The organism is Brachybacterium sp. GCM10030252 (assembly GCF_042666535.1).
Classification (GTDB): domain Bacteria; phylum Actinomycetota; class Actinomycetes; order Actinomycetales; family Dermabacteraceae; genus Brachybacterium.
In genome coordinates this window covers 1-114,445 of record NZ_JBHTDM010000009.1, presented here as the reverse complement: position 1 = coordinate 114,445, position 114,445 = coordinate 1, and the positions used below count along the sequence as shown (strand labels likewise).

The following is a 114,445-nucleotide window of genomic DNA, read 5'->3' as shown; positions in this document are numbered from 1 at the left end:
GACCCCGATGCCGACATCGGCACCGACATCGCTTCCGGTTCCGATCCCGACGCGCCCTCCCGGACGGGCACGTCCTTCTCGCGGCGCACGGTGCTCGCAGCCGGCATCCCGGCTGTGGCCGGCGTCCTCGCCATCACCGCGCTGTCCGGTCCGCGCCCTGCCCGCCTCGGGGATCCGACCGGTGACGAGCAGGTGACCGCCGCCCTGCAGCCCCACCTGAGTGGCCATCGCCGCGTCGCGATCGCCTATCTCGACGGCAGCGGCACCACCCGCTTCGGGGGCTTCGGGGCCGAAGCGACCGACGAGTTCGAGGTCGGCTCGGTGACCAAGACGTTCACCGGTGCGCTGCTGGCCTCAGCCGTCGAACGTGGGGAGGTCACGGTGCAGAGCACGGTCGCCGACGTGCTCGGGGACGAGGCCGAGGGCAGCGCGATCGCCGATGTCACGCTCGCCGAGCTCGCCACCCACACCTCCGGCATCCCGTCGCTCGCCCCGAGCTGGTGGACCGGCAGGTTCACCGGCACGCTCCTGCGCCAGGATCCCTACCCCGCGCGAGACGGCGATGAGGTGATCGCCGACGCGCTGGGCATCACGCCGAACGGCCGCGGCTCCTATGCGTACTCCAACCTCGGCGTCGCCCTGCAGGGCCAGCTGCTCGCACGCGCCGCAGGCACCGACTACGCCACGCTGCTCGGAGACAGGATCCTCCAACCGCTCTCGCTGGCCTCGACCTACGCTCCGATCACCCCGGAAGGCCTGCGGGATACGGCCACGCGCGGCCACACCAGTGCCGGGCTTCCCAACGCGGCATGGACCATGCACGGTGTCGCCCCGGCAGGCGGCATCCGCTCGACCGCCGAGGATCTCGCGCTCTACCTGACCGGCATGATCGAGGGGACCGCGCCGGGCGCGTCGGCCGCCACCGAGGTCCTGTTCACCGAGAGTCAGTCCAGTGAGACCTCGATGAACTGGTTCCACGAGGACGTGGGCACAGGGCAGCTGATGACCTGGCACAACGGCATGACCGGGGGTTTCGCGGCGTTCACCGGGTGGGACCCGTCCACGGGCCGCGGCATCGTGCTCCTAACCGACACCGCGCGGTCGCTCGATGACGTCGCCGTGGCCGTCCTGACCGGGGAGGTCGAACTGTGAACACCGTGCTGGCCTCCCTTCCCCTCATCGCCGGCGTCGCGGTCCTCGCGCTGCTGGTCATCTCCATCGTCCAGCTGTGGATCCGATACGAGCATCCGGTTCGCATCTTCCTGCGGACGCTCAGTGCCGCCAGCATCATCGGCATCCTCGGGCTCGCAGGCATCCCGCCGGCGTCGATGTGGTGGGGTCCGTGGCTGCTCTCGCTGGTCACGATCGCCGGCGTGATCGTCGCCTGCCGGCGCGCGCTCGTCAGCTCGCCTCCCGCAGAGCCGACTGCGCGGCAGGCCAAGAATCTGCGGCCCCCGAGCCGGCTCAACCTCGCCGGTGAGGTGATCGTCTATCTCGCCGTGGTCGCGGTCGCGCTCTACGCGGGGTGAGGCTCAGCCCCGGATCGGCAACCAGTCCAGCACGTCCTGGATCCCCTGGTCCCAGAACTCCCAGGCGTGCGCACCGGGGCGAAGACGCGAGGTCAGGCCGACGCCGTGCCGCTCCGCCGTGGCGATGAAACGCCGGTTCTGCCCGACCAGCTCGTCCTCGGTGCCGCAGTCCAGGAACAGCGCCGGCAGCTGCTGCGCGTCCGCGGCCGCGAGCAGCCCGAGCAGATCGTCATCGGTGCCGGCGAGATCGCGGCCGGCCCAGACCCGCTCGGCGAGGTTCCCACGATTCCCGTGGAGTGACAGCGACGCCGGATCCAGCGCCCCGGAGAGGCTCGCGGCCGCCGCGAAATGGTCCGGATGGTTCAGCGCCAGCTTGAACGCACCGAATCCGCCCATCGACAGCCCCGCCACGAAGGTGTCCTCGCGGGCGGTGGAGACGCGGAATGTCCGCGCGACCAGCTCCGGCAGCTCCTCGGAGACGAAGGTCCAGTACTGCTCCCCCACCGCTTCGTCGACGTAGAACGAGCGGCGCACCTCGGGCATCACCACGGCGATGCCCTTGTCCGCGGCGTAGCGCTCGATCGCGGTGCGGCGCTCCCACACGGTGCAGTCGTCGCTGAGACCGTGCAGCAGGTACAGCACCGGCGCCGCTGCGCCGCCTGCAGGTCGGCGGTCCGCCACTTCCATGCCGATTCCTGCGGCGGACTGCGGCATCAGCACCACCATCGAGGTGCCCATACCGAGGGACTCGGCGAAGAAGTCGGTGCGCAGCCGGATCATCGGTGCTCCCTCCCGGGGATGTTGACGGTGGGGGCGCGTCGGCCCGCCTCGAGACCCCATTGAACACCGGGCCGGGCTGGGTGCGCCGGGAAGGCCCCGCCTACGATGGCGGCATGAACACGCCCGCCCCGTCCGAGCCCGCCTGGATCCGCGACGCGATCTGCTGGCAGGTCTATCCGCTGGGGTTCTGCGGAGCGCCCCTGCACCGCGAGGACCTGGTCGGCGAGTCCTACGCCGGGGCCGAGGGAGAGAACGTCGTCCACCGCCTGCGCCGGCTGCAGGGATGGCTCGACCATCTCGTCGGCCTCGGCGCGAACGTGCTGCTGCTGAACCCGATCTTCGACTCCGTCTCCCACGGGTACGACACCCTCGATCATCGACGGCTCGACCCGCGCCTGGGTGATGAGATGGATTTCGACGCCCTGGTCGCCGCCTGCCGCGAACGCGGGATCCGCGTGGTGCTGGACGGGGTGTTCAACCACGTCTCCCACCTGCACCCCGAGGCGCGGCGCGCGATCGCCGCCGGCCCCGGCACGCCGGAGGGCGACCGCATCCGCTGGGCCGGGGACCAGCCCTACGGCTTCGAGGGCAACGCCGACCTGGTCGAGCTGAACCTCACCGATCCCGCGGTCCAGGACGCGATCGTCCGGGTGATGGGGCTGTGGCTCGAGCGCGGGGCCGACGGGTGGCGACTGGACGCCATGTACGCCGCGGGCGCCGAGGCCTGGGCTCCGATCCTCGAGCGGGTCCGCGCGGCCCATCCCGACGCCTGGATCCTCGGCGAGGTCATCCACGGTGACTACCCGGCGATCGCCGCCGCCTCCGGGGCGCACTCGATCACCCAGTACGAGCTGTGGAAGGCGATCTGGTCGAGTCTGCGCGAGCACAACCTCTTCGAGCTCGAGCATGCCCTCGGTCGCCACCGGGACTTCCTGGCGGCCGACGGGGACGAGCATCCGCTGATCTTCGTCGGCAATCACGACACCACCCGCATCGCCTCCCAGGTCGCCGACGGCCGGGATCTCGCCGTGGCCTACGCGCTGCTGGCGCTGCTGCCGGGGATCCCCGCCGTGTACGCGGGCGATGAGTTCGGCGCCACCGGCATCAAGGAGGACCGCGCCGGCGGGGACGACGCAGTGCGCCCCGCGTTCCCCGACGATCCGGCCGAGATCGCGGGCGCTGCCGGCAGCGTCGGCGCCTCCGCGCCCACGGAGTCCGCGGCGACCTCACCTCACCTCAGCGTGCTCAGCCGCGAGGCCGTCCCGCGGATCCTCGAGGTCCATCAGCGGCTGTTCTCGCTGCGCCGTCGCGAGCCGTGGCTGGCCGACGCGGAGGTCACCGTGCGCCGCGAGAGCCTCGAGGACACCTTCGCCGAGATCACGCTGTCCCCGCGCCCAGGCGGTGGGGGCGCGCAGGACTCGGCCGCCGGTGGTGGCGCCGCGGCTCAGCAGCTCACCCTCGTCGTGAATCTGGGCGACGCGGACCGACCCGTCCAGGGCGAGGTGCTGGAGGTCGTCAGCGGTGCCGACATGCTCGACGCCGTCGGCCCGCCCGCGCCCGGGGTCGTGCCCGCGCACGGCATCGCCGTGGTCCGCTGAGAGGCGAGATACCGCGATCGACGGTCCGTCGACCCGGACGTAGACTCATGCCATGAGCACCGGGAAGCGCACAGGCATGACCCTCAAGCCCGCCGGCGAGGTCTCGACGGCCCCGGTCGTCGCCACCGGACTGATCGGCGGCTGGCTCACCGCCCGGGAGACGGGGATCCGCCCCCTCGGCGGCGTCGTCCTCGCCGCGGCCGGGCTCTATGCGGGCCGGACGTGGCTGGCCCGTCGCGGCCCCGCGACCACTGCCGTGCTCGGGGCGACCTACGTGCTCGGCTTCGGACTCTCCCACCCGCTCGCGAAGAAGGTCGGAGCCTGGCCCGCCGTCCTCACCGTGACCGGCGTCGCCGCCGGCGCCGCCGCCCTGCTGTCCGACGCGGCCTACGGGGAGTGGACCCCGGCGGACCCGGACGCCTGAGCAGTTCGACCCGGCGCACGAGCGCCGCACGAATCGCAGACCCTCCATAGCGGCACGTCCACCGAGCAGCGCGCCGAACTGAGCAACGCGTCCGGCGAGCGACGCCTCGGGCGACGCGGCACGTCCAGCGAAGCGGCGCGCCCGCACGGCACCGGACGGCCGCGAATCAGCACGCCCTCACCAGTGGCGACGCGGGGCCCGCCAGAACGGAATGCGCTTAACGACTATCTAATGCGGCGATAGTTGACTAGGCTAATACTCCGGTCCCGACCGCCGGGACCCCCGCTCCCCCTCTGAGGACTCCTTTCCCCATGTTCGGCACCATGAGCCGCCTCTGGCAGACGGTCCGTCCGATTCGCTTCCGCCTCTATCTCGGCCTGCTCAGCGCCCTCGCCGCCTCGATCGTCGCGCTGATGATCCCCCAGGTCCTCGAGCACATCGTCAACCGCCTCGAGAACGACGCCGTCGCCGCCACCATCCTGACCGGCGGTGCCATCGTGCTCGGTCTCGGTGTGCTCGAAGCCGGCCTCCTCTGGCTGCGTCGCACCTTCGCCGTCGCCCCCTCGACCACTGTCGAGAAGCAGATCCGCGTGGACTTCTACCGCAAGGTCCAGAACCTGCCGGTCTCCTTCCACGACGGGTGGGGCTCCGGTCAGCTGCTCTCGCGCATGCTCACCGACATCAACATCATCCGCCGGTGGATCGCCTTCGGCATGATCATGGCCGTGGCCAGCTCCGTCACGGTGATCGTGGGGATGGCGCTGCTGTGGCGCTCCTCGGCGATCCTCGCGCTGATCTTCTTCCTCGCCGCCGTGCCGGTCTCGATCATCGCCTATCGCTTCCACCGGAACTTCTCGATCCTCTCGCGGCTGTCCCAGGATCAGAACGGCGACCTGGCCACCACCATCGAGCAGTCCGTCCAGGGCATCCGTGTGCTCAAGGCGTTCGGGCGCGGGCCGTCGGCCCTCGAAGGCTTCACCGAGCAGGCGGAGGAACTGCGCCAGACCGAGGTGCGCAAGGCGACGGCCATCGCGCGCTTCGACATGTTCATGTTCATGCTCCCCGAGCTCGCGCTCGGTGTCTCTCTCCTGGTGGGGCTGTACCTGACCGCGAACGGCTCGATCTCCACCGGTCAGCTGGCCTCCTACTTCGCGACCGCGACCCTGGTGGTGGGCCCGGTGCGCATGCTCGGCATGCTCTTCGGGCAGGCCGTCAGCGCCACCACCGCCCTGGATCGCCACTACGAGGTGATGGATCAGTTCAACAGCATCACCTCACCGGAGAACCCCACGCCCATCGACCACGCGGCGGCCCGCGGCGCCGTGGAGCTGCGCGGTGTCCACTTCCGCTACGAGGACGCCCCCGGCCATGTCCCCGACGTGCTGGACGGCGTGGACCTGCAGATCGACCCGGGCGAGACCATGGCGCTGGTCGGGGTGACCGGCAGCGGCAAGTCCACGCTGCTGCAGCTCGTCCCGCGGCTGTACGACGTCACCGCCGGCACCATCTCGATCGACGGGGTCGAGACCCGGGACATGGATCTCGTGGACCTGCGCACCCTGACCGCCTTCGCCTTCGAGGACGCCACCCTGTTCTCCGGGTCGGTGCGGGAGAACGTCCTGCTGGGTGCGGATCGGTCGCTGAGCGAAGAGGAGTCCGAGAAGCTGCTCGAGCTCGCCCTGTCCACGGCCGACGCCGACTTCGCCTTCGAGCTGCCCGACGGGGTCGACACCCGTATCGGGGAGGAGGGCATGAGCCTCTCCGGCGGCCAGCGCCAGCGTCTGGCTCTCGCCCGTGCGATCGCAGCCCGCCCGGCCGTGCTGCTGCTGGACGATCCGCTCTCGGCACTGGATACCAAGACCGAGGAGAACGTCACCGGCCGCCTGCGCGAGGTGCTCGAGGGCACGACCACGCTGATCGTCGCCCATCGCACCTCCACCGTGGCCCTCGCCGACCGCGTCTCCCTGCTCGATCGTGGCCGGGTGGTCGCCGTGGGCACGCACACCGAACTGATGGCGAGCTCTCCCCGCTACCGCTGGGTGATCGCCAACCAGGAGGAGGAGGTGCGCCGCGACCAGGACATCGAGACCCTCACCGGGGAGCTCGACCTGCGAGGCCTCCAGGGCTCCGCCGACGTGGAGCACGGGTCCGACGGTGACGGCGAGGCGCCACCTGACCTCCGCGCGGGGCAGGACGAGGGCCAGGTCCGCACCGGCGCCGATGCCGACGCCGACGCCGATGCCGATGCCGATGCCGATGCCGTGACCGTCACGGCGGGGATCCCCGCCGCCGGCCGTTCCGACCAGGACCAGAGCGACCGGGAGGAGGAGCGATGAGCACCGCGACCCTGCAGGACCAGAACGACGACGAACAGCGAGTCCTCTCCCCCGAGGAGAACAAGCTCTCGAGGCAGAGGTCCTTCAAGCTGCTGGGCGAGCTGATCGCCCCCGTGAAGGGCCAGTTCGCCCTGATGGCTCTGATGGTCATCATCGCCCAGCTCGCCGTGGTGGCCGGGCCCGCGATCATCGCCTGGGGCATCGACAACGCGCTGCCGGCGCTGATGGAGGGCAACAGCATCCCGGCGTTCCAGGCCGCGGCGATGCACCTCGGCGCCGCGATCGTCGGCGGCGTGCTCACCTACGGGTACGTGCGCCAGTCCGTCGTGGTCGGCCAGAAGATGCTGCTCTCGCTGCGCCGCCGCGTCTTCCGCTTCACCCAGCGCCAGGACCTCGAGTTCCACGAGTCCTACACCTCGGGCCGGATCGTCTCCCGGCAGACCTCCGACATGGAGGCGCTGCGCGAGCTGCTGGACTCGGGCGTGAACGTGATGGTGGGCGCTTCGCTGTCCATGGTGTTCACGATCGTGCTGATCGTGGTCATGGACTGGCAGACGGGCATCGTCATGCTGCTCATGCTGGTCCCCTGCGTGATGCTCACGAAGTGGTTCCAGCGGCGCTCGCGGATCGAGTACCGGGCGATCCGTTCGCACTCCGCCCGTCTGATCGTCCACTTCGTGGAGGCCATGGCCGGCATCCGCGCGGTCAAGGCCTTCCGGAAGGAGGAGCGCAATCAGCAGGAGTTCGACGACCTCGCCCAGGACTACCGCGACGCCTCGCTGCGCTCGGTCAACGTCTTCGGCATCTACCAGCCGACGCTGCGCTTCCTGGCCAACGTGACCATCGCGGCCGTGCTGGTCGTGGGCGGGTTCCGCGTCATGAACGGCGATCTGCAGGTGGGCGTGCTGGTGGCGCTCGTGCTCTACTCGCGCCGCTTCTTCCAGCCGGTCGACGAGATCGCGAACTTCTACAACGCCTTCCAGTCCGCGGTGGCCGCGCTCGAGAAGATCGCGAACCTGCTGGCCGTCCAGCCCACCGTCAAGGAGCCCCAGGACCCCACCCCGATGCCGAGCTCGAGCGGCCAGATCGACTTCGAGGACGTCTCCTTCCGCTACACCGCGGACGGCCCGACTGTGCTGAAGCCGATGGACCTGCACATCCCCGCCGGGCAGACGGTCGCGCTGGTGGGCCAGACCGGTGCCGGCAAGTCCACCGTCGCCAAGCTCATCTCGCGCTTCTACGACGCGACCGAGGGCAGCGTGAAGCTCGACGGCGTGGACCTGCGGAACATCTCGATGAAGGACCTCACGCGCAACATCGTCATGGTCACCCAGGAGGCCTACCTGTTCTCCGGTACCGTCGCGGACAACATCGCGCTCGGCAAGCCGGGCGCGAGCCGCGAGGAGATCGAGAGGGCCGCGAAGGCGATCGGCGCCGACTCCTTCATCGAGTCCCTGCCCTACGGGTACGACACCGACGTGAACAAGCGCGGCGGGCGCGTCTCGGCCGGTCAGCGGCAGCTGATCTCCTTCGCCCGCGCCTTCCTCGCCGACCCGCGGGTGCTGATCCTCGACGAGGCCACCAGCTCGCTGGACATCCCCTCCGAGCGCATGGTCCAGGAAGGCCTGACGCGCCTGCTGGGCCAGCGCACCTCGCTGATCATCGCCCACCGCCTGACCACGGTGATGATCGCGGATCGGGTGCTCGTGGTCCACGGCGGCGAGGTGGTCGAGGACGGCTCCCCGCAGGATCTGGTGCGTGCCGGCGGCCGGTTCGCGGCGCTGTACCAGGCGTGGCAGGAGTCGATGTAGCGGGGATCAGCGGCGTCCGTGGATCGCGACCCGGGAGCCGGTGGACCGCGACCCGGGAGCCACTGGCGCGGCAGCGCGAGCCCGGGAGCAGGGGGCCGGACGAGTATCCGGCTCAGGCTCCCAGCATCGCTCGCAGCTCGCCGGTGAACCCCTCCACCTCGACCGGCACCTCCGGGCGCCGGAACGTCTCCGGCGTGACCAGGAAGCGCTGCTCGAGAACGATCGGATCCCCGTCGGTGGACACGTGCGTCCCGTTGTCGACGTACCCGCAGGCCCGGGAGACGCCGAAGGACGCGTCGTTGCCCATGCCCGCCGAGGACTCGGCCCGCTGCGCTCCGAGGTGATCGAAGGCGAGGACGAGCATCGCCTGGCGCATGAGCTTCCCGTAGCCGTTGCCGTGGACGTCCAGGGTCAGCCAGGAGCCCGTCCCGACCGTGCGTCGGTCGGCGAAGCGCTGGGCGGAGACGTCCTGGCATCCGATCAGGCGCCCGGCGGCCCAGATCCCGAAGTTCAGGGCCCACGACTCGGGCGAGACGTTCGAGCGCATCCGCCACTGGAACTTCACCGCCTCGCGCACGCGCACATCCGGTTCGGCGCGGTACCAGGGGAACGCGTAGGGCACCTCGGGATCCTCGAAGATCGGCCGACGGATCAGCTCCGCGTACTCCGGCAGATCGGCATCGGCGAGCGGGCACAGGGTGAGGTCACCCGCACGGATGCTCAGGCCGAGGGGCGGGTACAGCACGTCGAGGCCGGGGCGCGTCTCCATCGCCCCACCTTAGGCACACCGGCCGCATCCCGCAGCCCGTCCGGATGCCCGTTCCACGACCACGCTCGCGAGGCCGCCGTGGCAGACGCGCGAGCCGTGCTGAGAGGGCGTCGGGACCGGCGGAGAGGGGTCGGGCCCGGCGGGGAGGGCGTCGGGGTCAGCGGGGACCGCGCCGGGATCAGGCATGAGGAGGCCGGGGCCGGTCGTCGCGCCAGCTGACTGGCTGCGGCGACCGACCCCGGCCTGGGCTGCTGCTGGTCGGGTCCTCGGGCGGGGCGTTGCGGTGACCCTGCCGGCGACCCGGCAGGGTCAGCCTGCTGAACGCACCCGGGTCCCGGCCGGTCCGGTCACACGCCGACGGGCTCCGCCTTCTGGTCCGACGTCGACCCCTCGAGGGTCTGGGCCTGGTTCGAGTCCTGGCCCGAGCCGCTCTCGCTCGAGGTGATCTCCTGCGAACGGTCGCTGTGGCCCACCGCAATCTTGCGCGGCTTGGCCTCCTCGGCCATCGGGATCGTCAGGCGCAGCACGCCGTCGGCGTAGTCGGCCTGGATGCGATCCAGAGCGACCCGGCTGCCCAGCGTCATCTGTCGGGCGAAGGTGCCGCTGGGACGCTCACGGGTCAGCCACGTGCGCTCGCTCTGCGGGGTCGAGCCCGAGCGCTCGGCGCGGACGGTCAGGGTGCGGTCGTCGACGTCCACGTCGATGCTGGAGGGGTCCACGCCCGGCAGGTCGATCTCCGCCGTGAAGCTGTCACCGTCACGGTAGAGATCCATCGGCATGCCGACGGAGGCGGGGGTACGGGTGAGATCGGTGAAGAGTCGATCGACTTCCTGGAACGGAGAGAACGTGCGAGCCATGATGAACCTCCTGGAGTGTCTCGGTCGTACATCGAAGAACCTGCGGAGCGCGCCGTCCCTGGCGCTCTCACCCCGCACAACACCTGGGCCCCGCGCCGTATTCCAAAGTTGAGCCCCTAAGGCTCATGTGATCTGCATCACGTCTCGCGGGTGTCCGTGTGACCGCTCGCGCAGCGGGCCGTCCCGGTGCCGGCGATAGGCTCCGACGATGACCATCGACGTGCTCCTGACCGGCTTCGCGCCCTTCGGCGGCGAGCTCGAGAACCCCTCGTGGGAGGCGGTGCGGCGGGCGGCGCCCATGCTGCGTGACCGCGGGGTCGCGGTCCAGGACGTCGAGCTGCCCGTCGAGTTCGGTCGCGCCGGGGACCTGCTCGAGACGGCTGTGCGCGAACACCGTCCAGGGCTCGTGATCGCGACAGGCGTGGCCGCCGGGCGCACCGCGATCACGCCGGAGCGGGTGGCGATCAACATCCGCGACGCCCGCATCCCCGACAACGCCGGAGCCGCACCGATCGACGAGCCGGTGATCACTGGCGGCCCGGTCGCATACTTCACCGATCTTCCGATCAAGGCGATGGTCGCAGCACTGTCCGCCGAAGCCATCCCGGCCTCGGTGTCGCAGACGGCGGGCACCTACGTGTGCAACGACGTCTTCTATCGGTTGCAGCACCTGGTGGCCACCGGGACCGGGGCCGCCGGCGCGATCCGCGGCGGGTTCGTCCACGTGCCGTCGACCGACGCGGTCGACGTCGGAATGGCCGCTGCCGGCCTGGCGCGTCTCACGGAGGTCGCACTGGGCTCCCCGTCGGATGTACGAGTCAGCGGCGGCGCACTGCACTGACCGTCCGCGACCGGCGTGGCCCGGTGGCGCCGGCCGGTCGCTGCGAACGCCTCTCTGCCTGAGCCCGCACATCGGCTCTTCCTGACGGGCCGAGCACGTGGAAAACTCCCGATCGCGCTCCGTGCTGCCGCGGCCGACGGCTCGTGCACGGACCGCTGAGCCCGGCTGTCCACATCACTGTCCACAACGGTGGATGAATGACAGACGTGTAGTTCACCAGGTACGAGCCACATCGAGCCCATGTACAGCGTGTCCCCAGGCGAATGGCGGACGAGCGTTGTCCACACCAGCCGCCGGCTCGTGGCCGTCTGCAAGACCGAGGACCGAACGCGCAGGTCATGCGCATCATCAGTCGAGCAGGGGCCCGACGGCCGGATGCGGTTGCACCGGACCCGTGCGCGACGAAGACGCTGGCCAGAGCAGTTCAGGCACAGCGCGCTGCGGGAGGCACGGAGGATCGTCGCTCCGGCCGTCCACACCGCGCGTCCACCACGGACGGCGAGTTTTCCACAGTGATGCTGGCTCGGTCCCCCGCCGTTGGCCATTTCTCCACATCCCCGTCCACAGCTGGGGATAGTCACAGCCATGTGATTCGCCCGCGGGGTCTCTGTGCCGGCCGATCACGGGGGGCCGGCGCCGAGCCCGAGTGCGCCGGCGTCAGGCGTCAGGCGTCAGGCGTCAGGCGTCAGGCGTCAGGCGTCAGGCGTCAGGCGTCAGGCGTCAGGCGTCAGGCGTCAGGCGTCAGGCGTCAGGCGTCAGGCGTCAGGCGTCAGGCGTCAGGCGTCAGGCGTCAGGCGTCAGGCGTCAGGCGTCAGGCGTCAGGCGTCAGGCGTCAGGCGTCAGGCGTCAGGCGTCAGGCGTCAGGCGTCAGGCGTCAGGCGTCAGGCGTCAGGCGTCAGGCGTCAGGCGTCAGGCGTCAGGCGTCAGGCGTCAGGCGTCAGGCGTCAGGCGTCAGGCGTCAGGCGTCAGGCGTCAGGCGTCAGGCGTCAGGCGTCAGGCGTCAGGCGTCAGGCGTCAGGCGTCAGGCGTCAGGCGTCAGGCGTCAGGCGTCAGGCGTCAGGCGTCAGGCGTCAGGCGTCAGGCGTCAGGCGTCAGGCGTCAGGCGTCAGGCGTCAGGCGTCAGGCGTCAGGCGTCAGGCGTCAGGCGTCAGGCGTCAGGCGGGGAGCATGACAGTCTTGGCGGCGACCAGCGCCACGCACAGCAGCACCCCGCACGCCACGATCCCCACGTGGACCATCGCCGAGCGCCGGGCGAGCGCCTGCCGGTCCACCCCCGGTGTCGCCTTGGGACGCAGGGCGAACATCCCGGCGGTGACCAGGCCGCCCATGATGAGCCCGCCCAGGTGACCCTGCCAGGAGATGTTGGGAACGGTGAAGGTGATGACGAGGTTCAGCACGATCAGCACCGCGATCTGGGCGGTCTGCCCGCCCATCCGCCGGTTGACGACGAACATCGCGGCGAACAGCCCGAACACGCCGCCGCTGGCCCCGAGCGTGCCGCCGTACCAGGCCTGGCTGAGCGGGTCGGTGAGCAGGTAGACGGCCGTGTGGCCGGCGAGGACCGAGACGAAGTAGACCGCCGCGAACCGCACGTGGCCCATGGTCTGCTCGAGGTACTGGCCCACCACCCACAGGGCCCACATGTTCAGCACCAGGTGCATGATGCCGCCGTGCAGGAAGCCGCCGGTGAGGAAGGTCCACGGCATGACCAGGGCACGGAACGGGGCGAAGACGCCCAGCTGGTAGACGAGATCGCCCGCGACCGTCTGGCCGACGTAGGCCAGGATGCACAGGGCCATGACGGTGTAGGTGACGTAGGGCCGACGAGCCCCGATGGTCCCGCCCATCGCGTTGCGCGGCCGGGCCGATGCCTGCTGCCGGGAGATCTCCCGTTCGCAGTCGACGCAGAGCACCCCCACTGATGTCGGTCGCTGGCAGTCCGGGCAGGCCGGACGGTCGCAGCGCTTGCAGCGCACGTAGCTCACCCGGTCGGGGTGGCGGGGGCAGACCGGCTGGCCCTGCGGGTCAGGGTTGTCCTCGGCGCTGTAGCCGTAGCTGGGGCGTTCCATGGCGTCCATTCCACCACGGGGACCTGGGCCGGAGCCGCGCGCTGCCAAGAGGTTCGGCTCAGGGCGAGGTGTAGGGGAAGGCGGCGAAGAGTTTCTCGTACCGGGCTCGCTGGGAGGCGCTGATCGGGTGCAGCTCGGTGAGGTCGAGCTTCCGTCGGCCGGCAGGGCCCTTCCGGGTCCAGGTCCCGCGCATCTCTCCACGGCGGATCGCGGCACGCTTGAAGACGCCGTTGTTGCCGGGCACGAGCGCTTGGTGGCGCTTCTCGTCCATCAGGTACAGGCGGTCCCGGTAGCCCAGGACGAGTTCGTCGAACCCCGGCAGCAGCATCTCCCGCATGGTCTCCTTCTCCCGCACCGCATAGTCCTCGGCCAGTCCCGGTCGCCACCACAGCTGTTCGCCGCCGCCGGAGCGGGCGTCGGCCGCAGTGGTGTGCAGCCGCCCGTCCCCGTCGGCCCAGCCCGTCTCCAGCCGGTCCGTGATCTGGGGCAGCGCTGACCGGATCCTTCCCAGCGGGAGCTTCGACCACCAGGCCAGGTCCCGCTCCCCTGCCGGGCCGTGACTGGTGAAGTACCGCCGGGCGAGCTCGGCGATCGCCGCGGTCTCATCGCCCCCGAAAGCCGCCTCGAGGTCCGAGCGCGGTGGCAGCCACGCGGAGGCCAGCACCACGGCGGTCTCCTGCTCGCGCCACGGGCCGAGAGCGACCAGCCCGGAGGCCAGGAAGTAGGTGAGCAGGTGATAGCCGCGGCCACCGTCGGTCGCCACGCCGGCCGCCTCCCAGGCGGCCATGACGTCCGTGCGCAGCACGCCCTGTCCCACGCCGCGCTGCGAGGCCGGGGCGACGAGTTCGACGAGCGCGTCCGCGGCCCGCCGGAAATGCTCCTCGTCCAGGCCCAGCTGGGCTCGGCGACCGATCGAGGCGCGCAGCGGGCCGGCCGCACACAGCTGGGTGAGCCAGGCGAGGGTGTCCGCGGCGACGGCGAAGACGGTTCCGCGCATCGGGTAGCCGCGCACGATCTCTGCGCGGTCGAAGGCGGCGAGCACCGGCTCGAGCTCGCCGCCGGTGCGCAGCGCCAGCGACGCCATCACGCCGGGCAGGTCCTGTCCCTGATGGGCGCCGAAGGCATGGGCCGCCTCCGTCGGGCTGTCGAAGCGGCGCGGGCCGGCGAGGCCCTGCGCGAGGATCCGGGCACCGGCGAGGTGTCGCTGCGTCATGACGCGAGACTAGTGGCGGGGTCCGACGGACCCGGCTGCATACGACAGCGGCACCTCACGGAGCGTCTCGTGCGAGATCTGCTCCGGGAGGTGCCGCTGCATCGGGCGACGATCCGGCCCGCGGTTACCGGGCCGGGATCGGGCCGAGGTGGCCTCGGGGCTGCGCCCAGGTCAAGTTCGAGGCCGTGGGGCTCACTTCTCGATGGTCACCGAGTTGATGACGATGTCCTCGAGGGGACGGTCGCGCATATCGGTCTTGGCGGCACCGATCTCGTCGACGACCTTCTTGGAGTCCTCGTCGGCCACCTGGCCGAAGACGGTGTGCTTGCCCTGCAGGTGCGGGGTGGGGCCGAGGGTGATGAAGAACTGCGAGCCGTTGGTGCCGGCGGGCTGGCCGGTGATGGCGTTCATGCGCTTGCCGGCGTTGGCCATGGCCAGCACGTAGGGCTCGTTGAAGTTCTTCTCGGAGATCTCGTCGTCGAAGGTGTAGCCGGGACCGCCGGTGCCGGTGCCGATCGGGTCCCCGCCCTGGATCATGAAGCCGGAGATGATGCGGTGGAAGACGACGCCGTCGTAGAACGGACGGGTGACCTTCTCGCCGCTCTCGGGGTCGGTGAACTCGCGGGTGCCCTCGGCGAGGCCGACGAAGTTGTCGACGGTCTTGGGTGCGTGGTCCGGGAACAGCTCGAGACGGATGTCCCCGTGGTTGGTGTGCAGAGTTGCGAACATGGCGTCATCCTCGCACAGACGCTGCTGCAGGAATCCTGCGTCCCCATCGCACAGCAGAGGGACGGCAGAGCGTCGGACGGGGCCAGCGCCGACCGGTCGGCCGGTTCGATCCTGACCGGTCGTCTGGGTGCGTTCATACTCGCTCGCGTTAGAGTTGTGCCACACGGGTCGAGTCATCCCCTCAGGGGTGCCGCGGCCCAGGGACCACCGTCGGCCCGACCCGGCGGATTCGACCGAAAGGGGAAGCTCATGGCGCTGACCACCAAGCGGGAAACCAAGAAGGCCAAGAAGCAGGCCGCGAAGACGGCGGCTGCCGCCGGGGCGACGGCCGGGAGCGCTGACAAGGCCGTCCAGGAGCTGCAGAAGCTCGCGGCCAACGTCGGTCCGGTGGTGTCCGAGGGCGCGCGCGAGGCTCGCCTCCGGGCGAGCGGGCTGGTGGACCAGTACGGTCCCGGCGTCGAAGAGCGCTTCCGTCAGCAGAGCGAGAAGTTCTCGGAGCTCTCGCAGAACCTCGGCCCCCGTGCCGACAAGTTCAAGCGTGACGTGCAGGAGGACTACCTCCCCCGCGCCCGCAAGACCGCCGAGACGACCAACTCCGTCCTGCGCGCCGCGGTCGAGGCCGCTCGCAAGGAGATCGACAAGGGGCAGGGCGACATCAAGGCCGCCGCTCTGGCGCCCACCCCGGCGGCGAAGAAGAAGGGCCGCGCCGGCAAGGTGCTGCTCGTCCTCGGCCTGGCTGCCGCCGGTGCCGCCGCGGGCTACGTGGTGTGGCAGAAGACCCGTCCGGTCGAGGACCCCTGGGCCCCGCCGGCGGACTTCGCTCGCGCCCACTACCCGGCCTCCGCCTCCAGCGAGTCCGATTCCTCCACCGTCTCCGACACCGTCGGCTCGGCCGACGCCGGTGACGTGGCCCAGGCCCTGAAGGGCGAGGATCGTCCCTCCGACGTGGAGCCCAAGGAGGTCAAGGTCGACTCGGACCCGGCCGAGAGCGATGCGGCGCAGGACGACGAGAAGCGCGGCACCCACCGCGGCGACTCCTGAGTCCTCACCCCTGACGCGTCGCTCCCCGACGCGGGCAGCGGAACGTTCAGTGCACGGCGCGGCGATCCCGTCCTCCGACGGTGATCGTCGCGCCGTCGCTGCGTCTGCCCCCGCTGGGCCTGGTCCCGCTGCGTCTGTCCCCGATGCGTCTGTCCCCGCTGGGTCTGCGCCTGCTCCGCGTACGTCCGATGGGCGTGAGTCCGCTGGATCTGCTGCGCACGGAGCCGAGATCTCCACGCCTCGATTGCGGCTGTCACCGGTCAGCGAGGGCGATCTCGAGGAACTGTTCTCCCTCCACGCCGATGCCCGCGCGTTCGTCGACGACCTCACCGAGCCGCTGACCGCGCGCGCCCAGATGCGCTGGGTGCTCTCCCGCTGGATCGAGCACTGGCAACGGCACGGATCCGGGTACTTCGCGGTGCGCACGCGTGGGAGGACCGGTTTGCCTGCCGGCCTGCTCGGCGTGGTCGGGCTCGCCACGCTCGAGGCCGACGGCGAGCGCGACCGCGCAACCGAAGCAGCTTCCGCCTCCGGTGACTCCGCACTGCTCAGCGCCTACTGGCGGCTGGATCCCGAGGCGGTCGGTCGCGGTGTGGCCACCGAGGCGATGGCCGCCGTGCTCGATGACCCCGTGGTCGGGGCTCGTGAATGCGAGGTGGTGGCCGTGACGGCGGCAGGCAACGCCGCCTCCCGTGCCCTGGCCGCGCGCCTGGGCTTCCGCGCCGCTGCGCCGGACCGCCCCGTCCCCGGCGATCGCCCGGGCGACGTACTCCTCGTCCGGCCGGGTGCCTGACGAGCCGGTGCGCGAACACCTCTCCTGACGCCTGCGCTTGACCATGTACCGAGGACATGGTGTGCCCTCGTGGTGACCGGCGATCCCGTCGGTCCCCCACCGGTCACCGAGGAGCACCCGCCGTGCGTCTGATACATGAACCGCTCTCGCTCATGCGAGAGCATCGCCGTGCCTATCGTCTGCTCAACGTCATGGCGTACGGCCTGCTGGTGCTCGGGATGGCCATCGGGATGCTGTTTCCTGAGGTCACCGCGTCGCAGCGCACCGGGTTGCAGGCGAGTGGGGACGCGGACCTCGTGACCTCGCTGCTGTCCTCGCCGTGGCTGTTCGCCCTGACCATCCTCGCCGTCAACATCGGCCGCATCATCGTGGCGACCATCGTGGTCCCGTCGCTGGTGATCCCCTTCTCCGGGATCGCCGTCTTCGCCTACTTCGCCGTGACCACGGGGATGACCCTCGCTCCGGTGGACACGGCCACGCGGATCTCCCTGATCCCGCATGTGCCGACCATGGTCATCGAGTTCCAGGCGTACGTGCTGATGATGCTCGGTGCCTATGTCCTGGGCCGGGCATGGCTGCGCCCCGCGACGGTCGGCCAGCAGAGCCACCGGCGGGGCTACCTCGGCGGGCTGCGGCGCATGGCCTGGCTGGCCCTCGCCGCCCTGGCACTGCTCGTGGCCGGAGCCGTCTACGAGGCGTTGTCGCTCGTATACCTGCTGCCCGTGGTCTTCGGTCTGCTTGCGCCATGATGGGTGCACCGGAAAGGAGTGTCCGCATGGTCTGGAGCACCAGTCAGTTGGCGCGGATCGCAGGCACCACGCTGAACACCGTGAGGCACTATCACCGGATCGGCGTGCTGCCGGAGCCCGAGCGGGCCTCGAACGGCTACAAGCAGTACGGCATCCCGCATCTGGTGCAGCTGGTGCGGATCCGTCGGCTCAGTGCACTGGGGATCCCGCTGACGAGGATCGCCGCCTCGGCTCCGGGCGCCGCCGCATCATTCGAGGAGATCCGCAGCCTGGACGCCGAGCTCGAGGCGAGGATCCGTCGTCTGCAGGGGGCACGCAAGGACCTTGCAGAGCTGATGTCCCATCAGGCTCCCGCCGAGACCCCGGCCGGGTTCGCCGCGGTGGCATCGAGTCTCTCGGAGTCACAGCGTGGGTTGCTCGCCGTGTACACCACCGTGTTCGACGGTCCGACGCTGGAGTCCTTCCGCCAGGCCGTCCTCGAACCCGAGCCGACCGATCTCGAGTTCGATCGTCTTCCCGCCGAGGCCACGGACGCGGAGATCGAGGATCTCGCCCGCCGCATGGTTCCCGCGGCTCGGCGGACGCGCACGAAGCACCCGGAGCTGACCGACGCCCTGGAGCGCTCTCCCCATGGGGCCGAGGCGGCCGGGCTGATCCTCGCGCACGCCCTGGTGGAGCTCTACCACGGCGCCCAGCTCCGAACCCTGCAGCGGCTCGAGGCACTGGTCGCCGCCGAGGCACCCGTCAGCGAGCCCCCGAGCGAGACGTGAGATGGATCGGAGCCGACGCCACAAGCGGTCCGCACGGCGCATCACACCCGGTACCGGTCGACGCCTCCGGCCGTTCCGCTGGTGGCACCAGCTCTCCCGCGCACTGTTCTACCTCCCTCTGGAGACTCAGCAGGTCTACGCCGTGGACGTCCCCTACTGGCAGCGGATCGCGACCGAGGACGGCAAGGGAAAAGCACACCTCTTCCTCGACGACCGACACATCGCCACCTCCACCTTTCCCGCCGCCTTCCCTGTCGAGGGAGGGGTCATCGAGGTGACCCCCTCGGCCTTCGGGCTGCGCCGCTGCCACTACGTTCCCGAGCACGGACCCCAGCGCCAGCTGCTGCCGGACACGCGCTCGGCCGAAGGACGACGGGCGCGGCTGGAGAAGGAGCACCCCCTTCGCAGTCGGGCGATCGGAGTCCTCTCGCTGCTCGTCCTTCTCACGTGCACGGCTCTCGCCGTTCCCCAGCTCCTCGAAGTGCTCACCGGCATTCCACCGGTGACCGAGAAGTTCGGACAGTTCACCTCGCCTGTCGCCGTGCCCACGTGGGGCAATGTCGCGCTCGGTCTCGCCGCTGCGACGGCCAGCGTCGAACGAGCGACCCGCCTGCGCTACAGCTGGCTCGATGCGATCGCCCAGGAGTGAGAATCCGCGCCTCCCACCCGGCAGCCGAGCCCGACGGTTCCTAGACTGACGCCCATGCCCGCTCCCCCGAGCCCGCGCGCTGCCGGCCGCTACGCCCCCTCCCCCAGCGGCGACCTGCACCTGGGCAATCTGCGCACCGCGATCCTCGCCTGGGTACTGGCCCGCCGCAGCGGCCGCGCCTTCCACCTGCGCGTCGAGGACCTCGACCGGGTGCGAGAGGGCTCCGAACAGCGTCAGCTGGAGGACCTCGAGGCCCTCGGCCTGGACTGGGACGGCGAAGTGGTCCGCCAGTCCGAGCGCGGTGCGGCCTACGACGAGGCGCTCTCACAGCTCCTCGCTCGTGACCTGGTGTTCGAGTGTTACTGCACCCGGCGAGAGATCCTCGAGGCACCGAGCGCCCCGCATGCCCCGCCCGGCGCCTACCCCGGCACCTGCCGCGACCTCACCCCTGCCCAGTGCGAGGCGGGCCGGGCCCGGATGCGGGAGCTGCGGCGCGAGCCTGCTCTGCGCCTGCGTGCCGGTGTTGCCGAGTGGACGGTGCGCGACCTGTGGGCGGGTGAGGTCACCGCGGCCGTGGATGACCTGGTGCTGCGCCGCGGCGACGGGGTGGTGGCCTACAACCTCGCCGTCGTCGTCGATGATGCGGCCGCAGGGGTGGATCAGGTGGCGAGGGCGGACGACCTGCTCAGCTCGGCGCCTCGCCAGGCGTATCTCGCTCATCTGCTGGGGCGTGCGGAGCCGGAGTACGCGCACGTCCCGCTGGCGGTCAACGCCGACCGGGCGCGGCTGGCCAAGCGCGACGGTGCGGTCACGCTGCGCGACCGGCTGGAACGCGGTGAGAGCGCCGCGGACGTCGTCGGCCGGATCGGCGAGTCCCTCGGCCTGAGCGGGTGCCGCACTGCCGCCGATGTGCTCGAGCGGTGGGATCCCGCCTCCCTCCCCCGCGAGCCCTGGGTCGTGCGGCTGCCGGCCTGATGCCGTTCCTCTCACCACACTTTACTACTGATCGGTAACACGCTCGATACACGAATGTATCGTGCTGTTCGTGATGGGAATCCTCCGCGCTCTCCTGGCCGCCCTCTCCTCGGTGGCCCATGCCCTCCTCGCCGCCGCCCGCTCTGTCGCCGGCTCCGTCGGTCGCAGCCTCTCCGCCGCGGGCAGTGGCGCGGCCGCGCTGCTGCCGGCTGAGTGGAAGAAGCCGATCGCGGCGCTGTTCGTCGTCGGCCTCGCCCTGGTCCCGGTGATCTACTCCGGGAACATGACGTGGTCCTTCCACGACCCCAGCAACAACCTCGACCAGATCACCGCCGCCGTGGTCGACGAGGACGAAGGCGCCACCGCGACCACTCCCAGCGGCGAGGAGACGCAGGTCGACGTCGGCCGCGAGTTCACCGACACCCTGGTGGACATGGACGAGGAGAACGTCTTCGATTTCGTGGAGGTCTCCGCCGCCGAGGCGCAGCGCGGCCTGGAGGACGGTACCTACGGTGCCACCGTCGAGATCCCGAAGGACTTCTCCGCGAACGTCGCCTCGCTCGGCGGGGACGCGGAGCAGGCGGCGCCGGCACTGCTGACGGTGACCACCAACGACACGATCAACTACGTCGGCGGGAACTTCTCGAAGTCCGTCGGCACGGCCCTGACCGACTCGCTGCGCGCCAGCGTGCTGGAGGACTACCTCGACAACATCTACGTCGGCTTCACCACCATCCACGGCGGGATCGTCGATGCGGCCGACGGGGCCGGCGAACTCGCCGACGGCTCCTCCGAGCTCCATGACGGTACCGGCGACCTGGTCTCCGGCAGCGCAGAGCTCACCGACGGCACCGGCGAGCTGGTCGGCGGGACCGACGAACTCGCCACCGGCGCCTCCAACCTGCACGAGGGCAGCCTCGACCTGGTGGTGGGGCTGGATCAGCTCTCGGCCGGCGCGGTTCAGCTGCGCGACGGAACCGCCACGCTGCATGAGGGCGCCGAGGACCTCAGCAGCGGCCTGACCACGCTCGATCAGCAGGGCGCTCCCCTGCGCACCGGGGCCGAGGACCTCGCCGAGGGCACCGACCAGCTCGCCAGCGGCGCCTCGGACCTCTCCGATGGGGCCGGGCAGGTCGCCGGCGGCACGCAGGAGCTCAGCGACACGATCACCGCCGCCCAGCAGCGCGCCGAGGAGCTCGGCGTGACGCCCGAGAGCGTGCAGCGCACCAGCGATGACCTGGTCACGGCCGTCGATGACCTGGAGACCGCCGCCGGCACCGTCAGCGGCATCGCCGAGGATCTCGACCGGCCCGCCACCGACGCCGGCACGATCTCCGAGAGCGCGAGCAACGTAGATGACGCCGCGGGAAGCCTCGATGAGACCGCGCAGGGGCTCGCCACGGACACGGAGGACCGCGCTGACGACGCCCGCACGCTGCAGGACGGCGCCTCGAGCATCGCCGGCGACGTCTCCGAGCTCGACACTGCGGTCACCGACACCCAGACGGCCACATCTGCCGCGGCCGACAGCGCCGCCGCCTCCTCGGACAGCGTCCAGGAGTACACGCAGTCCGTGGACGACCTCGCCCAGCGCTGCGAGGAATCCGGCGCCGACGCCTCGTTCTGCGAGGAGCTCTCGGCCGTCTCCGACACCTCCAAGCAGACCCGTCAGGACGCCGGCCGGGCCAGCGAGGACGCGACCGCCGCGGACGACGCCACCGGCACGGCCGCTGAGCAGTCCACCGGCGTGGCCGAGACGGCCGAGGGCATGACCGGCGCCTCCGACCGGATCACCACCTACCTCGACGAGCTCTCAGCCACCACCACGACCCTCGCCGAGGACACTTCGGCCCTCACCGAGGACACCGGCCCCCTGGCCGACAGCACCAGCACCCTCAGCACCGACCTCTCGACCCTGCGCACCGACGCCACCGAGGCCGCCGACGCCGTGAGCGATCCGGAGCAGGGACAGGATGCCGGTGACCTCGCCGATGACCTCTCCGAGCAGGCGCGCACCGCAGCCGAAGCGCTCCCCGCGGCCTACGACACCCTCCAGCAGGGCGCCGATGATGTGCAGCGGCTGAACAACGGCGCCCAGGACGTCTCCTCGGGGGCCGAGCAGCTGGCCGAGGCCACCGGGACGGCCTCCAGCGGCGCCGATGAGCTGGCCGACGGCGTGGGGCAGTACACCGACGGCGTCGGCACCGCCCGCACCGGCGCCGAACAGCTCGCCGACGGCTCCGGGGAACTCGTCACCGGCGCGGATCAGCTGGCCGACGGAGCCACGGACGCGCGCAACGGTGCCGAACAGCTCGCCGACGGGGCGGGCGACCTCGAGGACGGCGCCGGTCAGCTCGCAGACGGTGCCCGCCAGGTCGACGACGGCGCCGACGAACTGGCCGACGGCGCCACCCAGCTCGACGACGGGGCCGGGCAGCTCGCCGACGGATCCGCCGAGCTGCGAGACGGACTCGAGGATTCCGAGGACGAGGTGCCCTCCTACAGCGAGGACGAGTCCGAGGACCTCGCCCGAACCGCCTCGGACCCGGTCCAGATGCGCTTCGATCGCGCCCATGAGCTCTCCCGTTTCGGCGAGGGCCTGGCTCCGCTGTTCCTGGCGATCAGCCTGTGGGTCGGCGGGATGGCGATCTTCCTCATGATGCCGCCGTTCTCCGCTGCCGCCGCCTCACGCGGGGTGGGGCCGCTGCGGCTGCTGGCCGGTGGTCTGGTCCCGGCGTTCCTGCTGGGGCTGATCCAGTCCGCGATCGCCGTCGGGGCGCTGCGCTGGGGCGTGGGCATCCAGATGCACGATCTGCCGCTGATGTTCGGCCTCTCGGCGCTGACCAGCCTGGTGTTCGTGGCGTTGAACCACGGCTTCGGGGCGATGTTCGGGCCGGTCGGGAAGTTCGTGGCCCTGGTGCTGGTGGCGCTGCAGATCTCCGGGGCGGGCGGCACCTATCCCACCGGCACCCTGCCGGAGTTCTTCCAGGTCATCCACCCCTACCTGCCGATGACCCACGCCGTGGACGCGTTCCGCGGCGCCATCGGCGGCGGCTGGGTCGATCCCACCGGGGACCTCACGTGGCTGGGCGGCTGGCTGCTGTTCGGCGTGGCCATGGGTCTGGCCGGCGCGGTCCTCGCCCGGCGCCGGGCCCTGCGGCTCCAGCACGAGCAGCCGGGCGCCCTCCCCGAGGGGTGAGCACCACGGCCCCGCGCCCGGCAGCACCCGTGCCCGCGGTCGGGCGCCGAACTTTGGCCAGTGACGCCGCATTTTCGGGTGATTGTGCGACGGCACTGGCCAATCTTGGACGCGGGAGGGAGCGGGCGGCGCGGTGGCGGGGCCCGCGCGTCAGGACAGGGCGAGCTCCGGCGCGGAGGCCGTGTCCGCGGCCGGGGCGTCGGGGCGGCCCAGGGCGCGGAACTCCCAGCCCGCCTCACGCCAGTCACGCGGGCTCAGCACGCCCCGGCCATCGACGATCCGCGGGGCCGCGACCAGCTGCGCGGTGGCGACGGGGTCGAGCTCCCGGTACTCGCGCCACTCGGTCAGCAGCAGCACCAGTTCCGCACCTCGCAGCGCCTCGGTGGTGTCGGCCACGGTGGTCATGCCCTCGAAGCGGCGCGCGGCGTTGGCCAGCGCCTCGGGGTCGGTGACGGTGACGTGAGCACCAGCGGACATGAGGCGGGAAGCCACCTCGAGCGCCGGGGAGTCGCGCACGTCGTCGCTGTCGGGCTTGAAGGCGGCGCCGAGAACGGTGATGCGGCGGCCGCGCAACGGGCCGAGCATCTCGCGGGCCAGCTCGACCACGCGCACCCGCCGGCGCTGGTTGACGGCGTCGACCTCGCGCAGGAAGCCGAGCGCCTGGCCGGCTCCGAGGTCCTCGGCGCTGGCGATGAAGGCGCGGATGTCCTTGGGCAGGCAGCCGCCGCCGAAGCCGACGCCGGCGCGCAGGAACTTGCTGCCGATGCGGTCGTCCATGCCCAGGGCGCGGGAGATGTCGGTGACGTCGGCGCCGGTGGCCTCGCACAATTCGGCGATCGCGTTGATGAAGGAGATCTTCGTGGCCAGGAACGCGTTGGCGGAGACCTTGACCAGCTCGGCGGTCTCGAAGCCCATGACCAGGCGCTCCACGTCGCGCTCGAGGATGCCGGCGTAGACCTCGTCGAGCATGGCGATCTCGGTGTCAGCACCGTCCGGATCACGCACACCGTAGACGAGGCGGTCGGGATCCAGGGTGTCCTTGACGGCGAAGCCCTCGCGGAGGAACTCCGGGTTCCACATCACCCGCACGCCCTCGAGCCGTTCGAGACGGTCGGCGAGACCGCGGGCGGTGCCGGCCGGCACGGTGGATTTGCCGACCACCAGCGTCGGCCGGCCGGCCCGGGCCGGGAGCACCTCGGCGAGGGAGCCGGCGGCGGCCTGCAGCGCAGTGAGGTCCGCGCCGAATCCGTCGGCCCGCTGCGGTGTGCCCAGGCTCAGGAAGTGGACCTCCGCATCGGCCAGTTCGGCGTAGTCGGTGGTGAAGCGCAGCCGCCCGGCATCGAGGCCGCGGCGGAGGATCTCGGTGAAACCCGGTTCGTGGAACGGGGCCTCGCCGGCCGAGAGCAGGTCGATGCGGCGGGCGTCGACGTCCAGGCCGATCACGTCGTGGCCGAGCTCGGCCATGCTGGCGGCGTGGACGGCCCCGAGGTACCCCACACCGATGACGGAGATCTTCATCGTGGACCAGCTTTCTCGCGCTGCCCCGGAGCTCACCGGTTCGGCCGACGAACCCGCCAGGGCTCGGACAGTCCGCTCAGTGTGGCGCGCCGAGATGGCCGGGAGGTTGCCGCCCGGTTGAGCGCAGTCGAGAGCCCTGCGACGGTTCGTCGCCGCTCACCGCGCTGCGGTCACCGCACGGAGTCGTCCTGACGGCTGAGCCAGGTCGCCAGGCGGGTGCCGGGATCGGTGGCCAGGGTCGACGGCGCCCCGTCCTCGCGGATGTCTCCGGCGTCCAGCCACAGCACGCGGTCCATCTCCGCGATGGTCTCGGGGTCGCGGCTGCGGACGAGCGCGGTGCGGCCTTCGATGAGCGTGGCCAGGGCCCGCAGCACGGGTCTGCGCTCCGGGCCGGAGAGGTCCGCGTCGGCGGCATCGAGCACGACGACCGGGGCGTCGCGCACCAGCGCCCGGGCGATCGCGACCCGTCGGCGCTGACCGTCGGCGAGGACGTCCCCGCGCCGGTACAGCACGGTGTCCAGCCCGTCGGGCAGCTGCGCGACGAACTCGTCGACGCCGGCCTTCCGCGCGGCCTCGAGCACGTCGGCGTCGGTGGCGTCGGGCCGGCCGATGCGGATGTTCTCGCGCACGGTGTCGGTGAACAGCACCGGTTCGCGCTGGACGACGGCGATCTGCCGGCGCAGGTCGGCGAGCGCGACGGTGCGGGTGTCGAAGCGGTCCAGCAGGACTCGTCCGGTGTCGGGCTGGTCGAAGCGCTGGAGGTAGGCGATCAGGGCCGAGGACTCGTGGCCGGTCTCGTCGAGCAGGGCTATGTGCTGGCCGGCGGGCACCACCAGCGAGACCGTATCGAACAGGTGGCCGCCCTCTGCGTCCTTCGCATCGAGCGCGGAGAACACGATCTCGCCCCGGACACGGCCGACGGGCTGGGTGCGCTGGGGTTCGGCGATGCCGGCGCGGCGCTCCAGGAGTGCGGAGAGGTTCTCGCCCGCGCTGGTCGCGTCGCGGAGAACACCGGTGTGCGGGAGCAGCTCGCGCAGCACCAGGATCGTGATCGCCACGTAGGCGAGGACGAGGACGAGATCTCCGGGAGACATGGAGCCTGCGGCGACCCTGGCGCCTGCCAGGAGCAGCGTGCCCAGCACGCCGATCCCGGCGACGATCTGGGCGAGCAGCTGCAGCAGCGACTGGGAGCGACGGGCCGCGGTCACGGCGCGACCGGCGCGGTTGCCGGCTTCGGTCAGGCCGCGCTCGGAGCGGGTCTCCAGCCCGTAGGACTGGATGGTGCCGGTGGCCGAGACCAGTTCCTCGGCGGTGTCGGCGAGCATGCGCTCCTCGGTGGCGGCCCGGCGATCGGCGGCGCCGGCCCGGCGCAGCACGAACACGGCGGGTACCGCGTAGAGCACCCCGGTGACCAGGAGCACGAGGGCGGCGAGCGGCTCGATGATCACCGTGACGATGAGGAGGGAGGCGAGGGTCAGCACGCCGGCGGCGACACGCGGCCCGGAGTGGGAGAACAGGTCGCGCAGACGGGCGACGTCCTCGATGAGCGCGACGGCTGATTCTCCGTCGGCCTCCGAGCCGCTGGATGAGGCGGTTGCGGCCGGTGCGGCGCCGGCCTTCCTCTCCCCGGAGGTGCCGGGCTCGGGCGTGAGCCGGTGGAGGTGACTGAGCAGACGGCTGCGCAGGTCGGTGGCCATCCGTGTGCCGACGCGGCCCAGAGCCGCGATGCCGATGAAGCGGGTGAGGACCTGCAGGGTCAGGAGCACGGCGAGGACGATGACACTGGTCGTCAGGGCGCCGGCGGGATCGCCCCCGACGCCGCGGATGGCGGGGATCTCCGCGCCGGTCGTGGCGATCGCGGCATCGACCGCGTACTTCAGCGGGAACGGCAGCGCGACCAGCAGCCACACGCTGAGCAGGAGGGCGATCGAGCCGGTGATGTAGCCGGGGCGATGCGCCCGCAGATGGGGGCTGAGCAGGTCGAGCGTGCGCTGCAGCGGGGTCGGACCCTTCTCCTCGCTCGCCTGCGCAACCGGCTCCGCAGTCGGTGTCGTGACCGGCTCACCGCCGGGCGACCCCAGCGTGCCGGGCACGGGATACGCCTTGCCGCGGGCGTCGGCGTCCGCGGGGCGTGTGCGGGGCGGGACGGTTGTCGGCGTGCTCCCCGGGTCTGCGGCGTCCGCGGACTGTTCCGATCCGGCGCTCTCGTCGACGACGGTCCACTGCCTGCCGGTGCCGGGATCTATGTCGAAGGCCTCGGCCGGGTCGTGCTCGATCGGCTCGGGCTCGGCCGGGTCGCGCTCGATCGGCTCGGACTCGGCCGGGTCGTGCTCGATCGGCGCATCCTCGGCCAGCTCATCCTCGATCGGCTCGGCCGGGTCGTGCTCGGTCGGGCCGTCGACGTCCTCCGCGGCTCCGAGGACTTCTGACTGCGGTTCATCGATGCCCTCGACCGGACCCTGGACCCAGGCGTCCTCCCCCGGCGAGGCCGAGGCGAAGCCCGTCTCGTCGGCTCCGGCAGGGACCTCCTCGGCGCGCTCGCCGACCCCGTGGGTCAGGTCTCCGCCCGTCACAGGTCCGTCGTCCGCGGGCGCCGAGACGCCCGCGCCCGGCACGAGGTGGCGGAAGGGCTGCGGGTTGTGGCTCGCCCGCGGGGGCCGACGCACGCGCACGCCGCGACGGGCGATGGGCGCCGCGACCGGATGAACGCCGGGTGAAGCCACGCGCTCGCGGGCCGCCTGCGCGCCATCCTGCGCGTCGCCGACCTGCGAGTCGCCATCCTGTGCGTCGCCGACCTGCACGTCGCCGTCCTCCGCATCGCCGTGTTCCACGGCGTCGTCCTGGCCGACCCCGTCCGAGGCGCTCCCGGACCAGACGTCGGCCTGTTCCTCCTCCGACCACGGCAACGACGGCGTGCGCCGCGCCGGCTCACCGGAGTTGTTCTCCGCTGTTTCCGCGTTCGCCGCCGGTTCCACGTTCTCCGCGGGGCCGGCGTTCTCCGCGGGGCCGCGGTCACCGGTCGCATCGTCGGCCGCGAATCCCTGCATCTGATCCTCGGCGGAATGGTCGGGAGTCGGGACGGTCCTCATGCGAAGGTCACCTCCGAGCGGTGTGCGGGCGCGCCGGGCGCGAGGAAAGGAGACTGCGAAGGCATGGTGGTGGTCCTGGGAGACGTCGGGTCGCGGTCCGCCGGGGATGGCGGGATGACGGTGCTCAGTGTGTCACCGTCGGAGGCAGGACACCGAGATCGTCAGAGATACGGCCCCTTCGTCGTCAGTGCCCTCGATCTGCGCCCAGCCGACGCCGGTCGGCCGCGCCGCGACGTCGCAGAGGACTCGGGACCATTGCTGTATGACGCCGGCCGCCGATCTTGTACGCTCCTGTCACCACACACCAGGAGCGTGAGAATCACCGCCATGGGCCGACCTTCGAGCCGCCCCGGGTCTCCTGATGACCCGGGCGACTGTTGCACCTCGACCGCATCCGATGACCGCCTGAGGGCCGGCGACCCCGCCGGCCTCGGCCCCTGGGGGCCGAGGCGATGATCGAGGCCCTCGTCCTGCTCCTGCTGGGGATCCTCGCGATGGCGGCGATCATCGCGGCCAATGGCTACTTCGTCGCCCAGGAATTCGCCTACATGTCTGTGGATCGGGCGCGGTTGCGAGCGCGCGCGGAGGAAGGCGACAAGGCGGCCGCAGCAGCTCTCGCGGTGACGCGCCGTACCTCGTTCATGCTCTCGGGAGCCCAGCTCGGGATCACCGTGACCGGCCTGATGGTCGGGTACGTCGCCGAACCGCTGGTAGGCCGCTCGCTCGGCATGATGCTGGGCGGCGTCGGCGTCCCCTCGGTGGTGAGCATCTCGGTGGGCACGGTCAGCGCCCTGGCCGTGGCCACCGTCGTGCAGATGGTCTTCGGTGAGCTCTATCCGAAGAACTTGGCCATCGCCGCGCCGGAGCCCCTGGCCCGCGCCCTGGCGCGCTCGACCCGGATCTATCTCGCCGCCTTCGGATGGTTGATCACGGTCTTCGACCACGCGGCGAACGCCTTGCTGCGCCTGCTGCGCATAGAGCCGGTCCACGACGTGGACACGACCGCCACCGCGGCCGACCTCGACCGGATCGTCGCCGACTCCCGCGAGAGCGGAGATCTCCCCGAAGAGCTGTCGATGCTCATCGACCGGGTCCTCGAGTTCCCCGATCGCACGGTCGAGCACGCCATGATCCCCCGCTCCCGCGCCGGCACCGTGACTCCGGAGACCACGATCGCCGAGCTGTACGGGCGCATGGCCGGCGGTCACACCCGGTACCCGGTGCTCTCCGAGGACGAGGAACCCGTCGGAGTCGCCCAGCTCGGGGACCTGCTCGAGCGCGATGACCTCGGGGATGCCCCGGTCTCGGGCGTGATGCGTGATCCCCTCGTGCTGCCCACTCTGGCCCCTCTGCCCGAAGCCCTCGACGCGATGACGGAGTCGGGTCGTCAGCTGGCATGCATCATCGACGAGTACGGCGGATTCTCCGGCATCCTCACCCTGGAGGATCTCGCCGAGGAACTCATCGGGGAGATCGGCGACGAGCACGACGATGAGCCTCCTCCGTCCATCGAGTCGGAGTCGGAGACGGCGTGGACGATGGACGGTGACGTCCACGTGGACGAGGTCGCACGCGCCATCGGCGCGCAGCTGCCCGAAGGTGACTACGAGACACTCGCGGGCCTGGTGATCGCGACGCACGAACAGCTTCCCGAACCGGGGCAGGTCGTGCGTGTCGAGCTCCCGCCCGATCCCCGCGAACTCATCCTCGACGAACCTCCGCGACGGGCCCTGGAGATCGTGGTGCGGGAGGTGGCCCGACATGTCCCCAGCGAGCTGCACCTGCGGCTGACCGAGGCGGACGACGCGGCAGAGCGAGCCGCCGAGACATCCGAGGGAGTCGTCGAAGCATCCGAGAGCGCTGATGGAGGCTCCGAGGGCGGGGAACCGGACAGCCGCGGTGACCGGTCATCGGCCACGACGGACGAGGAGGAGCAGCGATGACGAATCCCCTCGTGGTCACGGCGGTCACCGTGGCCCTGATCGTGCTCAGTGCGTTCTTCGTGATCATCGAGTTCTCGCTCCTGGGGGCACGCAGGCACCGCCTCGAGACGGAGGCGCCGACGAGTCGCTCGGCGCGGGCCGCCCTCCGCGGCATCAACGAGCTGACCATGATGCTCGCCGGTGCACAGCTCGGCATCACAGCCTGCACCTTCGCCCTCGGCGCCGTGACCAAGCCGGCGGTCGACGCGTGGGTCGGGCCGGTGCTCACCGGGTGGGGCGTGCCCGCTTCCCTCGCCGACGTCTCCGCCTTCGCCTTCTCGCTCCTGCTGGTGACCTTCCTGCACCTGGTCGTCGGCGAGATGGCACCGAAGTCCTGGGCGATCGCCCATCCGGAGCTCTCGGCGAAGCTGATCGGCGTGCCCTCGCGCCTGTTCGTGGCGGTGGTCCGGCCGCTGCTGGTCTTCGTCAACGCCGTGGCCAACAGGCTGGTCGCCGCGAGCGGGGTCACGCCGGCGGAGCGGGCCGCCGTCGGCGGCCAGGACGCGGCCACCATCCGCCAGCTCGTCGAGCACTCCTCCTCAAGCGGCACTCTCGACCCCGTGTTCCATCCCCAGCTGTCCGGCGCTCTGGAACTGGCCGAACTCCGGCTCGCCGACCTCGTCGAGGGACGCGAACGGCCGACGACCGTTCCCGCGGACGCCACGGTCGCCGACGTGCGCTCCGCCGCGGCCCGCTCGCATCACATGCGCATCCTGGTGGAGGACCCGCGCGGCGCCCCGCACGTCGTCCACGTGCGCGACGTGCTCCTGGAATCCGCCGACCGTCCCGCCCGGGATCTGGCCCGCCCGGCCTTCACCCTGGCCGCGTCCACGCCGGTCTACGACGCGCTCGCACGGGCGCGCGATGGCCGTGAGCAGCTGATCGCGGTCATGGACGACGGCGAGCGGTTCGTCGGAGTGGTCACCCTCTCCGACATCTTGCGCCGCGTCCTGCCCGTCGATCTCGCGACCTGATCCCGCTGCTCATCGATCGGGGACGGACCGGACCCGGCCCGGACCGCCTCAGCCGTCGTCGTGGACGCCGGCGAGCTCGGCCGCACGGGCGAGGATGGCGGCGCGGCGCTCGGGGTCGGCGGCGACGTCGTGGATCACCCAGGCCATCGCCACGGCCGCATCGTCCATCAGCCGGTATCCCTGCTCGCTGGCGGCATGGGTGGCGAATTCGCGCGTGTGCAGGGCACCGCCGGCTCCGGTGATCCCGACGAACGGGTGCAGGCCCGGCACGCGCTGGGACACGTTGCCCATGTCGGTGGAGGCCGCCATGACGCCGAGCGAGCCCTCCAGCGGGCGCCCCAGTACCTCCATGGCCTCGTTCCACGCGGTGCCCAGCACCTCGTCCTGCAGCAGCGGCTCGTAGACGGGCTCGGAGGCCGCGATCTCCAGGGAACAGCCGGTGCCCACGGCTCCGGCCTCGAGGCAGGCGAACAGACTCTCGCGCAGCTGCTCGAACTCCGGCATAGTCAGCGCCCGGCACTCGAGGTCGATCACCGCGGTCTCGGGAATGATGTTGGTGACCCCGGACTGCTGCGGCACCAGGGCCAGGCGCTGGCCGTCCTTGACCCGCTGGCGCAGCAGGCCGGCCCCGACCTGCGCGATCACCGCGGCATCGTTCGCGTTCACGCCGTCGGTGGGGTTGGCGGCGGCGTGGGCGCCGCGACCGGTGTAGGTCGCGCGCCAGCGGCCGACGGCCTGGCTGGTCGAGCCCAGCACGTCATAGGTCCCGGTGTGCGCGGTGGGGTGGGACATCAACGACAGATGCACTCCCTCGAACACGCCGCGCTCGATCAGCAGCTGCTTGCCGCCGCCGTGCTCTTCCGCCGGCGTACCGATGACCTGCAGCGTCACGTCCAGGCGGTCGACCATGCCGGCGAGGGCGAGGGCGGCGCCGAGCGAGGAGCCGGCGATGAGGTTGTGCCCGCAGCCGTGGCCGATCTCGGGCAGGGCGTCGTACTCGACGCAGAGGGAGGCGACCAGGGATCCGCTGCCGTAGGTGGCGCGGAACGCGGTGGGCAGCTCCGCGATCCCGCGCTCGACGGCGAAGCCCGCGTCCTCGAGGAGGTCCGCACAGCGGTCGTGTGCTCGCTGCTCCTCGAACGCGATCTCGGGGTCGGCGTGGATTGCGCGGGCGAGGGCGTGGACGTCGTCCCGTCGGTCGCGGTAGGACGCGGCGATCGCGGCCTTGGCGGGATCAGGGTGAGCGGGGGCGGCGTCGGTGGTGGTCACACAGCGATCCTGCCACGATGCGTGGCCAGCTGCCGGGAGCCGCCTACTGCCCCGAGCGCAGCAGCGGCGGGATCAGTGCGGTGCCGGGACCGGCGGAGTACAGCCGCGCTGGGCGCCCGCCCGTCGGCGCGGCATGGCGGTCCAGCTCGACCAGGAAGCCTTCGGTGCGAGTGGCTTTGCGATGGAAGTTGCCGGCGTCCAGCGTCGTGCCCCAGACGCTCTCGTAGACCCCGCGCAGCTGGGAGATCGTGAACTCCGGCGGCAGGAAGGTGACCGCGAGCGTCGTGTACTCCAGCTTCGCGCGCGCCCGCTCGACGGCACTGTCCAGGACGACGTCATGATCGAAGGCCAGGTCGATCGCCGCGAGATCATCGACGGGCCACCAGCGGGCGTCGGCGACGTCCTCGCCGCGCTGGGGATCGGGAAGGTCCGCGCCGAGGGCCATGAAGGCCACCGAGACCACGCGGCCGCGGGGGTCGCGGTCCGGGGCACCGAAAGTGCGCACCTGTTCGAGGTGGACGGTGAAGTCCCCGAGCGAGGCCTCGTCGGCCAGCACCCGGTAGGCGGCGTCCTCGAGGTCCTCGTCCAGCTGTACGAAGCCACCGGGCAGCGCCCACGCGTCGCGGAAGGGTTCGTCCTCGCGCCGCACCAGCAGCACGTTGAGCCGACCCCCGCGCAGGGTCAGCACGATCAGGTCGACGGCGACATGGACCTGCTGGTCAGTGGCCTGTTCCGTGACCGGGGCGCGGCCCGTGACTGGGGCGCGGCCCATCGCCGGGGCGCCGTCCGTCGCCGGGGCCCGGTCCGGAGCCGGGGCGAGGGCTTCGTCTGAGGAGGGCATGGGTTCAGGTTAGAGCCGCCTGAGCTCGCCCCGGCCCCCACTGCAGTGCGACTCACAGCCCCGGACCGGCGCGCACTCCCTCACACGGCGATCCAGCGGGCCCACTTCTCGGCACGGTGCTCGGCCTCGACGATCCGCACGGTGCCCGAGGTGGACCGCATGACGATGGACTCGGTGGTGATCCGGTCGGCCTGGTACTTCACGCCGCTGAGCAGGTCGCCGTCGGTGATGCCGGTGGCGGCGAAGTAGCAGTTGTCGGAGGTGACCAGATCGTCCGTGGTCAGCACGCGCTCGAGGTCGTGGCCCGCGTCGAGCGCCTGCTGGCGTTCAGCGTCGTCCTTCGGGGCGAGGCGGGCCTGCAGGATGCCGCCGGTGGCCTTGACCGCGCAGGCGGCGATGATGCCCTCGGGGGTGCCTCCGGTGCCCAGCAGCATGTCCACGCCGGCGCCGCGGGCGGCGGCGATGGCCCCGGCGACATCGCCGTCCATGATGAATTTGACGCGCGCCCCGGCCTCGCGGATCTCGCGGACGAGCGCCTCGTGGCGGGGCCGCTCCAGGACGCAGACGTTGACCTGGCTGACGGGCTTGCCGAGCGCCTTGGCCACGAGGTTGATGTTCTGCCGGATGGGCAGGCGCAGATCGACGAACTCGGCCGCTGCGGGGCCGACGACCATCTTCTCCATGTAGAACACCGCCGAGGGGTCGTACATGCTCCCCTTCTCGGCGACGGCGAACACCGACAGGGCGTTGTTGTACGCCATCGCCGTCAGGCGGGTGCCGTCGATGGGGTCGACCGCGACGTCGACGTCCGGCCCGTTCCCGTCGCCGACCTTCTCGCCGTTGAACAGCATCGGGGCCTCGTCCTTCTCCCCTTCGCCGATGACGACGGTGCCGTTCATGCGGACGGTGTCCATGAAGGAGCGCATGGCGTCGACGGCGGCGCCGTCGGCCCGGTTCTTGTCGCCGGCGCCGACCCAGCGGCCCCCGGCGATGGCGGCGGCCTCGGTCACGCGGACCAGTTCGAGGGCGAGGTTCCGGTCGGGGCCGTTGACGGTGTGATCGTCCGAGGGGGCATCGCTGGGCATGGTGTTCACGGGGTCCTCCGTCGTCGTCGAGCTCAGGGAGCGGCGCCTGACCGACGGCCTGCCGGAGCGACAGGCCGATCGGTGCCTGACGTGCGCTGGTGACTCTACCCGGGTGCGCGGCCGCTCACACGGCCGACGGGGTGCGCACCGCCCGCAGATGCCACGCCCAGAACGCCCCGCCGAGCACCGAGAACCCGAGCGAGGCCAGAGCCAGGGAGACGAGACTGGTGGCGACGAGCGGCGCGATCAGCCCGGCCAGCACGGCATTGAGGACGAGAGCGAAGAAGGTGCCCAGGGAGGCCGCGGATCCGCGCTGGTGCGGGAACAGGTCGAGCACCTCGAGCTGGATGGGGGCGAAGATCAGGGCGACGGTGAAGGCGATCAGCATCGGCCCGACCACTGCCAGCAGCAGCGACCAGGTCAGCCCGCCGGTGTACTCCGGGGCCAGGGAGACCAGCAGCAGGTTCACGCCCGCGGTGAGGAACGTGCCGAGGTAGCCGAACGTGATCAGCCGGCTGCGTTCCATGAGGTCGGCGACCCGGCCCACCACCCAGGCGCCGGAGACCATACCGATGATGAGCGGGACGAACAGCACCCAGAAGTCCTGCTCGCCCAGACCCAGCAGGTCCACCATGAAGATCGAGGCGGCGGCGATGAACACGAACTGGGAGGCGAAGCCGAACGCGGAGGCCGCGGCGACCCGCAGCATCACCGGCGAGCGGCCGACGTGGGCCAGGGACCCCAGCAGGGCGCCGACCCGCAGGCGGGTGCGCGCCTCCGGCGGCAGGGTCTCGGGCAGCTGCAGCGCCAGGACCAGCACGACCAGGGCGTAGATGCCGACGCCGGCGAACACCCAGCGCCAGTCGCCCAGCAGCAGCAGCCAGCCGGCGAAGATGGGCGCCAGGGCGGGGGCGACCGAGAAGATCATCATCACCCGCGACATCAGCCGCTGCGCCTCGGAGCCGGAGAACATGTCGCGGATGATCACGCGGGAGACGACGGTGGCCGCGCCGGCGCTCATCCCCTGCAGCACGCGCAGCAGCACCAGGCTGCCGATGTTGGGCGCGAGGATGCACCCGAACATGCCGAGGATGTAGATCACCAGGCCGCCGAGGATGACCTTCTTGCGGCCCAGGGCGTCCGAGAGCGGCCCGTGGAAGACGGACATCACGGCGAAGGCCGCCAGGTAGGCGGAGACCAGCTGCTGGAGGGCGACGTCGTCGCTGCCGAACTCCTGGCCGATGCGGGTGAAGGCCGGGAAGACGGTGTCGATCGAGAAGGGGCCGATCATCACCAGCGAGGCGAGGGTCAGGGTGAGGCGGGCACCTGCCTTCTCCCGTCGTGTCGTGGTCGGTGGGACGTGGGAGGAGGGGAAGGGGGTGCTCACTGAGCACAGCCTATGCCGGGGCCCGTTCCGGTCGCATCGCCGTCCCGCCCCTCGGAAAACGCTCCCTGAGACGGAGGTCCAGCGCACGGGGCCGACGACGGACTGCCATGCGCCCCGAGGGTCGAGGAGCATAGGCTCGACCTCGGCGGCGCCGCCGAGCGGTGCGGCCCATCCGTTCCCCTGCGCCCGGAGGCTCATCCATGAAGCAGTTCACCATGCCGCACACCGACATCACCGCACCCAACGTGGTGCTGGGACTGATGCGGATCGCGGAGAAGTCCGACGACGAGATCAGGACCCTGGTCCGCACCGCGCGCGATGCCGGGATCGATTTCCTCGATCACGCCGACGTCTACGGCGGGGCGAAGCACACGTGCGAGGCGCGCTTCGCCGAGGCGATGGCGCTGAGCGCCTCCGAGCGCGAGCAGGTCACCATCCAGACCAAGGCCGGGATCGTGCCCGACGGCCCGTACTTCGACTACTCCTACGACCACCTGATCGAATCGGTCGAGGGATCGCTGAAGGCACTGAAGACCGACTACATCGACATCCTGCTGCTGCACCGTCCCGACGCGCTGGTCGAGCCCGAGGAGGTCGCCCGCGCGTTCGACGAGCTGCACCGGTCCGGCAAGGTGCGCAGCTTCGGGGTCTCGAACCACACCCCGCGGCAGATCGACCTGCTGGCGAAGCACCTGAACCAGCCGATCGTGGCGAACCAGCTGCAGCTGTCGATCACCCACTCCACGTTCGTCGCCCAGGGCGTGGGGGCGAACATGCAGGGCACCGACCAGGCGCTGGTGCGCGACGGCGGCGGAATCCTGGACTACTGCCGCCTGCACGACATCACCATCCAGGCCTGGTCGCCGTTCCAGGCCGGCTTCTTCGACGGCGTGTTCCTGGGCAGCGACAAGCACCCCGAGCTCAACGCCGTCATCGACCGCCTGGCCGCGAAGTACGACGTCGCCCCCGAGGCCATCGCGACCGCGTGGATCACCCGGCACCCGGCGCAGATGCAGGTGGTGCTGGGTACGACGACCCCGCAGCGCGTGCAGGATTCCGCGGCCGGTTCGGAGATCCCGCTGACCCGCGCCGAGTGGTACGAGCTGTTCCGGGCCGCCGGCTGGATCGTGCCCTGATCCGCTCGACCCCCGACACAGAACAGCGCCCGTCGGCCCCTCTGCTCGAAGCCGGCGGGCGCTGCGGCGTGGGGACGGCTCGGATCGCCGCCGGACGGATCAGATGACCGTCTTGCCCTCCTTGCGGGCGGCACGGATGTCCTTGAGGAAGCCGCGGACGACGGCGAACAGGACGCCGGCGACGATCACGGGCCACATGAGCACGTAGAGGGTCAGGGCTGCAGCCATGGCTGTGTCTCCTTCCAGGGGTGGAGGTCGGGCGCGGCGGGGCGCGCAGCCCCGCCGCGGGGATGGTCGGTCAGTCGCGCGAGGGGACGGCGTCGAGGGACGGCCCCTCCCCGTCGTCGGCCGGCGCACTGGCGTCGGCTGCCTCGTCCTCGTGGTCGAAGTCGCCGGTGACGTCCCGGATCACCGAGAAGTCGAAATCCCGGCCGGAGCGGAAGCTCATCAGGTAGCAGACCAGGAACGAGACCGAGTAGGCCACGAGCGAGCCGCTGAGAGTCTCGTAGTCGCGGAAGAAGCCGAACCCGAGCGGCAGCAGGGCGATCGTGGCGACGACGCCGGTGACCAGCGCAGGGCGCAGCCCGAAGAAGCCGAAGGCCATGATGCCGAGCACCACGCCGACGCCGAGGATGGCGAGCAGCTCCACCACCAGCGCCCAGGCGCCGGTCAGCGGGATCCACTGGAAGCGCACGGGCAGGAACACCACGAGCGCGGCGATCACCGAGACGGTGAAGGCGGAGTTGGTGACCTTCTGCCAGTAGAAGGAGGCGATCACCGGGAACACCAGGCAGCCCCACAGGGCGCCGACGAACACCAGCAGGTCCAGGATGTTGAACTTCGCGGTGGCGAAGTACAGCGCGGCGCCGGTGGCCACGATCATGGTCGCGCGACCGATGAACACCATGGTCCGCGGATTGGCTTTGTCGCGGCCGACGGACTGGCCGTACATGTCGGCCATGACGATGGAGCTCAGCGCCGAGAGGTCCGAGTCCGCCGTCGAGGACAGCGAGCCGATGATCATCACGAAGGCGATCGCGACCAGGATCAGGGGCAGGTAGCTGCCGACCATCTGCGGCATGAGGTTGTTGACGTCGCCGTCCATGGGCGAGATGCCCAGGTACAGGGCCATCACGCCGAGCATGCCCACGCCGATCACGGTGCCGCCGTACCCGATGGTGGCAGTGATGAAGGTGGGCTTGATGAGGTCCTCGCGCACGGCGAAGAGCCGCTGCGCGATCGTCTGGTTGCCGATCGCGTAGGCGAGCACGGCGGCGATGTACGGGGCGCCCTGGTTCATGAACGCGTCCGAGGAGAAGAAGTTGCCCTGCTCCGGGGTGACGTGACCGGCCTCGACGCCCTCGGTGAACATCGAGGGCCCGCCGGCGACGAAGAACACCGCCGGGATGATCACGACGGCGGCGCCGAGCATCGCCACCACCTGCGCGAAGTCCGTCAGCACCGAGGCGCGGAAGCCGGACCACAGCGTGTACAGCAGCACACCGGCGGCGACGATGAGGATGCCGACGCCGAAGCTGAGCGGCGAGAGCATCGCGATCAGCGCGCCACCGGCGATGAAGTTGGAGGTCAGGGAGATGACCGAGCCGAGCACGTTGGAGCCGGCGAGCATCAGCTGCGAGGAGCGCCCGTGGCGGGCGTACATGACCTCGGCGAGCGTGTGCGCCTTGGGCGCGACCTTTCGGATCCGTTTGCCGAAGGGGTAGATGAACAGGATCATCAGGGCGCCCCACAGCCCGTAGTGGATGGGCCCGGAGACGCCGTAGGTGTAGCCGGCGGTGACCGAGGCGTACATCGAGGACGCCCAGATCCAGGTGGCGGTCATCGAGGCGGCCGAGACGCCGAAGCCGATGCGGTTGCCGGCGGTCATGTAGCCGTCGGCGTTCTCCTTCTTGCGGGAGATCGTCACGGACATCCACATCGTGCCGCCGTAGAACAGCAGCAGCAGGACGAGGATTCCGACGGTTCCGAGCTGGGAGATGTCGCCTGGGGCGGGCGGCATGCAGGGTCCTTTCGTCGCAGCAGTACGGGCACTTCGCGCCGGTCCGCCCGCCACGCTCAGGGCATGGGCGGGCGCGCTCGGCCGCAGTGACTCCCCACGGCGGCCGACCGGCAATCGGCCCCCGTGCGTGCGCCGTCCGCCGTCGACCCGGGCGATGCCGCGCATCTGCTCCGGGGACGTGCACACGGAGGCCGGAACCGGATCTGCACCCCTCACAGGGCACACTCCAGCACGTCGCTCTCACGCTGGGGACCGCATAGATCCTCGCACAGCGGCTCCCCCATAGCCACCTGTATGATCACTGGATGATCACGAGCAGCAGGTCATGGCGCTGAAATCAGTTGTCCGACAAACGGACACCCGACGATCCGGGCGTCCATGGTGCAACTGTATCCATCCGATGCATATTCAGAGAGGGCGCGGCGGCGCCCTGCCCGCGTCCCCGCATACCTGCCACAGCCCCCGCTTACCTGCCACAGCCCCCGCTTCGTCGTATGCGCCCGCACTGCACCCTCAGCTGCGCCCGCCTGCACCTGGTGCTCCCCATCTGAGCACCCCCAGCTGCGCCCGCCTGCACCTGGTGCTCCCCATCTGAGCACCCCCTCGATTAGGCCGGTATGGGCCGCGCTGAACGGCCTCAACGAGGGGGTGCTCGAGGAGCCGAACGGCATGTTCGCCGTCACGACCCTCGATGCGCCGCCCTCATCCCGCGGCCGCGATGCCCGGCGAGGCCACGTGGCCCGCGGCCGCGGTGCCCCGCCGGTAATCTCGAGCCATGCCCCGCATCGCCATCGTCGTCACCGACGCCGGATTCCGCGTCGACACCGATCCCGAACGGGATGTCACGCCGCTGCTGGAGGCGCTGCTGCGGCGCGGCGCCGAGGCGGAGCGCGCCATCTGGCACGATCCCGCGGTGGACTGGTCCTCCTACGACCTCGCCGTGATCCGTACGCCGTGGGACTACGTGCTGCGGGCCGAGGAGTTCGAGGCCTGGCTCGACCGGGCGGGCCGTCTGACGCGGGTGCTCAACGAACCGCAGCTGGTGCGCTGGAACATGGACAAGCGCTACCTCGCACAGCTCGACGCCGCAGGCGTACCGGTCGTGCCCACCACGTATCACCAGGATCTCCAGTCGTTCTCGTCGGCACTGACGGAGCTCGGGGCAACCGGGAGCACCGGAGCGCCGGGCCACGTGGTCGTGAAACCGGCGGTCGGCGCCGGCTCCCTCCATACCGGACTCTTCGCGCATGACGACCCGGCCGCTGCGGAGCTGGCCCGCGTGATCCTGGCCGAGGACGGCGTGGTGATGCTGCAGCCCGAGGTGCCCGAGCTGTCCGAGGGCCGGGAGAAGGCGCTCTACGTGGTCGACGGCCACGTCACGCACGCGATCGCGAAGGGCGCGCTGCTCGCCCGCGGGGGCGGCCTGCGCGGCGGGACCTACCAGGAGCGCCCCGTCGTGGTCGAGACCTCCACGCTCGAGCGGTCATTCGCCGAGCGGGTGCTGGCGGCCGTCTCGGAGGTCACCGGACTGGCCGCGCCGCTGTACGGGCGGATCGACACCGTCAATTCCGCGGAGCACGGGCTGGTGCTGTTGGAGGCCGAGCTCTTCGAGCCCTTCTTCAACCTCCACCTCGTCCCCGACGTCGCGGAGACCTTCGCCGAGGCGATCCTCGCGCGGGCGTGAGCCGCGGGCAACCAGGGGCAGGCCGAACCGCGCGGCAGCGCGTCGCGCGGGCGTGAACCGCGCCGTCATCCCACAGCGAACTCCCTACCGGCTGCGAGCCACCGGATCTATTCTCGATACACAAGCGCATCGAGGGAGGGAGATCGTGGGACGCAGCGTCGGGAACCTGGTCAAGACGGCGGCTCTGATCGGGCTGCTGTGGGGCGTGCTGCTGGCCGTGGGCTGGCTCATCGGTGGCAGCGCGCTGTGGATCTTCGCGTTGATCGGCCTGGTCGGGACCGCCATCAGCTTCTGGAACAGCGACAAGATCGCGATCCGCTCGATGCGGGCCGTCGAGGTCTCCGAGCACGAGGCTCCTGGCCTGCACCGGATCGTGCGCGAGCTGGCCGACCGGGCCGGCAAGCCCATGCCGCGCCTCTACATCTCGCCGGCCGCGCAGCCCAACGCGTTCGCCACCGGCCGGAGCCCGAGCCATGCCGCCGTGTGCTGCACGCAGGGCATCCTCCAGCTGCTGAGCGAACGGGAGCTGCGCGGAGTGCTGGGCCACGAGCTGATGCACGTCTACAACCGCGACATCCTCACCAGCTCGGTCTCCGCCGGCATCGCCGGGGTCATCACCTCCCTCGCCCAGATGGCGCTGTGGTTCGGCGGTCGCGGGCGTGAGGGCGGCGGCGGGATCATCGGCGCGCTGCTGGCGATGATCCTGGCGCCGATCGCGGCGACGCTGATCCAGCTGGCCGTCTCCCGCACCCGCGAGTACGACGCGGACCACGACGGTGCCCGGCTGACAGGTGATCCGCAGGCGCTCGCCTCGGCGCTGGAGAAGATCTCCCGCGGTGTGCAGGCCCGGCCGCTGCCGCCGGAGCAGGAGCTCCAGGACAGCGCGCACATGATGATCGAGAACCCGTTCCGGGCCGGCGGCGGCCTCGGCCAGCTGTTCTCCACCCACCCGCCGACGGAGGAGCGGGTTGCCCGCCTCCGCCGGATGAGCGAGCGGGAGATACTCGGCGGCTGACAGCGTCGATCGGTCCGCTGGTCTCGGCGCTGCGACGGTCGATCGGTCCGCTGGTCTCGGCGCTGCGACGGTCGATCCACCCGCCGGCCTCAGCAGCGCGACACCCTCTCGTCACGGCCCCTCGAACGTCTCCGGGTCGATCGGCCGCCGCGACCTCGGCAGGGAGGCGATCACGAGGCGGTAGGAGTCGGTCACCAGATCCTCGAGCAGGGCGCGGTCCACGCTGGGATGCGCGCGCACGGTGATCCAGTGCCGTTTGTTCATGTGATAGCCGCGATCGATACCGGCGATGTTCTCGCGCAGCATCCGCGCATCGTCCGGGTCCGCCTTGAGCACCACGATGGGCTCGCGCTGCAGGAACGCGGCGAACAGGACCATCTTCCCGAGCGCCTTGATGACGTCGTACTCGGGCCCGAAGGGGTGCTCGAGCGCGGTCGCCGGCAGCGAGAGGGCACGCTGGATCGCGGCCTCGTGCAGGTAGACAAGTCCCATGAGCCAAACTCTCTCCCTTGAGCGGCATAGTTCGCATCGTGCCGGATCGTATGGTCAAGGCGAAAAATTACATTAGCCCATCACACGCGCTAATATCGAGATCGAACAGTTTGCACGTCGGCAGGCATAGCCGCGTCGAAGGGGCGCATGGGCCTCTCACGGCCAGAGGTTTCGTAACGGCACTTCAAACAGAAGAGGGGCGTACCCACGCCCCCTACACCGATGCTTCTCAAACATCCGAGCACAGGAGCTCGCACAGAGCCTCGGAGACAAAATGACGAGTACGCAATGCGCTCAAAGCGCCGCGCCCAGCTCCGCCGCCTCGACACCTTCTAACCAATACCTGCGAGTCTGGCAAATGCGGGCGACCTTGACCCCGTGACCAGTTCGACACAATTTGACGAAAGTTCCGATCGAGAAGAATGGTGATTTCAATGAAGAACGGGACGCCGAGGCGCGACACCGAAGTTCGAGTAGGGCACGTCTTTGATGGGGTCGACGATGGGCTATCCGCACAGGAAGGAACCCTTATATTCGACCCTAGCTTCGGGACCGAACTCGTCCTCCCGTACCTGCGTGATTATGAGAGCGCTTCATCGCCGCATCACGCGAAGACCGCCCGACGGCTGGAGGGTGACGGCGACGGCCTTCCCAAGACGTTGGTTTTCTGTGACCCAAAGGGCAGCTTGACACTCAATGGACTGCAAGTCTCCAAGCGAGAATGCGGCCCAGTGCCATCCGGCCGAGCGCGCCCTCAACTTGTGTTTTTCGGGCGCGCCGCCGAAGTGCGCGACGAGTACGCAGTGAGGGAAGTGGCGTCAACGCTCGACGGCATCGAGGAGTTCGCAGGGTTCTCACCAATGACACTAACGGAGACGTTTCGACCCGAGGCCGGAGTCGCGGTGAGAGTCGATGTGGATGCCTCAGAAGTAGTTCACTGGGCGCACGGCGAATTCGAGTTCGAGATCCGCGCGAACCTCGCATGGCGTGCCACGGAAGGGCGCTCTTTCACTACTGAGAGCAGTGCCCCACTACTCGTCACGAAGCACCCCGAAGGCGCGACTGTCCAGGAGCACATAGGGCAACAACGTGCGATCCGGGCGCTCCTCACACTGGCATTTGGGCGCCCCCTCCGTTGGCGAAGCCACCGCGCCAAGGACTCCGCGTTCCCCATATTTACTTTAGACGGACAATCACACCCCGGACAATCGATTGAAGTCCAGTACCGTCAGACGGTGCGGAAGCTGAACCGGGAGGCCGTTCCGCACAGCCAACTCTTTGCGCCTGCTTTATCGCTACGTACGCTCGGAAGCGAAGGACTCAAGCGATGGATGCGACTCTATGACGACGAAGGAGTCCGTAGAGCAGTCGATGCAGCCGTCGCCGTCTTCGACGACGTTGAAGGGTACCTCGAACCGCAGATGATGATGCTGGCGACCGCCCTGGAAAGGTTCGCACACTACTGGAAAGGTGGTGGGAAAGCTGATCGCCTCGCGCGCAGCATCGAGCGCTGCCTTGAGAATACCGACGTCCAGTGGGAGGAGAGGCTCGGCACGACAAAGGATATCGCGAAATTCCTGGCCTGCATCAACAACGACCTAAAGCATGCGGACCGACCGAGCTTCCCCGATGGAGCCGAGCTCTACTGCGCTGTCGACCTAGCCGAAATAGTCGTTCGTATGCAACTTGTAAAGATGCTCGATCTCGGAGAGGTGGGGCGCGAAGGCTTCGAGAAGACTAACGACTTCCGTAATGCTATTGACGGGTTCGAGAGGAACAGTGTCAGCATCCAGTGATCAAGTCGCGATACGAGTCCAAGGCTGCGCCCCGAATCGGCTTCGGATTCCTGGACAGGGCTCACGCGATGCCGTGGTGAAGGTACTGGGTGCGGTATAGCCCCACCAGGGCCAGACCGGCGCTTCCCTGCCCATTCAGATCCAGTCGGCGGTGCGGTCCTTCAGCTCCCGGTAGGCGGCGAGCACCTCGGGGGTGGGCTCGGCCTCGAGGGTGCGGCTGCCGGTGACCTCCCACGCCGGGGGCCCCTCGGTGCCGGCGAGCGCCCAGGCGGCCTGGCGGGCGGCGCCGAGGGCCACGTACTCCGCTGCCGGGGCGACGGTGACGCCGCGGCCGAAGATGGCCGGGGCCAGCTGCTGGACGGCCTCGCTGCGGGCACCGCCGCCGATCAGCGTGATGCCCGCGGCGGTGGTGCCGGTGACCTCCTCCAGCGCCGTGACGCCGTCGGCCAGGGAGCACAGCAGGCCCTCGATGTAGGCGCGGGCGATGTCCTCGCGACTGGTCGAGGTGGACATCCCGGTCAGGGTTGCCCGGGCGTCGGGCCGATTCGGGGTGCGCTCGCCGTCGAAGTAGGGCAGCAGCGTCACGCCGTGGGCCCCGGGAACGCTGGCCAGGGCCAGCTGCGCCATCTCCTCGTGGGAGACGCCCAGCAGCGAACGGCCGGCCTCGAGGATCCGGGCGGCGTTGATGGTGGTGGCCATGGGCAGGAAGCGCCCGGTGGCGTCGGCGAATCCCGTGATCGAGCCGGTGGCGTCGTTGGGGCGGGCAGAGCTGACCATGGCGCACACGCCGGAGGTGCCGATGGAGACGGAGACATCGCCCTCGCCCTGGGAGAGGCCGAGGGCGGCGCCCATGTTGTCCCCGGTGCCGGCGGCGATCGCGGCGCCGGACGGGGTGCGGGCCATGACCTCCTGCGGGGTGCCGGGCAGCCGCGGCAGCTCGAGGGTGCGGCCGAGGGCGAGCTCGACGAGGTCGGGCTTCCATTCCTCGGTGCGGGTCGAGTAGTAGGCGGTGCCGGAGGCGTCGCCGCGGTCGGTGAACGCCTCTCCCCCGCCGGCGAGGTGACGGGAGACATAGTCGTGGGGCAGCAGCACGCTGGCAGCCCGGCGGGCGCTGTCGGGTTCGTTGTCACGCACCCAGCGCAGCTTGGAGGCGGTGAAGGAGGCGACCATGAGGCTGCCGATCTCCTCGACGGAGGCCTCCGGCCCGCCCATCTCCTCGATCAGGGCCTCGGCCTGCGGGGCGGAGCGGGTGTCGTTCCACAGCAGCGCATCACGCACCACCTCGCCGCGCTCGTCCAGCAGCACCATGCCGTGCTGCTGGCCGCCGACGGCGACGGCCTCGGCGCGCTCCAGCAAGGGGCCCGCGGCCTCGTCGACCGCGTCGAGCCAGGCTCGCGGATCGACCTCGGTGCCGTCAGGGTGGGCGGCGCGGCGCTCCTCGAGGACGGCTCCGGTCTCGGCGTCGACGAGCACTGCTTTGGTCGCCTGGGTGGAGGAGTCGATTCCGAGAACGGAGGGGGCCATGAGGGGTCCTTTCCTGCGGCGGTGGAGGCTGCGGCGGTGGAGGGTGCGACGGCGTGGAGCGAGGGCAGGGCACGGCGAGGGCGGCGCACGCAGCGATCCTACGTGCGCCGCCCTCGGCCAGTCAGACGGGTCGGCCGATCAGGCGCGGAAGCCCAGCAGGTGCTGCATGGCCAGCTGCTGGAGCCGCACGAAGCCGTAGTTGCGCTCACCGGCGGCATCGGCGTCGAAGTCCTCGTAGGTGGAACGGTCCGCGAGGACGTCCTGGAGGGACTCGCCCTCGCCGATGGTGGGCTCGGCCAGCTCGCCGATGCCGGAGTAGGCCAGCGCCTCCTGGACCTCGGAGTCCTGACGGAACGCGAGCGCGCGCTCCTTTAGCATCAGGTACATCTCCATGTTGGCCGCGGCGGAGTCGTACTGGCCCTGCTCGTGCTCGGTGCGCGAGGGCTTGAAGTCGAAGTGGCGGGCGCCCTCGTAGGCGCCGGGCTTGGACGGGAAGCCGTTCTCGAGCAGGTCGACGGTGAAGAAGGCGCTGATCAGGTCGCCGTGGCCGAACACGAGGTCCTGGTCGTACATCGGGCCGTGCTGGCCGTTGAGGTCGATGTGGAACAGCTTGCCGGCCCACAGCGCCTGGGCGAGGCCGTGGGTGTAGTTCAGCGTGGCCATCTGCTCGTGGCCGGTCTCGGGGTTGATGCCCACGATGTCGCCGTGCTCAAGCTGCTCGATGAAGGCCAGCGCGTGGCCGACGGTGGGCAGGAAGATGTTGCCGCGGGGCTCGTTGGGCTTGGGCTCGAGGCCGATGCGGAGGTCGTAGCCCTTGTCCTTGATGTAGCCGGCGACGGTGTCGATGCCCTCGGCGTAGCGCTGCATCGCGGCCAGGAGGTCCTTGGACCCGTCGTACTCGGAGCCCTCGCGGCCGCCCCACATCACGAACGTCTTCGCGCCGAGCTCAGCGGCGAGGTCGACATTGGCCAGCACCTTGCGCAGGCCGAAGCGGCGCACGGAGCGGTCGTTGGAGGTGAAGGCGCCGTCCTTGAAGACGGGGTGGGCGAAGGTGTCGGTGGTGACCATCTCGATCACCAGGCCGGTCTCGTCGGTGACCTTCTTCAGCTGATCCAGGACGCGCTGGCGCTCCTCGGGTGTGGCGTCGAAGGGGATCACGTCGTTGTCGTGGAACGTGAAGCCCCAGGCGCCCATGTCGGCGAGCTTGCGGACGTGCGCGGTCAGGTCCAGCGGCGGGCGGGTGGCGGCGCCGAACTGGTCCTGGGCCTGCCAGCCGGTGGTCCACAGACCGAATGAGAACTTGTCGTCACGGGTGGGGGTGGGTGCGGTCATCGTGAGCGCTCCTTCATCGGATCATCGGGCGGACGGCAGGCCCGCCAGGGGTCGTCCCTACGGGATCGCGGCAGGCGTCTCGACCTGGTCGCCAATCCTTAGTAAGTTTCCGTTACTAATCTAGACGTGCGACGCTGTCCGGCACAAGTCGGAGCCCGGGCGGCCAGGAGGAGGAACCGCATGCAGTCGATGCACCTGCGCGAACACAACCTCTCGGAGATCCTGCGGGCGCTCGCCGAGGCCTCCTCCCCCACCTCGCGCGCCGGCCTGTCGAAGCTCACGCGGCTGACCAAGCCGACCGTCTCCAAGCTCGTCGAGGAGCTGGTCGAGGCGCGTCTGGTCCAGGAGGACACTCCCCTCTCCTCCGGGTCCGGGCGCCCGATGGTTCCGCTGCAGCCGGCCGCCGGCACCCTGCTCGCCGTGGGGCTGGAGATCGCCGCCGACCGCATCTCCTGCCTCGGCATCGATCTGGCCGGCGGGACCGTCAGCACGTACACCGAGTACCTCCAGGTCACCGCCACGTCGGTGGATCAGGCGATCGAGGTCGCCGCGCAGCTCGTCGGCCGGGTCCGGGCCGACGCCGGTGCGCTGCCCGTGGTCGGGGTCGTGGTCGCCGTGCCCGGCCGCATCGCCCCGGACGACGGCCGCGTGCTCTCGGCCCCGAACCTCGACTGGACCGAGGTGCCCCTGGTCGGGCGCCTCCAGCAGCATCCCGAGCTGGCCGACCTGCCCGTGCGCGCGCAGAACGACAACCGGCTCTCGGTGCTCACCGAGATCGGCCACCGGCCCGGGGAGTCGTTCATCTACGTGCGCGGCTCCACGGGCGTCGGTGGGGCCGTGGTGCTCGGCGGATCCCTCCTGGACGGCGTGCACGGATGGGCCGGCGAGTTCGGGCACACCGTCGTCGCTCCCGGCGGGGCGCAGTGCCGCTGCGGCCGACGGGGATGCCTGGAGGCCTACGTCTCCTACCACTCGCTGCTGGAGCGCGCCGGGCTGGGGCAGGAGGTGCGCATCGAGGATCTCGTGGACGAGCTCTCGGCCCGCACCGACCGCGCCGAGGTGATCGGCATGATCGGCCGCTCCCTCGGGCTGGCGGTGGCCAATGCGCTGAACGTCCTGGACCTCTCGACGGTAGTGCTCTCGGGCTATCTCGCCCCGATCGCCGATGAGCTCGCCCCCGTGATCCGCGAGACCGTCGAGGCCCACGCACTCGCCGCCGAGGCCGGGCCCATCTCCATCGAACGCTCCGACGGGGTCACCGACCCCGCCCTGCGCGGCGCGGCACGGGCGGCGCTGCAGCCGGTGTTCGAGGCCCCCGGGCAGTGGATCGAGCGGATGGGCTGAGGGCGGGGAACGGTGGGCGGACGCTCGGTAACGGCGTCAGCTCTCGCCGACCGGTGCGGTGGATTCCCGCTCGATCAGCTGCGTCTCCAGCTTGAACGGGTGAGCGAACAGCCCCGGGTCCGAGGACAGCGCCAGCAGCCGCTCGACCGCCACCTGCCCCATCGAGAAGAGCGGCTGTCGCACCGCGGTCAGCTGCGGATGCGTCCAGCTCGCGATCATCGTGTCATCGAAGCTGACCACACTGAGGTCCTCCGGAACCCCGATGCCCAACTGCCGCGCCGCCCGCAGCGCCCCCACGCCCAGCGTGTCCGCGACCGCGAAGATCGCCGTCGGCGGCTCCGGCAATCGCAGCAGACGATCCGCACCGCGCTGACCGTCCTCGTAGTCGAAGCTGCCGTGCTCGATCAGGTCCTCGTCGACCGCGATACCGGCCTGCCCCAAAGCCGTGTGATACCCCTGCACCCGCTGCCGCGCCGGCACCGAATCCTCCGGTCCACCGATCAGCCCGATCCGACGATGCCCCAGATCCAGCAGATGCTGCACAGCCGCCGCACCGCCCTCCCAGTTGGTGGCGGAGATGGCGACGACGCCCTTGGTGCCAGGGCCGATGGTCACGGGGTCGATCGCGATCAGGGGCAGCTCGAGATCCTTGCTCCAGCGGGCGTGCTGCGGGCCGATCGGGGAGGTCACCGCGATGAGCCCCTCGATCCCGCGTGCGGAGAGGTCGGCCATCTGCGCGCGAGTGGGGCCTGCGTAGCCGTCGGCCTTGGCGTCGACGCTGATCACGAGCAGGTCCACGCCGGCCCGGCGGGCGGCATGCTCGGCGCCCTCGAGCACCTGCAGGGCGTAGGGGCTGGTCAGGGTGTCGAAGTGGATCATCACCGAACGCCGGCGGTCGCTCTCGCGCCGCTTGGGCTGGTACCCGAGGTCGCGGGCCGCGTCAGCGACCTCCTGGCGGGTCGAATCGCGCACGTCGGCGCGCCCGTTCATCACCTTCGACGCCGTCGCGAGGGACACGCCGGCCTTCTCGGCCACATCCTTCAAGGTGACCCGGCCCAGCCGCGCAACGTCCTCTGACATGTCCTGTCCTCATCCTCGCGTCTCGATACGGCCCCACGTCGCCCCCGGCACCCTGGAGGATATCCCGCGCCGGACTGCCTTGACCGGCCACGTCGGGGACTCTAGCCTAAACCCTGAGAGAAAATTCCGACGAATTTTCGGGCAGTTTCTGTCATTCGGCGGTCGCACCGATGCGACCTTCCTGATGACGACGACAGTACCGGTTCACATCGATGTGGAGGCGCCTCGTGGCCCTGTTCGACATGCCCCTCGAGGCCCTCCGGGAGTATCTGCCGGTGCTCGAGGAGCCCGCCGACCTCGACGACTTCTGGCGCGAAACCCTGGACCGAGCCCGCTCCCAGCCGGTGCTGATCGAGGTGGACGCGACCGAGAACGGGCTCTCGTTGGTGGAGACCTTCGACGTCAGCTTCGCCGGTCACGACGGCGCCCCGATCCGCGCCTGGTACAACCGGCCCGCCGGCGTCAGCCATGACCTCCCGGTCGTGGTCGAGTACATCGGGTACGGGGGCGGCCGGGGAGAGCCGCTCGAGCGCCTGGCCTTGGCATGCGCCGGCTACGCACACCTGTTGATGGATTCGCGTGGCCAAGGCGCGTCCGGCGCCGGTGGCCACACCCCGGATCCGATCGGCTCCGGGCCGGCCGTCCCCGGCGTGATGACGCGAGGGATCGAGTCCCCGCAGACGTCGTACCTCACGCGCCTGCTGACCGACGCGGCCCGTGCCGTCGACGCCGCCCGCGCCCTGCCCGGGACCGACGGGCGCGTGGCCGTGGCGGGGAACAGCCAGGGAGGCGGGCTCGCCCTCGCCGCCGCGGGCCTGGTTCCCGACGTCGACGCCCTGATCAGCAACGTCCCCTTCCTGACCCACATCCGGCGCGCCGTGGACATCACCGACGCGAGCCCGTACCAGGAGATCGTGCAGTACCTCTCCGTCCACCGCTGCGCGGAGGAACAGGTCTTCCGCACGCTGTCCTATATCGACGCTCTGCATCTGGGCCGACGGGCCACCGCGCCGGCTCTGTTCTCGGTGGGGCTGCGGGATGTGACCTGCCCGCCCTCGACCGTGTTCGCCGCCCACAACCACTACGGCAGCGCCACCGGGACGCCTCCGGAGCGGGAGATGGTCGTCTACCGCTTCAACAACCACGAGGGCGGCGGGCCCGTCCAGCAGCGCCGCCAGCTGGACTGGCTGCGCGAGCGTCTCTGAGAGTTCGGCGAGTTCATGAACCACCCCGGCCCTCCCAGCCGCCCCCGAAGGAGAACCTTGCGACGCCGCTCGAGGTCGTCGCCATGGCCGGTCTACGCAGCGGCGCTCAGCGCGCGAGGTCGTCAGCGGCACGGGCCAGCAGCCGCGCCAGCTCTGCCGGAGCGCTCAGCATCGGCCAGTGTCCGGAGTCGATGTCGACGTACCTGAGGTCCGTGGCCTTGGCCAACTCGGGGACGTCTCCGGCGCCGATCCACTGCTCGGCCTGCTCGACGCTGAACTCCGGGCAGAACAGCACCACCGGGACGTCGTAGCGGCGCGGGTCGGCCAGTTCGACCCGCGCCTGGGCGACACCGTCGGGCACCGGGATGGCGGTCATTGCCAGGTGCTCCTTGGTCGCCTCGTCCAGATCGGCCGAGTCCGGGCCGGCGAACGGCTCCCATCCCGGGAACGGCATGGTGCCGTCCTCGATCGGGAAGAAGTCGGCGTAAGCGGATCCGTGCTGACCGGGGATGCCTCCGATCATGCCCACCCCGGCCACCTGGTCCGGCCGGGCATCGGCGACCAGCCAGGCCAGGGCCGACGAGGCGGAATGCCCCACCACGAACGGCGAACCGTCGGCCGCGTCGACGGCTTCCGTGGCCGCGGCGATCTGGTCGACCAGAGTCGCCTCGGCATTGCCGTCCCCCTGCCCGGGAAGTGTCAGTGGGACCGCCCGGTGCCCTCGAGGTGTCGGGCGACCTCGTCCCACACCGTCACGTCCAGCCAGAGCCCGCCCATCAGAATGATGTCCATGGTGAGGACGATAGACGCCTATCAGGACACTCCAGGGCGAGAAGCGGATCCTCGCCCGCCTCACCGTGGCGCCTCTCTGCCTCGCCATGACGACGAACGGGCGGTGCATCAGTCCCGGGCGGGTCAGGATGAAGCGGACGTTCAGCCCTTGACGGAGCCGAGCATGATGCCCGAGACGAAATACCTCTGGACGAAGGGGTATACGCACAGGATCGGGATGAGGATCAGGATCATCGTGACGGACTGGATGTTCGCGTTGATGTCGCTGATGCTGGACCCCGAGGCCGCCGCCCCTTCCGACGCCGCGGTCGAGGCTCCGGCGATCAGATTCCTCAGGAACAAGGTCACCGGGAACAGGTCGGTGCGATCGAGATAGAGGAACGCAGCGAACCAGTCGTTCCAGTATTGCACCGAGTAGAAGAGCACCATCGTGGCGATGACAGCCTTGGACAGCGGCAGCGTGATGCGGAAGAAGATCCCGAACCACGAGAGGCCGTCGATGTGCGCCGCCTCCTCGAGCTCCGTCGGAAGGTTCTCGAAGAACGCCTTCATCACGAGCAGGTTGAACACCGACAGCGCGGGCGGCAGGATCACCGCCCACATCGTGTTCTTCATGCCGAGCGATGAGATCAGCACATAGTTCGGCACGATGCCGCCGTTGAAGAACATCGTGAACACGGCGATGCCGATGAGCAGACTGCGGCCCCGTAGATGCTTCTTCGACAGCACGAAAGCGTACGTCGTGGTCAGCGCCATGGCGATCGTCGTCCCGAGCACGGTGTACAGCACGGTGTTGCCGTAGCTGCGCCAGAAGTCGGCGTTGTTCGCCACGGCCCGGTACGTGTCGATATTGAAATCGACCGGGAAGACGCTGACCTTGCCGGCGTTGATCGCCCCCGCCGAGCTGAACGACTGCGCCACGAGCATGATGAAGGGGTAGAGCATCACGCCGCACAGCAGGATCAGGGCGGTCGTGTTGATGACCGTGAAGATCCGGTAGGACCGGGAGTCCTTGATCCTCGCGGCCCGAGGCACGACCGGCTCCCTGCGCGGGGCATCGGCTTTCATCGCGTCGATCACCACAGGCTCGTCCCCACCAATCGTCGAGAAATGTAGTTCGCGGTCATCACCATGGCGAATCCGATGATCGCCTGGAACAGACCGATGGCCGCGGCGTAGCTGAGGTTGTTGGAGACGAGACCCACCCGGTAGAGGTATGTGGAGATCACGTCACCGGTCGAATAGGTCATGGGGTTGTACAGCAGCAGCACCTTCTCGAAGCCGACGTTGAGGAAATTGCCGATGTTGAGGATCAGCAGCGTGACCATCGTCGGGCGAATTCCGGGCAACGTCACGTGCCACGTCTGCTGCCACCTGTTCGCGCCGTCGATCCTCGCCGCCTCGTAGAGCGCGTCATCGACAGCGGTCAGCGCCGCCAGATAGAGGATGGTTCCCCAGCCGACGGTCTGCCACGCTTCCGAGGCGACGTAGATGAACCGGAACCATTCGGGTCTCTGGAGGAACGCGACGGCGTCTCCACCGAAGAACTCCACGAGCTGGTTCACCGTGCCCTGCAGAGAGAGCAGCTGGTAGACCATGCCGACGACGATCACGACGGAGAGGAAGTGCGGGAGATAACTGATCGACTGCACGATGCGCTTGAAATGACGCCGTCTGACCTCGTTCAACATGAGCGCCAGGATGATCGGGAGCGGGAAGCACACGGCGAGCGTCATCGCGCCGATGATCGCCGTGTTCGCGAAGACGTTCCAGAAGGCGGGGTCCCGGATGAACATCTCCACGTAGAGCGTTCCCACCCACTCATCGCCGAAGATGCTGCCGCCCGGCCGGAACCGGCGGAACGCGATGGCATTGCCGAGCATCGGAAGGTACCGGAAGACGGCGAGGAACAGCAGCGGCAGCACTGCCAGCGCGTACAGCGGCCAGTCGCGACGCAGCGCTCGCCGCCAGGCGCCCGGGCGGCGTTCGGGAGCGGGACGTCGCGACGCGGGATCCTGCGCCGCGACGTCTCGGGATTCCATGATCGTCATAGGTCCACCTTCGTCGTCGACACCTTGCGATACATGAATTCGCTCAGCCGTTGGTCTCGGCGAACCGGGCCCGGGCTCCATTGAGAAGTTCGAGATATCGCGGCAGACCCGCAGCCTCGAGCTCCTCAACGAACGCCTCCCATTCGCTCATATCGCGCTGGCCCATGATGAACTGCAGCGTGGCGGTGTCCACCGCGTCCTTGAGAGGTGTGGACAGCAATGAGGCCTGTTCGAGCTCGGCCTCGTCCAGAGGCGCCGGCGGGATCGGATCCCGCGGCGTGCGCACCGTGAGCACGTCATCGATGTACTGGACGAACTCGGGCGTGCTGTAGGACTCCTTGAGGGCACGGGACTCCGTAGCCTCCGCCGGGAATGTCGAGTAGCCGAGATCGATCTTGATGTCGGTCTCGGCACCGGAATTGATGTTGTAGTCATCGAGCGAGAAGCCGTCCATCAGCTCGATGGTGCCGTCCTCGGACTTCGTGTAGTTGACGTCCTTCTCTCCCCACCGCAGCATCTCGCGGGCGTCCGGGTTGTAGTAGAGCCAGTCCAGGAACTGCAGGGTGGCCAGGAAGTGCTCGGACTCCGTGATGTCGGAGCTGAGCATGAACCCGTGCCAGAAGTTCCTCGGCTCGATCTTGTCGCCCGCGGGACCGGCGGGCGGCGGGATCAGCGTGACCGCGTAGTTCCCCTCGCCGACGGTCTCGTTGAGTGCCTGGGCGAACTCGATCGCGGTGCCCGAGGAGCCGGAGGCGGCGAAGCAGGTCTCCTGCGCGAACTTCTCGTCGACGCCCGCCGCACCGGTGCCGTCGTTGGATGCGGTGAGCGACTCGCCGTCCAGGAGCCCGTCCTCGACCAGGCCGCGGAAGTATTCCACCATCGACTTGTACTCGTCGGTGGTGGCGGCGTACACGAGCTCGCCGTCTTCCCCCTCGAGCGTGCCGTCGCCGAAGCCCCAGCCGGCGACCGTCCCGAAGGCATGGGCGGCGTAGTTGAGCATCGACTGCGCCTCGAAGCCGTCGGCGAGCGGGACGGAGTCGGGGTACTTCTCCTTGATCAGCAGCAGCGCCTCGCGCAGCTCATCCCAGGTGTCCGGCACGCCACCGGCGACCTCCTCGAAGACGTCCTTGCGCACGACCAGGCTGAACATCGGGACGGAGACCTCTTGGAAACCGGGCACCATGTAGTACTTGCCGTCGGACTGCTTGATGTTCTCGATCATCTCGCCCAGATCCCATTCCTCCACGTACTTCTGGAAGTTGGGCATCTTGTCGGCGTAGTCGCTCAGGGGGACCACGGCTCCGGACGAGACGAACGGGGAGTCCTCGCCCGTGTACACGAGAGGAATGAGGGTCGGCGCATCGCCGGCGCTGATCAGCAGACTGCGCTTCTCCTCGTGATCGCTGAAGGGGATGTGCGTCAGCGTGATCTCGACGTTGGTGAGCTCCTTGATGTGCTCGAAGATGCGCCACGTGTCCTTGACACCGACATCCGGCCAATCAGTCCAGAGCATGCTCACCTGTATCGGTTCGGTGGCCTTGAACTGCATGTCGGCGGCGTAATCCTCCATCGCCCCGACGTTCTGGCTCTCGATGTCGACCTCCTCGCCGGTCCCGGACCCGCACGAGGCGAGCGCGAGGGAGCCGAAGGCGGCGGCGGAGAGCCCGACGAAACTGCGCCGGCTGGGGGAAAAGTGGAATGGGTGTGGCGTCGTCATTGCCGTCTCCTCATCGAGATCCTCGCCGCACAGGAAGGTCTGTACGGCCGAACAGGTCGACGTCGACCTGCTGATACTGCGCGGTGCTCGGCCGTCGGGCCGGAACGAATCCACCGGATCCGCCTCATGGCCCAGTGACCGGACGCCGTGCGGGACGCATCCTCACGTCACCTCAAGGCGCCGACCGATTTTCACTGAAGTTTCGGTCCCGCTTGTACATTAGTTGTCGCACTGGTCTCGGTCAAGAGATTCGTCACATAGCCCCGAAGGCCGGGGCCGCTGGCCGCTCATCGGCTGTGACCTCTGCTTTCGTCGGGCTCGTCGGCCCGGAACAGCCATCGCGGGACATAAAGGAGCGGTAACGTTCCCGCAACAACCTCTCGCCTACTGTCGAAAGTTTCGGCCGCTCGGGACATGATGGCCATGGCTCTCAGCATCCGTCCGCGCCGGCCCGAAAGGGGAGCAATGACGCCCTCGCCCGCATCCCGCAGCCTGTTCATCGCTCTGACGGAGGGAACATACTGGTTCCTGGTCATCGGCGTGCTGCTCGCCCTCGGCTCGTCCCCGACACTGCTGGCGTGGATGCTCCTCGGCGATGCTCCGTCCACGGCGTTCGTCCAGACGATCGCTGCGGTGCCGCTCGCTCCCGCGGTGACCGCGGCGCTTCATGCCTGGCGCGCTCGCGCCCAGGATCCCGAACCGGTCCCTGCCGCCCGCTTCCTGCACGGCTATCGCGCCACCGTCGTGGACAGTCTCAAGGTCGCCGTTCCGGCCGCCGTCGTCCTGGGCGTGCTGGCCACGAACCTCAGCCACGGGTACGCCGTCGGGACGCAGGGCCTGAACCTCGCGTTCGTGGTGATCGGGGCCCTGGTGCTGGTGGTGTCGGTGCGCGCGCTGACCATCGCCTCCGGTTTCAGCTTCCGGCTGCCCGACCTCGTGCGGCTGTCGTTCCACACCTCGGTGACCATGCCGCGACCCACCGTGTCGCTGGTCTGCCTCGGGATCGTCACGCTGGGTATCGTCCACGTCGCCGGCGTCCTCACGGTCCTCCTCGCCGCACCGCTGCTGACCTTCGCGCTCTGGTGGTCGCAGCAGCCGGTCGCCCACGTGATCCGGGAGCGATTCGTCAGCCCGGAAGCGGAGTCCGCATCAACTCCCGCTGTGTGACGATGCCGCCTCGCGGCACCGTCACACAGACCGACGCACCGGCGATACTCACCGAGTAGTCACCGGCGAACCCTCGGAAGCGCAGGACGCCGTCGTCGTCCGTCCGCCGTTCCTCGCACTCCAGCCACCAGTCCGTGCCGATCAGCGCACGCAGTGCGTGATACCCCGGTTTGGGGGTGCCGTCGGGCCGGACCAGGCCGGCGGGCGCGCCGAGCCAAGCGGTGGCGTCGTCCAGACCCCAATAGGTCAGCGACTCGACCGTGTCGTGGGAGAGCACCGTGCGGTAGTGCCGCACGAGCTCGTCGGCCTGCCGCTCCTCTCCCTCGGGGGTCGAGGGCCAGGAGTCGACGACGTAGTCGTTGAGATCCCCGATGTGGGACGGCATCAGGTCGCCCGAGACCAGAGTGGTCTCGGTCATCTGGATCGGCAGGCCGAAGCGGGAGAAGCGGTCGATGACCGCGGAGATCTGCTCCTCGCCCCGATACCCCTGGTGCATGTGGGTCTGCAGGCCGATCGCATCGATGCGGATCCCGGCCTCCAGGCATTCCTCGATCACGTCCTCGTAGTCCGTGGAGAGGTCGAAGTCGTTCAGCACGAGACGTACGTCCGGATCGGTGGCTCGGGCTGTCTCGAAGGCCAGCCGGATCACGTGCATTCGTCCACGAGCCCTGGCCAGTCGGGAGATCGCATTGGGTTCGGCCTCGAAGACGGGCAGGATCACCGTCTCGTTGATCGCATCCCACTGGTCGACGAGGCCGGCGAAGTCGTTCACCTCTCGGGTGACACGAGCTCGGATGGCCTGCTCCACGTCCTCATCGCGCCGGTCCAGCAGCCACTGCGGGGCGAGCGTGTGCCACACGAGCGGGTGTCCCTTTATACGGACCCCACGACTCCGCAGCTGCTCGGCGAGGCGCCGCAGGCGAGCAGTGCCGGGGCGCCCCGGGGACGGCTCGAACCAGCGCCAGTAGAAAGGCAGGGTGGCGGAGTTGAAGAGACCGTGCCACAGGGACGCCAGGTCATCCGGGGCGCCGGGCTCGGGCAGGTCGAAGGCCGTGCACCCGAATCCGAAGGCATGCCGGGTCTGCTCGACCGTGGCGGTCACATGCTTCAGCGGAGCGCCGCTGGCATCGACCAGACGCAGTTCCACGGGTTCGAGACGTCCCGTCGGAGCCGACGAGGTCGCCATCACTCGGCCGGCGGGGAAGCCGCCACGCCGGCCAGTGCACTCGGCATCTCGCGGCCGACCGGCACGACCGTCGCCGGCGTGACGAGCACCCGGTCGCCGTCGCCGACCTCACGCACCTCGCCGACGACTCGGAAAGAGGCCTCGTGCGCGGTGTCCTCGCTCGAGGCGCCCACGCGCACCCGAAGCTCGCCGGGCTCGACGATGCGCCGGTAGTCCTCTCCGAGGAAGGCGGCGCGGTCCATGTGCAGATCGAAGGTGACCCGGGCGCTCTCCCCCGGGGCGAGAGCGACCTTGGTGAAGCCGACGAGCCGCTTCAGGGGGCGCACCACCGAGGCGACGGGGTCGCTGAGGTAGAGCTGGACGACCTCCTTGCCCTCGCGCTCGCCCACGTTGGTCACCACTGCCGAGACCTCGACGGCGCCGTCGGGCGCGACCTCGGTGGCCGAGACCTCCAGGTCCGAGTACTCGAAGCGGGAGTAGCCGAGACCGTGGCCGAAGGGGAACAGCGGCTTGGGATCGATGTTGGAGATGCCGTCGCTGACCCACGCCAGCACCGGGGCCAGATAGGTGCCGGGCTGGCCGCCCATGCCGCCGGGGATGCCGATGGGCAGGCGGCCCGAGGGGTTCACGCGACCGGAGAGGACGCCGGCGATCGCGCTGCCGCCCTCCTCGCCGGGCATGAATGCCTGCACGATGGCGGCGCAGCGGTCGACGTAGGCGCCGAGCGCGTAGGGACGACCGGTGACCATCACCAGTACCACCGGGGTGCCGGTGGCCAGGACGGCTTCGACCAGCTCGTGCTGGGCGCCGGGCAGCTGGAGGTCCGCGACGTCGCAGCCCTCGCCCGAGGTGCCGGCTCCGAAGAGTCCGGCGATGTCGCCGACGGCGAGGACCGCGACGTCGGCGGCCTCGGCCGCCGTGACGGCCTCGGCGATCCCGGCGGTGCCGGTACCGGTGAAGTCCGTGCCCGCGACGGTGGTGACCGTGGAGCCGGGGAACTCGGCGGTCATCGCCTCGGCGAGCGACGGAACGGGGACGGCGGTGCCGTTGTCCTCGAGGCGGGAGAGGACGTGGTTGGTGAAGCTGTAGCAGCCCAGGAAGCTGCGCGGCTCGACGGCGCTGGGGCCTATCAGGGCGATCCGGCCCGGGGCCGCCAGCGGCAGGGTCGCGGCGTCGTTGCGCAGCAGGACGATGGACTCCTCGGCCAGCCGGCGCGCGACCTCGCGGTTCTCGGCCGGGTCCAGGTCGATGGCCTCGCCGGTCGTGGCGGGGTCGAAGCCCGGATCCAGCAGGCCCAGCTCCACCTTTTGGCGCAGCACGCGCCGCACCGCGGTGTCCAGCACCTCGACGTCGAGGTCCCCGTCCTCGATGGCCTCCAGCAGCAGCGGGAAGGTGTTGGTCTCGGGCAGCTCGACGTCCATACCGGCGCGGAGCGTGGTCACGGCGGCCTCGCGCGTGGTCTCCACGACCCGGTGCATGGACTGCAGGAAGTTCACGGCCCAGTAGTCGGAGACCACGGTGCCCTCGAAGCCCCACGTCTCGCGCAGCAGCTCGGTCATCAGCCAGTGGCTGGCCGCGGGGGCGATGCCGTCGACGTCGGCGTAGGAGTTCATCACCGCGCCGACCTCTCCCCGGCGCACGGCCATCTCGAAGGGGACCAGGTCGATCTCGTGGAACTCGCGGCGGCCGATGGAGACCGGGGCGTGGTTGCGGCCGGCGCGCGAGGCGGCATGGCCGGCGAAGTGCTTCAGCGTGGCGATCACGCCGGAATCCTGCAGACCCCTCACGTACTCGGTGGCCAGCATGCCGGTGAGGTACGGGTCCTCCCCCATGGTCTCCTCGATGCGGCCCCAGCGGTAGTCGCGCACGATGTCGAGGACGGGCGCGAGGCCGACATGGGTTCCCAGTGCCCGCATGTCCGCGCCGATGCGACGGGACATCTCGCCGATCAGCTCCGGGTCGAAGCTCGCACCCCAGGCGATGGCGGCGGGATAGGTGGTGGCCTCGTGCGCCATCAGCCCGGTCAGGCATTCCTCGTGTGCGATCGCCGGGATCCCGTGCGGGGAGTTCTCGGTGACGGTGGCCTGCATGCGGCGCAGGTTCTCGACACCTTCCTGCGCAGTCATCGGGGCGCTGCCGAAGGGACGGGTGATGTGCCCGAGACCGTTGCGCGCCGCCTCCTCGAAGGGATCGCGGCCCTCGTCGAAGGTGGACTGCATGGGGGCGAAGCCCTCCGCGTCACCGATCTCCGGCCGCTTCCAGTAGCTGCCCAGCTGAGCGACCTTCTCCTCCAGGGTGAGGTCGGCCAGCAGCGCCTCGACGCGCTGCTCGGTGCCCACCGAGGGGTCTGTCCACGCGGGAACGGTCATGGGGTGCTCCTTCGCACTGCCGACGAGGGCACGCATCGGCGTCGGCCACTCGGGGTTCGGTCTCGTTTAGCAAGTTTTCGGCCACTTTCGGTGGTGCCGAGACTAGATGAGCGTCCGCTTGCCGGTCAACACCGGCGGCGCGATAGGGTGCAAGCGGTTCCCGACGGACGCTCCCCGGCCCCGGCGCTCCACGGCCTCCCGCGTCATCACTGGCCAACGGACTTTTTCGGCATGGACGCCGTGCCGGTGGGGATCGACCGCCGCGTCGGGAGCAGCGCCCGCCCGTCGTCCCGAAACTTTTCCCGAGGAGCCGTGAGACAGCCCGTGACATCGCCGCATCAAGATATCCGACCGCTGCACGTCGGCATGGTCGGCTACGGCTTCATGGGGGCCGCCCATTCCCATGCCTGGCGCACCGCGCATCGCTTCTTCGACCTGCCGCTGACGCCGGTTCTGCACTCCATCGCGGGCCGCACGGACAGCTCCGTGCGCGCGGCCGCCGAGCGCTACGGCTTCGCCTCCGCCACCACGCGCTGGCAGGACCTGGTCGAGGATCCCCAGATCGATCTGATCGACATCTGCACGCCGGGCGATACCCACCTCGAGATCGCCACGGCGGCGCTGGCCGCGGGCAAGCACGTGCTGTGCGAGAAGCCGCTGGCCAACTCGGTGGAGGAATCCGAGCAGATGGCCCGGGCCGCGCAGCAGGCGCGCGAGGCCGGATCACTGACGATGTGCGGGTTCAGCTACCGCCGCACCCCCGCGCTCGCCTACGCCCGCCGCCTGGTGGCGGACGGCGCGGTCGGCGAGATCCGCCAGATCCGGGCCAACTACCTCCAGGACTGGCTCTCCGACGCCGACGCCCCCATGACATGGCGTCTGGACAAGGACAAGGCGGGCTCTGGGGCCCTCGGCGACATCGGCGCCCACGTCATCGATCTCGCCCAATGGGTCTCCGGCCAGCACATCGCGGAGGTCTCCGGCACGCTGGAGACGATAGTTCCGACCCGGCCCGCGGCAGGGACCGCGGAGGGACTCGGCGGCCGCGGCGACACCTCCGGCGAGCGCCAGCAGGTCACGGTCGACGACGTCGCACTCTTCACCGCCCGCTTCGCGAACGGCACGCTGGGCTCCTTCGAAGCCACCCGGATGGCGCAGGGCCGCAAGAACGCGATGCGCCTGGAGATCAACGGCTCGAAGGGCTCCCTGTCCTTCGACTTCGAGCGGATGAACGAGCTGCAGTTCTACGACGCCACCGCACCGGAGGGGCGGCAGGGCTTCACCCGCATCCTCACCACCGAGCCCGAGCACCCCTACGCCGAGGCCTGGTGGCCCACCGGGCACGGCCTCGGCTACGAGCACACCTTCACCCACGAGATCGCGGACCTCGTGCGCGCGATCGGCGAGGGCACCGAGCCCTCCCCGTCCTTCGAGGAGGCGCTGCAGGTCCAGCGCGTCCTCGCGGCCGTCGAGTCCAGCTCGGACCACGGCAGCAGCTGGCAGCGGATCGACACTCAGGAGAACACCCGATGACCGACCACCCCACCTCCTCGACCAGCATCTTCGTCGACGAAGGCCAGGATCCCGGCGCCCGCAGGGCGCTCGTCGTCCGCGGCGGCTGGGACGGCCACCAGCCCGTCGAGACCACCGACCTGTTCATCCCTTTCCTGCGGGAGAACGGCTTCGACGTCCGCATCGAGGGCTCCCCGGCCGTCTATGCCGACGCGGAGTACATGGCCACGGTGGATCTGATCCTCCAGTGCAACACGATGTCCACCATCGAGAAGGAGGAGTTCGAGGGCCTGCGCGCGGCCGTCGAGGCCGGCACCGGGCTGGCCGGCTGGCACGGCGGCATCGCCGACAGCTACCGCAGCAACTCCGACTACCTCACGCTGATCGGCGGCCAGTTCGGCTGCCATCCCGGCAAGCATCCCGACGAGCGCACCGGCGAGCAGTCCGACAACTACGTGCCCTACACCGTGAACATGCTGCCCGAGGCCGCCGAGCATCCCATCACCCGGGGCATCGAGGACTTCGACCTGGTCACCGAGCAGTACTGGGTGCTCTCGGACGACTACATCGACGTGCTCGCCACCACCACGCAGAAGGTGCGCGAATGGGATCCGTGGCACCGCCCGGTGACGTCCCCGGCGATCTGGACACGGCAGTGGGGTCAGGGGCGCATCTTCGTCTCCACGCCCGGTCACCGGGTCGAGGTGCTCGAGGATCCGAACGTGCGCACCATCGTCGAGAGGGGCCTGCTGTGGGCAGCACGCTGAACGATCAGGAGACCACCTCGGTTCCGGCCGGGGCGGTCGGCGGCGACCGGGAGCCGATGCGGATCGGCATGATCGGCTGCGGCGTGATCTCTCGGCAGTACCTGGCCACCCTCGACGCCCTGCCGGGGGTCGAACTGGTCGCCGTCGCCGACCTCGACCCCGAGCGCGCGCAGGCCGCAGCGGAGGGCCGGGAGGGAGTGCGGGCGCTGGGAGTCGACGAGCTGATCGCCGATCCCGATGTCGACACGGTCCTGAACCTGACGATCCCCGCCGCCCACGCCGATGTCGATCTGCGCGTCATCGCCGCCGGCAAGAACGTCTACTCCGAGAAGCCGTTCGCGGTCACCACCGAGGAGGGGCGGGCGGTCCTCGAGGCCGCCCGCGGGGCCGGGGTCGTCGTCGGCAGCGCGCCGGACACGGTGCTGGGCACCGGCACCCAGACCGCCCGCGCCGCGATCGACGACGGCCTCATCGGCACCCCGATCGCCGCGACGGCGACCATGCTCACCCCGGGCCATGAGCGCTGGCATCCGCAGCCGGACTTCTACTACGTACCCGGCGGCGGCCCGCTGCTGGACATGGGGCCGTACTACATCCACGCCCTGGTCACGCTGCTGGGACCGATCGACGCGGTGATCGGGGCGAGCAGCCGGCTGCGCCCGGAGCGCACGATCGGCTCCGGTCCCCGCCAGGGCGAGAGCATCCCGGTCACCACCGACACCCATGTCACCGGTGTGCTCGTCCACGCATCCGGCGCGCTGTCGACGCTGGTGATGAGCTTCGACGCGGTTGCGACCGCGTCCCGCCCGATCGAGATCCACGGCACCGGAGGCAGCCTCGCCGTGCCCGATCCCAACCGCTTCGAGGGCGAGGTCTCCGTGCACCCGCTCGGCGGGGACGGCTGGGAGACGCTGCCGGAGTCGGCCGGATACGTCGGCGCCTCCCGCGGCATCGGACTGGCCGACATGGCCGAGCGCGGAGCAGCCCTGCGCGCGAGCGGAGAGCTGGGCCAGCACGTCCTCGAGGTCATGAACGCCGTGCTGGAGTCCTCGACCAGCGGGCGCAGGACCGAGATCACCAGCACGTGCGAGCGTCCCGACGCGGTCGGCCTCCAGGATCTGCAGACGCCCGCCTGACCTGGTGCCGTCCGAGCCGTGCCGTCCGAGCGGTGCCGTCCGAGCGGGGACGCTCGGCGGCCCGTTCGGGCTGAACCGCTCGAGGCTGCACCGCTCGGGCTGGTACGACACACCGCATGCCGTGGCAACATCCTGCACGCGACTGCTACGGCCGTGGTGATGCAGGACACTTCTGGAAACGGCTTACCGGAGCCAGGTGCGGCGCTGCAATGGCGCGACCCGCCCGATGCCGCAGCACGGCGCTGCTGGCAGGGCACGTCGTACAAGCCCGGCCCAGACTCCGAGCCACCTCTCACCCTCACTGACCCCCACCAATCGCCCACTCTCCATCGCTCACCGTTCGCCCGCCCCACCGCCGGAAAGGCTCTCCGCCTCATGCTCAACGTCGCTGTCATCGGTACCGGCAACATCTCCGACGCCCATCTCGGTGCCTACCTGGAGGCGTCCGACGAGGTGCGCATCGTCGCCCTGGCCGACCTGACGCTCGAGCGGGCCGACGCCAAGCGTGAGGCGTTCGGCCTGACGGAGGCCCGCTCGTACGCGGACACCGACGCGATGTTCGAGGCCGAGGATCTCGACCTGGTCAGCGTCACCACGCCCCCGTCGGCCCACCGCCCGGTCGCGGTCAAGGCGCTGGAGGCCGGCATCAACGTGATCGTCGAGAAGCCGATGGCCCCCTCGCTCGAGGACTGCGACGCCATGATCGAGGCGCAGCGCTCCAGCGGGAAGATCCTCTCGGTGATCGCGCAGAACCGATTCCGCGACGAGATGATGGGGCTCAAGGCCGTCCTGGACTCGGGCAAGCTCGGATCGATCTCCCACACCCGCATCGCCTCGGAATGGTGGCGCGGGCTGTCCTACTACGACCTGTGGTGGCGCGGCACCTGGGCCTCCGAGGGCGGCGGCTGCACACTGAACCACGCCATCCACCACATCGACATCGCTCTGTGGCTGCTGGGCCGGCCGCAGGCGGTCGCGGCGATGATGACCAACGCTCAGCACCACAACGCCGAGGTCGAGGATCTCGGGGTGGCGATCCTGCAGTACGAGCGCGGCCTGGCGGAGCTGACCAGCTCCGTCGTCCACCACGGCCAGCAGCAGGAGATCGTGATCCAGGGCGAGCACGCCCGCGTCTCCCAGCCCTGGGCCGTGGTCGCCGAGACCCCTCAGCCCAACGGGTTCCCGACCCCCGAGGGCAACAGCTCGCTGGTCGCCGACCTCGAATCCTTCAACGCGGCACTGCCGAAACTGGAGCACACCGGCCACGCCGGCCAACTGCGCGACGTTATCGCCGCGATCAGGGAGGGCCGGGACCCGCTGATCACCGGCGAGGACGGCCGACGGGCCCTGGAACTGGTCACGGCGATCTACGCGGCGGCCATCGAGCGCCGCACCATCGACCTGCCGATCCCGGCCGATGACCCCTACTACCGCGCCGGCACCCTGGAGGCCAGGGCACCGCACTTCTTCGAGAAGACCGCCTCGGTCGCCTCCCAGGACGGCGGCATCACCGTCGGCGGGACGGACCCGGCCGGTGCCGCGGCGGCGTCCTGAGCCTGCCCGCGCCCCTCCCATCCGACTCCCCGTCCCAGACCACCCAGACCGTTCGTCGAAAGGACCCCTCCCATGGCCGCCTCCGAAGGAGCCGACTACGCCCCCGCCGAGATGCCCAGCCCGGTCGTCGAGCCCGGCGAGTTCGTCTTCGCCGCGATGCACCTCGACCACGGCCACATCGGCGGCATGACCCAGGGCCTGCTCGGGGCCGGGGGCACCCTGAAGTGGGTCTACGATCCCCAGCCCGAGCGCGCCCAGGCGTTCCAGGAGAAGTTCCCGCAGGTGAGAATCGCCGAGAGCGAGGAAGAGGTCCTCGCCGACGAGGAGGTCCACCTGGTCGCGGCCGCCGCGGTCACCTCCGACCGCGCGGCCCTGGGCATCCGCGTGATGGAGGCGGGGAAGGACTACTTCACCGACAAGGCCCCGCTGACCACGCTCGACCAGCTCGCGAAGGCGCGCGAGGCCACCCAGCGCACCGGGAAGAAGTACGCGGTCTACTACTCCGAGCGGATCCACGTCGAGGCCGCCGTGCTCGCCGGCCAGTACATCGAGCGTGGCGCCATCGGCGACGTCATCCAGGTGATGGGCATGGGCCCGCACCGTCTCGGTGACCCCGCCTCCCGGCCCGACTGGTTCTTCGAGCGCGCCCGCTACGGCGGCATCCTCACCGACATCGGCAGCCACAACTTCGAGCAGATGCTCACCTTCACCGGCTCCGACGACGCCGAGATCCTCTCCAGCTCGATCGGCAACTTCGGCCACCCCGACCACCCCGAGCTCGACGACTTCGGCGACGCCCACATCGCCCTGTCCAGCGGCGCCTCCGGGTACGTGCGCGTGGACTGGTTCACGCCCGACGGGCTGCGCACCTGGGGCGACGGCCGGACGTTCATCCTGGGCACCGAGGGCTACATCGAGCTGCGCAAGTACCTCGACGTCACCACCGACAACGGTGGCGGCCAGGTCATCCTCGTCGACGGCAAGGGCGAGCACCGCATCGAGGCCAACGGCCAGGTGGGCTTCCCCTACTTCGGCGAGCTCATCCTCGACGTGCTCAACCGTACGGACAACGCCATGACCCAGGACCACGCCTTCAAGGCGGTCGAACTCGCCGTGAAGGCCCAGAACCAGGCGCGGGTGCTGGCCTCGGCACCCACCGCCTGAGCCTGCCCTGCTCCCCGAGAGCCCGGTGACCTCGTGGTCGCCGGGCTCTCGTCTGTCCCCGGGCGGGGCGCGCGGGGCCTGCGAGCGGAGGGGGCGATGGCACGAACCTGTAGCTGTGTGGCATCTGCCCTGCTCTGAGAGGGGTCTCGGTCCGCTCAGCTACACCTTCGTGCCACACCCCGCTCGACACGCCCTCACGATGGCGGAGACGCTGCACACCGGCCGGGCGCTGTATGCCGCGCGGGGCGCTGCACACCGGCCGGACGCTGCACGCCGGCCGGGCGCTGCATGCCCCGGAAGACGCCCCTCCACACGCTCCCTTCCACGCACTCGCGCCAGGCCACGATGAGGAGCCGACCAGCGCCCTTCCGACTCCGCATGTGCTGGTCCGGGCAGTTCTTGTCGCGGGGAGAGTTTCGAACGGGCATCGGACCATGACCTGGGCTTGACCACTCTGGATCGCGCGGGCTACCTTGACACTGCACTCGCACTTTCCGAAAGCTTTCGGCACTGTTGCCGGACCTGCGAACTGGAGTACAGCAATGAAGCCTGTCACCCGCCGCGCGACTCTCGCCGGCCTCGGGATCTCCGTCCCTGCCCTCGCCACCCTCAGCGCCTGCGGCGGCGGCGCCCAGCCCTCGGGAGGGGCCGGCTCCCCGTCGAGCCTGTCCGTCTGGGCCCTCACAGGCGCCAAGCAGGACACCTACCAGGCCTCCTTCGACGCCTGGAACGAAGCGAACCCCGACAACGAGTTCGCCGTGCAGTTCTTCGCCAACGATGCCTACAAGGAGAAGATCCGCACCGCGATCGGCTCCGGCAACGCCCCCACCCTGGTGTTCAACTGGGCCGGCGGCACCCTGGCCGATTACGTCGACAACGAGTCCGTCGTCGACCTCACCGGCAAGGTGGACGACGTGCTGGGCCGCACCATCCCCTCGATCGCCGATGTCGGCAAGATCGAGGACAAGCAGTACGGAGTGCCCAACAACGACACCCAGCCGGTGATCCTGTACTACAACACCGAACTGTTCGAGCAGCACGGCGTCACCCCGCCCACCACGTGGGACGAGCTGATGTCCGCCATCGACACCTTCTCCGCCGCCGGCGTCACCCCGCTGTCCCTGGCCGGGCAGAGCGTGTGGCCGGAGCTGATGTACATCCAGTACCTCACCGACCGCATCGGCGGCGAGGGCGCCTTCCAGAAGGTGCTGGAAGGCGAACCGGAGGCCTGGTCCGAGCCGGCCATCACCTCCGCCCTGGAGTCCATCGTCGAGCTGGTCGACGCCGGCGCCTTCGGCTCCGGCTTCGGGTCGGTCACGGCCGATGCGGGTGCCGATGCCGCGCTCGTGCACACCGGGCAGGCCGCGATGCTGCTCCAGGGCAGCTGGGTGTACGGCACCTTCAAGCAGGACGCCCCCGAGTTCGTCGCCGACGGCAAGCTGGGCTTCCTCAACTTCCCCGAGGTCGAGGGCGGCGAGGGCGACCCGGCCAACGTGGTCGGCAACCCCGCCAACTACTGGTCCGTCTCGGCCGACGCCGACGAGGAGACCCAGGAGCTCGCGATCCAGTACCTCAACGAGTACAACCTCAACGACGACATGGTCGATGACTTCCTGTCCATCGGCGCCATCCCCGCCGTGGCCGGGCTGGAGGAGAAGCTCAAGGGTCTGGACGACGAGGACTTCCTGACCTTCGCCTACGACATGGTCCTGAACGCTCCCCACTTCCAGCTGTCCTGGGACCAGGCGCTGCCCCCGGCCCCGGCCCAGGAGCTGCTGACCAACCTCTCCCAGATCTTCCTGGGGGAGATCGAGCCCGCGGACTTCGTCGCCAACATGAACGCGACCATCGACTCATGACCTCGGCGCAGTCCCCCACGCATCCGTCCGCCGCCGGCGCGGCCGGTGTGGACCCGTCCCGGGAGGACGCTGCAGGCTCCCGGGACGGATCCCGTGGCGGTATCGACAGCCCCCGCGGAACCGGCGACCGGGCCCGCACGGGCTACCGGACCGGCCCCAGCAACTGGCTGCTGCTGCCGGCGCTGAGCTTCTTCGGCATCTTCGCGCTGCTGCCGCTGGCGGGCGTGGTCGTGCTGTCCTTCTTCGCGTGGGACGGGCTGGGCACGCCGCAGTTCGCCGGCCTCAGCGCCTGGTTCACCGTCTTCCAGGACCCGGTCACGCTGAACGCCATGAAGCTGACGTTCCTGCTGACGGCGCTGAGCTACGTGGTGCAGTTCCCGCTGAGCCTGCTGCTGGGCACGTTCATGGCCGGTCATCAGCGGTACCGCGAGGCCTTCTCCGTGCTGTACTTCCTGCCGCTGCTGTTCTCCGCCGCGGCCATCGGGATCACCTTCGGGGCGCTGCTGGACCCGAACTTCGGGCTCTCCCGCGCCTTCGGTCTCGACTGGCTCGGCCAGGACTGGCTGGGCTCGCCCAACCTGGCGTTCTACACGGTGATCATGGTGATCTCGTGGTCCTTCGTCCCGTTCCACTCCCTGCTCTACCAGGCGGGTGTGCGGCAGATCCCCGCCTCCATGTACGAGGCGGCGACGCTGGACGGGGCCGGCCGGGTGCGACAGTTCTTCAACGTCACCCTGCCGCAGCTGAAGTACACCATCGTCACCAGCTCCACCCTGATGCTGGTGGGGTCGCTGACCTACTTCGATCTGGTGTTCATCCTGACCCAGGGCGGCCCCGGCAATGCCACCCGGATCCTGCCGCTGGATATGTACCTGACCGGTTTCCGGTCCTATCAGATGGGCCCCGCCAGCGTGATCGCCGTGATCCTCGTGGTGGTGGGCCTGCTGCTGTCGCTCACCCTGAACCGGATCTCGGGAGCCGACCGCATGGAAAGCCAGATGGAGGGCGCCTGATGAGCATCTCGACCACGAGCGGTCACCGCTCCCCCAACGTCATCGGCGGCGTCCTCGCCTTCCTGTGGCTGCTGGTCATCCTGGTCCCGATCTACTACATCGTGGTCACCAGCGTGCGGCCGCAGTCGGACTACTACTCGTCCAACCCGCTGTCGCTGCCGCTGAACTTCACGTTCGAGCCGTATCGGTACGTGCTGGAGAACGACTTCCTGCGCTACTTCGCGAACTCGGTGTTCGTCACGGCGCTCACCGTGGTCGCCGTGGTGGTGTCCTCGCTGCTGGCCAGCTACGTGATCGTGCGCAGCCGCACCCGGCTGGCCCGGTTCAGCCAGCGCCTGTTCCTGCTGGGCATCGCCATCCCCCTGCAGGCCACGATCATCCCGATCTACTACCTGATCGTGGAGCTGGGCCTCTACGACACCCTGTGGGCGCTGATCCTGCCCTCGATCGCCTTCGCCATCCCGATCACCGTGCTGATCCTGACGAACTTCCTGCGGGACGTCCCCAAGGAGCTGTACGAGTCCATGACGGTCGACGGGGCGAGCGACTGGCAGATGTTCCGCTCGCTGGTGATCCCGCTGGCGAGGCCCGCGATCGTCACCGTCGGCATCTACGACGCGCTGCAGGTGTGGAACGGGTTCCTCTTCCCCCTGGTGCTCACCCAGAGCTCGGAGCAGCGCGTGCTGCCCCTGTCGCTGTGGGCCTACCAGGGCGAGTTCACCCAGAACATCCCGGCCGTGCTGGCCGCCGTGATCCTCTCCGCGCTGCCGATCCTGGCGCTGTACATCGTCGGCCGCCGACAGCTGATCAGCGGCCTGACCGCGGGCTTCAGCAAGTAGCACCCCTATCCGGCGCCAGCCGTCGGAGACGACGAGCCGGCCGCTGCATCCGATCGTGGATGCGGCGGCCGGCTCGTCATGGCTGCCGCGGAACCCGCGGGCTTCCCCATCGCTGCCCCGGCCCCCGCCACGGCCGACGGTCGTGGCGGGGCCCGGGATGGCCGGCCTGGGCTCGACCGGCCGGGGACTCAGCCGTCGATGGCGGCGATGTCGAGCCCCAGATCTTCTCCGTCGCGGACGTACAGCGGCAGCGTCATGACGCCGTGCCTCTGGCGCAGCCAGCGCCCTCCGGTCTCGACGGTGCCGTCGAACACGGAGGTCCAGCGCCCCTCGGGGAGGTAGAACTCCACCTCGCCCTGCGGGTCGAACACCGGCGCCACCAGCAGGGAATCGCCCAGCATGTACTGGGTGTCGATGGCGTGGCAGGTGCGGTCCTCGGGGAACTCGAGCACCATCGGGCGCAGCAGCGGGGTGCCGTGCTCGTGCGCCTGCCGCGCCATGTCCTGGAGGTACGGCACCAGCTGCTGCTTGAGCACGGTGAAACGGCGCGCCACGGCCACGGCCTCGTCGTCGAACGCCCACGGCACCCGGTACGAGCTGGAGCCGTGCAGGCGCGAGTGGGACGAGAGCAGGCCGAAGGCCAGCCAGCGCTTGAACACCAGCGGGTCCGGGTTGCCCTCGAAGCCTCCGATGTCGTGGCTCCAGTACCCGAAGCCGGAGAGCGCCAGCGACAGCCCGCCGCGCAGGGTCTCGCCCATCGAGGGCAGCGAGGAGTCGTTGTCCCCGCCCCAGTGGACCGGGTACTGCTGGCCGCCGGCCGTCGCGGAGCGGGCGAACAGCACGGCGTCACCCTCCCCGCGCCGCTGAACGAGCAGGTCGAACACGGTGCGGTTGAACAGGTGCGTGTAGTAGTTGTGCATCTTCTCCGGATCGGCCCCGTCGTGCCAGGAGATGTCCCGCACCGGGATGCGTTCACCGAAGTCGGTCTTGAAGCAGTCCACGCCCATGTCCAGCAGGGCCTCGAGCTTGCCGCGGTACCAGCGCACGGCCTCGGGGTTGGTGAAGTCCACCAGCGCCATCCCCGCCTGCCACAGGTCGGTCTGCCACACGTCGCCGGAGGTGGTGCGCACGAGGTAGCCGTGCTCCATGCCCTCGTCGAACAGATAGGACTTCTGGGCGATATAGGGATTGATCCACACGCAGACCTTCAGCCCGCGCTCGTGCAGGCGCCGGATCATGCCCTCGGGATCCGGGAACGTGGCCGGATCCCAGATGAAGTCGCTCCAGGTGAAGCCGCGCATCCAGAAGCAGTCGAAGTGGAAGACGGACAGCGGGATCCCGCGCTGCTCCATGCCGTCGATGAAGGACATGACGGTGGCTTCGTCGTAGTCGGTGGTGAACGACGTCGACAGCCACAGTCCGTACGACCATTCCGGCACCAGCGGCGGCCGGCCCGTCAGGCCGGTGTAGCGGCGCAGCACGTCCTTCGGCGTGGGGCCGTCGATCAGCAGGTAGGTCAGGGACTGACCCTCGACGGAGAACTGCACGCGGGTGGTCATCTCCGAGCCGACCTCGAAGGACACCCCGCCGGTGTCCTCGACGAACACGCCGTACCCCCGCGAGCTGAGGTACAGCGGCACGTTCTTGTACGCCTGCTCCGAGGTGGTCCCGCCGTCCTCGTTCCAGATGTCGACGCTCTGGCCGTTCTTCACGAAGGCGCCGAAGCGTTCACCGAGCCCGTAGATGCTCTCCCCCGGTCGGAGCGTGAGCTGCTCGTGCATGTACCGCTTCCCGTCGGGCGCGATGACGTGCGCGATCGACCGTTCCAGGGAGCTGGTCAGCTCGCGTCCGGCCGAGACGAAGTCCGCCTTCCACTCATCCCCCCGGGCGATCCGCAGCTCGAGGTCGCCGGCGGCGAGCGAGACGGCCCCGTCGGCGCCCTCGGTGATCACGCCGCGGTACTGCGCATCCGCGGCGATCTCGAAGCGCGGCTCGGGAATGCGCACCCCGCGATGATTCTGGACGCGCACCCGGATCACGCCGTCGGCGACGGCCTGGTAGGTGACGGTCAGCTGCGGGTTGTTCAGGGTGTCCCCGCGGGTGTGCACGGGCCGGACCGGGGCGTAGGCGCGCACCTCTGACTGCTCGGCATCGACCTGGAGGTCGTGGACCTGCCGTCCGCGCTGGACGGTGAAGCCTTCGCGGTCGAGCCAGTATCCGTTGGTGAAGCGCATGGTCAGCGTTCCTTTCGCGGGGTCGGGGAAGAGTCCTGCGGCGCCACGTCCTGTGGCGTCACGTCCTGTGGCGTCACGTCCTGTGATGTCACTTCACGGCCCCGGCCGTGACACCACGGGTCAGGGTGCGCTGGAAGATCAGGAAGAAGATGAAGGTGGGCAGCAGCGAGAGCAGGGCTCCCGCGTTCAGCGTCGGCACGTCGAGCATGCGGTCGCCCTGCAGCGACGACAGCGCGATGGGCACCGTCTGGTTGTCGTTGCTGGTGAGCATGACCAGCGGGATGAAGAACTCGTTCCACGTCCAGATGAAGAAGAAGATCATCAGCACGGCCATGGTCGGGCGCACCACCGGGTACACGATCCGCCACAGGATCTGCCAGCGAGTGGCACCGTCCAGCTGCGCCGCCTCCAGCAGCGCGGGCGGGAAGGTGCCGAGCACGGAGGCGAGCAGGTAGGTCCCGAACGCCGACTGGACGACGGTGAAGATGATGACGATCGACCAGGGGTTGTCCGTCAGCCCGACCATGCGTGCCATGTCGAACAGCGGGTAGATCAGCACTTCCTGCGGCAGCATGTTGGCCATCAGGAAGAGGCCGACGAGCCACAGGCGCCCCGTGACCTTCCCGACGCCGAGCGCATAGGCGTTCAGCAGGGACAGCAGCACGGCGAAGACGGAGACCAGGGCGGAGGTCCACAGCGAGTTCCACAGCTTGACCGGGAAGTTCACCCGCTCCCAGAACGCGGTGAGCCCGTCGAGGTAGAGGCCGCGGGGCAGGGACAGGGGCCCGCCGGCGGAGTAGTCCGCCGGGGACTTGAAGGCGTTCAGCAGCATCAGCAGGAACGGGGCCACCATGAACACGGCCATCGCGAGGGCGAGGGCCAGCACCACCCAGCGGGCCCACCCGCGGTGGTGGCGGTCCCGTCGACGACGCGGCGACGGGGTCGCCGGGCCGGTCGGGGCTCCGGCGCCCTCGGGCGCAGCGGCCCCGGGGGCGGGGGCGGAAGCAGTCATGTCTGCGGCCATGTCAGCGGCCCTCCTGGTCTTTGCGGGCACTGCGGTTCTGCAGCACCTGGATGCCACCGGCGATGACGACGATGATCAGGGTCAGCACGGTCGCGACCGCCGCCCCGTATCCGACCCGCGAGGTGTCGAAGAAGTTCAGGTACGAGTAGTACGAGGGCACGAGAGTGGAGCTCTCCGGGCCGCCGCGCGTGAGCACGTAGATCGGCGCGAAGACCTTCAGCGCTGCGATCGTGCAGGTCAGCACGATCACGAAGGTCTCCGGGGAGATCTGTGGGACGGTGATGGCGCGGAACCTGGCGAACCAGCCCGCTCCGTCGAGCTCGGCCGCCTCGTACAGCTCGGGCTCGACGCGCTGCAGGGCGGACATGAAGATCACGGTGGGGTAGCCGATCTGGATCCAGATCAGCACCAGCATCACCGAGGGCAGCGCGAGCGAGGGGTCGCCGAGCCAGTTGGGTGGGTCGGCGATGCCCAGCCCTTCGAGCATCGTGTTCACGGCGCCCGTCTGGCTGTTGAGGATCCAGTTCCACACGATGCCGGCGACCGAGATCGGCAGGATCTGGGGCATGTAGTACGTGGCGCGCAGGAACGCGGCGGTCTGGCTGTTCCAGTGCTTGGCGACGTAGTCGAACAGCATGGCGGCCAGCAGCAGCCCGATGAGGGTCGGCACCACGACCATGGCCGCGATCATCGAGATCGAGTTGCGGAAGGAGAGCCAGAAGGCCTCGTCGGCCAGCAGCGCGGTGTAGTTCTCCAGCCCGTTCCAGCGCTTGGGCGCGAGCCCGCCCTTCCAGCTGTGCAGGCTGTACCAGATGTTCAGCACGAAGGGGACGAGGATGACGACGAGGAAGGAGATCAGGCCGGGCAGCATGTAGGGCCAGTACCCGGCCCGGCTGTTCCTGCTCCGCCTGCGCCGCGGGGCCGGCGTCACCGCGGTCGGCGCGGCATCGGTCGTGGTCATGTGCTCTCCTCAGAGGGGTGGGGCGGACCGCTCGCGGCGGCCCGCCCCGGGGTGGTCCAGCTGGTGCTCTTACTCGCCGGTGAGGTCGGCGCGCCCGGTGGAGTAGCTCTCGCCGAGCTCTGCCATGGCGTCCGCAGGGGACTTCGAGCCGTTGATCAACGACTGCATCGCACTGACGACCTGGTCGTAGAAGCCGGCCACCGGCCAGTCCGGGTAGAAGGCAAGACCGTCGGCGTCGATGACCTCGGTGAAGTTCTCGGTCATCTCCTTGGTCTTCTCGTCCTCGATCGTGGAGGTGTCCCCGGCGACGGGCAGGCCGCCCTTCTGGCCGAGCAGGTCCTGGACCTCCTGGGTCATGGTGATCTCCATGAACTCGTAGGCCAGGTCCTTGTTGGCGGCATTGGTGGGCACGACCCAGAGGTTGCCGGAGGAGCCGATGGTCAGGTCCGTGCCGGGGAAGAGGAACTGCCCCCAGTCGTCGGACATCTCTGCCACCAGGCGCCCGAACCACCAGGAGCCGGAGAACATGATCGGGTAGGTGCCCGAGATGAAGGCGGTGCCCATGTCCTCGGCGGTCAGCCCGGCGGAGTCCGCGGAGATGTAGCCCTTCTCGACCCAGTCGGCGAAACGCTGGGCGCCGGCCATGATCGGATCCCCGGCGAAATCGACCTCGCCGTCGAACAGCTGATAGGCGTCCACGAAGCTGCGGTCACCGTGGGCGAGCACCAGCTGGTACCACAGCTGCCCGGCCGGGTACTCGGCGCCCGCTTCGGCGAGGGGGACGGTGCCCTGGTCGACGAAGGTCTGCAGGACCTCCTCGAACTCCTCGAGCGTGGTGGGGACGGAGACGCCGGCTTCGTCGAACATCCGCTTGTTGTAGAAGACGTAGACGTACTCGCCGTAGTTGGGCAGGCCGAACCAGTCGCCCGAGCCCATCAGCCCGGACTCGTCGTACCGCGAGGTGGCCTGCAGGCTCTCGGAGAGCTTGTCCCCCCAGCCGTTCTCGTCGGCGACCTCGGTCAGCGGCTCGAGCAGCCCCTGCGAGGCGAGCTGGCCGGCGGTGGAGTTGCCCTTGTTGTACTCCATCAGGTCCGGGACGTCGTTGCCGGTCAGCACGATCTTGGCGTTCTTCTGGAGCTGCTCGAAGGTCTGCTTCTCGACGGTGACGGTGACCTCGGGGTGCTTCTCCTCGAAGATCTCCTGCGCCCGGGCCCAGGCCTGGCCCATGGCGGAGTCCTCGTTCTCGTAATGCCAGATGACCAGGGACGTGCCGTCACCGGACCCGCCGCCGGAGCCGCACGCACTGAGCGTGGGGACGGCGGCGGCCCCGAGCGTCGTGGCCGCGGCGAGGGTGGTGAAATCTCTGCGCTTCATGGTTCCTACTTCCTTGTGAGGGACGGGCTGTCAGCTGCTGTCCGACGGACGCCGCGGATCGCGGGACCCGGTGCCGGGGATCGGAATGCTGGTGGGATCGCGGCGATCGCTGACGGAGTCGCCGTGGTATCGGGTGCAGGTCACGAGGACCTGGCTGGGGGCGGATTCCGGGTCGTCCAGCCGCGCGAGCAGACCGTCGACCGCCCGGCGGCCCATCTCCTCGCCGGGACCCTGCCAGCCGGCGAGCGTCGGCGTGGTCATCGATCCGGTGCGGCGGCTGGAGACGACGGTGACCACGGAGAGGTCGCGGGGCAGCTCGACGCCCATGAGCGCGAGCTCGTTGACGAGCCCGACGACGGCGAGGTCGTTCAGGGCGATCACGGCATCGGGGCGGTCCTCCCCGCTGAACAGGTCTCTCGCCAGGGCGCGACCGGCCTGGGGAGAGGCCTCGACCGTGTACTCCCGGTGGCGGATGCCGCGCTCGCCGGCGATCCGGGCGAAGGATTCGTGGGAGCGCACCGCGGGGGCGTAGCCGTCGGCCTCGAGGGCGCTCGAGCGGCCCAGCAGCGCCACGTCGCGGTGGCCGAGCTCGATCAGCTCGTCCAGGGCCTCGCGGACCGTGGCCTCGAAGTCGATGTCGACGTAGGGCAGGCGAGAGGTGTCGCCGGTACGGCCGATGGACAGGAAGGGCACGTCGGCTTCCGACAGGGCATCGATCCTGCGGTCCTCGATACCGACCTCGACCAGCAGGACGCCGTCGGCGTGCCCCTGGCCGACGAGGTCGATGAGCTCCTCGGGAGCGCGGTCGACATCGATCGGCCACACCGAGAGCAGGTATCCCAGTTCGGACGCCCGATCGTAGGCACCGCGGACGATCTCGAAGACGGTCTCGCCGGCGGTGAAGTCGAGCTCGGGCAGGTGCAGGGCGAGGATCCGGGTGCGCCGGCTGGCCAGGCTGCGAGCGATCGCGTTCGGCCGGTAGCCGAGCTCGGTCATGGCCTGCTCGATGCGTTCCTTGGTCGCCGGGGACACGGGCCGGTCCCCCGAGAGCATGTAGGACACGGTGCTCAGGGCGACGCCGGCATGGCGTGCGACCTCGCTCATCGTGGCCATCCCGCGTCCTCCTCGTCGTGGGTCGCGCTGTGCGGCGACTGCTGTGTCAACGCATCGAAGCGCTTCGTCGAAGCGTTTCGTCGAAGCGCTTCGACCGCTTAGTCTGCAACTCTTACTTAAGGACTGTCAAGATCGGCCTCGGCGCCTCCCCGTCGGCACGACCGACGCCTCGACCTCTTGATATGCTGATCGAAACATCCGTTCCGCGTTGTGGAACGCTTTGCGCCGGGCAGTCCCCCGGGTCGTGTTCCGGCGTCACGCAGACAGCGTGACCACGCACCAACCAGGAGGCTCCCGTGTCCACCTCCGGGGACGTCCCTCGTCTCGACAGGGCCCGCTCCGGCGGACTGCCCCGCCTCGGGGCCGCCGCCCCGTCGGACCCCTCCCGCGCCGGCATCATCCACCTGGGCCTCGGCGCCTTCCACCGCGCCCACGCGGCTGTGCACACTGCGCGAGCGCTCGCGGCCGAGGAGGGCGACTGGGGCATCATCGGTTTCGCCAACCGCTCCCGCTCCGTCGTCGACGCGATGAGCAGGCAGGACGGCCTCTACAGCGTCCTCGAGCTCTCCGAGAGCGGCACCCGGGCCGACGTCGTCGACGTCCACCGCGGCGTCGGGGTGATGGCCGAGGATCCGCAGGCCGTGATCCGGGAGGTCGCCGACGCCCATCGCCGGATCCTCACCCTGACCGTCTCCGAGGGCGGCTACTACGTCTCCCCGCGCACCGGTCACCTCGACGTCGACGCCGAGCCGCTGCGGGCGGACCTCGCCGACCCCTCCGCGCCCCGCACCGTGATCGGACTGCTCGCCCGCGGCCTCACCGTTCGCGCCCGCAGCGGCGAACCGTTCACCGTGCTGCCCTGCGACAACGTCTCCGCCGCCGGGCAGACCGCGCGCCGGATGGTCACCGAGTTCCTCGAGCACTCGGGGGCCGAGGACGACGTGCTGACCTACGTGCGCGACCAGGTCGCCTTCCCCGACGCCATGGTGGACCGCATCGTGCCCGCCACCACGCCCGAGACGTCCGACCAGGTCGCCGAGCTGCTGGGCGTCCGGGACGCCGCACCGGTGCGGGCCGAGCAGTTCTCCATGTGGGTGATCGAGGACGACTTCCCCGCCGGCCGGCCCGCCTGGGAGCGCGGCGGCGCCATCATGTCCGACGAGGTCGAGAAGTACGAGCAGGTCAAGCTGCGCATCCTCAACGGGCCGCACTCGCTGATCGCGTACCTCGGCGCTCTGGACGATCGTGGCACGATTCCCGAGGCCTTCGAGCAGGACTGGATCGCCGAGGCCACCCTTGCCCTCATCGAGCGCGAGAACGTGCCCACGATCGACCTCCCCGCAGGTTTCGAGGTCGACGAATACATCGCTGACCTGCAGCACCGCTGGCGCAACCACGACCTGGGCCACCGCACCCGCCAAGTGGGGTCCGACGGGTCGATGCGCCTGCCGCAGCGTGTCCCGGTCCCGGCCCTGTTCCACCTCGAGCGCGGCGACATGCCGGCCCTGCTGGCCCTGACGGTCGCGGCCTGGTTCGCGTGCGTGATCCCGCCGCGCGGCATCGAGCCCGGTGAGCAGGCCCGGGCGATGAGCGATCCTGCCCAGCAGCGACTGCAGGAGGTCGCAGCCTCGGCCGCGACCCCGGCGGAGCACGCCCGGGTGCTGCTGGAGAGCGGATGCCTCTCCGCGCAGCTGGCCGAGCATGAGGAGTTCGTCGAGACCGTCGGCCACCTGCTGACCACCATCGTCCGGTCGGGCCCGCGCGCCGCGGCCGGCGAGGCCCTGTCCGCGTCCCTGACGTCCGCCCCCTCGAAGGAGAACCGCCCGTGAAGGCCCTGACCATCCATGCCGCAGGCGACATCCGCTGGCAGGACGTCCCCGACGTCGAGCCGGGCGAGGGCGAGGTGCGCCTGCGGGTCGCCTACGTCGGCATCTGCGGCTCCGACCTGCACTACTACTTCCACGGCGCCAACGGTGCGTTCGTCATCCGCGAGCCGCTGATCCCGGGCCACGAGCTGTCGGCCGTCGTGGATCTGGACCCCACCGGTGAGTACGCGCCCGGCACTCCGGTGACCGTGCACCCGGCCCGGTACGGCACCAGCCAGCCGGGCCTGGAGGACCGCCCCCATCTGTGGCCGCACGGTGACTACCTCGGCAGCGCCAGCGTGTTCCCTCACCGCCAGGGCGCCGCCGCCGAGTACCTCGTCATCGATCGCGGGAACCTGCGTCCACTGCCGGAGAACCTGCCGCTGCGTCGGGCGACCCTGGCGGAGCCCTTCGCTGTCTCCCTCCACGCCGTCACCATCGCCGGTGACGTCACCGGGAAGAAGTGCCTGGTCCTGGGAGCAGGGCCGATCGGTCTGCTGGCCGTCTCCGCCCTGCTGCACCGCGGGGCCGACTCGGTCGATGTGACCGACGTGCGCCCCGAGCCGCTCGAGCGCGCGGCGGCCCTCGGAGCCTCGAGGACGATTCAGGTGACCGACGAGGCCCCGGCCGACGACACCTACGACGTCGTGCTCGAATGCTCCTCGGCGCCGGCCTCGCTGTCCTCCGGCGTGCGCGCCGTGCGACCGGCCGGGATCATCGTGCAGGTCGCGATCCTGCCGGACACCGAGATCCCGGTGAACCTCGCCCGCCTGGTCGCCAAGGAGGTCCAGCTGCGCGGGACCCAGCGCTTCGACACGGAGATCGACGAGGCCATCGAGCTGCTGGCCGCCGACGAACGGTTCGACGCGGTGATCACCCAGATGCTCCCGGGCTCCGAGGCCACCGAGGCGTTCGCGACCGCGAAGGACGCCTCCCGCTCGGCCAAGGTGCTGCTGGAGCTGTCACCACCGCAGCGATGAGGATCGAGGCCGCCGGGGCTCGAGCCGTGCGCACCGCAGCTGTGAGAATCGGGGTGCAGGTGCATCCCGTCGACCGCCATCCACGACAAGGGGACCTCTCATGACCACCACCGACCGCCCCACCCTTCCCGAGCGCACCGCGGCCGCGCGCCTGATCGTGGTGATCCGCGGCGAGCGTGCCGACCAGTACGCCCCGATCCTGGAGACCCTCGCCGGCGCCGGCATCCGCTCCGTCGAGCTGACCCTCTCCACCCCCGGCACCCTCGAGGAGCTGCCGGGCCTGGTGGAGCGCTTCGGCGACCAGCTGGACATCGCCGTCGGCACCGTCACCGACCCGGGCGACCTGCGCACGGCCGCCAAGCACGGCGCCCGTTACATCGTCACCCCGATCACCCGCCCCGACCTGCTCGAGGCCGCCGCCGAGGCAGGCATCGCGATCATTCCCGGCGGCCTCACCCCGAGCGAGCTGCACCAGGGCTGGGCCGCGGGCGCGGCGGCGGTCAAGGTGTTCCCCGCCAGCGTCGTCGGCCCCGGCTACGTCAAGGACCTGCGCGGCCCGTTCCCCGGCATCCGAGTGATCCCCTCCGGCGGCGTGGACCTGGATGCGGCCCGCCACTGGCTGCAGGCCGGAGCCGACGCCGTCAGCGTCGGCGGCCCGCTGCTAGGCGACGCCCTCAAGGGGGGCAGCCTCGATGCCCTGGCCGACCGCGCCGTGCAGTTCGTCGGCGCGACCACCCGGGAGGCCGGGGCGTGAGCAGTCCCGCCGGCCCGCCCGCGCCCGCCGTCCCCCAGCAGCCGGTGCCCGCGGGCTCCGCACCCTGGGTCGTGACCCTCGGCGAGACCATGGCGCTGATGCGCAGCGCCGCCGTCGGCTCCCTCGCCCACCTGTCCTCGGTGGACATCGCGCTCGGCGGCGCCGAGTCGAACCTCGCGATCGGCCTGCGTCGTCTCGGCGTCCCGTCGGCCTGGGTCAGCCGGGTGGGCGATGATCCGCTGGGCACGCGGGTGATCCGCGAGGTCCGTGGCGAGGGCGTGGAGGTGCACTGCGGGATCGATCCCGAGCGGCCGACGGGGCTGATGGTCAAGTCGCGCCCCAGCGCCACCACCACGCGCGTGGACTACTACCGGGCCGGCTCCGCCGCCTCCGCGATCAGGCCGGACGATCTCCCCGTCGGCCTCATCGAGCACGCCCGTCTGCTGCACCTCAGCGGCATCACGCCGTTGCTCTCGGAGAGCGCGCATGCCACCAATGCGGCCGCCGTCCAGCGGGCCGTCGCCGCCGGCGTGCCCGTCAGCCTCGACGTGAACTACCGCTCCCGCCTGGGCTCCCGCGAGCGCCTCGCGGAGCTGCTCGGGGACATGCTCGAGCACGTCGACATCCTTTTCGGCGGGCCGGAGGAGCTTTCGATCCTGGCGCCGGCTGTCGCCGAGGATGATCACCGCGGGCTGCTGCGGGCGCTGTCCGCCGGGTCCCGCCGCGAGGTCGTCATCAAGCTCGGCGCCGACGGGGCCGCGGCTCTCGCCGGGGGCGACGCCACGGAGATCGCTGAAGCACCTGGGCATGAGGTCGACGTGGTGGACACCGTCGGCGCCGGAGACGCGTTCGTCGCCGGCTACCTCAGCGCGCGCCTCGAGGGGCTCGATGTGCCCGCTCGCCTCACCCGGGCCAACGCCTGCGGAGCCCTCGCCTGCACGACCCCCGGCGACTGGGAAGGCTCCCCGCATCTTCGCGACCTCGACACGCTGCTCGCCGGGACTGGCGCCGACCCGGTCAGCCGCTGATCCGCTGAGCCGGGCCGTGCTGCCTCCTGCGCGTGGCACACCTCCCGCCGCGGGCACGAGCGACGCGGTACACGTACGGCCGACCTCAGCGGCCGACTTCGCGGAACTTCGGGCACTCTTCGACGATCCGTTCTTCCACGGCTGGGGCGGGCCGAGCCCCTTGCCGGATGCGGTGATCCGGGCGAAGTACCTCGGGGCGCGTCTGCCGGAGGTGCAGTGCTTCCTGGTCCTCCGCCACGGTGAAGCCGTCGGGCTCGCCCAGCTCCACGCCGCTGATGACAGGCACAGCGGCGGGATGGACCTGATCCTCCTGGCCCGGGTGCGCGGCGCAGGCATCGGCGCGCGGTCGTCTCGATCCTGGTGGAGCGAGCGCGAAGTGTGCACGGATGGTCGCGTCTGACAGTGGACCCCGAGGGGCCGCCTTGTCTCGTGCGTCTCCCGCCCGGGCCGAGGACGTTGCACTGGTTAGCATTGCTCACTATCGTGAGTGCCTGTGACGACTCCTCCCCCGCCCTCCGCTGAGCTCTCGCAGCATCTTGCGCTGGTCTGCAGCCAGTTCTCGCGGCTCGCCGCCCGACGGTCCGAGGTCGGGGTCGGCACGGTGTCCTGGCGCGTGGTCGCCACGATCGACCGGCACGGACCGCTGCGCCTCAGCGAGATCGCCGACCGTGAGCGGGTCTCCCGTCCCACGGCGACCACGGTCATCAAGCGTCTCGAGGAGGAGGGCCTCGTCCAGCGTGAGCTCGATCCCGACGACTCCCGCTCCTCGCTCGTCTCCATCACCGATCAGGGCTCGGCCCAGCTCGCGCAGTGGAGAACGCAGCTCGCGGACGGGGTCGGGACGCTTCTCGACCCCCTCCCCGCCGAGGACCTCGACGCGCTCGATCGGGCCGCGGAGATCCTCGCCCGCATCGTCGACACGCACGACGGGTAACCCGCACGACGGCATGGCCGTCGGCCCGTCGACCCGAGAGGTCGCACGGCTGCAGGCCGGCGTCCTCGTGCCCGCCCGGTGCCCCCGCCGGCGAACGCGTGCCCTGCGCCGACGACCACATCCCGAACCGCCCGCCCTTTCCCCATCCCATCCCGCTCGAAGGACTCTTCCGCATGGCTTCCCAGGCTCCCGAGTCGGCGTCGCGACACGCCGCCACCTCACCGTCGGCCCCTCAGACCGCTCCCGCTGACCGCCCGCCGTCGGCCTCGCAGACCGCGCCGGCCGGCAGCTCTGCCCCGACCCTGCGCGAGGCTTTCCGCCAGCCCAAGGCCGTGTGGGCGATCGCCTTCGCCGCGACCGTGTCCTTCATGGGCATCGGCCTGGTCGACCCGATCCTGCCTGCCATCAGCACCCAGCTCGAGGCCACGCCCTCGCAGGCGATGCTGCTGTTCACCAGCTACCTCTTCGTCACCGCGATCGCCATGTTCTTCACCAGCTGGTTCGCCTCGCGGGTGGGCGTCAAGCGCACCCTGCTGATCGGCCTGACCCTGGTGGTCATCTTCGCGGCGCTGGCCGCAGGGGCCGGATCCGTCGGCGAGATCATCGGGCTGCGGGCCGGCTGGGGCCTGGGCAATGCCCTGTTCATCTCGACCGCGCTGGCCGCGATCGTGGGTGCGACCGCCGGGCCCAGCGCCGGCGCGATCATCCTCTACGAGACGGCGCTCGGCATCGGCATGGCCGTCGGACCGCTGCTGGGCGGGCTGCTCGGCCATGTCTCCTGGCGCGCCCCCTTCGCGGGCACCGCCGTGCTCATGGCCGTCGGTTTCCTCGCGATCATGGTGCTGCTGCAGAAGGAGGCCAAGCCCGCACACGTCTCCCCGCTGGCCTCGCTGCGGGCGCTGGCCCACCCGGCGCTGCGCACCCTCGCCCTGACCGCGATCTTCTACAACTTCGCCTTCTTCACGCTGCTGGCCTACTCACCCTTCCCCCTGGAGGACGCAGCCGCCGCCCACGGACTCGAGTTCGGCGCCCTCGGCATCGGCGGCGTGTTCTTCGGGTGGGGCGTGGCACTGGCGATCACCTCGGTGTTCGTCGCCCCGATCCTGACTCGCAGGCTCGGGCTGATCCCCACCCTGCTGGGCACGCTCGGGCTGCTCACCGTGCTGATGCTGGTCCTCAGCGTCTTCCATGAGTCGATGGCCGGCCTGGTGGTGCTGATCGTGATCGGCGGCCTGCTGCTGGGCATCATGAACACCGCCCTGACCGAGACCGTCATGGAGGCCACCGACCTTCCGCGTGGAGTGGCCAGCTCCGCCTACTCCGGCGTGCGCTTCCTCGGCGGGGCGATCGCCCCGGCCGTCGCCGGCCCGCTCGCGGCCGCGACCGCAGCGGGTGCTCCGTATCTGCTGGCCGCTGCCAGCGTGGTGGCCAGCATGCTCATGCTGGTCATCGGCCGGCGCCACCTGGACTCGGTCGGCCAGCACCACCTCACCGGTGTCGAGGAGGCCGAGGCGATCACGGCCGGCGACGAGGCCTGAACCCGCCGAAGGGCCGCCGAACGCCAGGGCACCTGGCGAACGCCACGCAGTGCACGATCGGGGCGGCGTGCAGCCGAGAAGGACTCTCGCGTAGTTGAGCGTGTCCACTGCCTGGTCAGCACGTCGAGGGGTTACCTGCTTGTATACAATCCGCAACATGGTGCGCGCTCGTCCACATCTCACCCTCATGCTCGCCCTGACCTTCTCGACGGGGGTGATCGATGCGGTCGGCTACCTCGGTTTCGACCGGGTCTTCAGCGGCAACATGACCGGCAACGTGGTCCTGCTCGGGATGGGACTCGCGGGCGCCAACGGGCTCCCGATCGTCCGGCCGGCACTGGCCCTGCTCGGCTTCCTGGCGGGGGCCGTCCTGGGCGGGCGCGTGCTCGGCCCCACCCCCAAGGGCACGTGGACCACGCGCACCACAGTGCTCCTGGTGCTGGTCACGGCCGGTCTGCTCGGTTCCGCGATCATCGCCGCGCTGCCCGGCACGCCGTCCCATGCGGTCCTCGGAGCCGCCACCACCACTCTGCTCGCGGTGGCGATGGGCATGCAGGCGGCCGCGGCCCGGCGCCTCGCCGTCGCCGACGTCACCACCGTCGTGGTCACCTCCACCATCGTGGGGCTGGCCGCCGATTCCCGTCTCGCCGGCGGCACGGGCGAGGCCTGGGGCCGACGGATCCTGGCCATCGTGCTCATCGTGCTCGGCGCCTTCGTCGGCGCACTGACGCTCTACATCTCGTTGTGGCTGGGTATCGCGGTGACCGTCGCCGTCACCCTCAGCGTCGCGATCCTCGGGCACCGGCTGCGCGAGAGCGAGTGAGAGAGCCCGCACGTCTCAGAAACGTTCCCGCGGGAACGCTTTCGAGCCGTAGACGTTCCCGCGGGAACGTCTACGAGATGCGCGCGTTCCCGCGGGAGCGTTCTCCGGGCGGGTGAATCGCCGCGCCGACCCGGGATCGCCGCGTCGCCCCGGGATCGCCGCGTCGACTCGGGTGGGCGGCGGCAGCTCACGCCCGGCGGACCCGACCGGCCCCTCAGGCCTGCTCGGGCGTACGGGAGGCCAGGAAGGCGTTCCGGGAGCGTTCGAGGTGGCGGGACATGAGGTCGCTGGCCTCGCGGGCGTTGCCGCGGCCGATGTGCTCGAGGATCTCCCGGTGCTCGTTCCATGCGGCGTCTCCGCGGTGGCGCACGTGGGCCGGGGCCAAGGCGTGCATCCACTGCGTGCGCCCGGTGAGCTGGCGCAGCAGCGAGGTGAAGCTGGCCCGCCCCGACAGCGCCCCCAGCGCATTGTGGAAGCGCACGTTCAGAGCGGCCAGCTCCTCCGGACGATCTGCAGAGATGGCGTCGTCACCGGCTCGCAGGATCTCGTGCGCCGCCTCCCATGCCGCTGCCCATTCCGGGTCCCCCTGCGGCGAGGTCAGGCGGGCGGCGCGCTCGGCCGCGGTGCGGGTCGTGGAGGTCTCCAGCACGATCCTCATGTCGAACAGCACGCGCATATCCTCATGCTCGGGCTCGGCCACGCGGGCCCCGGCGTTGGGGCGCAGCTGCACGTAGCCGTCGGTGGCGAGCTCACGCAGCGCCTCCCGGACGGGGACGCGGGAGATTCCGAACTGCTGGGCGAGAGCGACCTCGCGCAACCGTTCGCCGGGGGCGAGGGCGCCGGTGATGATCGCCTCGCGCAGGTCGCCAGCGATTCTCACCGCCGCCGGATCAGACATTCATGAACTCCCGACCCGGCGCTGCCTCGAGCAGGCCACGGGTGTAGTCGTGGGTAGGATCGCTGATCACTGTACCGGTGGCTCCGGTCTCCACGATGCTGCCGCGGTGCATGACCACCACGTCGTCGGCGAGGTTCGCGACCACCGCCAGGTCGTGCGTGATGAACAGGCAGGAGATGCCCAGCTGCGTCTGCAGGTCGCCCAGCAGCTCCAGGATCTGGTCCTGGACGAGGACGTCGAGCGCGGAGACCGCCTCGTCGCACACCAGCAGCTGCGGGGAGCTCGACAGCGCCCGGGCGATCGCGACCCGCTGGCGCTGACCGCCGGAGAGCTCTCCGGGCAGGCGGGAGTCCACCTCGCGTGGCAGCGCCACCTGGTCCAGCAGCTCCGCGACGCGCCGAGCCCGCTCGGCCCGGGTGCCGATGCCGAAGACCGCGAGTGGCTCGGCGATGATGCGCTGCACCGTCCACGTCGGATCCAGCGAGGAGTAGGGGTCCTGGAAGACGGGCTGGGCGAAGCGACGCAGGTCGCGGCGCACCGATGAACGGCGCGTGTCCACCGGGCGGCCGTCCATGAGCACCGTGCCCCCGCTGGCCTTCTCCAGTCCGAGGATGATCTTGGCGAGCGTCGATTTGCCCGAGCCGGATTCGCCGATGACCGCCGTGGTGCGGCCGCGGCGGGCGGTGAAGGAGATGCCGTCCAGGGCGACGACCTCACTGCGGCCGCCGCGCAGCCGGTAGACCTTGCGCAGGTCCTCGATGCGCAGCACCTGCTCACGACGGGCCTGCGCGGACGAGCGCGGGGGCGGCTCCTCCTGCCGCGGCGCGACCTCGAGGGTGGGCGAGGCCTCGACCAGCCGCTTGGTGTACTCCTCCCGGGCCGATCGCAGCACCGCGTTCGGCGATCCGCGCTCGATGACACGGCCCTCGTGCATGACCAGGATGGTGTCGGTGCGGTCGGCGGCCACCCCGAGGTCGTGGGTGACGAACAGCAGGGACATGCCGCGCTGGACGACGAGGCGCTCGAGATGGTCGAGGATCTGCTTCTGCACGCTGACGTCGAGGGCGCTGGTGGGTTCGTCGGCGATGATCACGTCGGGGTCCCCGGCGAGCGCGATCGCGATCAGCACCCGCTGACGCATGCCGCCGGAGAACTCGTGCGGGAACTGCTTGCGGCGCCGTTCGGCCTCGGGGATGCCGGCCTCGGTCATCAGCCGGACGACGTCCTGCGTGATGGCGGCGCGGTCGCGGTGGCCGTAGGCGCGCAGGGCGTCGGCGATGTGGTCGCCGATGCGCATCGTGGGGTTGAGGTTGGTCATCGGGTCCTGCGGGACAAGGGCGATCCCCTGCCCGCGCAGCCGGCGATAGGTGGCCTCGGGGGCGCCGGCGAGCTCCCGGCCGCGGTAGCGGATGGAGCCGGCGGTGATCCGGCCGGCGCCGGGCAGCAGCCCCAGGATCGCCGAGATCGTCGTGGACTTGCCCGATCCCGAGCCGCCCACGATCGCGGCGCGCTCTCCCGGCGCGAGGGTGAGACCGACGTCCTGGAGGACCGCGGTGTCGCCGTAGGCGACCGACAGGTCCCGGATCTCGAGGACGAGCTCGTCCTGCGGGGCCGACGGGGCGGCTCCGGCGGCCGGGCGCTCCGGGGCCGACGGCTGCTGCGGGGCCGAGATGCCGGGGTCGTGCTCTCTCGCATCGTTCATGCCGCTCACCGTCCTGCCGCGTAGCCCTGGGCGCCGCGGGGATTCGCGGCGGATCGGAGGATCCCGGTGGCCGGGTCCCGGCTCACGCAGGACAGCCGCCCCAGGGCCCAGTCGCCGGCCCGGACCACGCGATGACCGCGTGCTTCGAGGCCGGCGATGACGTCGGGTCCCAGCCGGTCCTCGACCACCGCCCCGCCCGGTGTCCACGTGCGCGGCCAGAACGAGCCCGGCATCGACGTGGTGTGCAGCGCGGGCGCGTCGATGGCCTGCTGCGGTTCGAGGCCGCCCACGAGCACCCGCAGCAGGAACAGCAGCTGCCACTGGTCCTGCTGGTCGCCGCCGGGGGAACCGCAGGCGAGCACCGGGATGCCGTCGCGCAGCACGAGGGTCGGGGTCAGGGTGGTGCGCGGTCGCTTCCCCGGCCGCAGGGCGGAGGGCATGTCCTCGTCCAGCCACATCATCTGCAGGCGGGTGCCCAGGCAGAACCCGAGCCCGGGGACGGCCGGTGAGGACTGCAGCCAGCCGCCCGAGGGGGTGGCGCTGATGATGTTGCCCCAGCGGTCGACGACGTCGATGTGGCAGGTGTCCCCGCGTGCCTCGCCGCTGGGCCGGACCGTCGGCTCCCCGGCGCCGTGGTCGACGTCGCCGCCGGTGGCCTGCGCGAATTGTTCCTCGGTGACCAGGGGCGGCAGCGGCAGGGGCCCGTCGCCGACGCGGCCGGGGCGGAACTCGTGGGAGGCCTCCTCGGTGATCAGGGCGCGCCGGGAGGCGATGTACTCCTCGCTCAGGAGGGTCTGCAGCGGCACCTGGCCATCGCCGTAGTGCGCGTCGCGGTCGGCCAGGGCCAGCTTCAGCGCCTCGAGGATGGTGTGGGCGCCGAGCTCGGTGGCCGGGTCGAGGTGGTCGTCGTCGAAGCCGTCGAGGAGGCGCAGGGCCTGCAGCAGCACCGGGCCCTGGCCCCAGGGGCCGGTCTTGGCGATCGTCCATCCGCGGAAGCTGGCGGTCGCGGCGGGCTCGAAGGTGGCCTCGGTGGCGGCGAGGTCGGCGGCCGTGATGACGCCGGCGTGGTCGGCGCCGTCGGAGTGGCGATGCGGGGTGCGCACGAACTCGGCGATCGCCTCGGCGACCGGTCCGGTGCGCCACCGCTCGCGGGCCGCCTGGATCCGGGCCGCGCGCCCATCGTCCTCGGTGCCGGTCTCGACAGCCTCGCCGGCTGCGATGAGGTCGCGCAGCACGGCCGCGTACTCAGTATTGTGCACGAGCTGCCCCGGGGCGGGCGGCGCACCGTCCGGCATCCACAGCGCCGCCGAGCTGGGCCAGTGCTCGGTGAACATCTGCGAGAGCGCCTCGATCTGGGCGCTGACTCGGGCGAGCACGGGGTGGCCGTCCTCGGCGAGCTCGATCGCGTAGGCCAGGACGTCGGCCAGCTCCCACGTGCCGTGCTCGGCCAGGAGCTTCAGCCAGGCGTCGACCGCCGTGGGGATCGCGGCCGCCAGGGCGCCTGTGCCGGGAACCCGTTCGAGCCCTTCGGCGCGGTAGTGCTCGATCGTTGCGCCCGCGGGGGCGGCGCCCTGGCCCATCATCACCACCGGCGTGGGGTCCTCCGCCGTGGCGAAGACCCCGGTCATGTCGCCTCCGGGGCCGTTGAGATGCGGCTCGACCACGTGCAGCGCGAAGGCCGCGGCGGTGGCGGCGTCGAAGGCGTTCCCGCCGCGCTCCAGGACGGCCTGAGAGCACGCGGTCGCGATCCAGTGGGTGGTCGCGCTCATCCCGAAGGTGCCCTCGAGAGTGGGACGGGTGGTCGGACCGGGCGGCACCACGAACCCGGGCTGCGGGCGGCCGGAGCTGGTCGAGGTGGAGGGGCTGGTCGGGCTGGAGGGCGTCATCGGCGGCTTCCCTTGGTCACGGACGGATCGAAGGCATCCCGCAGGGCGTCTCCGAAGATGTTGAAGGCGAGGCAGATCAGGACGATCGCCAGGCCGGGAAAGATCGCCGCGGACGACGACCGGTAGATGTACTGCTGGGCGTCGGAGAGCATGATCCCGAGGCTGGGCGAGGGCGGCTGGATGCCCAGGCCGAGAAACGAGAGGGTCGCCTCCCCGATCACGGCCACCGGCATGATCACCGTGGCCTGGACGATGATGGCGCTGACCGCGCCCGGCAGGATGTGCAGTCCCAGGATGCGGGGCGCCGAGGCATCCGTCGCGATCGCCGCCTTGACGAACTCCGTCTCACGCAGTCGCAGCGTCTCGCCGCGCACCACCCGGACCATGGTGGGGATGTTCGCGATGCCCAGTGCGAGGGCGGCATTGGTCAGGCTCGCCCCGGCGATCGCCGTCAGCCCGACGGCGAGCACGAGGAACGGGAAGGCGAGGGCCACATCGGTCAGGCGGGAGACGACGAGGTCGGCCGGCCGCCAGTAGCCGGCGAGCAGTCCCAGCGGGGTGCCGATGCCCACGGCCAGCACGATCGTCAGGAGGCCGACGATCATCGAGGCCCGCACCCCGTGCAGCAGGCGGGAGAGGATGTCGCGGCCCAGGTCGTCGGTCCCCAGCGGGTAGCCGACGGTGCGGGGCACCTGGAACGGGTGGGCGAAGTTGGTCTCGGCGAAGCCGTGCGGAGCGAGCAGGGGCCCGAGGACGGCCGCGCCCACCACGAGCGCCACCAGTACGGAGCCGATGACGCCCTGGGGCGTGGAGACCAGTGCGCCCAGCACGCTCTGGCGCCGGGGCGTGCCCGCGACCGGCGCGTCCGTCGGGCCCTTCGCACCGGGGCCCGGCGTGGCCGTCCCGGCGGTGGGGCCCGAGCTCGAGCCGGTGCCCCGGGCGGGGGTCGAGGGGGTTCTCAGCGCGTCGGTCACGAGGTGGCACCGCCTGTCCGGATCTGTGGATTGATGACGGAGTAGAGGACGTCGACGAGAATGTTGATCAGGACGTAGCCGGCGGTGATGACCAGCACCACGGCCTGGATCACGGGATAGTCGCGGGCGAAGACGGCATCGAGCGTGAGCCGTCCCAGGCCCGGCAGCGCGAAGATGCGCTCGGTGACCACCGCCCCGGAGATGAGCGCTCCCAGCTGCAGGCCGACGATGGTGACCAGCACGATCAGGGAGTTTCGCAGTCCGTAGCGCAGCAGGATGCGCCCGCGCCCGATGCCGGTGGCGCGGGCGGTGCGCACGTAGTCGGTGCTCATGGTCTCGATCATCGAGGCTCGGGTCTGCCGGGTGATGACCGCGGCGAGGCTGGTCCCCAGGATCACCGAGGGCAGGAACAGGTGGTGGATGCCGCGTATCGGGTCCTCCAGCACATCGACGTATCCCGAGGCGGGGAACCAGCCCAGTCCGACGGCGAGCAGCAGGATCGCCAGCAGCCCCAGCCAGAAGTTGGGCACGGACAGCCCGATGAGGGCGAAGAGATTGGCGCCCACCTCTTCGGGACGCCCACGGCGTCGCTCGGCGAGCATGCCGAGCGTGATCCCGACGATCACGGCCACCAGGATGGCGAACCCGGAGAGCCACATGGTCACCGGCAGCGTGGTCGCGATCATCTGGGTGACGGGCTGGCCGGTGCGGGTGGAGGCGCCCAGGTCGCCGGTGACGATGCTCTGCAGGAACGCCAGGAACTGCACCGGCAGCGGTTCGTCCAGGCCCAGTTCGGTGCGCACCGCGGCGACCTGCTCCGGGGTGGCCTCCTCCCCCGCCATGGCCAGGGCCGGGTCGCCGGGCAGGGCACGCACGCCCAGGAAGATGACGAGGGCGGCGATCAGCAGCGTGGTCAGCGCCTCGGCCATCCGCACGAGCAGAAAACGGATCATGAGCGATCACCATCCAGGAAGGCGGCGTGGGAGAGGTGGACGACCCCGTCTGCGTACACGGCCACGCCGGCGACGTCATCGCGGTGAGCGGTCAGGCTGCGCACGCGATAGAGATAGATGAAGGCATTGACCTCCTGCATGCGGGCGACCGCCTCGCCGTAGACCTCGGCGCGCTCGCCGATGTCTGTGACCTGGGTGGCGTCCTCCAGCAGCCGGTCGACCTCGGGGTCGGAGACTCCCGGGTAGTTGTTGCCGCCGCCGGTGGTCCAGAAGGAGTAGGCGTTGCCGTGGGGGTCGACACGGCCGGACCATCCCAGCAGCACGACCTCGAAATCCCCGCGGCTCTGTGCGTCCAGCACCGCCGTGTACTCCATCGGCGCGACGTGGATGGCGAACCCGGCCTCCTTCGCCTGGGCCTGCAGGGCCTGGGCGTAGCGCAATCCGTCCTGGGTGTTCGAGACCGTCACCCGGACCGGGTACGGGATCTCCACCCCGGCCTCCTCGAGGAGGGCCTTCGCGGCGTCCGGGTCGTAGGCCGGCAGATGGCGGCTCTCGGGCGAGGTATACGGTGAGGAGGGCGAGATCGGGGAGCCCGCCGCCGTGTACCAGCCGTTGAAGACGGTGTTGACCAGGGCGTTCCGGTCCACGGCGTGGGACAGGGCCTGTCGCACGCGCTCGTCGGTGGCCAAAGGGGTGCTCGGGGGCTCCTGCCCCTCGGGGGCGTGGCCGACGTTGACGGTCAGCCCTTGGTAGCCCAGTGACTCCACCTGCAGGGTGCCCACGCCGTCCACGGCCTGGAGCGCTTCGAAGTCCTGCGGGGAGATGCTGTCGGCGACGTGGACATCACCGGACTGGATGTTGGCGGCGCGGATGTTCGCATCGGTCATGATCCGGTAGGTGATGCGGTCGAGATGGACGTTGTCCGCGTCGTAGTACAGAGGATCAGCCTCGACCTCGATGGCAGTCTGCGGCACGCGACGGACGAACTTGAACGCGCCGACGCCGACGGGGTGGTTGCCGAAGTCCTCCCCGAGCTCGTCGAGCGCCTGCGGCGACATGATCATGCCGGCGCGATCGGCCAGGGCCGCGGTGAACGGGGCGAAGGGGCTCTCGAACTTCACGCGCACGCGCAGCGGCTCTATGGCCTCCACGGCGCTGATCGGCCCCAGCTCGGAGGCACGGGTCGAGCCCTCGAGGGTGAGGTGGCGTTCGAGAGTGAGGCGTACGGCCTCCGCGTCGAACTCGGCTCCGTCGGCGAACAGGACGCCGTCCTTGAGGGGGATCTCGACGGTGAGGCCGTCCTCGGAGATCGTGGGCAGCTCGGTGGCGAGCATGGGCACGATCTCGCCGTCGGCCGAGATGTCGTAGAGCTTCTCGCACATCGTCTGCATGACGAAGCGCGTATACAAAGAGCTCGAGGTGGTGGGGTCCAGCCGGTCCGGCTCGGAGGACAGCGCCATGACCAGATGCCCGCCCTCGCGGAGCGGCCTGCCGTCAGCGCTGACCTGCTTGCGCTCGGGGCGTTCGGGCGGGTCTCCCAGTGGCTGGAGCGGCACGCACCCCGCCACCAGCGCAGCAGCGCCTGCTGCTCCGAGACCCAGTGCTGAGCGTCGTCTCACGTGGCCACCTCCGTCCTGCTGCGGGATGACGAAGAGTTCGGGGGGGTCAGGACCTCTCCGACGACACGTCGATCCGAACTGCTCGGATCCGAACTCCTCGCGTCGTCACGCCACTTTTGTATACATTCCGGCGCCAGACGAGAGAGGGGCGCATGGTGGACACAAGATGACGGACCGATAACGGCGACGCCGTGCGATCGGACTCCGGGCAGCGGGAGCCGGCGCGAGTGAGCCCCTCAGAGCCCGAGGACGGCCGTGGCGATCGTGAAGTAGATGATCAGGCCGGTGGCGTCGCAGAACGTGGAGATGAAGGGGTTGGAGAACACGGCGGGATCCGCCCCGACCCGCTTCGCCACCAGCGGCATCAGGCCGCCGACCATCGCCGCCATCATGCACACCGACAGCAGGGTCGCCCCCATCACGAGGCCGATGGGCCAGCCGTAGACCAGCCCCGCGATCACGAGCCCGAGGCTGCCGAGGACGGCGCCGAGGGTGGCCCCGACCCGCAGCTCGCGCCACACCACCCGCGGGAGATCGCGCACTCGCACCTCCCCTGTCGCCAGCGCCCGGGTCACGGTGGTCGCGGCCTGGTTGCCCGTATTGCCGCCGGTGCCGGTCAGCAGCGGGATGAACAGGGCGAGCACGACGACCTGGTGGAGCCGGTCCTCGAAGATCTCGAGAACCTGGACGGTGAGGATCGCCGAGACCGCCAGGATCAGCAGCCACACGATGCGGCTGCGCACGATCCGCAGGATCGGCGTGGAGAGGTAGGCCCGGGGCAGCGGCTCGGACCCCCCGGTGCGCGCGGAGTCCTCGGCGTTCTCCTGCTCGATGATGTCGACGGCATCATCGATGGTCACGATCCCCACCAGCCGGCCCTCGCGGTCGAGGACGGGCATCGCCAGCAGCTTCGCGTCGAGGAATCGCCGCGCCGCCTCCTCGCGGCCGTCGGTGGCCAGGGCGTGGACGGCCTCGTGGGCGAGGTCGCCCACGAGCTCCTCCTCGTCCGAAACCAGCAGCCGGCGCAGGCCCACGACGCCGAGAAGGCGTCGCGTGCCGTCCACGACCGGCAGCATGTAGATCGTCTCGGGCTCGTCCGCGTGGGAGCGCACGTGCTCCAGCGCCTCGCGCACGGTCGCCGATGGCCGCAGGGTGAGCATCTCCGGCGACATGTACCGGCCGATGGAGTCCCGCGGATACCCCAGCACCACCGTGGTCATGGCGCGCTGACCGGCGTCCAGACCCCGCATCAGGCGCTCGGCGACCGAGGCCGGCAGCTCGTCGAACAGGGAGGCCCTGTCATCGGGGTCCAGGTCGTCGATGATCTCGGCGACCTGGGGAGTGCGCAGCCCGGAGATCAGTCCCGCCTGGTGGTCCGCGGGCAGCGCCTCGAAGACGGCCAGTGCGGTGCCCTTGTCGAGCACGCGGAACAGCAGCGCGGCCTCCGTGGCGGGCCGGGACTCGACAAGATAGACGAGCTCCGCGGTGGGCAGGAGGCCGGCCTCGAGGGCCAGCTGTTCGAGCTGGCCCTCACCCAGCGGCTCGGCGCGCAGCAGGGTGAGGACGGAGTCGACGGTCGTCTGGGTCTCGCTCACCGTGCCATTGTCGCCGAGGCCGCCGCTCACCAGTCGTGCACGGAACCGTCCCGCAGCCGATTGACGGGCAGATAGGCCGGCACGTACTCGTGGGCCGCCGCGGCCTGCTCGTCGAGCTCGACGCCGAGCCCCGGGGTCTCCCCCGGGTGCAGCATGCCGCCGTCGACGCTGTAGCTGGTACGGAACACCTCGAGCGCGGTGGCCGAGTGCGGCATGTACTCCTGGATGCCGAAGTTGTGGATCGCCAGGCCCAGGTGGAGGTTCGCGGCCATGCCCACGGGAGAGACGTCCGTCGGCCCGTGGAAGCCCGAGCGGATCCCGTAGATGCCGGCGAAGGTCATGATCTGGCGCAGGCCGGTGATGCCGCCGGCGTGGGTGGTCGAGGAGCGCACGTAGTCGATGAGGCGCTCGGTGATCAGCGTCTGGTAGTCGTGGACCGAGTTGAACACCTCGCCGATCGCCAGCGGGGTCACGGAGTGCTGGCGCACCAGGCGCAGTGCGGACTGGTCCTCCCCGGGCGTGCAGTCCTCGAGCCAGAACGGGTCGTAGGGCTCGATCGCCTTGGCGAGCTTGGCCGCTTCGATGGGCGACATGCGGTGGTGCCCGTCGTGCAGGAGCCGCAGCTCGCCGCCGAACTGCTCGCGCACCGCGGCGAAGACCGAGGGCAGGTGGCGCAGGTAGGCGGCGGTGTCCCAGGTCTCCTCCGTCGGCCGCAGCGCCGCGGGCTCGGAGCCATCGGTGGCGGGCCGGCCGGCGGGCTCGTACTCGTAGGCAGCCCCCGGGGCCGCGTCGTGAACGCCGTAGATCTGGCCCAGGCCCGGCACCCCGCTCTGGATGCGCACAGCCTGGAAGCCCTGGTCGACGTATCCGGCAACGGCGTCGTTCAGCCGTTCGATGGTGCTGCCGGAGGCGTGGACGTAGGCCATCAGCCCGGTGCGGGAGGCACCGCCGAGCAGCTTGTACAGGGGCTCGCCGGCCTTCTTCGCGGCGATGTCCCACAGGGCCATGTCCACCGCGGCGACGGCGGCCATGGTGACGGGCCCGCGCCGCCAGTACGGGCTGCGGTAGAGGTACTGCCAGGTCTGCTCGATCGCCGACTCGTTGCGGCCGACGAGGGTGGGGGCGACGTGGTCGCGCAGGTAGGAGGCGACCGCGAGCTCGCGTCCGTTCAGGGTGCCGTCACCCCAGCCGACGATCCCGTCGCTGGTGGTGATCTTGAGGGTCACGAAGTTGCGACCGGGGCTGGTGACGATGACGTCGAGGCGCTGGATGCTCATGACTGCCCCTCCTGAGGCGCTGCTGCGGTCCACGCCCCGAGAGCACACGGCGTCGTCGGCGCGGGGGAACGGCATGTTCTGTATCGTGGAACAGGTATTCCGTAATGCATGTCAGCCTAGGGCGAGGAGTACCCCGCAGCAACGCGGTCCCAGACGGACAGGAGACGATCGACGCCATGGCCACCACCCCGGACGGCGGCTCCTCCCCCGTGGGCAGCGTCGACAAGGCGCTCGCCCTGCTCGAGATCCTCGCCGAGGCTGGTCCAGACGGAATGACGCTGCGCGACATCGCCGGGCGCAGCGGGTTGAACAAGGCCTCGGTGCACCGGTTGCTGCGCGCCCTGATCCACCGCGATTTCGCCGAGCAGGTGCCGCCGGACCAGCGATACCGCCTGGGCAGCGCGCCCTTGGTCATGGCAGGTCGCTTCGAGGGCGGTGACCATCTGCCGGTCCTGTTCGCGCCCGCCCTCGCCTCGATCTCCCAGCGCACGCAGGAGCTCGTCCATCTCGGCCGGATGGACGGCGCACACGTCCTCTACCTCGACAAGGTCGAGCCCGAGCGCACCCTGCGGGTGTGGTCCCGCGTCGGCAAGCGGGCTCCCGCCGGGCGCACCGCCATGGGCCGGGCGATGCTCGCGGCCGACGGGATCCGCGGACCCGCTCTGGAGGCATACGCACAGGCCACCGCCGCCCGTGCGGCCGAGCCCGGAGCCGAGGTCACTCCTCGGCGTCTTGCCGGCGTCGTCGAGGAGGCCGCGCGCCGGGGCTGGGCGAGCGAGGTCGAGGAGAACGAGACGGGTATCGCGTGCGTAGGGGTCGCCATGGTCCGGCCCGGTGGGAAGTCGGCGGCGGTCAGCATCACCGGTCCGATCGAACGGATGGGAGAGCAGCGCCGCGCGGAGATCGGCGCGCTGCTGCGCGAGGAGCTCGCTCGCCTGGCTCCGGCCGGGTTCTCTCTCGCCGATACCGACCGATCGGGCGCCCCTGCCGGGGGCCGCACCGGCGCCGGGGACGAGGGCTGATCACGTATTCTTCGCGGCGTCGCCGCGCGCGACATCAGCGAACGTCGCCTCCACCGCCATCGCGGGGAAAGAAGAAGAGCCGGATGACCGCCCTCTCCATGCTGGCCGGGATCGCCCTCGTCCTCGTCGGCCTCTTCGACATGTTCCACACACTGCTGCACCCGCGCGGGAAGGGACGGCTGAGTCACGCCGTCATCGTGGCGTTCTGGAAGGGGTCCGCCGCGCTGGGTCACCGGTTCGGTTCCGCCGTGGGGCCCGGCGGCATGGTGGCCGTCATCATTCTGTGGGTGCTGCTGCAGGGCGTGGGATGGGCGCTGATCTATGCGCCCCACCTGCCTGAGGTATTTTCGTACTCCGGCGTCGATCCCGCCCAGCAGGGCGCCCTCACCGAACCGCTGTACGTCGCCTTCATGACCCTGTCGACCCTCGGCTACGGCGACGTGGTCCCCAACGCCGACTGGGTGCGCGTCATCGCGCCACTGGAAGCCCTCACAGGATTCGCCCTGCTGACGGCCGCGATGACGTGGTTCATGCAGGTCCATCCCGCCCTCGCGCGCCGACGGACCCTGGCCCTGCGCCTCGCCGCTCTGGCCGACGCCGAGTACGCCGCGGAGCTCTCACAGCTCGAGCCCAGCTCGGCGGCGCGGACCCTGGAGACTCTCACCGCCGATCTCGCCGGCGTCTGCGTGGATCTCTCCCAGCACTCGGAGAGCTACTTCTTCCAGGAAGAGGATCCGGAACAGTCCCTGGCCCGCCAGCTGCCCCACGCGCTCGAGCTGCGCGATGCCGGCCGGGAGGCGCCGTCGGCCGACGTGCGGGCCACAGCCCGGGCGCTGTCCGAGGTGATCTCCCACCTGGCACAGAAGATCCAGGGGTTCGTCAAGGTGGAGGGAGAGCCGGAGGAGGTCTTCCGCGCCTACGCCGACGACCACGCCCGCAGGCAGCGGGAGTGACGACGGCGCGAGGATGCCCGGCCACGCAGCATGGAACGCCCTGATGACGAAGTGCCCAGCTCCGGGCCGCATACTATGCCGCGCCGGTACGGGCAGGCCGCCACCGGGTCGGGCGAAGGAGAGGTGCTCATGAGTTCTGTGCAGCGGCCGCGCGGGCGGCATCGCGCGATGTCACCGCGGCGGAAGGTGCGCCTGCGCCGCACTCTCCTGGTCACCGGTGCGCTCCTGGCGGTCGCCGTCCTGGCCGGCGTGATGATCCCGGCGATGCGCCTGCAGGGCAGCCTCGAGACGGCTCCGCTGCGGGCCGGGACCGACGAGGCCGATCCCCTCCCGACCGACGGGATGAACATCCTGGTCCTCGGATCAGACAGTCGGGATCTGACCAGTGGGAACTTCGAGCAGGGTGACGGCAGCAAGCGCTCCGACTCGCTGATGGTGGTCCACCTGGCCGAGGACGACGATCGGATCGACGTGGTCCAGATCCCGCGTGACACCGTGCTCGAGCTGCCGGCCTGTGCTGACGCCGGGCGCGGCGAGGCGCCGAGCAGGCGCGGCATGATCAACTCTGCGCTGAACTACGGCCCGGCGTGCTCGGTGCGCGCCGCCGAGGAGCTCACCGGGGTCGGCATCGACCACTTCGTCGAGGTCGACTTCGATGGGTTCGCGGACATCATCGACGCCCTCGGCGGCATCCCGGTCCACCTCGAGGAGACGTTGCAGGATCCCTTCGCCGATCTGGATCTCCCGCAGGGTGATCAGGTCCTGGACGGCTACCAGGCACTGGCCTGGGCTCGCACCCGGCACGCCGTGGGCGATGGCAGCGACATCGCGCGCTTGGATCACCAGAAGGAGGTCATCGACGCGATCGCGAACACGGTGCGTCACGACGGGGTGCTGAACCGTCCGGACCGGTTGTACTCCTTCCTGGACGCCGTGATCGCCTCCCTCACCGTCGACGACGATCTCGGGTCGGTCAGAGCACTGGCCACCCTCGCCACACGCGTCTCGCACGTGGACCAGGACGACATCACCATCGTCACGATGCCGTGGGAGCCGGCTCCGGGTGACCCGAACCGTGTCGTCCCCTCGGCTGATGCCGAGGACGTCTTCACCTCACTGACCGAGGACGTTCCGCTGCCGGCGCAGGCGTGAGCAACGGGCATCAGCGCCCCACGACACGCATTCCGCTCACCGGATCCGGGGACGCGGCACTCGCGAGGAGAGCAGCGCCGCCACGATCCCCAGCACGATCGCGGCCACACACGCGGTGATGATCTGGTCCGACGGAACATGGAACCAGACGCCCGGTCGGCCCATAAGCGCCAATGCCCTCACGAGGATGTCCACGACGAGCTCGCCCCCGGCGAGCACGGCGCTGACCACCGCGCCGAGGGCAGCACCCACGGCGACGGCGCCGGATCGCCGGCCGAACACCACGAGGACGAGCACCACCACCGTCGTGGCGAGCGTCCATACGGCGACATGGAAGGCGTCGTCGGCGACGCTGCTCAGGGTGATTCGGATGGGCGCCGCCTCGAGCTGTTCCGGCGTATACATCCGGGAGAAGACGGGATAGAAGATCTGCTCCCCCGTCGTGCGGAAGTCGTACGGTGCGCCCAGTCCGAGCAGCAGGCCGGCCGACGGGGCCAGCACCCTACCGGCAGCCTCTCTTCCCTGCCACGACCGGACGACCACCACCACGGCACAGAGCGCCCCGGCAAGGATCACCGCGTGCAGTCCCGGGCGCAGCACGTCGAAGGGGGAGAGCCCCTGGCCGGAGGTTCCCCACAGTGAGGGGGCCCACCACAGTGACCTGTCCAGCACGATCGTGCCGAGTCCCAGGAGGACGCCGAGCCCGGCGAAGACGGCGACTCGGCGTCGGCTCTTCGCCGGGATGACGAGGAGCAGGGCACCCAGCGGGAGCGCGATCAGCAGCAGGTGGGCGATGTCGTGCTGGATGCCGTACTCCAGCGAGCGCAGCGCAAGCGACACACGTTTCACCGGTGCACCAGCCTCGACGAGGAGTCCCCCTCGAGGTCCGCGCCCCTCACCCCTCCACCGTCGCGTCGGCCTCGCGCGAGCGACGCGCCTCGAGCACGCCGCCGGCGATGCTGCCGATGGCGAAGGCGATGACCAGGACGATCAGCAGGGTCGACAGTGAGGTGCCGGGCGCTCCGCCGACGATCATCGAGGCGAGGGTCAGCACGCCCGCCACGGCGGCGGCGCAGGCGGTGCCGATCTGGAGCGCCCGAACCCGCCCGCTCAGTGCCACCAGAGCAGATGCGAGGGCCACCACGGCCATGGCGTCGATGACGACTGCGGCGAGCGCGATGACCTCAGAGGAGGAGATCCCGAAGAAGGCGGGAAGGATCCGGCTGGGATCGCTGAGCCCGATCAGCACGCAGGCGGCGATGCCCAGGCCCGCCCCGAGCGCCGAGCCGTCGCGCCGCAGCACGACCAGCACCGCCGCAGCCAGCGCGCACAGCACTCCCAGGACGATCCCCACGCCGGTGAGGGACCCGATCAGTCCCCCGCGGCCCACGAAGCTCGCCGCCCCCGCGATGATCACTCCCACCAGCAGGCTGGCTCCCAGGCCGAGCCCGGCACCGCTCCACATCCGGCGCGGCGCCGCGACGACACCCGCGGCGAGGAGGAAGGCGATCGGCACGGCCAGGGACACGGCCGTCAGGGCCGAGGCGAGGAGCTCGAGGGGATCGAGATCGAAGATCATGCTTCATGGTCTCCCGAGCCGGCGCTCGCGGGGGTCGGGTTCTCAGAACCGTGACCTCGCGCCGGCGCTGAGCGCCGGCGTCCACGGCGCGCACCGGCACCGCCGATGAACACCGTCAGCCGCGTCGTGGCGCCACGGTTCCCCGCGGGAGCAGCCGCGGCACATCCTGCGTGAGGTGGACGGGTCGGGCCGGATCCGCCAGAAGCGAGGTCGCAGCCCGTCCGAGATCCACCCCCAGCTGATGCGGCTGGCGGTCGATCACCGCGAGCGGCGGGTCATGGGTCTGGCACGCCGGAGAATCGTCCCAGGCCACGATGGAGACGTCCTGCGGGACGGCGACACCCATCGCGACCGCCCGGTCGCAGCCGGCGATGGCCATGGCGTCGTTGTCGTGGACGATCACCGTCGGCCGGAGGGATCCGGACAGCAGGGTCCGGACGCACTCGGCGCCGCTGGCCGCGCCGTAGTCCCCGTCGGCCGCGAGCATCGCCATGCCGTGCTCGCGCACGAAGGCCTCGTAGGCCTCGCGCCTCCACGCGCTGTGCAGCAGGTCCGACGGCCCGCCCACGTGGGCGATCGCCTCGTGGCCGAGCTCGCGCAGGTCCTGGAGCAGCCGGCGCATGGTCCCGCCGTTGTCCATGGTCACGCTCGAGGAGATCCGGCGCTGGCGTTCGTCGCCGATCACGATGAACGGCAGGCCGAGCTCCCGGGCGGCCGACGGTCGCGGATCGTCCACGTGGAGGTCCTTGAGGATCACCACGTCGGCCAGGGGCCGCTCGGCCCATCGCCGCAGCGCCTCGATCTCCTCGTCGACGCTGCGGCACACGCGGCTGAGGACGGTGTGTCCGAGAGGGACCACCGTGTCCTCCAGCCCCTGCAGCACCTGGGTGTAGAACTGCTCGGACCTCGCCGACCACACGGATTCGGGGATCGCGATGCCGATGGTGCCCATGCTCCCCCTCCGCGCGCCGATGCTCAGACGGCGCGCGAACGCGCCCGCGCCACCAGGTCGTTGGCGGTCAGCAGCACGTCCTCGGCCAGGAATGCCTGCGGGTCGGCCGTCGAGTTCGTGCGCACGCGCACGACGGCGCTCTCTCCCGGCAGCAGGGTGGTCAGCTGGCGGTCGACGTCGGCGGCCGGATCGACCTTGTCGGCCAGGACACACAGGTCGCGGACGGTCCCGGTCGCCCTGACGGTGATCGCCACGCCGTCCTCCGTCGTCGCGGCCGAGGCGGTGAACGCGCCGTCGGCCAGCGCGGAGTCACGGTCCTCCGCGAAGAAATGCACCGTGCGCACCGGGGCGGAGGGGGCCGCCCCCGCAGCCGTCGCCGACCCGTCGGGCTCCTCGCTCGAGCTGTCGAACTCCACGACGAGCACCTCGCGGGCGGCGTCCCCGGGGCTCGCCAGCAGCGCCGGAACGGGCAGGGTGGCCGCTGAACGGGCCTCGACCCGCACGTCGAGGCTGTCCTCGGCGAGCACGGTGCCCTCGTAATCCTGGCGTCGCAGCCGGAGCCGCCCGGTGAGGGCCTGGTCGGTGTCGTTGCCGAGGCTGATGGCCGGGCCCTGCTGGCCGGGCTGGATGGTCAGCAGCACCGGTGCGTAGAGGTCGCGCAGCGCGTACCAGAGCAGCTTGCGGCGACCGTCGCCGTCGACCGCGGCCCAGGAGGTGACCGGCCAGCAGTCGTTCAGCTGCCACACGATGGTGCCGCCGCAGATCGGCCAATAGGATCGGTAGTGGCCGATGCCGCAGGTCAGCGCGCGGGCCTGGTTCAACTGGGTGGCGAAGTGGAAGTCGTCGAACCCCTCGACCGGAGGCAGGTGCGGCGCCATGCCGCGGCGCAGCTTGTCCTGGCCGCCCACGGCCTTCTGGTGGGAGAGCATCGTCTCCGAGTCCGGGTCCAGGGGGCGTTCGGTGATGGCGCGGGCGATGGTCGCGTAGTTCGCCGGGCCCTGATAGCCGAACTCGGCGGAGAACCGCGGGATGGTGTCGCGGTAGCGCTCGTAGTCGTTGTCCTGCTCGGAGGCCCAGGCCACCCAGTTGTGCACGGTCCCGTGATCGGGGTTGCGGGGATCCTCGGGCAGCGGCCGCGAGTAGGGGCTGGTGGGGGTGTAGCTGCGGGTGGGGTCGAGCTCGGCGAGCAGGGCGGGGAACAGCTCGGTGTAGTAGCCGAGACCCCAGGCGGTGCCTTCGGGCAGGGTCTCCTTCCAGCCCCAGTGGTAGTAGCCCTCCACGTTCTCGTTGCTGCCGTTCCAGTGGATCAGCGAGGGATGCCAGGCCAGGCGGACGATGTTCTCGCGGGCCTCGGCCTCGAACTCGCTGCGCAGCGGCTCGGCCTCGGAGTAGGCGGCGCAGGCGGTGGCGAAGTCCTGCCACACCAGGATGCCCACCTCGTCGCACAGGTCGTAGAGCACGTCGGATTCGTAGAGCCCGCCGCCCCAGATGCGCAGCATGTTCATCCCGGCCTCGACGGCGTCGTCCACGCGGGAGCGGTAGTCCGCCGCCCTCAGGCGGGTGGGGAAGCAGTCCTCGGGGATCCAGTTGGCGCCCTTGGCGAGGATCGGGCGGCCGTTGACCACGACGGTGAAGGAGGTGCCGATCTCGTCGGGCTCCTCGACCACCCCGGCGGTGCGGAAGGCGATGCGGTGCTCGCGGTTCTCGAGAACCGCTCCGTCGGCGTCACGCAGCTCGAGCTGAACCGTGTACAGGGGCTGGTCGCCGTAGCCGCGGGGCCACCACAGCTGCGGCTCAGCGACGTTGAGCGCGAGATCGACGTCGTCGGCCGACTCGCGGATGATCGCCTGGTCGACCTCTGTTCCGGCCGGGTCCAGCAGCTGCGCGCGCAGCTCGAACTCGGAGTCATCGAGCAGGTCGGCGCGCTCGACGGCTGCGGCCAGGGAGACCGCTCCTGAGCTTCCCTCGACGGTGACGCGCGGGCGCACCTCGGCCAGGCGCGCGGTGGACCACTCCTCCAGCGCGATCGGGCCGGCGATGCCGCTGGTGACCAGCACCGGACCCCAGTCCCACCCGAAGTTGCAGGCCATCTTGCGGATCGCGTTGTAGGGCAGGTCGTTGCCCACCACGGGGAGCTCGCCGAGCACGGCGGTGTTCTCGCGGGCGGTGCGCAGCGGCGAGGCGAAGAGGATCTCCAGCTCGTTGGGGCCCGCACGCAGCGCGTCGGTGACGTCGAAGCGCCAGGAGCGGTGCTGGTTCTGCACGGCGGCGATGCGCCGGCCGTTGAGCATGATCGTGGCGGCGGTGTCGAGGCTGGCTGCGACCAGGTCCACCCGGTCCGCTGCGGTGCCGTTCCCGTCGGACCATTCGAACTCGGTGCGGTAGAGGACGTCGCACTCGCCCGTCCACTGCAGCTCGTGCTCGTGGCGGTCGACGTAGGGATCGGGGATGAGGCCGGCATTGTGGAGATCGGTGACGAAGCTGCCCGGCACGATCGCGGGGACGTCGACCGCCTCGAACGGGGCGGGCCCGGCGGTGATGGTCATCGTCCAGCCGCCGCGCAGCTCGTGGCGGCGTGCGGCGAGGGCGGCGGCGGTATCGACATCGACGAGCTCGTTCATTCAGGCGTCCTCCGACGGGGCGAGGTGGTCCGGCATGGGTACACCGCGGCGCTCCGCCTCGGCGAGGAACCGCGGATTGTTCCCGGGTTCCGGGGCGGCCACCAGCAGCTGCCGGGTGAAGGACGCCTGCGGGCGCAGGATGACGTCGTCGGCCGGCCCGCGTTCGACGACCTCTCCGCGGTACATCACCAGGATCTCATCCGAGAAGTGGCGGGCCGTCGCGAGGTCGTGGGTTATGTAGAGCATCGCGAGGTTCTCCTCGCGCTGCAGGCGCGCGAGCAGGTTCAGTACCCCCAGGCGGATCGAGACGTCCAGCATCGAGACGGGCTCGTCGGCGATCAGCACGCTGGGTTCGGGGGCGAGGGCACGGGCGATCGCCACCCGCTGGCGCTGCCCGCCGGAGAGCTCGTGCGGTTTGCGGTCGATGAAGTCGGCCGACGGGGAGAGGTTGACGCGGTCCAGCAGCTCGCACACGCGCTGGCGCACGTTCGCTCGGGTGGCCTTGCCGTGGAGCAGGAGGGGCCGCTCGATGTGGTGGCCGATGCTGTGGAACGGGTTCAGCGAGGCGAAGGGATCCTGGAAGACCATCTGCACCTCGTCGCGGTACTCGCGCAGGGCGCGACCCCGGCGGCCGATGGGCCGGCCGTTCAGCGTGATCGTCCCCGAGCTGGGGCGCTCCAGCTGCGCGATCAGCTTGGCGATGGTGGACTTGCCGGAACCGGACTGGCCGACGACGGCGACGGTACGGCCGGGAGCGAGCTCGAAGCTGACCTCCTGGACCGCGCGGAGGGCGAAGAAGCGCACGCCCTGACGGATCCGGTAGGTCTTGCTGAGCTTGTCGACGGCGAGAGTCGTCATCGTGTCTCCTGTGATCCGTCGGTGTGCGTGCCCGTTCCCGCCTCGGCAGGATCCGTCCCGGCGGGCTCCTGTCCGGCGGGTTCCTGCCCGGGCCCGCCGAAGCCGGCGCGGACGAAGTCCCCGGTGCTCCCCGTGAGGGAGGGGAAGGAGCCCAGGAGTTTGCGCGTGTAGGCGGCCTTCGGCTCGAAGTACAGGTTCTCGGCGGTCTCCAGCTCCACGATCTTCCCCGAGCGCATCACGGCGATGCGATCGGAGACCTCCAGCAGCATCGGCAGGTCGTGGGTGATGAACACGACCGCGAAGCCGAGGTCCTGGCGCAGCCGCAGCACCTCCTGCAGGATCTCCCGCTGGACCACGACGTCCAGTGCCGTCGTCGGCTCGTCCATGATCATCAGCTGGGGGTCCAGTGCCAGCGCCATGGCGATCATGACCCGCTGGCGCATGCCGCCGGAGAGCTCGTGCGGGAAGGCGTTGAGGCGGGCGGGGTCCACGCCCACCAGCTCCAGCAGCTCCTCGCTGCGCTCCAGGCGCTGCCGCTTCGTCATGTGCGGACGGTGCGTGGTGAACACGTCGCCCAGCTGCGTCCGCACGCTCAGCACAGGGTTCAGCGAGTTCATCGCGCCCTGGAACACCATCGCCACCTTCGACCAGCGGAAGGCTCGCAGGCTCTCCCCCTCCAGCGCGAGCACGTCGACGTCCTCCCCGGTGACGTGGTCGTGGAAGGTCACCGAACCGCCGGTGATCCGCGCCGGCGGCCGGTGCAGTTGATTGAGTCCGTAGGCCAGGGTCGTCTTCCCGCAGCCCGACTCCCCTGCCAGCCCCAGGATCTCGCCGCGGTGCAGGACGAACGAAGCACCCTGGACGGCGTGAACCGGCTCCTCGACCTCGTAGACCACGTCGAGACCCTCGACCGTCAGCACCGGTTCCTCTCGCACCGGTGAGCCGGAGCGCTCCTCCTCGAACCCTGCAGAGAGCTCGGTTGTCTCGGTGCTCATGCGTCAGCTCCGTCGTGATCGGCCTTCTCCGCGGCCCTGACCTGCTTCATCGCCTTCGGGGCGAGCTTGAGCCGCGGGTTGATGATGGTGTCGATGGAGAAATTCACCAGCGACAGCCCGGCCCCGAGGGCGGCGATCAGCAGGCCCGGCGGGACGAACCACCACCAGCCGCCCAGGGTGAGCGCCTGGCCGTTCTGGGCGTAGTAGAGCATCGAGCCCCAGGTCTGCGTGCCCACCACTCCGAGGCCGATGAAGCTCAGCCCTGCCTCCCCGAGGATCGCGGTGATCAGGGCGAAGACGAAGCCGCTGGACATCACCGGCAGCAGGTTCGGCAGGATCTCCACCGAGATGATGCGCCAGGGCCTCTCCCCCGCGATGCGCGCGGCGTAGACATAGTCGCGGGTGCGGATCGAGAGGGTCTGGGACCGCAGCACGCGCGCCGCGGCCGCCCACGACGTGATCGCGAGGATCACCGAGATCAGCACCAGCCCGCGCTGCTGGACGTAGGAGCCGATCACGATCATCAGCGGCAGCCCCGGCAGGATCAGCACCACGTTGGTGAACAGCGAGAAGAACTCGTCGATCCAGCCGCCCAGATACCCGCCGAGGATGCCGAAGAACGCGGAGAGGAACAGCGCCAGCGCCGCCACCAGCACCCCCACGATCAGGGAGCCGCGGGTGGCGTGGGCGAGCTGGGCGAGCACGTCCTGACCGGTCTGGGTGGTGCCCAGCAGGTGGTCCGAACTGGGCGGCTGCATGCCGCTGTTGTGCACCGCCAGCGGGTCCTGGACCACGAACGGCCCGATGATCCCGAACAGCACGATGGCCACCACGAGTCCCGCGCCGACGATCAGGGACGGGGTCAGCAGCCGCCGGAGGCGGTCACCGCGGCGAGCGGGGGCGCTGCCGGTGGCGGCACGCGCCGTGGCGAGAGCTCTGGTCGTCATGTCGCCTCCTCAGCCGCGGACCCGGGTCCGCGGGTCGATCACGCCGTAGAGCAGGTCCACCGCCAGGTTCGTCGCCAGCACGGAGACCGTGATGATGAGGAACAGGCCCTGCATGAGCGCGTAGTCGTTGTTGTGGACGGCCTGCAGCATCGTGTAACCGATGCCGGGGTAGGAGAACACCGTCTCCACCACGATCGAGCCGGAGACGACGAAGCCCAGCGAGATCGCGAAGCCCGAGACGCTGGGCAGCACCGCGTTGCGGGCGGCGTACATCAGCATCACCCGACGCGGGGCCAGCCCCTTCGCCTCGGCGGTGAGGATGTAGTCCTCGCTGAGGGTGGAGACCATCATGTTGCGCATCCCCAGCAGCCAGCCGCCGAGCGAGGACAGCACGATCGTCAGCGCCGGCAGGAAGCCGTGGTAGATCGCGTTGGAGATGAACGGGTAGTCGACGGCGGGACGCACCAGGGTGACGTCGTAGCCGCCGGAGACGGGGAACCAGCCCAGGTTCACCGAGAACACGTACACGAACAGCAGCGCGAGCCAGAAGTACGGAACCGCCTGCATGACCGTGGTCGAGGGGATCAGGGAGTCCAGCCACGTCCCCCGGCGCCAGCCGGCGATCATGCCGAGCGAGACGCCGATGACGAACGTGATGGCCGTGGCCAGTCCCACCAGCACCAACGTCCACGGCAGGGAGTGGCCGATCACCTGCCCCACGGGGGTGGGGAAGTAGGTCACCGAGACCCCGAGGTTCCCGCTCAGCAGCCGCCCGATGTATTCGACGTACTCCTGGACCAGGTTGCCGCTGTCGTCGGCCCCGAGCATCACCTCGATGGCCTGGCGGGTCTCCGGCTGGACGGGACCCCGCAGGGAGAGTTTGGCCAGGACGGCGTCGACCGGGCTGCCGGGCAGCATCCGGGGGATGAGGAAGTTCAGCGTCACGGCCGCCCACAGCGCGACCAGGTAGAAGCCGAGTTTGCGCACCAGATGCATGCAGGTGCCCTCAGCCCTGGACCGGGGTGACCGTCTTCAGCACCTCGGCGTTGTCCGGGGCGGACCACGCCATCGGGTACACGTACGGGTCCTCCTGGGTCGGCCAGCCGGTCACTCGCGAGTTGTTGTACTCCGTCAGGCTCGAGCCGATCAGCAGCGGGATCGCGGGCATCTGCTCCACCAGTCGCTGCTGCACGGTGAAGTACTGCTGCTTCTTCTCCTCGACATCGTCGGTGCCGGAGGCGGCCTCCAGGGCGTCGTCCAGCGCCTGGTCCGAGAAGCGGGTGATGTTCTGGTACGGGTTGCCGTTCTCCCCGACCGGGACGGTGCTCTCGGTGGAGAAGTGCGTGCGATAGGGGTAGTACGGATCGGGCGCGGGTCCCTGGCCGACGGAGTCGATGACCAGCTGGAAGGTGCCCTTGGCCTTGGAGTCGTTCCACTCGTTGACCGAGACCTGCTGCGGGACGAGCTCGATGCCCACCTCCTTGTACTGCTGGGCGAGGGTGTCCAGCGCGGTCACGAAGTCGGACCAGCCCGAGGGGCAGGAGGCGGTCATGGACACGCGCACCCCGTCCTTCTCGTAGATCCCGTCGGACCCTTCGGTGTAGCCGGCGTCCTCGAGCACGCGCCGGGCCTCGTCGGGCTGGGCGTTCCAGGGCGCGAGCTCGATCGAGGGGTCGATGAACTCGGCGTCGCGCTCGGGCAGGGCGAAGGCGGGCGAGATGTCGCTGCCGAGGCCGAAGAACGCCAGCGCGGACAGCTGCTCGCGGTCCACGCCGTAGTACAGGGCCTGGCGCACGGCGACGTCGGTCTGCGGTCCCTCGCACCCCAGGTCAGGGTTGCAGGCGGCGAACAGTGCGGCCTGGGAGGTGGGGGTGTTGGTGTAGCTGAGGTCGGGGTTGTCCTCGACGTGGGCGTCGATGTCCGGGATCGCGGTGGACATGTAGTCGATCTCGCCGGCGAGCCACTTGTCGGTGGCGACCTGGTTCCCGGACTGGGTCAGGGCGCGCACGCCCCCGATGGCGGGAACGCCCTCTTCCCAGTAGGAGTCGTTGGCCGTGAGCAGGTAGGACTCGGGGGTGAAGTCACTGAGCCGGAAGGCCCCGGTGCCGATCGGCTCCTCGTTGGGATAGGTCGCGAGATCCTCGACGTCGGCGAAGAGGTGCTCGGGGAGGATCCAGGTGCGGCCCAGCGCGTTGGGGCCCTCGGTGAAGGAGGGGCGGTCATAGGTGATGGTCACCGACGTCTCGTCCACGACCTCGGCCGACGGGGCGGTCCCCGCCGGGTTCAGCGCCTCGTTGTCCCGGATGGCGTTGAACGTGAAGGCGACGTCCTCGGCGGTGAAGTCCTCACCGTCGTGCCAAGTCACCCCTTGGCGGATCGCCACGGTCAGCTGCGTGCCGTCCTCGTTCCACTCGAAGCTCTCGCCCAGCAGCGGCTTGGGTTCGACGTCGATGGCCTTCAGCGGGTCGTAGTAGAACAGCGGCTCGAAGATCGGACCCTGGACCAGGGAGATGACCGAGGGCGAGTGGGGGTTGAGGTTGCGGCTGATCTCCCCGGCCCCGGTGAGGACCGTGATGGTCGGGCGCCCTTCCTCGCTCTCTTCGAGATTGGAGGTCGGGGCGCACGAGGCCAGCGCGACGGTGCCGGTGCCGCTGACGGCGGCAAGCTTGTACAGATCTCGACGACTGAGGTGCATCGTTGCTCTCCTTGGTCACGCATCGTCGCGTGATGAGTCGTTCACTGGGGAACTTCCTTCATCTGTTTAATGAAGTAGGAGTAGTCTCCGGAGCGGCCGACCATCCGTCAAGGGATGTCGTGGCTCACACAGGCAACGAAACGGTCACGACGATCCCGGAGAATCACGAGGACACCGCGGAGCCGGGCACGTCCCGGGCCCGGCACGGACCCGCATCAGGGGGTGCACCATGACTGCCACCGGCGAGCGCCGAGCGTCCTCGACCGATGCCGCGATCCTCGAGATGGTCCGCCGCCGCACGGAGACCACCCGGGTGGAGATCGCCCGCGAGCTCGGGGTCACCCCCGCCACCGTCACCTACGCCGTCAAACGCCTGATGGCTGCCGGCCTCCTGGTCGAGACCGGGTTGGCCCGCTCCAACGGTGGCAAGCGGGCCTCACTGCTGCGGCTGAACAACCGGGCACGGCGCGCCATCGGCTGCACCATCGAGGCCGACCGCCTCTCGATGGTCGGCGTGGACATGACCGGGGCACTCCGCTCCCGCGTGGTGCTGCCCCTGGCCCCCGACGCCTCCCCCGCCGCGGTCTCGGCCGTGCTGCGCGACGCCCTGGAGACGATGGAACCGGACCGGGATCCGCACTCGACCACCGGCATCGGCTTCGCCACCCCGGTGCGGGCCGACGGTCGCGGCGAGGAGCTGCTCGCGGCCGTTACCGGCGACCTCGCGTTCCCCACCACCAGCGCCGACGCGTCCACTTGTGCCGCGCTGGGCAGCTTCTGGAGCGGGGAGCAGCCGGAGCACGGGATGACGGCGACGGTGCACATGGACGACCGTCTCGGGCTGACGATCCTGCGGGACGGCCAGCCGCTGGAGAGCGCCCCGGGCGCGACGCTCGACCACGTCTGCGTCGACCCGCACGGACCGCCGTGCTCGTGCGGGGCCGCCGGCTGCCTGACGCGCTATGCCTCTCCCGGGGCTATCCGGGACGCCGCGGCCGAGGACGACGGGCTGGCCGGTCCCGCCCTGACCAGTGACGTCGTGCGGATCGCCTTGGCCGCCACGCGCGGGGATCCCCGAGCACTGAGCGTCCTCGACGATGCCTTCACCGCACTGGCCCGAGCGACCTGGACCATCACCAGCGCTGTCGGCATCCGGGCGGTGGTCTTCTCGGGCGCCGGTATCCAGGCCGCACCGGGACTGCTGCACGCGACCGCTGGCCGCTACCTCGCGGAACGCTCGCACGCGACCGGGATCCCGTTGGACGTGGCGGTCTCCCAGGTCCAGCCGCATCCCGGGGCGGTCGGCGCCGCCGTGCTCGCCCTGCAGACCTTCATGGAGCCCGGCGGCCAGCAGCGCTGAGAGCCGGCGTGCCCCGGGGTAAGCTCGCAGGCACCGTTGCGTGGCCGTGCGGCCCGTCCGAGCGAAGGAACCCCACGGTCCAGTGAACACCTCCGGCACTGTCGACGCCCAGGCCACCGCGCCCAGCCGCGTCCCGTACCGCACGCTGATCTGGCTCGCGGTGGCCACCTTCACCACCGGTATCGACGGCTATGTGCTGGCCGGGCTGCTGCCGGACATCGCCGCCGACCTCGACGTCACCGCCGCGCTGGCCGGGCAGCTGGTGGCGGTCTTCGCCCTCACCTCAGCGGTCGCCGGGCCGATCCTCGGTGCCCTCACCAGCGGCTGGGAGCAGCGCCGCACGATCCTGGCAGCGCTGGCCACGTTCATCGCCGGCAACCTCCTCACGGCGATCGCCCCGACCTACGCGATGGCTCTCAGCGGCCGGGTCGTCGCGGCGCTGGGCGGGTGCCTGCTGGGCGCGGCGGTGACCGGCTACGTCGTGCATCTGGTGCCGGAGCGGCATCGCGGGCGGGCGCTGTCGTTCGTGCTGGGTGGGTGGATGACGGCCACGGCGCTGGGGGTCCCCGTCGGCCTGATCCTCGGCCAGAGCAGCTGGCGCCTGCCCCTGATCCTGGTCTCCGCGGTGGGGGCGGCGGCGCTGGTGGGGATCGCGCTCCGCCTGCCCCACCTGCGGTATCCCTCCTCGAGCCTGCGTGCGCGGCTGCGGCCCCTCGCGCAGCCCCGGCTGGTGGCGGGGCTGCTGGTCTCGACCGGTGTGCTGTGCGCGAGCTACATCTGCTTCACCTATGCGGTGCTGATCCTCGGGCCCACGCACTCGGCGCCGTGGATGATGATCGTGCTGATGTGCGCCTACGGGGTGGCGAGCATGAGCGGCAATGCCGTGACGGGGCGGCTCGCGGACCGATTCTCCCCGGTGCGCGTGCTCACGCTGATCCTGGCGGGCCTGCTGGTCAATGCGCTGTTCGGAGCGCTCTCCCTCGCCCTGGCGGCGCCGGCGGCCGTGGCCGTGCTCAGCGTCGTGTGGTTCGTCCTCGCCGGCATCGGCAACGGGGGCCACGCCGTCCCGCAGCAGGCGCGGCTGGCCGCGATGGCACCGGCATCCGCCTCCGTGGTCATGGCGCTGAACGCCAGCGCCATCTCGCTCGGCAATGCCCTCGGGGGCGGAGCCGGTGGACTGGCCCTTGCCGGCGGCCTCGATCCGAGCCGCCTGCCGTTGCTCGCGGCGGCGGTGCTGGCGGTGACCCTGCCCCTGCATCTGCTCGTGGCGCACTGGCCGCGCCGTCCGCGGCCAGTGCGCTGACCGGGCTCACCCCCGGTGCGCCCAGAGGTCACGTAGCAGGGCGATCTCGGCCAGGTGGTGGATGAGCTCGCGGTTGATGTGGGCGACGAGCGTGGCACGGGAGTACTCGGCCCACGGGCCCTCGGCCTCTCCTGCGGCGACCTGCAGGTCCGCCTCGTCCCAGGCGCGCACGCCGCTCAGCCACCGCTCGTACTCCGCATCGAACTGGGCGAGGGCGTCGTGGGCCGTGGCCGCGTACGTCCAGCTCATGTAATCCGCCGCGGGCCCGCCCAGGTGGGCCGCACTGCGCGCGGCCAGGATGCCGACGATGATGTGCCCGAACCGCCAGGCGATGGTGGTCATCGGTGCCGGGTCCGGTTCGGGGAACTCGAAGTCGATGACCATGTCGCCGGCGCCGCCCTGGAGGGCCGCCGGCGGCGTCTGCCCCGGGGGGGTGCGGGGGTGGACGCTCCAGGCGCTGCCGTCGGGCGTGGGATCGAAGAAGTACTCCTCGTCGATCAAACCCTCCAGGCGGGGCCGCACGTACTCGCGCACGTGGTGGTCGATCTGGTCGAACAGCACGGTGGCGAGGTCGCCGCCGACGCCGGCCGGCTGCTCGGTGGTCTCGCGGGAACCTATGGTCTCGTGGGGATCGGTGGTGGGGACCATGGTGGTCATCTCCTTGATGTGGATGCGGGCTGAGCGGGTGGGCACTTCGTGGGCAGGCACGGCTGCCCGTCGGCCAGGGCGTTGAGCTCGTAGGCGATCTTGGCGTCGATGCTCTCCCGGATGATGTCGGCGTGGCCGGCGTGGCGGGCGAACTCCTCGATGCTGTGCAGAGCGATCCAGCGCACGGTCCACTGCTCCGTTCCACTGAGCCACGGTGCCTCGGGGACCGCGACGGGGGCGTCGAGGTCGGCGTCCTCGAGAGAGACCGCCAGTCGCGTCGCCACCGTCTCCAGCGCCTCGCGCAGGGAGTCCGCTGTGTCCTCACCGTGCGCCGCGCTCATCCCTCCCCCGCTGAGCGCCTCGGAGTGTTCGGACCTGAGCGCGGTGGGCGGCGAGTCATCGGAGGTTCCCTGCGCCGAGTGCGAGCGGGCCGTGGCGTCCTGGACCTGAGCCACGAAGGCGTCGGCGACCTCGAGGACGTGGCGGGCGAGAACCGCGAGGCTCAGCTCAGAGGCGGAGGGATGCGCGGTGAGCTGGTCGCGGTCCAGTCCCTGGAGGGTGGTCGCGACCTGTCGGATCTGCTGGTGCGCGAAGACGGCGAGGCCCTCGCGCTCGGTGGTGATGTCTCGGGTCAGGAACGGCATCGTGCTCTCCCCTGCTGCTCGTCGGCCCGCTGGTCGATGCGGTCGGGATCCACTCTGCGGGGCTGCGCGGACAGATTCTGTCCTCGGAGGGAGGCAGACTGTGCCCATGAGCGACGTGACGAGGAGAGCCCTGCAGCTGCTGGCACTGCTGCAGTCCCGCACCGTGTGGACCGGACCCGAGCTCGCCGAGCGGCTCGAGGTCACGGTGCGCACGGTGCGCCGTGACGTCGACCGCCTGCGGGAGATGGGCTACCCGGTGCTGACGTCGGCCGGGCATGGCGGCGGGTATCAGCTCGGCGCGGGCCGGGAGCTGCCGCCGCTGCTGCTGGGGGCGCATGAGGCGGTGGCTGTGGCCGTCGGGCTGCGCCTGGCGGCGACCTCCGGCATCGAGGGACTGGACGCCGAGGCGCTGCGTGCCCTGGCCGCGCTGGATCGGATCCTGCCGCCGGAGGTCCGCACCGGGGTCTCGGCCATCGCCGATGCGATGGGGGTCGTCGCCCGGCCCGTCCCGGGCGCCCGGTCGGAGGTGCTGCTGACCCTGGCCACGGCGGTCCGCGACGGCACGCGCGTGCGGGTGGACTACGAACGCGCCGACGGTCAGCGCGCCGAACGACGCATCGAACCGCATCGCGTGCTGACCGTGGACGCCCACTGGTACCTGTTCGCCTGGGACCTCGATCGCGAGGACTGGCGCACCTTCCGGCTGGACCGGATGCACGATGTCCACCCCAGCACCTTCCCGATCACCCCACGGCCGACGCCGGACATCGAGCGCACCGTCCGTGAGTCCATCACCGTCGGCGGGTACGAGACCTGGGTGACGGTCCGGCTGCTGCGCCCCTACGAGGAGATCGCCCCGCGGGTCCCCGCTCGCACCGCGACCATCACCCCGGACGGGGAGAACGCCTGCATCCTGCGGGCGGGTGCCGACGACCTCCGGTGGCTCGTCGCGCGCCTGGCGCAGCTGGGGGCGCCGGTGGAGGTGATCGAGCCCCCGGAGATGCTCACCGCGCTGCAGGAGTTGGGCCACTGGGCTGCGAGCGCCCGCGCTGCCTCATCCTGAGCCGGCCGGGCCGCTCGCGCGCCTGCCCGCGCATCACACGAGCAGCAGTCCGATCGCCGAGGCGACCGTGAGCACCAGGACGGCGTTCTCGAACACGCCCTGGGGAATGCGCCGGGCCAGTTTCGCGCCGCCCAGTGCGCCCAGCAGGACCAGTGGGATGAGGAGCGCGTCCATCACCAGGGTCTCCCGCGTGATCAGGCCGAGCCCGGCGGAGAAGGGCAGCTTGAGCACGTTGACGATGGCGAAGAACCAGGCCGCGGTGCCCAGGAAGGTCAGCACCGGCATGCGCATGGCGTAGAAGTACATCGACATCACCGGTCCCCCGGCGTTGGCGACCATCGTGGTGAACCCGCCGAGCAGTCCGTACCCGGCGCGGCTCAGCGCGGTGCGTGCACTCGAACGCGGAGCCTGCTGTGCGGCGGCGGCCCGGGTGGCAGGCAGGGCGCTCGAGGTGTCGGCACTCGAGGTGTCGGCGCTCGCTCCGTCGGCCGCCTTCTCGCGCTGAGCGGCGCGGCGACGCCAGACGGTCACCGCCACCAATGCCAGCAGGATGACGCCGATGGTGCCGCGCACGGCCTCCCCACCGACCGTGGCGAAGAAGATCGTGCCGGCCACGACGCCGACCAGGACGCTGGGGATCAGCCGCACCAGAGTGCGCACATCGGGCTCTCGCCGATAGACCCACAGCGCCGTCGCGTCCCCGACGATCAGAATCAGCAGCAGCGCCGCCGTGGATTCCTTGGCGGGCATGGCCAGGGCGAACAGTCCGACGGCGATGGTTCCGGCGCCGGGCAGGGCCGTCTTGGAGAAGCCCACCACGAGGGCGCCGGCGCACACCAGCAGCCACGAGGCGGCGCTGAGGGTGGGCAGCAGCGCGGCGAGGTCGGGCATGGTCGGTGAACCTACCAGCGCCGGGCGGCACCGGGGTAACTCTGGGCAGTGCGATGGCGGGTCACCGCGGCCCTCCGGCAAGAACATGTAGCTGACGGGTGTTGTCAAGCTGGTTGGAGTCAGTGGCTGTTCTGGGTCAGGCTGTTTGCACGAGGTGATTGATCCCGACCGTAGCTGGTGGGGACGGCGTTTTGGGTTT

General features: G+C 70.3%; 94 protein-coding genes (1 of these 94 cut by a window edge). 44 read left to right on the top strand and 50 right to left on the bottom strand.

Annotated elements, in window-relative coordinates:
- Both ACFQRJ_RS09160 and ACFQRJ_RS09155 read left to right on the top strand, forming a co-directional pair.
- Positions 1 to 1,152 carry the 3' portion of a serine hydrolase domain-containing protein gene (locus ACFQRJ_RS09160; RefSeq protein WP_377018710.1) on the top strand. 33 nt of this gene lie to the left of the window's left edge, so only the last 1,152 of its 1,185 coding nucleotides appear in the window; its start codon lies beyond the left edge, outside the window; it ends in the stop codon at positions 1,150 to 1,152.
- Positions 1,149 to 1,529 (top strand): hypothetical protein, encoded by a 381-nt coding sequence (locus ACFQRJ_RS09155; protein WP_377018709.1) that lies wholly within the window; start codon positions 1,149 to 1,151, stop codon positions 1,527 to 1,529. The genes ACFQRJ_RS09160 and ACFQRJ_RS09155 overlap by 4 nt, the downstream gene beginning before the upstream one ends.
- Before the next feature lie 3 nt (positions 1,530 to 1,532).
- Here the strand turns inward: ACFQRJ_RS09155 and ACFQRJ_RS09150 are convergent, their stop codons facing one another.
- On the bottom strand, positions 1,533 to 2,309 hold the full coding sequence (locus ACFQRJ_RS09150) for an alpha/beta hydrolase (RefSeq protein WP_377018708.1): 777 nt from the start codon (positions 2,307 to 2,309) through the stop codon (positions 1,533 to 1,535).
- 113 nt (positions 2,310 to 2,422) lie between these two features.
- On the opposite strand from ACFQRJ_RS09150, the gene ACFQRJ_RS09145 reads away from it, so the two are divergent.
- From ACFQRJ_RS09145 to ACFQRJ_RS09130, 4 genes are all read left to right on the top strand, one after another.
- Positions 2,423 to 3,907, top strand: a complete 1,485-nt coding sequence (locus ACFQRJ_RS09145; RefSeq protein ID WP_377018707.1) for an alpha-amylase family glycosyl hydrolase — start codon at positions 2,423 to 2,425, stop codon at positions 3,905 to 3,907.
- A gap of 52 nt (positions 3,908 to 3,959) precedes the next feature.
- Positions 3,960 to 4,331 (top strand): hypothetical protein, encoded by a 372-nt coding sequence (locus ACFQRJ_RS09140; RefSeq protein WP_377018705.1) that lies wholly within the window; start codon positions 3,960 to 3,962, stop codon positions 4,329 to 4,331.
- Between the two features lie 311 nt (positions 4,332 to 4,642).
- Positions 4,643 to 6,667 carry an ABC transporter ATP-binding protein gene (locus ACFQRJ_RS09135; protein ID WP_377018703.1) on the top strand — a complete coding sequence of 675 codons (2,025 nt, stop codon included), beginning with the start codon at positions 4,643 to 4,645 and terminating at the stop codon, positions 6,665 to 6,667.
- Positions 6,664 to 8,478: an ABC transporter ATP-binding protein gene (locus ACFQRJ_RS09130; RefSeq protein ID WP_377018702.1), complete on the top strand. Its 1,815-nt coding sequence runs from the start codon at positions 6,664 to 6,666 to the stop codon at positions 8,476 to 8,478. Before ACFQRJ_RS09135 ends, ACFQRJ_RS09130 begins: the two co-directional genes overlap by 4 nt.
- A gap of 112 nt (positions 8,479 to 8,590) precedes the next feature.
- Here ACFQRJ_RS09130 and ACFQRJ_RS09125 read toward each other — a convergent pair whose 3' ends face one another.
- Positions 8,591 to 9,247, bottom strand: a complete 657-nt coding sequence (locus ACFQRJ_RS09125) for a GNAT family N-acetyltransferase (protein ID WP_377018701.1) — start codon at positions 9,245 to 9,247, stop codon at positions 8,591 to 8,593.
- 347 nt (positions 9,248 to 9,594) lie between these two features.
- Positions 9,595 to 10,104, bottom strand: a complete 510-nt coding sequence (locus ACFQRJ_RS09120; RefSeq protein ID WP_377018699.1) for an Hsp20/alpha crystallin family protein — start codon at positions 10,102 to 10,104, stop codon at positions 9,595 to 9,597.
- A gap of 208 nt (positions 10,105 to 10,312) precedes the next feature.
- Here ACFQRJ_RS09120 and pcp point away from each other — a divergent pair, with 208 nt between their 5' ends.
- Positions 10,313 to 10,945, top strand: a complete 633-nt coding sequence (gene pcp, locus ACFQRJ_RS09115; RefSeq protein ID WP_377018698.1) for a pyroglutamyl-peptidase I — start codon at positions 10,313 to 10,315, stop codon at positions 10,943 to 10,945.
- A 1,154-nt stretch (positions 10,946 to 12,099) separates the two neighbouring features.
- Here the strand turns inward: pcp and ACFQRJ_RS09110 are convergent.
- From ACFQRJ_RS09110 to ACFQRJ_RS09100, 3 genes are all read right to left on the bottom strand, one after another.
- Positions 12,100 to 13,014, bottom strand: a complete 915-nt coding sequence (locus ACFQRJ_RS09110) for a rhomboid family intramembrane serine protease (protein ID WP_377018697.1) — start codon at positions 13,012 to 13,014, stop codon at positions 12,100 to 12,102.
- Between the two features lie 58 nt (positions 13,015 to 13,072).
- Entirely contained in the window at positions 13,073 to 14,227 is a 1,155-nt protein-coding gene (locus tag ACFQRJ_RS09105; protein ID WP_377018696.1) for a DNA glycosylase AlkZ-like family protein, read from the bottom strand.
- 192 nt (positions 14,228 to 14,419) lie between these two features.
- Positions 14,420 to 14,956, bottom strand: a complete 537-nt coding sequence (locus ACFQRJ_RS09100; protein WP_377018694.1) for a peptidylprolyl isomerase — start codon at positions 14,954 to 14,956, stop codon at positions 14,420 to 14,422.
- Positions 14,957 to 15,205: 249 nt separating this feature from the next.
- Here ACFQRJ_RS09100 and ACFQRJ_RS09095 point away from each other — a divergent pair, with 249 nt between their 5' ends.
- The 7 genes from ACFQRJ_RS09095 to ACFQRJ_RS09065 all read left to right on the top strand — a co-directional run bounded on the left by ACFQRJ_RS09095 (position 15,206) and on the right by ACFQRJ_RS09065 (position 23,132).
- Positions 15,206 to 15,997, top strand: a complete 792-nt coding sequence (locus ACFQRJ_RS09095; protein ID WP_377018693.1) for a hypothetical protein — start codon at positions 15,206 to 15,208, stop codon at positions 15,995 to 15,997.
- Between the two features lie 244 nt (positions 15,998 to 16,241).
- The gene (locus ACFQRJ_RS09090; RefSeq protein WP_377018692.1) at positions 16,242 to 16,790 is read left to right on the top strand and encodes a GNAT family N-acetyltransferase; all 549 of its coding nucleotides are present in this window, start codon (positions 16,242 to 16,244) and stop codon (positions 16,788 to 16,790) included.
- 122 nt (positions 16,791 to 16,912) lie between these two features.
- Positions 16,913 to 17,539, top strand: a complete 627-nt coding sequence (locus ACFQRJ_RS09085; RefSeq protein WP_377018691.1) for a hypothetical protein — start codon at positions 16,913 to 16,915, stop codon at positions 17,537 to 17,539.
- Between the two features lie 26 nt (positions 17,540 to 17,565).
- Positions 17,566 to 18,309: a MerR family transcriptional regulator gene (locus ACFQRJ_RS09080; RefSeq protein ID WP_377018690.1), complete on the top strand. Its 744-nt coding sequence runs from the start codon at positions 17,566 to 17,568 to the stop codon at positions 18,307 to 18,309.
- A 1-nt stretch (position 18,310) separates the two neighbouring features.
- Positions 18,311 to 18,958, top strand: coding sequence for a hypothetical protein (locus ACFQRJ_RS09075; protein ID WP_377018689.1), 648 nt, complete (start codon positions 18,311 to 18,313; stop codon positions 18,956 to 18,958).
- Positions 18,959 to 19,012: 54 nt separating this feature from the next.
- The gene (gene gluQRS / locus ACFQRJ_RS09070; RefSeq protein ID WP_377018688.1) at positions 19,013 to 19,933 is read left to right on the top strand and encodes a tRNA glutamyl-Q(34) synthetase GluQRS; all 921 of its coding nucleotides are present in this window, start codon (positions 19,013 to 19,015) and stop codon (positions 19,931 to 19,933) included.
- 73 nt (positions 19,934 to 20,006) lie between these two features.
- A complete protein-coding gene (locus ACFQRJ_RS09065; RefSeq protein ID WP_377018687.1) occupies positions 20,007 to 23,132 on the top strand; it encodes a YhgE/Pip family protein in 3,126 nt (1,041 codons plus the stop codon).
- A 150-nt stretch (positions 23,133 to 23,282) separates the two neighbouring features.
- On the opposite strand, the gene ACFQRJ_RS09060 is transcribed toward ACFQRJ_RS09065, so the two are convergent.
- Both ACFQRJ_RS09060 and ACFQRJ_RS09055 read right to left on the bottom strand, forming a co-directional pair.
- Positions 23,283 to 24,650 carry a UDP-glucose dehydrogenase family protein gene (locus ACFQRJ_RS09060; RefSeq protein WP_377018686.1) on the bottom strand — a complete coding sequence of 456 codons (1,368 nt, stop codon included), beginning with the start codon at positions 24,648 to 24,650 and terminating at the stop codon, positions 23,283 to 23,285.
- Between the two features lie 170 nt (positions 24,651 to 24,820).
- Positions 24,821 to 27,739 carry an ABC transporter transmembrane domain-containing protein gene (locus ACFQRJ_RS09055; RefSeq protein ID WP_377018685.1) on the bottom strand — a complete coding sequence of 973 codons (2,919 nt, stop codon included), beginning with the start codon at positions 27,737 to 27,739 and terminating at the stop codon, positions 24,821 to 24,823.
- Between the two features lie 452 nt (positions 27,740 to 28,191).
- Here ACFQRJ_RS09055 and ACFQRJ_RS09050 point away from each other — a divergent pair, with 452 nt between their 5' ends.
- Both ACFQRJ_RS09050 and ACFQRJ_RS09045 read left to right on the top strand, forming a co-directional pair.
- The gene (locus ACFQRJ_RS09050; protein ID WP_377018684.1) at positions 28,192 to 29,682 is read left to right on the top strand and encodes a hemolysin family protein; all 1,491 of its coding nucleotides are present in this window, start codon (positions 28,192 to 28,194) and stop codon (positions 29,680 to 29,682) included.
- Positions 29,679 to 30,695 carry a CNNM domain-containing protein gene (locus tag ACFQRJ_RS09045; RefSeq protein WP_377018683.1) on the top strand — a complete coding sequence of 339 codons (1,017 nt, stop codon included), beginning with the start codon at positions 29,679 to 29,681 and terminating at the stop codon, positions 30,693 to 30,695. Before ACFQRJ_RS09050 ends, ACFQRJ_RS09045 begins: the two co-directional genes overlap by 4 nt.
- A gap of 48 nt (positions 30,696 to 30,743) precedes the next feature.
- Here the strand turns inward: ACFQRJ_RS09045 and ACFQRJ_RS09040 are convergent, their stop codons facing one another.
- From ACFQRJ_RS09040 to ACFQRJ_RS09025, 4 genes are all read right to left on the bottom strand, one after another.
- The gene (locus ACFQRJ_RS09040) at positions 30,744 to 31,964 is read right to left on the bottom strand and encodes a M20 family metallopeptidase (protein ID WP_377018682.1); all 1,221 of its coding nucleotides are present in this window, start codon (positions 31,962 to 31,964) and stop codon (positions 30,744 to 30,746) included.
- A 43-nt stretch (positions 31,965 to 32,007) separates the two neighbouring features.
- Positions 32,008 to 32,736, bottom strand: coding sequence for an NUDIX domain-containing protein (locus ACFQRJ_RS09035; protein WP_377019000.1), 729 nt, complete (start codon positions 32,734 to 32,736; stop codon positions 32,008 to 32,010).
- A 149-nt stretch (positions 32,737 to 32,885) separates the two neighbouring features.
- A complete protein-coding gene (gene glpX, locus ACFQRJ_RS09030; RefSeq protein WP_377018999.1) occupies positions 32,886 to 33,890 on the bottom strand; it encodes a class II fructose-bisphosphatase in 1,005 nt (334 codons plus the stop codon).
- Between the two features lie 124 nt (positions 33,891 to 34,014).
- The gene (locus tag ACFQRJ_RS09025; protein WP_377018680.1) at positions 34,015 to 35,277 is read right to left on the bottom strand and encodes a multidrug effflux MFS transporter; all 1,263 of its coding nucleotides are present in this window, start codon (positions 35,275 to 35,277) and stop codon (positions 34,015 to 34,017) included.
- 200 nt (positions 35,278 to 35,477) lie between these two features.
- Here ACFQRJ_RS09025 and ACFQRJ_RS09020 point away from each other — a divergent pair, with 200 nt between their 5' ends.
- On the top strand, positions 35,478 to 36,413 hold the full coding sequence (locus tag ACFQRJ_RS09020) for an aldo/keto reductase family oxidoreductase (protein WP_377018679.1): 936 nt from the start codon (positions 35,478 to 35,480) through the stop codon (positions 36,411 to 36,413).
- Between the two features lie 99 nt (positions 36,414 to 36,512).
- Here the strand turns inward: ACFQRJ_RS09020 and ACFQRJ_RS09015 are convergent, their stop codons facing one another.
- Entirely contained in the window at positions 36,513 to 36,641 is a 129-nt protein-coding gene (locus tag ACFQRJ_RS09015; RefSeq protein WP_377018678.1) for a putative transporter small subunit, read from the bottom strand.
- 70 nt (positions 36,642 to 36,711) lie between these two features.
- Positions 36,712 to 38,433: a sodium:solute symporter family protein gene (locus ACFQRJ_RS09010; RefSeq protein ID WP_377018677.1), complete on the bottom strand. Its 1,722-nt coding sequence runs from the start codon at positions 38,431 to 38,433 to the stop codon at positions 36,712 to 36,714.
- Positions 38,434 to 39,208: 775 nt separating this feature from the next.
- On the opposite strand from ACFQRJ_RS09010, the gene ACFQRJ_RS09005 reads away from it, so the two are divergent.
- Together ACFQRJ_RS09005 and htpX are read left to right on the top strand one after the other, a co-directional pair.
- Entirely contained in the window at positions 39,209 to 40,117 is a 909-nt protein-coding gene (locus ACFQRJ_RS09005) for a RimK family alpha-L-glutamate ligase (protein WP_377018676.1), read from the top strand.
- Between the two features lie 145 nt (positions 40,118 to 40,262).
- Positions 40,263 to 41,132: a zinc metalloprotease HtpX gene (htpX, locus tag ACFQRJ_RS09000; RefSeq protein WP_377018675.1), complete on the top strand. Its 870-nt coding sequence runs from the start codon at positions 40,263 to 40,265 to the stop codon at positions 41,130 to 41,132.
- Positions 41,133 to 41,243: 111 nt separating this feature from the next.
- On the opposite strand, the gene ACFQRJ_RS08995 is transcribed toward htpX, so the two are convergent.
- Entirely contained in the window at positions 41,244 to 41,624 is a 381-nt protein-coding gene (locus ACFQRJ_RS08995; RefSeq protein ID WP_377018674.1) for an MmcQ/YjbR family DNA-binding protein, read from the bottom strand.
- 434 nt (positions 41,625 to 42,058) lie between these two features.
- Between ACFQRJ_RS08995 and ACFQRJ_RS08990 the strand changes: the two genes are divergently transcribed.
- Positions 42,059 to 43,420 carry a hypothetical protein gene (locus ACFQRJ_RS08990; protein ID WP_377018673.1) on the top strand — a complete coding sequence of 454 codons (1,362 nt, stop codon included), beginning with the start codon at positions 42,059 to 42,061 and terminating at the stop codon, positions 43,418 to 43,420.
- A gap of 135 nt (positions 43,421 to 43,555) precedes the next feature.
- Here the strand turns inward: ACFQRJ_RS08990 and xylB are convergent, their stop codons facing one another.
- Positions 43,556 to 44,944, bottom strand: a complete 1,389-nt coding sequence (gene xylB / locus ACFQRJ_RS08985; RefSeq protein ID WP_377018672.1) for a xylulokinase — start codon at positions 44,942 to 44,944, stop codon at positions 43,556 to 43,558.
- A 138-nt stretch (positions 44,945 to 45,082) separates the two neighbouring features.
- Entirely contained in the window at positions 45,083 to 46,276 is a 1,194-nt protein-coding gene (gene xylA, locus ACFQRJ_RS08980) for a xylose isomerase (RefSeq protein WP_377018671.1), read from the bottom strand.
- 180 nt (positions 46,277 to 46,456) lie between these two features.
- Between xylA and ACFQRJ_RS08975 the strand changes: the two genes are divergently transcribed.
- On the top strand, positions 46,457 to 47,620 hold the full coding sequence (locus ACFQRJ_RS08975) for an ROK family protein (RefSeq protein WP_377018670.1): 1,164 nt from the start codon (positions 46,457 to 46,459) through the stop codon (positions 47,618 to 47,620).
- Positions 47,621 to 47,656: 36 nt separating this feature from the next.
- On the opposite strand, the gene ACFQRJ_RS08970 is transcribed toward ACFQRJ_RS08975, so the two are convergent.
- A complete protein-coding gene (locus ACFQRJ_RS08970) occupies positions 47,657 to 48,700 on the bottom strand; it encodes a LacI family DNA-binding transcriptional regulator (protein ID WP_377018669.1) in 1,044 nt (347 codons plus the stop codon).
- Positions 48,701 to 48,927: 227 nt separating this feature from the next.
- Here ACFQRJ_RS08970 and ACFQRJ_RS08965 point away from each other — a divergent pair, with 227 nt between their 5' ends.
- Positions 48,928 to 49,905, top strand: coding sequence for an acetylxylan esterase (locus ACFQRJ_RS08965; RefSeq protein ID WP_377018667.1), 978 nt, complete (start codon positions 48,928 to 48,930; stop codon positions 49,903 to 49,905).
- A 106-nt stretch (positions 49,906 to 50,011) separates the two neighbouring features.
- Here the strand turns inward: ACFQRJ_RS08965 and ACFQRJ_RS08960 are convergent, their stop codons facing one another.
- The 4 genes from ACFQRJ_RS08960 to ACFQRJ_RS08945 form a co-directional block, all read right to left on the bottom strand.
- On the bottom strand, positions 50,012 to 50,608 hold the full coding sequence (locus ACFQRJ_RS08960) for an alpha/beta hydrolase (protein ID WP_377018998.1): 597 nt from the start codon (positions 50,606 to 50,608) through the stop codon (positions 50,012 to 50,014).
- A 230-nt stretch (positions 50,609 to 50,838) separates the two neighbouring features.
- Positions 50,839 to 51,765 (bottom strand): carbohydrate ABC transporter permease, encoded by a 927-nt coding sequence (locus ACFQRJ_RS08955; RefSeq protein ID WP_377018997.1) that lies wholly within the window; start codon positions 51,763 to 51,765, stop codon positions 50,839 to 50,841.
- 8 nt (positions 51,766 to 51,773) lie between these two features.
- A complete protein-coding gene (locus tag ACFQRJ_RS08950) occupies positions 51,774 to 52,748 on the bottom strand; it encodes an ABC transporter permease (protein WP_377018666.1) in 975 nt (324 codons plus the stop codon).
- Between the two features lie 43 nt (positions 52,749 to 52,791).
- Complete coding sequence (locus ACFQRJ_RS08945; protein ID WP_377018665.1) at positions 52,792 to 54,465, bottom strand: extracellular solute-binding protein; 1,674 nt, start codon at positions 54,463 to 54,465, stop codon at positions 52,792 to 52,794.
- A gap of 465 nt (positions 54,466 to 54,930) precedes the next feature.
- Between ACFQRJ_RS08945 and ACFQRJ_RS08940 the strand changes: the two genes are divergently transcribed.
- Entirely contained in the window at positions 54,931 to 55,632 is a 702-nt protein-coding gene (locus tag ACFQRJ_RS08940) for a hypothetical protein (protein WP_377018663.1), read from the top strand.
- On the opposite strand, the gene ACFQRJ_RS08935 is transcribed toward ACFQRJ_RS08940, so the two are convergent.
- Entirely contained in the window at positions 55,592 to 56,779 is a 1,188-nt protein-coding gene (locus ACFQRJ_RS08935) for an endo-1,4-beta-xylanase (protein WP_377018662.1), read from the bottom strand. The genes ACFQRJ_RS08940 and ACFQRJ_RS08935 overlap by 41 nt on opposite strands.
- 38 nt (positions 56,780 to 56,817) lie before the next feature.
- The gene (locus tag ACFQRJ_RS08930; protein WP_377018661.1) at positions 56,818 to 59,187 is read right to left on the bottom strand and encodes a glycoside hydrolase family 3 N-terminal domain-containing protein; all 2,370 of its coding nucleotides are present in this window, start codon (positions 59,185 to 59,187) and stop codon (positions 56,818 to 56,820) included.
- 366 nt (positions 59,188 to 59,553) lie between these two features.
- Here ACFQRJ_RS08930 and ACFQRJ_RS08925 point away from each other — a divergent pair, with 366 nt between their 5' ends.
- The 8 genes from ACFQRJ_RS08925 to ACFQRJ_RS08890 all read left to right on the top strand — a co-directional run bounded on the left by ACFQRJ_RS08925 (position 59,554) and on the right by ACFQRJ_RS08890 (position 69,031).
- Complete coding sequence (locus ACFQRJ_RS08925) at positions 59,554 to 60,720, top strand: Gfo/Idh/MocA family protein (RefSeq protein WP_377018996.1); 1,167 nt, start codon at positions 59,554 to 59,556, stop codon at positions 60,718 to 60,720.
- A complete protein-coding gene (locus tag ACFQRJ_RS08920; RefSeq protein WP_377018660.1) occupies positions 60,717 to 61,466 on the top strand; it encodes a ThuA domain-containing protein in 750 nt (249 codons plus the stop codon). Before ACFQRJ_RS08925 ends, ACFQRJ_RS08920 begins: the two co-directional genes overlap by 4 nt.
- A 56-nt stretch (positions 61,467 to 61,522) precedes the next feature.
- Positions 61,523 to 62,602 (top strand): Gfo/Idh/MocA family protein, encoded by a 1,080-nt coding sequence (locus ACFQRJ_RS08915; RefSeq protein ID WP_377018995.1) that lies wholly within the window; start codon positions 61,523 to 61,525, stop codon positions 62,600 to 62,602.
- A 375-nt stretch (positions 62,603 to 62,977) separates the two neighbouring features.
- Positions 62,978 to 64,156, top strand: coding sequence for a Gfo/Idh/MocA family protein (locus ACFQRJ_RS08910; RefSeq protein WP_377018659.1), 1,179 nt, complete (start codon positions 62,978 to 62,980; stop codon positions 64,154 to 64,156).
- 72 nt (positions 64,157 to 64,228) lie between these two features.
- Positions 64,229 to 65,320, top strand: coding sequence for a Gfo/Idh/MocA family protein (locus tag ACFQRJ_RS08905; RefSeq protein ID WP_377018658.1), 1,092 nt, complete (start codon positions 64,229 to 64,231; stop codon positions 65,318 to 65,320).
- A gap of 542 nt (positions 65,321 to 65,862) precedes the next feature.
- Entirely contained in the window at positions 65,863 to 67,179 is a 1,317-nt protein-coding gene (locus tag ACFQRJ_RS08900) for an extracellular solute-binding protein (protein WP_377018657.1), read from the top strand.
- Positions 67,176 to 68,192, top strand: a complete 1,017-nt coding sequence (locus tag ACFQRJ_RS08895) for a carbohydrate ABC transporter permease (protein WP_377018656.1) — start codon at positions 67,176 to 67,178, stop codon at positions 68,190 to 68,192. Before ACFQRJ_RS08900 ends, ACFQRJ_RS08895 begins: the two co-directional genes overlap by 4 nt.
- Entirely contained in the window at positions 68,192 to 69,031 is an 840-nt protein-coding gene (locus ACFQRJ_RS08890) for a carbohydrate ABC transporter permease (RefSeq protein WP_377018655.1), read from the top strand. The genes ACFQRJ_RS08895 and ACFQRJ_RS08890 overlap by 1 nt, the downstream gene beginning before the upstream one ends.
- Positions 69,032 to 69,219: 188 nt before the next feature.
- Here the strand turns inward: ACFQRJ_RS08890 and yicI are convergent, their stop codons facing one another.
- From yicI to ACFQRJ_RS08865, 5 genes are all read right to left on the bottom strand, one after another.
- Positions 69,220 to 71,265, bottom strand: a complete 2,046-nt coding sequence (gene yicI, locus ACFQRJ_RS08885; RefSeq protein ID WP_377018653.1) for an alpha-xylosidase — start codon at positions 71,263 to 71,265, stop codon at positions 69,220 to 69,222.
- A gap of 88 nt (positions 71,266 to 71,353) precedes the next feature.
- A complete protein-coding gene (locus tag ACFQRJ_RS08880) occupies positions 71,354 to 72,289 on the bottom strand; it encodes a carbohydrate ABC transporter permease (protein ID WP_377018652.1) in 936 nt (311 codons plus the stop codon).
- A 1-nt stretch (position 72,290) separates the two neighbouring features.
- Complete coding sequence (locus ACFQRJ_RS08875; RefSeq protein WP_377018650.1) at positions 72,291 to 73,250, bottom strand: carbohydrate ABC transporter permease; 960 nt, start codon at positions 73,248 to 73,250, stop codon at positions 72,291 to 72,293.
- A gap of 69 nt (positions 73,251 to 73,319) precedes the next feature.
- On the bottom strand, positions 73,320 to 74,624 hold the full coding sequence (locus tag ACFQRJ_RS08870) for an ABC transporter substrate-binding protein (RefSeq protein WP_377018649.1): 1,305 nt from the start codon (positions 74,622 to 74,624) through the stop codon (positions 73,320 to 73,322).
- Positions 74,625 to 74,654: 30 nt separating this feature from the next.
- Positions 74,655 to 75,737 carry a LacI family DNA-binding transcriptional regulator gene (locus ACFQRJ_RS08865; RefSeq protein WP_377018648.1) on the bottom strand — a complete coding sequence of 361 codons (1,083 nt, stop codon included), beginning with the start codon at positions 75,735 to 75,737 and terminating at the stop codon, positions 74,655 to 74,657.
- A gap of 296 nt (positions 75,738 to 76,033) precedes the next feature.
- Here ACFQRJ_RS08865 and ACFQRJ_RS08860 point away from each other — a divergent pair, with 296 nt between their 5' ends.
- The 4 genes from ACFQRJ_RS08860 to ACFQRJ_RS08845 all read left to right on the top strand — a co-directional run bounded on the left by ACFQRJ_RS08860 (position 76,034) and on the right by ACFQRJ_RS08845 (position 80,364).
- On the top strand, positions 76,034 to 77,566 hold the full coding sequence (locus ACFQRJ_RS08860; RefSeq protein ID WP_377018647.1) for a mannitol dehydrogenase family protein: 1,533 nt from the start codon (positions 76,034 to 76,036) through the stop codon (positions 77,564 to 77,566).
- Positions 77,563 to 78,582 (top strand): L-idonate 5-dehydrogenase, encoded by a 1,020-nt coding sequence (locus ACFQRJ_RS08855; protein WP_377018646.1) that lies wholly within the window; start codon positions 77,563 to 77,565, stop codon positions 78,580 to 78,582. Before ACFQRJ_RS08860 ends, ACFQRJ_RS08855 begins: the two co-directional genes overlap by 4 nt.
- Positions 78,583 to 78,682: 100 nt before the next feature.
- Positions 78,683 to 79,336, top strand: a complete 654-nt coding sequence (locus tag ACFQRJ_RS08850; protein ID WP_377018644.1) for a bifunctional 4-hydroxy-2-oxoglutarate aldolase/2-dehydro-3-deoxy-phosphogluconate aldolase — start codon at positions 78,683 to 78,685, stop codon at positions 79,334 to 79,336.
- Complete coding sequence (locus ACFQRJ_RS08845) at positions 79,333 to 80,364, top strand: sugar kinase (RefSeq protein WP_377018643.1); 1,032 nt, start codon at positions 79,333 to 79,335, stop codon at positions 80,362 to 80,364. Before ACFQRJ_RS08850 ends, ACFQRJ_RS08845 begins: the two co-directional genes overlap by 4 nt.
- Before the next feature lie 85 nt (positions 80,365 to 80,449).
- Here ACFQRJ_RS08845 and ACFQRJ_RS08840 read toward each other — a convergent pair whose 3' ends face one another.
- A complete protein-coding gene (locus tag ACFQRJ_RS08840; protein WP_377018642.1) occupies positions 80,450 to 80,650 on the bottom strand; it encodes a hypothetical protein in 201 nt (66 codons plus the stop codon).
- A gap of 207 nt (positions 80,651 to 80,857) precedes the next feature.
- On the opposite strand from ACFQRJ_RS08840, the gene ACFQRJ_RS08835 reads away from it, so the two are divergent.
- The 3 genes from ACFQRJ_RS08835 (at position 80,858) to ACFQRJ_RS08825 (ending at position 83,659) form a co-directional block, all read left to right on the top strand.
- Positions 80,858 to 81,298 (top strand): MarR family winged helix-turn-helix transcriptional regulator, encoded by a 441-nt coding sequence (locus tag ACFQRJ_RS08835; RefSeq protein ID WP_377018641.1) that lies wholly within the window; start codon positions 80,858 to 80,860, stop codon positions 81,296 to 81,298.
- A 173-nt stretch (positions 81,299 to 81,471) separates the two neighbouring features.
- Positions 81,472 to 82,836, top strand: a complete 1,365-nt coding sequence (locus ACFQRJ_RS08830) for an MFS transporter (RefSeq protein WP_377018640.1) — start codon at positions 81,472 to 81,474, stop codon at positions 82,834 to 82,836.
- A gap of 157 nt (positions 82,837 to 82,993) precedes the next feature.
- Positions 82,994 to 83,659 carry a YoaK family protein gene (locus ACFQRJ_RS08825; protein ID WP_377018639.1) on the top strand — a complete coding sequence of 222 codons (666 nt, stop codon included), beginning with the start codon at positions 82,994 to 82,996 and terminating at the stop codon, positions 83,657 to 83,659.
- Between the two features lie 214 nt (positions 83,660 to 83,873).
- On the opposite strand, the gene ACFQRJ_RS08820 is transcribed toward ACFQRJ_RS08825, so the two are convergent.
- The 8 genes from ACFQRJ_RS08820 to manD form a co-directional block, all read right to left on the bottom strand.
- Positions 83,874 to 84,539: a GntR family transcriptional regulator gene (locus tag ACFQRJ_RS08820; RefSeq protein WP_377018638.1), complete on the bottom strand. Its 666-nt coding sequence runs from the start codon at positions 84,537 to 84,539 to the stop codon at positions 83,874 to 83,876.
- A 10-nt stretch (positions 84,540 to 84,549) separates the two neighbouring features.
- Positions 84,550 to 86,259, bottom strand: coding sequence for a dipeptide ABC transporter ATP-binding protein (locus ACFQRJ_RS08815; protein WP_377018637.1), 1,710 nt, complete (start codon positions 86,257 to 86,259; stop codon positions 84,550 to 84,552).
- Between the two features lie 5 nt (positions 86,260 to 86,264).
- Positions 86,265 to 88,028 (bottom strand): gamma-glutamyltransferase family protein, encoded by a 1,764-nt coding sequence (locus ACFQRJ_RS08810; protein ID WP_377018994.1) that lies wholly within the window; start codon positions 88,026 to 88,028, stop codon positions 86,265 to 86,267.
- 113 nt (positions 88,029 to 88,141) lie between these two features.
- Positions 88,142 to 89,119, bottom strand: coding sequence for an ABC transporter permease (locus tag ACFQRJ_RS08805; RefSeq protein WP_377018636.1), 978 nt, complete (start codon positions 89,117 to 89,119; stop codon positions 88,142 to 88,144).
- On the bottom strand, positions 89,116 to 90,072 hold the full coding sequence (locus ACFQRJ_RS08800; protein WP_377018635.1) for an ABC transporter permease: 957 nt from the start codon (positions 90,070 to 90,072) through the stop codon (positions 89,116 to 89,118). Before ACFQRJ_RS08800 ends, ACFQRJ_RS08805 begins: the two co-directional genes overlap by 4 nt.
- Complete coding sequence (locus ACFQRJ_RS08795) at positions 90,069 to 91,691, bottom strand: ABC transporter substrate-binding protein (RefSeq protein WP_377018634.1); 1,623 nt, start codon at positions 91,689 to 91,691, stop codon at positions 90,069 to 90,071. The genes ACFQRJ_RS08800 and ACFQRJ_RS08795 overlap by 4 nt, the downstream gene beginning before the upstream one ends.
- A 236-nt stretch (positions 91,692 to 91,927) precedes the next feature.
- On the bottom strand, positions 91,928 to 93,286 hold the full coding sequence (gene mgtE / locus ACFQRJ_RS08790) for a magnesium transporter (protein WP_377018633.1): 1,359 nt from the start codon (positions 93,284 to 93,286) through the stop codon (positions 91,928 to 91,930).
- A gap of 26 nt (positions 93,287 to 93,312) precedes the next feature.
- Entirely contained in the window at positions 93,313 to 94,563 is a 1,251-nt protein-coding gene (gene manD / locus ACFQRJ_RS08785) for a D-mannonate dehydratase ManD (protein ID WP_377018632.1), read from the bottom strand.
- A gap of 176 nt (positions 94,564 to 94,739) precedes the next feature.
- Between manD and ACFQRJ_RS08780 the strand changes: the two genes are divergently transcribed.
- The 3 genes from ACFQRJ_RS08780 (at position 94,740) to ACFQRJ_RS08770 (ending at position 97,690) form a co-directional block, all read left to right on the top strand.
- The gene (locus ACFQRJ_RS08780) at positions 94,740 to 95,585 is read left to right on the top strand and encodes an IclR family transcriptional regulator (protein ID WP_377018631.1); all 846 of its coding nucleotides are present in this window, start codon (positions 94,740 to 94,742) and stop codon (positions 95,583 to 95,585) included.
- 83 nt (positions 95,586 to 95,668) lie between these two features.
- The gene (locus ACFQRJ_RS08775; RefSeq protein ID WP_377018630.1) at positions 95,669 to 96,538 is read left to right on the top strand and encodes a potassium channel family protein; all 870 of its coding nucleotides are present in this window, start codon (positions 95,669 to 95,671) and stop codon (positions 96,536 to 96,538) included.
- 129 nt (positions 96,539 to 96,667) lie between these two features.
- Positions 96,668 to 97,690 (top strand): LCP family protein, encoded by a 1,023-nt coding sequence (locus ACFQRJ_RS08770; protein ID WP_377018629.1) that lies wholly within the window; start codon positions 96,668 to 96,670, stop codon positions 97,688 to 97,690.
- Positions 97,691 to 97,726: 36 nt separating this feature from the next.
- On the opposite strand, the gene ACFQRJ_RS08765 is transcribed toward ACFQRJ_RS08770, so the two are convergent.
- The 9 genes from ACFQRJ_RS08765 to ACFQRJ_RS08725 form a co-directional block, all read right to left on the bottom strand.
- A complete protein-coding gene (locus ACFQRJ_RS08765) occupies positions 97,727 to 98,539 on the bottom strand; it encodes a hypothetical protein (protein ID WP_377018628.1) in 813 nt (270 codons plus the stop codon).
- A 46-nt stretch (positions 98,540 to 98,585) separates the two neighbouring features.
- Positions 98,586 to 99,269 (bottom strand): hypothetical protein, encoded by a 684-nt coding sequence (locus tag ACFQRJ_RS08760; protein WP_377018627.1) that lies wholly within the window; start codon positions 99,267 to 99,269, stop codon positions 98,586 to 98,588.
- A 115-nt stretch (positions 99,270 to 99,384) separates the two neighbouring features.
- A complete protein-coding gene (locus ACFQRJ_RS08755) occupies positions 99,385 to 100,221 on the bottom strand; it encodes a LacI family DNA-binding transcriptional regulator (RefSeq protein ID WP_377018626.1) in 837 nt (278 codons plus the stop codon).
- A 23-nt stretch (positions 100,222 to 100,244) separates the two neighbouring features.
- Positions 100,245 to 102,842 carry a glycoside hydrolase family 2 protein gene (locus ACFQRJ_RS08750; RefSeq protein WP_377018625.1) on the bottom strand — a complete coding sequence of 866 codons (2,598 nt, stop codon included), beginning with the start codon at positions 102,840 to 102,842 and terminating at the stop codon, positions 100,245 to 100,247.
- Positions 102,843 to 103,700 carry an ABC transporter ATP-binding protein gene (locus ACFQRJ_RS08745; RefSeq protein ID WP_377018624.1) on the bottom strand — a complete coding sequence of 286 codons (858 nt, stop codon included), beginning with the start codon at positions 103,698 to 103,700 and terminating at the stop codon, positions 102,843 to 102,845.
- Positions 103,697 to 104,695: an ABC transporter ATP-binding protein gene (locus ACFQRJ_RS08740; RefSeq protein WP_377018623.1), complete on the bottom strand. Its 999-nt coding sequence runs from the start codon at positions 104,693 to 104,695 to the stop codon at positions 103,697 to 103,699. The genes ACFQRJ_RS08745 and ACFQRJ_RS08740 overlap by 4 nt, the downstream gene beginning before the upstream one ends.
- Positions 104,692 to 105,642 (bottom strand): ABC transporter permease, encoded by a 951-nt coding sequence (locus ACFQRJ_RS08735; RefSeq protein ID WP_377018622.1) that lies wholly within the window; start codon positions 105,640 to 105,642, stop codon positions 104,692 to 104,694. Before ACFQRJ_RS08735 ends, ACFQRJ_RS08740 begins: the two co-directional genes overlap by 4 nt.
- Before the next feature lie 9 nt (positions 105,643 to 105,651).
- Positions 105,652 to 106,638 carry an ABC transporter permease gene (locus ACFQRJ_RS08730; protein ID WP_377018621.1) on the bottom strand — a complete coding sequence of 329 codons (987 nt, stop codon included), beginning with the start codon at positions 106,636 to 106,638 and terminating at the stop codon, positions 105,652 to 105,654.
- A gap of 10 nt (positions 106,639 to 106,648) precedes the next feature.
- Positions 106,649 to 108,337, bottom strand: a complete 1,689-nt coding sequence (locus tag ACFQRJ_RS08725) for an ABC transporter substrate-binding protein (RefSeq protein ID WP_377018620.1) — start codon at positions 108,335 to 108,337, stop codon at positions 106,649 to 106,651.
- A gap of 229 nt (positions 108,338 to 108,566) precedes the next feature.
- Here ACFQRJ_RS08725 and ACFQRJ_RS08720 point away from each other — a divergent pair, with 229 nt between their 5' ends.
- Both ACFQRJ_RS08720 and ACFQRJ_RS08715 read left to right on the top strand, forming a co-directional pair.
- Positions 108,567 to 109,697, top strand: a complete 1,131-nt coding sequence (locus ACFQRJ_RS08720) for an ROK family protein (protein WP_377018619.1) — start codon at positions 108,567 to 108,569, stop codon at positions 109,695 to 109,697.
- 82 nt (positions 109,698 to 109,779) lie between these two features.
- Positions 109,780 to 111,000, top strand: a complete 1,221-nt coding sequence (locus ACFQRJ_RS08715) for an MFS transporter (protein WP_377018618.1) — start codon at positions 109,780 to 109,782, stop codon at positions 110,998 to 111,000.
- 6 nt (positions 111,001 to 111,006) lie between these two features.
- Here ACFQRJ_RS08715 and ACFQRJ_RS08710 read toward each other — a convergent pair whose 3' ends face one another.
- Positions 111,007 to 111,657, bottom strand: a complete 651-nt coding sequence (locus ACFQRJ_RS08710) for a DinB family protein (RefSeq protein WP_377018617.1) — start codon at positions 111,655 to 111,657, stop codon at positions 111,007 to 111,009.
- Complete coding sequence (locus ACFQRJ_RS08705; protein ID WP_377018616.1) at positions 111,654 to 112,292, bottom strand: DUF664 domain-containing protein; 639 nt, start codon at positions 112,290 to 112,292, stop codon at positions 111,654 to 111,656. The genes ACFQRJ_RS08710 and ACFQRJ_RS08705 overlap by 4 nt, the downstream gene beginning before the upstream one ends.
- A gap of 106 nt (positions 112,293 to 112,398) precedes the next feature.
- Between ACFQRJ_RS08705 and ACFQRJ_RS08700 the strand changes: the two genes are divergently transcribed.
- Positions 112,399 to 113,355: a helix-turn-helix transcriptional regulator gene (locus ACFQRJ_RS08700; protein ID WP_377018615.1), complete on the top strand. Its 957-nt coding sequence runs from the start codon at positions 112,399 to 112,401 to the stop codon at positions 113,353 to 113,355.
- 33 nt (positions 113,356 to 113,388) lie between these two features.
- On the opposite strand, the gene ACFQRJ_RS08695 is transcribed toward ACFQRJ_RS08700, so the two are convergent.
- A complete protein-coding gene (locus ACFQRJ_RS08695; protein ID WP_377018614.1) occupies positions 113,389 to 114,246 on the bottom strand; it encodes a sulfite exporter TauE/SafE family protein in 858 nt (285 codons plus the stop codon).
- Positions 114,247 to 114,445: the final 199 nt, after the last annotated feature.

Coding starts and splice junctions, on each gene's coding strand:
- ACFQRJ_RS09150 (WP_377018708.1), bottom strand. CDS start 2,309: ATGATCCGGCTGCGCACCGACTTCTTCGCCGAGTCCCTCGGTATGGGC.
- ACFQRJ_RS09145 (WP_377018707.1), top strand. CDS start 2,423: ATGAACACGCCCGCCCCGTCCGAGCCCGCCTGGATCCGCGACGCGATC.
- ACFQRJ_RS09140 (WP_377018705.1), top strand. CDS start 3,960: ATGAGCACCGGGAAGCGCACAGGCATGACCCTCAAGCCCGCCGGCGAG.
- ACFQRJ_RS09135 (WP_377018703.1), top strand. CDS start 4,643: ATGTTCGGCACCATGAGCCGCCTCTGGCAGACGGTCCGTCCGATTCGC.
- ACFQRJ_RS09130 (WP_377018702.1), top strand. CDS start 6,664: ATGAGCACCGCGACCCTGCAGGACCAGAACGACGACGAACAGCGAGTC.
- ACFQRJ_RS09125 (WP_377018701.1), bottom strand. CDS start 9,247: ATGGAGACGCGCCCCGGCCTCGACGTGCTGTACCCGCCCCTCGGCCTG.
- ACFQRJ_RS09120 (WP_377018699.1), bottom strand. CDS start 10,104: ATGGCTCGCACGTTCTCTCCGTTCCAGGAAGTCGATCGACTCTTCACC.
- pcp (WP_377018698.1), top strand. CDS start 10,313: ATGACCATCGACGTGCTCCTGACCGGCTTCGCGCCCTTCGGCGGCGAG.
- ACFQRJ_RS09110 (WP_377018697.1), bottom strand. CDS start 13,014: ATGGAACGCCCCAGCTACGGCTACAGCGCCGAGGACAACCCTGACCCG.
- ACFQRJ_RS09105 (WP_377018696.1), bottom strand. CDS start 14,227: ATGACGCAGCGACACCTCGCCGGTGCCCGGATCCTCGCGCAGGGCCTC.
- ACFQRJ_RS09100 (WP_377018694.1), bottom strand. CDS start 14,956: ATGTTCGCAACTCTGCACACCAACCACGGGGACATCCGTCTCGAGCTG.
- ACFQRJ_RS09095 (WP_377018693.1), top strand. CDS start 15,206: ATGGCGCTGACCACCAAGCGGGAAACCAAGAAGGCCAAGAAGCAGGCC.
- ACFQRJ_RS09080 (WP_377018690.1), top strand. CDS start 17,566: ATGGTCTGGAGCACCAGTCAGTTGGCGCGGATCGCAGGCACCACGCTG.
- ACFQRJ_RS09075 (WP_377018689.1), top strand. CDS start 18,311: ATGGATCGGAGCCGACGCCACAAGCGGTCCGCACGGCGCATCACACCC.
- gluQRS (WP_377018688.1), top strand. CDS start 19,013: ATGCCCGCTCCCCCGAGCCCGCGCGCTGCCGGCCGCTACGCCCCCTCC.
- ACFQRJ_RS09065 (WP_377018687.1), top strand. CDS start 20,007: ATGGGAATCCTCCGCGCTCTCCTGGCCGCCCTCTCCTCGGTGGCCCAT.
- ACFQRJ_RS09060 (WP_377018686.1), bottom strand. CDS start 24,650: ATGAAGATCTCCGTCATCGGTGTGGGGTACCTCGGGGCCGTCCACGCC.
- ACFQRJ_RS09055 (WP_377018685.1), bottom strand. CDS start 27,739: ATGAGGACCGTCCCGACTCCCGACCATTCCGCCGAGGATCAGATGCAG.
- ACFQRJ_RS09050 (WP_377018684.1), top strand. CDS start 28,192: ATGATCGAGGCCCTCGTCCTGCTCCTGCTGGGGATCCTCGCGATGGCG.
- ACFQRJ_RS09045 (WP_377018683.1), top strand. CDS start 29,679: ATGACGAATCCCCTCGTGGTCACGGCGGTCACCGTGGCCCTGATCGTG.
- ACFQRJ_RS09035 (WP_377019000.1), bottom strand. CDS start 32,736: ATGGGCCGCGCCCCAGTCACGGGCCGCGCCCCGGTCACGGAACAGGCC.
- glpX (WP_377018999.1), bottom strand. CDS start 33,890: ATGCCCAGCGATGCCCCCTCGGACGATCACACCGTCAACGGCCCCGAC.
- ACFQRJ_RS09020 (WP_377018679.1), top strand. CDS start 35,478: ATGAAGCAGTTCACCATGCCGCACACCGACATCACCGCACCCAACGTG.
- ACFQRJ_RS09015 (WP_377018678.1), bottom strand. CDS start 36,641: ATGGCTGCAGCCCTGACCCTCTACGTGCTCATGTGGCCCGTGATCGTC.
- ACFQRJ_RS09010 (WP_377018677.1), bottom strand. CDS start 38,433: ATGCCGCCCGCCCCAGGCGACATCTCCCAGCTCGGAACCGTCGGAATC.
- ACFQRJ_RS09005 (WP_377018676.1), top strand. CDS start 39,209: ATGCCCCGCATCGCCATCGTCGTCACCGACGCCGGATTCCGCGTCGAC.
- ACFQRJ_RS08995 (WP_377018674.1), bottom strand. CDS start 41,624: ATGGGACTTGTCTACCTGCACGAGGCCGCGATCCAGCGTGCCCTCTCG.
- ACFQRJ_RS08990 (WP_377018673.1), top strand. CDS start 42,059: ATGAAGAACGGGACGCCGAGGCGCGACACCGAAGTTCGAGTAGGGCAC.
- xylB (WP_377018672.1), bottom strand. CDS start 44,944: ATGGCCCCCTCCGTTCTCGGAATCGACTCCTCCACCCAGGCGACCAAA.
- xylA (WP_377018671.1), bottom strand. CDS start 46,276: ATGACCGCACCCACCCCCACCCGTGACGACAAGTTCTCATTCGGTCTG.
- ACFQRJ_RS08975 (WP_377018670.1), top strand. CDS start 46,457: ATGCAGTCGATGCACCTGCGCGAACACAACCTCTCGGAGATCCTGCGG.
- ACFQRJ_RS08970 (WP_377018669.1), bottom strand. CDS start 48,700: ATGTCAGAGGACGTTGCGCGGCTGGGCCGGGTCACCTTGAAGGATGTG.
- ACFQRJ_RS08955 (WP_377018997.1), bottom strand. CDS start 51,765: ATGAAAGCCGATGCCCCGCGCAGGGAGCCGGTCGTGCCTCGGGCCGCG.
- ACFQRJ_RS08950 (WP_377018666.1), bottom strand. CDS start 52,748: ATGACGATCATGGAATCCCGAGACGTCGCGGCGCAGGATCCCGCGTCG.
- ACFQRJ_RS08945 (WP_377018665.1), bottom strand. CDS start 54,465: ATGACGACGCCACACCCATTCCACTTTTCCCCCAGCCGGCGCAGTTTC.
- ACFQRJ_RS08940 (WP_377018663.1), top strand. CDS start 54,931: ATGACGCCCTCGCCCGCATCCCGCAGCCTGTTCATCGCTCTGACGGAG.
- ACFQRJ_RS08930 (WP_377018661.1), bottom strand. CDS start 59,187: ATGACCGTTCCCGCGTGGACAGACCCCTCGGTGGGCACCGAGCAGCGC.
- ACFQRJ_RS08925 (WP_377018996.1), top strand. CDS start 59,554: ATGGTCGGCTACGGCTTCATGGGGGCCGCCCATTCCCATGCCTGGCGC.
- ACFQRJ_RS08920 (WP_377018660.1), top strand. CDS start 60,717: ATGACCGACCACCCCACCTCCTCGACCAGCATCTTCGTCGACGAAGGC.
- ACFQRJ_RS08915 (WP_377018995.1), top strand. CDS start 61,523: ATGCGGATCGGCATGATCGGCTGCGGCGTGATCTCTCGGCAGTACCTG.
- ACFQRJ_RS08910 (WP_377018659.1), top strand. CDS start 62,978: ATGCTCAACGTCGCTGTCATCGGTACCGGCAACATCTCCGACGCCCAT.
- ACFQRJ_RS08905 (WP_377018658.1), top strand. CDS start 64,229: ATGGCCGCCTCCGAAGGAGCCGACTACGCCCCCGCCGAGATGCCCAGC.
- ACFQRJ_RS08900 (WP_377018657.1), top strand. CDS start 65,863: ATGAAGCCTGTCACCCGCCGCGCGACTCTCGCCGGCCTCGGGATCTCC.
- ACFQRJ_RS08895 (WP_377018656.1), top strand. CDS start 67,176: ATGACCTCGGCGCAGTCCCCCACGCATCCGTCCGCCGCCGGCGCGGCC.
- ACFQRJ_RS08890 (WP_377018655.1), top strand. CDS start 68,192: ATGAGCATCTCGACCACGAGCGGTCACCGCTCCCCCAACGTCATCGGC.
- yicI (WP_377018653.1), bottom strand. CDS start 71,265: ATGCGCTTCACCAACGGATACTGGCTCGACCGCGAAGGCTTCACCGTC.
- ACFQRJ_RS08880 (WP_377018652.1), bottom strand. CDS start 72,289: ATGGCCGCAGACATGACTGCTTCCGCCCCCGCCCCCGGGGCCGCTGCG.
- ACFQRJ_RS08875 (WP_377018650.1), bottom strand. CDS start 73,250: ATGACCACGACCGATGCCGCGCCGACCGCGGTGACGCCGGCCCCGCGG.
- ACFQRJ_RS08870 (WP_377018649.1), bottom strand. CDS start 74,624: ATGAAGCGCAGAGATTTCACCACCCTCGCCGCGGCCACGACGCTCGGG.
- ACFQRJ_RS08865 (WP_377018648.1), bottom strand. CDS start 75,737: ATGGCCACGATGAGCGAGGTCGCACGCCATGCCGGCGTCGCCCTGAGC.
- ACFQRJ_RS08850 (WP_377018644.1), top strand. CDS start 78,683: ATGACCACCACCGACCGCCCCACCCTTCCCGAGCGCACCGCGGCCGCG.
- ACFQRJ_RS08830 (WP_377018640.1), top strand. CDS start 81,472: ATGGCTTCCCAGGCTCCCGAGTCGGCGTCGCGACACGCCGCCACCTCA.
- ACFQRJ_RS08825 (WP_377018639.1), top strand. CDS start 82,994: ATGGTGCGCGCTCGTCCACATCTCACCCTCATGCTCGCCCTGACCTTC.
- ACFQRJ_RS08815 (WP_377018637.1), bottom strand. CDS start 86,259: ATGAACGATGCGAGAGAGCACGACCCCGGCATCTCGGCCCCGCAGCAG.
- ACFQRJ_RS08810 (WP_377018994.1), bottom strand. CDS start 88,028: ATGAGCGCGACCACCCACTGGATCGCGACCGCGTGCTCTCAGGCCGTC.
- ACFQRJ_RS08800 (WP_377018635.1), bottom strand. CDS start 90,072: ATGATCCGTTTTCTGCTCGTGCGGATGGCCGAGGCGCTGACCACGCTG.
- manD (WP_377018632.1), bottom strand. CDS start 94,563: ATGAGCATCCAGCGCCTCGACGTCATCGTCACCAGCCCCGGTCGCAAC.
- ACFQRJ_RS08780 (WP_377018631.1), top strand. CDS start 94,740: ATGGCCACCACCCCGGACGGCGGCTCCTCCCCCGTGGGCAGCGTCGAC.
- ACFQRJ_RS08775 (WP_377018630.1), top strand. CDS start 95,669: ATGACCGCCCTCTCCATGCTGGCCGGGATCGCCCTCGTCCTCGTCGGC.
- ACFQRJ_RS08770 (WP_377018629.1), top strand. CDS start 96,668: ATGAGTTCTGTGCAGCGGCCGCGCGGGCGGCATCGCGCGATGTCACCG.
- ACFQRJ_RS08760 (WP_377018627.1), bottom strand. CDS start 99,269: ATGATCTTCGATCTCGATCCCCTCGAGCTCCTCGCCTCGGCCCTGACG.
- ACFQRJ_RS08755 (WP_377018626.1), bottom strand. CDS start 100,221: ATGGGCACCATCGGCATCGCGATCCCCGAATCCGTGTGGTCGGCGAGG.
- ACFQRJ_RS08750 (WP_377018625.1), bottom strand. CDS start 102,842: ATGAACGAGCTCGTCGATGTCGATACCGCCGCCGCCCTCGCCGCACGC.
- ACFQRJ_RS08745 (WP_377018624.1), bottom strand. CDS start 103,700: ATGACGACTCTCGCCGTCGACAAGCTCAGCAAGACCTACCGGATCCGT.
- ACFQRJ_RS08740 (WP_377018623.1), bottom strand. CDS start 104,695: ATGAGCACCGAGACAACCGAGCTCTCTGCAGGGTTCGAGGAGGAGCGC.
- ACFQRJ_RS08735 (WP_377018622.1), bottom strand. CDS start 105,642: ATGACGACCAGAGCTCTCGCCACGGCGCGTGCCGCCACCGGCAGCGCC.
- ACFQRJ_RS08730 (WP_377018621.1), bottom strand. CDS start 106,638: ATGCATCTGGTGCGCAAACTCGGCTTCTACCTGGTCGCGCTGTGGGCG.
- ACFQRJ_RS08725 (WP_377018620.1), bottom strand. CDS start 108,337: ATGCACCTCAGTCGTCGAGATCTGTACAAGCTTGCCGCCGTCAGCGGC.
- ACFQRJ_RS08720 (WP_377018619.1), top strand. CDS start 108,567: ATGACTGCCACCGGCGAGCGCCGAGCGTCCTCGACCGATGCCGCGATC.
- ACFQRJ_RS08710 (WP_377018617.1), bottom strand. CDS start 111,657: ATGACCACCATGGTCCCCACCACCGATCCCCACGAGACCATAGGTTCC.
- ACFQRJ_RS08705 (WP_377018616.1), bottom strand. CDS start 112,292: ATGCCGTTCCTGACCCGAGACATCACCACCGAGCGCGAGGGCCTCGCC.
- ACFQRJ_RS08700 (WP_377018615.1), top strand. CDS start 112,399: ATGAGCGACGTGACGAGGAGAGCCCTGCAGCTGCTGGCACTGCTGCAG.
- ACFQRJ_RS08695 (WP_377018614.1), bottom strand. CDS start 114,246: ATGCCCGACCTCGCCGCGCTGCTGCCCACCCTCAGCGCCGCCTCGTGG.